The following is a 113,731-nucleotide window of genomic DNA, read 5'->3' as shown; positions in this document are numbered from 1 at the left end:
CTCGTACGGGGTCCGCGTCCTGACCGGCGCCGCGATGGTCGAGCGGTGGCTGCGCGAGGAGTTCCGGCCCGGCAGCCACCTCTGCGAGGGGTTCGTCAGCGGCGACATGTGCCACATCGACGCCGTCCTCCACCAGGGCGACCTCATCTGGGACGTCTCCCGCTACGAGACCGACACCCTGGCCGTCTCCCGCTCCGAACCGCTCTCCTCGATCACGGTCGCCGACCCCGCCCTGCGCGCCGCCGCCCGGGAACTCCTCGGCCAGGTCACCGACGCCTGGCAGGTCAGGAACGGGGTGCTGCACCTGGAGGCGTTCGCGGGCGAGGACGGACTCACCTTCTGCGAGGTCGCGGCGCGGCCGGGCGGCGCGGGCGTCGGGGAGGCGTTCCGGGCCACCACCGGGATCTCCCTCGCCCACGCCAAGATGCTCATCGACGCGGGCGCCGACCCCCGGGAGGGCCGCCGGGCCCCGGCGGGCGCGTACGCGGGCTGGACCGTGCACTACACCGCCGGCGGCGGGACGCTGCTCGACTTCGACGACGTGGCGGTGGCACGGGACAGCTGGTTCCGTTCCGTGCCCTACCGGATCGGCGACCTGGTGCCCGCCCAGCGGTTCTCGGGCACGGGCGTCAGCACCCACGTCTTCACCCACGACTCGCACGCCGAGGTCAGGCGGCTGGTCGCCCGCGCCGAACGCGAGATCCACCTGGTCCTCGCCCCGGACCTCGGCTGGGGAGCGGTCCGGTGATCCTCGGCATCCTCGGCAGCCCCGCCCCGGACTCGGTCTCGCGCCGGGTCCTGGAGCTGGCCGCGCACCGGGTCCGGGCCGCCGGGGTCGCCTACGAACTCCTCGACCTGAGCGTGGAGTTCCCCGAACGCCACCGGCTCGCCGACTACGACGACCCGCAGCCGGGCAGCCAGACCGCCCGGCTGCGGGCCCGGGTCGCCGCGGCGAGCGGGGCCGTCCTGGCCACACCTGTCTACCACGGCTCGTACAGCGGGCTGCTGAAGAACGCGCTGGACCACCTGACCGGCGACGCGCTCGCCGACCGCCCGGTCGGCCTGATCGCCGCCGGGGGCGGCCCGCGCGGCGCCGGCACCGCCTGCGACCAGCTCCGCACGGTGGTCCGGGCGCTCAGCGGCTGGGCCGTCCCCACCCATGTGGCGTCCACCGGCGGCGACTTCACGCCGGGGGCGCCGCTGGAGGGGCTGCGCGAGCGCCTCGACGGCCTCGTCGCCGAGCTGCTCTCCTTCCGCTCCGCCCGCCGCCCCGCCCCGCCGCTCCCGGTACGGGAGCCCCCGCGGGCGCCGTACGCACGCGAACACCGCTCACCGCCCCTGATCCGTCGCTGACTCCGCTGACTCCGTTGACCTCCTCCGGAAGGACCCGTCATGACCTCCCGCACCGCACACCCGGCCGACGCCCCCCACCTCCTGCTGATCTCCGGCATCGGCGGCCACGCCCCCGGCCAGGCCCTGGACTCGCTCTCCCGCATCAGCCGGGCCGTCTCCGTCGTGCACCTCTCGGCCTGGGGCGATCCCGGACCGGTGCGCGAGGACTGGGCCGCGCGCGGCCTGGACGGCGAGTTCCTGACCGCGCCCGGCCTGGACGAGGCCGTCACCGCCGGGACCGCCCTGCACGCGCGCCGGCCCGTCGCGGGGGTGGTGACCTACTCGGAGCTGCTGCTGCGCCCGCAGGCCGAACTGGCGTGGCGGCTGGGGCTGCCGGGCAACTCCCCGGAGGCGGTGGCCGTCGCCCAGTCCAAGTCCCGCCAGCGCCAGGTCTTCGCCGAGCACGGCGTGCCCTCGCCCCGGTTCACGGTGCTGGACGGGGAGAACGACCTGGCGCGGGCGGTCCGGGAGATCGGCCTGCCCGCGGTCTTCAAACCCTCGCTGGGCGCGGGCAGCCAGAGCGTCCGGCTGGTGCGGACGCTGGGCGAGCTGCGCGCGGCCTACCGCGACGGCCGGGCCACCGTCTCGGCCTTCCTCCAGAAGGAAGACGTCTTCCTGCTGGAGGAACGGATGGCCCTGGAGGCCGACGGGGACAGCGGCTGGGCGGCGTACTGCAGCGTCGAGTCGCTGCTCGCGGCCGGGGAACGCCACCACCTGGTGGTCAGCGACCGGCTGGCGCTGCGCAACGGGTACGCGGAGGAGGGCACCTCGATGCCCTCCCGCCTGGACCCGGACGTCCAGGCGGCGGCCGTCGACTGCGCGGACCGGGCCATCGCGGCGATCGGGCTGACGACGGGGGCCGTGCACACGGAGGTCGCGCTGACCCCGGACGGGCCGCGCGTGATCGAGGTCAACGCCCGCGCGGGCGGACCGATGCCGGTCATGTTCCTGGCCTCCGCCGGATACGACTACGCCCGGCAGATCGGCCGCAGCGCCCTCGGGCTCGCCCCGGACGCCGTGCCCGAGTTCGGCCGGGCGGCCGTCCAGCGGATGGTGCCGATCCCCGAGGGCCAGTGGCGGGTGACGGCGCAGACGCCGAAGGAGGAGGTGCTGGCGGCCTTCCCGGAACTGGTCTACCTCGCGCCGAGGTTCGCCCCGGGCCTGCCGGTGAGCCGGGACCGGACGCTGCACCTGGCGACCTTCCTGGTCACCGGGGAGACACCGGACGGGGCCCGCGCCCTGGCGGGCCGGGTCGAGCGCGCCCTCGGCATCGAACTCGTGGAGACCGGCGTGCCGCCGGCCGTGGCGCCGGCCGCTTGAGATCCGGTACCGCAATCCCTCTCACTCATCACGTTGGGATCGCTCAGATGAAGAAACGCTTCTACGCCACCGGACTCACCGACGCCGTCGGACTCGGGATGTACCTCTCGCTGTCCGTCCTCTTCTTCGACAAGGCCGTGGACCTGCCCAACGCCCAGATCGGGCTGGTCCTCGGCATCGCCGGTGTCACCTCGCTGCTGGGCGCCATGCCCATCGCGCGGGCCGCCGAACGGTTCGGCACCCGCCCGGTGCTGACCACCCTGTTCCTGGTCCGCGCCGCCGCCTTCCTGGCGCTGGCCGCCTGCGACTCCTTCGTCACCGCGCTGCTCGCCTCGGCGGTCGCGGGCGTCCTGAGCCGGGGCATCGGCCCGCTCGTCGAGTCGGGGCTGATCGCCCGGTCCACCAACGAGGAGGCGGTCGGATCGCTCGCCCGGCTCCGGTCGCTGCGCAACGCGGGCATGGCCGCGGGCACCCTGCCCTCGGGCGTGGCCATCGCCGTCGGGGAACCCTGGGCCTACCGCTCGGTGATGGTCCTCTCCGCCCTCCTCTTCGTCGCCTGCGCCGTCGTCTGCCGGACCTTCGGCGACAGCGGGCACACGGCCGCGACCGCGCCGGGGCAGCCCTCGCGCGGCAGCGTCCTACGCGACCGTGTCTTCCTGCGCATCACCGCCTTGTACGGGGCCCTGACCATGTCGGCCCTGGTCCTCGGACTCGGCGTCCCGCTCTGGGTGGTCCAGCAGACCCAGGCCCCGGCCTGGACCGTCACCCTCGTGCAGGTCCTCAACACCGCCGTGATCGTCGCGTTCCAGGTCCGTGTCAGCAAGGGCTCCGAGCGGCTCGGCAGGGCCCGCCGGATGATGCGGCGCGGGGGGCTGCTGTCGGCGCTTGCCGCGCTCCTCGTACCGCTGACAGCGCTCGGAGGGCCGTCCGCGGACCTGGCCCTGGTGGTCGCAGCGGCGCTGATCTTCTCCCTCGGGGAGCTGTACATCATCTCCGGCACCACCGGCGCCGCTCTGCTGCACATCCCCGAGGGCCGCAAGACCGGCTACCTCGCCGCCTTCAACCTCGGTTTCGCGGTCGCGACCGTGGTCGGACCCCCGCTCATCACCGTCTCCGTCGGCTGGGCCGGCTGGGGCTGGCTGGGCTGGGGCGTCTACTTCGCCGTCGTGGGCCTGCTCGCGATGCGCGTACCGGCGCCCGCGACCCCCGGCGCCGCCCTGGCGCCGCGCACCGTCGGAGCCGCCGCGTGAGGCGGGTCGAGGCAGCGCTGGAGCGGGCCCCGAACACTCCCCTCTGCGCGGCTTCCCGTCACCCTCGGACAACACGCCTCAGCCCGTCCGCCGCTGCTGCCGGTCCTCGTCCGGAGTGCTTGTCGAAGCCGCCGCACGGCTGCGGGACACTGCGTGGCCGGCGCCGATCGCGACGGTGTGGGCGGCCGAGGCGAGCGTGAGGTGGCGGTGCCAGCCCTGGAAGGAGCGGCCCGCGAAATCGCGCAGACCGGCGAGTTCCCCGGTGTCGGCACTGTCCAGCGCGGTGCGCCGGGTCAGCTTGGCCAGCCGGGTCAGCCCGTCGAGCGAGGTGGTGGTGAGGTCGGTGAGCCACAACTCGCTCGGCGGGCCGTTGCGGTTGGTCCACTCGCCCATCAGCAGCCACTGCTGCGGACCGGCGACCGACCGGCGGGTCTGCGGCAGTTCGACGCGGATGCCCGCGACCAGGCTGGTGCGCACGACCGGTGTCCCGGAGGAGCCGTCCAGCCACTCCACGGGCCGGCGCAGCCCGCGTACGTGCTGGAGCATGTCGGCGACGGGGAGGGGGCCCGCGCCGTACCCGGGCATCGCCGTGTCGGCCACCCGCAGCTGGTCCATGGCCCGCAGCCGGGCGAGGACGGGGACGCCCGCCGCGTGGAAGCGGCCCAGGACGGCGCTGGAGACGAAGTCCCGGGAGGGCAGGATCACCGGACGGCGCTCCACCTCCCAGTCCAGGACGTCGAGGGCGGTGGCCGCGGCGCACTCGCCCGGTGACTCCTCCTCCACCCAGTCGGGGATGTCGGCCCGGCGCCGCTTCTCCTGGTCCTGGAGCCAGGAAGGGGAGAGGTACAGCCGCCAGTTGACGGGCGCGCTCATCGCCTCCGAGGCCATCCACAGGCCGTAGGAGTGCTGGCCGTGCACGGAGTGCCCCAGCTCGGGGACGAAGCGGCGGTCTATGCCCACCGACTGCTCGCCGGCCTTCTGGATCGGCATGGACTGGATGACCCACGCCTTGGGCTGGACCAGTTCCTCCACATGGCGGGTGAGCGCGGCGCGCATCGGCGCCCAGTGCCAGGTGGACTCGGTGATGAAGTGGTGCAGGGACTGCTCGGTGCCCGCGCCGCCGACGGCGCCGGCCAGGTTGCGGATGGACTTGCGGCCCTCCGCGTAGAGCAGTCCGCGCAGGTACTGCTCACCGCGGGCCCGCTGGTCACTGCGGCGCAGCGACCGGAACAGCCGCGGGCCCAGCTCCGAGATCATCGCCTCCACGATCCGCTCGTGGAGGTCCGCCCCGGCGGCGGCGGTCCCGGGTGTCGTGGAGGTCCGGGGGGCTTCGGGTGTGGTGGGGGGCGACGGCGGCTGGGCCGTGGCGGGGACGGTTGCCTGGTAGGCGCTGTGCGCGGCGGCCGGCCGGGTGCCGGAGTGGGTCGCCGCGCGGCGCACGCTCCGCCGGGGGGCGCCGAGGCCGTATGTCTTCATCGCTGCTCCTGAGTCCGAGTCAGGACGCAACTGTCGGAGGCGGTGTTCCCACTTCGTTCCCTCTTCGCTACCTCTTCGGCCGGGAACGTGCTTACTATCCGGGCAATACTCTCCGCCAGAGAGTATTGAAGGGGGGCAGGGCAACAGGGCCATGGGGAATTCGATGGAAAGCCAGGTGCGCTTCAACATTCTCGGACCGCTCGAAGGATGGGCGGCTGGAGCACGAATCAGGCTCGGCGGTCAAATTTACGAACGAGTTTTTGTCACTTTGCTGCTGGAGCCGGGAAATGTCGTTCCCGTGGCCCGTCTGGTCGAGGCCGTCTGGGACGAGGAACCGCCCGTCACCGCCTCCCATCAGATCCGCAAGGCCGTGGCCGATCTGCGCCGCCGGATTCCCGGCGGCGGCGCGCTCATCGTCACCGACGGGCCCGGCTACCGGGTCCAGGTCGGCGCCGGCCAGCTCGACCTGCACGAGTTCTCCGCGCACGTCCGCGAGGCCCGCACCGCCGCCGCCGGCGGCCGCCCCCAGGAGGCGGCCGGGGAGCTGCGCGCCGCCCTCGCCCTGTGGCGCGGCCCCGTCCTGTCCGGGACGGGCGGCCCGGTGGTGGAGGCCGCCGCCGCCGTGCTGGAGGAACGCCGGCTCGGCGTCGCCGAACAGCTCTTCGCGCTGCGGCTGGCGCTGGGGGAGTCCGGGGAACTCGTCGGCGACCTGCGGACCCTCATCGCCCAGCACCCGCTGCGCGAGACCCTGCGCGGCCACCTGATGCTGGCGCTGTACCGCTCCGGGCGGCAGGCCGAGGCGCTCACCGAGTACGCCAAGGTCCGCGAGCTGCTCGTCGAGGAACTCGGCATCGACCCGAGCACGCAGCTGACCAAGATGTACGAGGACATCCTGCGGGCCTCCCCCGAACTGACCGCCCCGGCCGCCCCGTCGCCCGCGGCCGGTGACGTCCCGGCCGCCCCCGCCGGGGGAACGGCCCTGCCCGCGGGGCTCGTCGCGCCGCCCCGGACCGCCCCCAGCACCCTGCCGCCCAGCCTCCCCGACTTCTCCGGCCGCGAACGCGAGGTCGCCGAGGTCCTCGCCGCCTGCCGCCAGGACGTCCGCGAGGGACCCCGGGTCATCGCCGTCGACGGCATGGGCGGCTGCGGCAAGACCGCCCTGGCCGTCCGCACCGCCCACCAGCTCGCCGGCCAGTACCCCGACGGCCAGCTCTACGTGGACCTGCGCGGTTTCACCCCGGGCGAGGAGCCGCAGCTCCCGTCCGTCACCCTGGGCGGGCTGCTGCGCGTCCTGGGCGTGCCCCCCGAGGTGATCCCCGACGACGAGGCCGGGCTGACCGGGCTCTGGCGGGCCACGCTGACCGGGCGCCGCCTGCTCTTCCTCTTCGACAACGCCTTCGACGCCGGGCAGGTCCTGCCCCTGCTGCCCGCCTCCCCGGAATGCCTGGTGCTGGTCACCAGCCGGGCCCGGCTGGTGGACCTCGACGGCGCCGAGTGGGTCTCGCTCGGGGTGATGCCGCCCGAGGAGAGCCGGGCCATGCTCACCGAGCTGCTCGGTGACGACCGGGTCGCCCGGGAGCCGGACGCCGCCGCCGAACTCGCCGAGCTCTGCGGCCACCTGCCGCTGGCCCTGCGCCTGGCGGTGGCCCGGCTGCGCAACCGGCCCCGCTGGACCGTCCGCTACCTGGTCGACCGGCTGGAGGACGAGACCCGGCGCCTCGACGAGCTGAGCGCGGGCGAACGCAGCGTCGCGGCCACCCTCAGCCTCTCGTACAAGGCGATGGAGGAGGAACTGCGCGCCGCCTTCTGCCTGCTGGGCCTGCACCCGGGCGCGGAGGTCGACGTCTACTCGGCGGCGGCGCTGCTGGAGACCGGGGTCCGCGACGCGGAGGACATGCTGGAGGACCTCCTCGACATGCACCTGCTGGTGCAGAACGAGCCGGGCCTGTACGCCTTCCACGACCTGGTCCGCACGTACGCGCTCTCGCTGGGCGAGGGGACGCAGGGCCCGGAGGGGCAGGCGGCCGACGGCCGCCTGATCGGCTACTACACGGGGGCCACCGAGGCCGCGTGCGCGCTGCTCTTCCCCTCCCGGCGCAGCCTGGACCTGGCGACGGGACCGGTGTACGCGCTGCCGCCGCTGCGGCGGGAGGACCGCGCCCTGGAGTGGTTCGACCGGGAGTCCGCGGGCATCCGCACGCTGCTGGCCCGCGAGGGCAAGGAGGGGCTGCCGCAGCAGGTGTTCGCGCTGGCCCGCAACGCCTCCTTCCACCTCAACCTGCGCGGCCGGTTCGCCGAGTTCGAGGCGGTGTGCCGGGCGGGCCTGGCGGCCTCGCGCAGCATGGACGACATCCAGCTGATCTCCCGGACCCTCAACAACCTGGGGGTCGCCCGCTGGAAGCTCGGCCGTTTCGTGGAGGCCGTGGAGGCGGCGGAGGAGGCCATCGAGGGCGCCCGGCGCACCGGGGACGTGGGCGACGAGTCCATCGGCCTCGGGCTGCTCGGCCTCTCCCACTACGCCCTGGGGAACCTGGCCAGTTCGTACGACTACACGATGCAGGCCGTACGGGCCCTCGAAGGGCAGGCGGGCGCGAAGCTGCCGCAGCAGCGGGCGGAGGACCTGAGCACCGTCAGTACGGTGTGCACCGCGCTCGGCCGCCCGCAGGAGGCGGCGGAGGCGGCGCGCCGCTCGATCGCGGTCTCCCGCCAGTCCCACGCCCTGGACCTGGAGGCGTCCGCCTGGACCGGGCTGGCGCTGGCGCAGCGGGCGATGGGCTCCTTCGCGGAGGCCCGGGAGAGCCTGGGCCAGGCGATGGCGCTGGTCGGTTCGTGCTCGACGGAGACCCTCGTACTGACCCTCGCGGTCTCGGCGGAGATCTGCGACCTGCTGGGCGACACGGAACGGGCGGGCGAGTACGAGGCCCGGGTGCTGGCGCTGGTCACCCCGACCACCTCGCCGCAGCGCCGGTCGCGGGTGGACAACCTGCTGGCGCTGGGGCACGGCCGGCGCGGCCGGGACGAGGAGGCGCTGCGCCTGCACGAGCGGGCCCTGTCGGCGGCCGAGGGCGCGGGGTACCGGGTGGAGATGGCCCACGCGCTGAACGGGATGGCCGCCGCCGCCGAACGGCTCGGGCACCTGGAGGCGGCCGGTCACCGGGAGCGGGCCGAGGCCCTCTTCGAGGCGATGGGGGTGCCGCCGCACGCCCGGCGCACCGTCTGAGGAACGGCGGCCGGCGAGCCGGCCGAGATCACGCGGGGAACCCCGCGCGCCCGGGGCGCGCGGGGTTCTTCCGTCTCCCGGCCCTTCCGGGGCCCCGGGGGACGCCGTCCCCCGGAGCCCGGGCCCCCGGTCCTTCGGGGACGCCGGAACGCCAGTGGGCCCCGTCCGGTCCGGACGGGGCCCACTGGTGTGCGCGACGGGCGGGATCAGACCCCGGTGCCGGGGGCCGGGGTCGGGGAGGGGGTGACCGGAGGGGAGGCCGGGCCCTTGTCCTCGGCGAGGACGACGTACCCGGTGGTGGTGGCGTCGGCCTGCTCGTCCTGCCCGGCGGAGACACCCAGCCCGAGGGCGAGGGCGACCGCGAAGATACCGACCAGACCAGCGAGCTTGGCGCGCATGTGGTTTCCCCTTGTGTGTTCGAATCCCGTGTCGCTTTCGACAAACTGAGATTCCCAAGGGGGATTACCGGACGGTTCCCGCGCCGTTCCCGCCCGATGGGTGGTATCGGGAACGGTGAACGGGAACACGGGAACGCGTCCGGTCATGGATCAGGTATCTGACGGATAACGCTCCAGGAGGGTCGGGGGATTCACGGGAAGGGGCCGGGAATTGCGGATCAGCCGAACGAAAGCCGCAGTTCGGTTTCCAGAAGACCGAGATCCCGTGTATGGCCGTGGGCGGCTATGTGCCCGTCGGGCCGGACGAGGTAGTAGCCGGGTGCCCGGCACCCCGCCTGGGAGGCGGCGTCCTTGCGGCGCAAGGTCACCTGGCGCACCAGCGGCCACCGCGCCACCACGTGCCCCAGCTCCTCCTCCCACTCCCGGCCGCCGCCGGAGACGACGGCCAGGTGCCAGCCGTGCGGGTCCGCCGAGGGCCCGGAGATCCCGTACGCCAGCGCCAGGCGCCGCGGCAGGACCGCGCCGACCTCCAGGCCGCCGGGGAGCGAGCGCCGCACGCGGCAGCCGGTCCAGCCCGAGGGCTCCTGGGACGCGCGGGTCACCGGGTAGGCGAGCCGGCGGCCCGCCATCACGGGGGCGTAGAGCTCCGAGATGATCCCGCTGCGCTCCAGCAGCCGGAACGTCGCGTCCCGCGCCGCCACCGTCACCTTGGACTTGACCACCCAGGCGCGGGTCTGGAGGTCGGTGTCGCGCACGATCTGCCGGGTGACCTCCGCGCGCTCCTCGCCGTAGGAGGAGAGCAGCGAGGACGGGGAGTCGCCCCGGATCACCGCGGCCAGCTTCCAGGCGAGGTTGTGGGCGTCCTGGAGGCCGTTGTTCATGCCCTGGCCGCCGGCCGGGCTGTGGACGTGCGCGGCGTCGCCGGCCAGGAAGACCCGGCCGCGCTGGAACTCACCGGCCCGCCGGGCGTGCACCCGGAACACGGCCTTCCAGACGGCCTCCTTGATGCGGACGCCGCGCGGGCCGCGCTCGTCGATGACGGCCTGCATCATCTCCGCGTCCACGGCGGCTTCGCCCTGCGGCATCACGGACAGGAACCGGAAGATCCCGCCCGGGACGGGCACGATCACCAGCGCGCCGCCCGCCGACTGGTAGAAGTGGCACTCGTCCGGCGGCAGATGGCCCTCGATGCGGGCGTCGATCAGGGCGAAGGCCATCTCGTACGTCGAGCCCTCGAAGCCGATGCCGAGCTGGCCGCGGACCGCGCTGCCCGCGCCGTCGGCGCCGACGAGGAACGGCACGCGGACCCGCTCCACCCCCGAGGGGGTCTCCAGGACGGCGGTGACCCCGTCGGTGGCCTCGATCCGGCCGGAGTAGTCCACGCCGTCCAGGGCCAGGAGCCGCACCCCGCGCTCGATCTTGCCGCCGAGCGCGGTGAACCGTTCGGTGAGCAGCCGTTCGGTGACGTGCTGCGGGAGGGTGCGGCACGCCAGGTCGTCGGAGAACCCGAAGGAGGCCAGCGGGCGCCGCTCGGAGAAGTAGCTCAGGGTGTTGATCCGTACGGACTCCGTCTCGACCGCCCCGTCGAGCCCGCTGTCCGCGAGGATGTCGAGGGCGCGGGGCCAGACGGACAGGGCCTTGGGGGTCAGCACGGGTGCGGTGTTGCGGTCGATCACCCGGACCCGGATGCCGCGCCGCAGCAGTTCGACGGCGGTCAGCAGGCCCGTGGGCCCGGCCCCGACCACCAGGACGTCCAGGTCGGAACCCGTCGCGGCGGGCGCCGCTCCGCTCTCTCTCGTGGGCCGGCTCTCGCCGGCGATCAGGTCAGCCATGGCCTTGGGGACTCTCTCAGTCGGTGCGGACGCCGGTGGTGGTGGAGTTCTCCGGCTCGGCCGGCAGGGTGTCGATGCTGATGCCGAAGTAGGTCTTGTACGCGGCGATGACCTCCGCGTCGTCCGCGAGGACGGTCTTGGTGCGCTGCTCGCCGTCGACGACGTTCAGGTGCCGCCCCTTCAGGGTCACCAGCCCGTTCTCGGTGCGGATGGAACAGAACAGGGCCTGGAGGAAGGAGGAGTCGGGCGCGGTGCGGTACCACCACAGCGAGGGCGCGTAGTCCTCGACGCGGACCGGGGTTTCCACGACCTGGTACAGCGGATGGTCGCCGAGCCACAGGTCCACGGTGCCGGCCCGGCCCTCGACGTCCTTGAGCTGGTACTGGCCGTGCGGGTCGCTCTGGACCTCGCGGCTGGTGAAGTCGAGGGGGAAGCGGCTGTTGCGGCCGAAGCCGGTGTCGACGAGGTACACCTCGGCGCCGATGGTGACCTTCAGGGCGAGGTGGCCGAGGAACGGGCCGAGCCCCGCCGGGCGGTGCACCCGGCCCGGCAGGATCTCCACGTCGTAGCCGAGGGCCTCCAGGACGAAGCCGAGGGCGGTGTTGACCTCGTAGCAGCCGCCGCCGCGGTTCTCCCGGGCGATCTTGTCGACCGCGCGGTGGTCCATGTGGATCTCGGTGTCCTCGAGGTGGTAGTCGAGGTTCTCGAAGGGCACGGAGAGCACGGCTCGGTAGGTCACGTGGCGCAGGCCCGCGGCGTCCGGTGCGGCCGGGCGGGTCGCGCCGATCCGGGCCAGGTAGGCGTCGACCGTGGCGTCGTCGAGCACGGTGGTGGCCAGCATGGGGGGTCTCCTTCAGGGGTGTCGTCCTCGGGTACGGGGGACGGGGACGGGGGACAGGGGGGAGGGAGCGGGGGCGCGGGGCAGGTGTCACCAGCGGACGAGCGAGAGGCCGAGGGCCATGCCGCCGCCGAAACCGGCCAGCAGGACCAGGTCACCGGGGGCCAGCCGGCCGGAGCGGGCCGCGTGGTCGAGGGTGAGGGGGACGGAGGCGGAGCCGGTGTTGCCGAACTCCTCGTACGTCGTCCAGGTGCGGTCCAGGGGAAGTCCCAGTCCGTCGGAGAGCATTTCCAGCATCCGGCCGTTGGCCTGGTGCGGAACGAAATGCGTGATGTCCGCCGTGGTGAGGTTCTGGGCCGCGAGGAATTCATGGATCGCGGGCGGGACATTGTCGGCCACGAAATCGCGCACACCGCGGCCGTTCATCGTGAAGTACTGAAGTCCTTCGGCGAGTGTCGCGGCGGTCGCCGGAATGCGGCTGCCGCCGCCGGGCACCTCGATGAGGTGCCGGTCGGCCGCGTAACTGGCGAGCCGGTTCGCGACGACCCCGCGGTCCGCGCCGGCGGCCGGACCGAGGACGACGGCGCCCGCCCCGTCCCCGAAGAGGATCGTGGTGCGCCGGTCCGCGGGGTTGAGGATGCGCGAGTACACGTCCGCCCCGATGACGAGGGCATGGCCCCCGCCCGCGGCCTCCAGCATGCTCGTGGCCGAGGTCAGGGCGAAGAGGAAGCCCGTGCACACGCCGTTGACGTCGAAGGCCGCGGTGCCGTGGTCGGCGCCCAGCTCGGCGGCGACCACCGCGGCGGTCGGCGGCTGCGGCTGGTCGGGCGTGGAGGTCGCCACCACGATCAGCGACAGCTCCGGGGCGCGGACGCCCGCCGCCTCCAGGGCGGCGCGCCCCGCGATCACCGCGAGATCGGATGTCGCCTCATCGGGTTTCGCCCACCGGCGGTTGCGAATTCCCGTCTTTCCGAATATCCATTCGTGATCGACTCCGGCCGGGGCTCCGACTTCGTCGTTGGAGACGACATGAGCCGGTACGTACGAGCCCGTGCCCAGCACGCCGACCGAAAGAGCATTGCGCGCACCGTGAATTCCCGTCGTGATCATTTGGGCGACTCCTCACTGTGTGGAACTGATGGTTCCGTCCCGGGGAAATGCCGACAACGGCGTCTTCGGGACCTTGTCAGGTAGGACGGGTGGAGCGGGTGGAGCGGGTGGAACAGATCAGGTAGGGCCGAACAGGTAAGGCAGAACAGGCGAGGTAGGCGGGGCGGGATGGGTCGGGTGGGGCGGCCGGGGGGGGGGGGGGGGGGGGGGGGGGGGGGGGGGCGCGGGCGGGGGGGGGGGGGCGCCGCCCCCCCCCCCCCCCCCCCCCCGCGCCCGTGCGTCAGGCGGCGAGCATGCGGGCCGTCAGCGAGGCCAGCAGCTCCCCGGTGATCCGGGGGCCGTTCTGCGTGAGCACCGACTCGGCGTGGAACTGCATCGAGGCGAAGTGCGGGCCGCGCAGCGCGTGCACCTCGCCGGTCTCCGGGTCGCGGCTGATGTCCACGAGCCCGATGCCCGGGACGATGGCCGAGTCCACCGCCGAGCGGGCGGCGAAGGTGTTGTAGAAGCCCACCCGTTCCGCCCGGCCGAAGAAGTCGATCTCCTTCTGCACGCCCTGGTTGGGATGGTCCCGGCGCACCAGGTCGAAACCGAGGGTGGTCGAGAGCACCTGGTGGCTCAGGCACACCGCCAGGAAGGGTCTGCGCTCGTCCAGCAGGGTCCGTACCGCCGTGCGCAGGTGGTCGATCTTGGGGTGGGAGGTGTCGCGCGGGTCCCCGGGGCCGGGGCCCATCACGATCAGGTCGTGGCCGTCGAAGGAGTACGCCTCGTCGAACCGGCGGACCGTCACGTCCAGTCCCAGCGAGGAGAGCTGGCGGGCGATCATCGCCGTGAAGGTGTCCTCCGCGTCCACCACCAGCACCCGCCGCCCGGCCAGCGCCGGGTCCACGGAAGCCGCCCGGTCCTGGTCCTCCGCGAGCCAGTACCCGGCGATCGTCCGGTTCCGTTCCTCCAGTGCCGCGCGGACGTGGGGGTGCGAGGCGAACCGGGCCCGGCTGCCGCGCGACTCCAGCGCCGCGAGCAGCCCGGCCGCCTTGGCCTTGGTCTCGGCCACCTCCGACCAGGGGTCGGAGTGGCGCACCAGGGTGGCGCCGACGCCGATCCGCACCCCGCCGCCGGGGTCGATGTCGGCCGTCCGGATCACGATGGCCGAGTCCAGGGCGTGCCCGCCCCGCTCGTCCCGGCCGATCAGGGCGAGGACGCCGCTGTAGTAGCCGCGGCCCTGCGGCTCGTACGCGGCGATGACGGAGGCGGCGCTCTCCAGCGGGCTCCCGGTCACCGTCGGCGCGAACAGCGTCTCGCGCAGGATCTCCTCCGGCGCCCGCCCGCTGCGGCCCTCGATGAAGTACTCGGTGTGGGCCAGGCGGGCCATCTCCTTGAGGTACGGGCCGTCGACGCGGGTGCCGCCCTCGCAGATCCGGGCCATCATCTTCAGTTCCTCGTCCACCACCATGTACAGCTCGTCGGTCTCCTTGGTGTCGGCGAGGAAGTCCATCACCTCCGGCAGTGAGGGCCCGGCCGCCGGGTAGCGGTAGGTGCCGCTGATCGGGTTCATGACGGCGGTGCCGTCGTCGAGGCTGACGTGCCGTTCGGGGCTGGCGCCGACGAGGGTGCGTTCGCCGGTGTGCACCACGAAGGTCCAGTAGGCGCCCGACTCGCGTTCCAGCAGCCGCCGGAAGAGGGTCAGCGCGTGGCCGGTGGAGTAGGAGCGGATACCGGTGGACCAGGAGCGTTTGATGACGAAGTTGGCGCCCTTGCCCTCACCGATCTCGTCGGTGATGACCCGGCGCACGGTCTCGGCGTACTCCTCGTCGGAGACGTCGAAGCGGCCCTCCTCCAGCTCGATGGGCAGGTCGGGGATGCGCGACAGCGCCTCGACCAGGGAGACGCGCTCCTGGCCGGTGACGGTCATCGCGACCAGCGGGGTGTCCTCGTCCGGTGCCTCGTACCCGCGTTCGGCGATCTGCCGGTACGGGACGATCGCGAGCACCTCGTGCCGGGCGCCGGCCGGGCCCCGGTCCGCCCGGGCGGCGGCGGGACGCAGTCCGGAGAGCAGCTCCGGGGTGCCGGTCTCGCCGACGAGGACGTCCAGGACGCCGGGGCCGGTGGCCTCGGGCCGGTAGAGCAGGGCGAACGGGGGCGGGTTCGGGCCCAGGACGCGGTCCAGCAGCAGGGAGCTCATCCGGCCAGCTCCTTCGCGGTGGTGACGACCGCGCACCGCTTGGCCGCGTAGTCGATGGCCAGCCGGTGCTCCAGTTCGCTGAAGTCGCCGATGGCGTCGGCGACGAGGAAGGTCTGGATGTCGTGGCTGAACGACTCGATGGCCGTGGTCAGCACGCCGACGTGGGCGTAGACGCCGCAGATGACGAGCTGGTCGCGTCCGGCGGCGCGCATCCGCTCCAGCAGGTCGGTCTTGAAGAAGGCGCTGTAGCGCCACTTGGTGCAGACCCAGTCGCCCTCGGCGGGGGCGAGCGCGGGGACCACCTCGCGGTCCTCGGGTCCGGTGCGCATCCCCGGACCCCAGATGTCCGCGAGCAGGCCGCGCTGTTCGGGGGTCATGCCGCCGGGCTGGGCGGTGTAGGCGACCGGGGCGCCCGCGGCGGCGAAATGCTCGCGCAGCAGGGCGGCGTTGGCGGTCAGTTCTTCGCGCAGCGCGTCGGGGAAGGGCGCGAGGAAGTAGCGCTGCATGTCGTGGACGAGCAGGACGGCCCGGTCCGCGTCGAACGACCACTGCGGTACGGACGGGGGGAGATCTCCCGCGGTGGGGAGGGGATAGGGCGCGATGGTCGGTATGCCGGCCATGGTGTTCCTCTCGGATGTGTTTCCTCGAAAGGTCGGTTGGGGTGGACGGTCGGACGGTCGGACGGTCGGACGGGTCGCACGGCGGGCGGGTCACACGCCGAGCGTGGCTCCGCCGTCCACGGTCAGGACGTGCAGGGTGATGTGGGCCGCGCGGTCCGAGAGCAGGAACAGCACGGCTTCGGCGATGTCGGTGGTCCGGGCGAGCTTGCCCAGGGGGATGCCGACCTTGTAGGCCTCGGGGCTGCCCGCGATGGTCCGGGCGGGGCCCTGCTCGTCCTCCCACATGGAGGCGAGCATCGCGGTGTCGGTGGAGCCGGGTGCGACGACGTTGCAGCGGATGTTGTACTTGGCGACTTCCAGGCCGAGCGTCTTGGTGAGCATGGTGGCGGCGGCCTTGGAGGCGCCGTAGGCCCCCATCGCGGTGCGCGGGGTGCCGGAGGCGTTGGAGGCGACGGTGACGATGGCCCCGCGGTTGCGGGGGACCATCCGGTTGACGGCGGCGCGCGAGAGCCGGAAGACGCCGCTGACGTTGACCTCGAAGGTCTGCAGCCAGTCCTCGTCGCTCAGTTCCCGGACCTCGCCCATGCGCAGGATGCCGGCGGTGTTGACGAGGAAGTCCAGCGGCCCGAGTTCGGCCTCCACCCGGTCGACGACGTCCTCCACCTGCGCGGTGCTGGTGACGTCGGCCGGGTAGGCGTGGGCCCGTAGTCCGTCGGCGGCCAGTTTCTCCACCGAGTCCCGCAGTCTCGCGGCGTCCCGGTCGACGGCTGCGACGGTCGCGCCCTCCTCGGCGAGTCGGCGGGCTACGGCCAGGCCGATGCCTCCCGCGGCTCCCGTGACGAGGGCGACCTTGTTGTCCATGTCCCATCTCCCTGCTGGTTCAGGCCCGCCATTGCGACACCACGGCGTACGCCTGGTGGGGGTTGAGGCGGGGATCGCAGAAGCTCGTGTACGTCTCGCCGACGCCGTCGAGGTGACCGCTGTCGGTGGCGCACTCGGTGACCGCGTCCGGGGTGGTCTCCAGGTGCAGCCCGCCGGCGGTGCCGCCGCCGCGGACCACGGCCGCCTGGAAGCCCCGGACCTCGGCGACGACGGTGTCGACGAGACGGGTCTTGAGACCGCCGGGGGCGGTCACGGTGTTGCCGTGCATCGGGTCGGTGATCCAGATGACCGGGTGACCGGCCTGCTGGACGGCGTCCACGAGCGTGGGCAGGCGTTCGGAGACGAGCCCCGCGCCCATGCGGGCGATGAGGGTCAGCCGTCCGGGCTCGCGCCACGGGTCGAGGCGCCGGCACAGCTCGATGAGCTCCTCGGGGTCCATCGAGGGGCCGACCTTGCAGGCCACCGGGTTGACGACGCCGGCCAGGGTGTCGACGTGGGCGCCGTCGAGCTGGCGGGTGCGTTCGCCGATCCAGGGGAAGTGGGTCGAGGTCAGCAGCGGGCTGCCCTCCTCGTCCCAGCGGAGCATGGGCACTTCGTAGTCGAGGAGCAGGGCCTCGTGGCTGGTCCACACGGGCGGGCAGATGCCCGAGCGGCGCGTCGGGTCGGTCCAGCCCAGGTGGGCCATGGCCTCGGCGGCGGATTCGTAGCCGGCCAGGAGCCGGTACGGATCGGGTATGCGTTCGGCGAGGCTGGCCTCGGGGCCGTTGACCATGTGGCCCCGGAAGACCGGGATCTCGGTGCCGCCGACGACCTCGGTCGGGCTGGAGCGGGGTTTGCCGAACTGCCCGGCCAGCCGCCCGATGCGGACCACCGGCTTGTGGGTGATCATCTTGAGCGTGCCGGCGAGCAGGTCGAGGAGGGCGGACTTGCGGGCGATGTAGCCGGCATCGCACTCCGAGGGGTCCTCGGCGCAGTCACCCGCCTGGACGATGTACGCGTGGCCCGCCGCCACGCGGGCCAGGTGGGAACGGAGCCGGCGGACGTCTCCGGCGTTGACCAGGGCCGGGCGCCGGGAGAGCTCCTCCTTGACTTTCGGCAGTTCCGGGTTGTCGGCCCAGTCGGGCTGCTGGAGGGCGGTCTCTTTTCTGACGCTGAGTGAAGGTGTAACCACAGGAAACTCCCAGGAATGGCCAAGCGTGGGTGCACATGGGCGAGGCGAGGTGAGGGGCCGCGGAATTGGATACTGTGGCGACTGGCCAGAAGTAACCATGGATTCTCTGTCACTACGTCAGGTGACAGAATCCTGTGGACCCCGGCCCGTCCCGCATTCCGGGTACGCTGATCTCCGATTTCTTCGATGTCGATCTCCGATTCCGGCCGTACCGGTTCCGGATTCGGTGACGCGTGGCACACCGCCCCACCTGACAGAAACCCGGCGGAGGGTTTCCTGAACCGGCCGCTGCGAACAGAATCCGAACCATGTATGCCGCCTATATCGAAGAACTCGGTCCCGCGGACGTCATCCGCTTCGGTGAGCTCCCCGCGCCCGTGCCGGGGCCGTCGGACGTCCTCGTCGAGGTCGAGGTCGTCTCCGTCAACCACGTCGACACCTTCGTCCGCTCGGGTGCCTGGCGCACCCCGCTGGACTTCCCCTTCGTGATCGGCCGCGACCTCGTGGGGACGGTGCTGGCCGCGGGCCCCGCCGTCGCCCACCGGTTCGCGCCCGGCGCCCGGGTCTGGTGCAACAGCCTGGGCCACGACGGCCGTCAGGGCGCCGCCGCCGAACAGGTCGTGGTCCCCGCCGACCGGCTCTACCCGCTGCCCGAGGGGGTGGACCCGGTGGACCTGGTCGCCCTCGCCCACCCGGCCGTCACCGCCTACCTCGCCCTCTTCGACCAGGGCGGGATCACCGCCGGTGACACCGTGCTGGTGGCCGGCGCGGCCGGCAACGTCGGCAGTGCCCTGGTCACCCTGGCCGCGCACGCCGGGGCGCGCGTCATCGCGACCGCCTCCCCGCGCGACTTCGGTTACGTACGGGAACGGGGCGCGGCCGAGGTCGTCGACTACCACGACCCCGACGTGCCGGGCCGCGTCCGCGCGCTGGCCCCGGACGGGATCGACATCCACGTCGACACCTCGGCCCGCAACGACCTGGAGGCGGCGGTCCCGCTGCTCGCGAGCCGTGGCCGGATCGTGGTCCTCTCCGGGCTGGGCACCCGCCCCGTCCTGCCCGTCGGGCCGCTCTACCTCAAGGACTGTTCGGTCCGCGGCTTCGCGATCTCGCACGCCACCGCGGGCCGGCTCGCCGACGCCGCCGCGCACGTCAACAAGTTGACGGCCGCGGGCCTGCTGCGCCCGCGCGCCACCGAGGTGCTCCCGCTGGCGGAGGCCGCCCGCGCGCACCAGCTGCTGGACGAGGGCAAGGTGACGGGAAAGCTCGTCCTGCGCGCCAGGGGCTGAGAGGGCTCCGGGGTGAATCCGGACCTGTGCGGCCCGGTGGAGGGTGGTACTCCGGAAAAGGATTCCGGATAGCGGACGGACCGTACGGAGAATAAAGGATCAGCGGCGTCGCGGCCCCAGGGCCGCGGTGCCGCCCAGTCATGCCCGGAACGGGCCGGGCATTCCCCGGCCAAAAGACCTGATGGACCCGGAAGAAGGCCGTTGATCGCCGAAAGTGTGAGCGACAGTATTTCGGCCATGACGAACTCCATCATCGACTCGACCCCGCTTTTCGAGGTCCGCGCCGGAATTCCCGTCGCGGCCACCGCACAGGAAATCTACGACGTCGTCAGCGACCTGGCCCGCAGTGGCGAATGGAGCCCGGAGTGCCAGGGCGGCGAGTGGATTTCCGGTGAACCCTCCGGCGTCGGCTCCGTCTTCCGCGGCGAGAACCTCCGCGCCGAGGACGTCGTCGGCTGGGCCCCCCTGGTCCGCGGCACCTGGTACACCGAGGCCCGCGTCACGGCCGCCGAGCCCGGCCGCACCTTCCGCTGGATGATGCTGACCCACGCCCAGGAGGACCAGGAGTCCGTCTGGGGCTTCGACATCGAGCCGGCCGCGCAGGGCGAGGGCTCGGTCCTGGTCCACCACTTCCGGATGGGCAAGGCCACCGCCGGCATCCACAAGATCGTCGCCGACCTCGACGAGGTCCAGCGCAAGCAGTTCATCACGGACTGGACCGAGAAGCTCGAAAGTGACCTCGACGCCACCCTCGCCCGCATCCGCGACGTCGTCGAAGGCGGCTGAGCCCGCCGGTCCCGCGTCGCCGCCCGCGTCGCCGCTGGCCCTCCGCCCGCCCTCCGCCCATCCTTCCGGCCGCCGGCACCGGCCGTCCCCCGGTGCCGGCCCACTCCCCGTACGCCACCGAAGACACATTGAGAGAACGAGGCCATGCTTCTCCAGCGCATAGGAAACAAGGGCATCCGGCTCGGTACGCTCTTCGACCGAGCGGCCGACCGGACCCCCGCCGGTCTCGTGGTCATGGATCACGACCTGGACATCGCCCCGCAGCTCGGGCGCCGCGCCACCTTCACCGAACTCGCGGACCTGGTCGCCGACTTCGCCTCCCGGCTCTGGTCGGTCGGCGTACGGCCCAACCACCACGTCGTCGTGCACAAGTCCGACGGCTTCGACATCTCCCTGCTGGCCTGCGCCATCGCCCGGATCGGCGCCGTCCCGGCCCTGCTGTCCCCGAAGCTGGACGGCGAGACCGTCGCGGTCCTGGTCCGCCGCATCGACCAGCCCTTCCTGATCACCGACCAGGACAAGCTCGACCACCACCTGCCCGCCGAGATCTTCGACATCACGGCCAAGGTGCTCCTCACCTCGGGCTCCGTCGACGGGGCGGTCGAGCTGGCCTCCCTCGCCGGGGTGGACCGCGTCCCGGCCATCCCGATGCCGCCGGACCACCCGACCCTGATCACCCACACCTCCGGCACCACCGGCACCCCGAAGCTCGCCGTCCACACCGGCCACACCTTCGAGTCCCGCTACCGCCCGCAGGCCACCGTCTTCTCGGTCGTCAACAAGCGCGAACCCGTCGCCGTCCACGTCTCGTTCGTGCACTCCCGGCTCTTCACGGCCATGCCGATCTCGATCCTCCAGGGCCACACCCTGATCGTCCTCAAGGAGGACGACCCGGAGGCCGTCGCCGACATCTTCGCCCAGGTCCCGCCCGGGTTCATCGAGGCCCACCCCAACACCTTCCTGCGCTGGGAGGCCCTGGCCAAGGACCCGCGCGGCCCGCTCGCGAACGTCAAGTACTTCAGCTCGACCTTCGACGCGATCCACCCGCGCACCGTCTCGATCCTGCTCAACGCGACGAAGCGGAGCAACCCGCTCTTCGCCCAGGCCTACGGGCAGAGCGAGGTCGGCCCCATCGCGGCCCGCACCTACACCCGCAAGGGCGGCGCCGACTTCGACGGCCGCTGCGTGGGATCACCGTTCCCCGGCATGACCGGGGTGCGCGTCGTCAGCCGGGACGGCAACCCCGTCTCCAAGGAGAACCCCGGCTTCATCGAGATCAAGTCGGACGGCCGCATCATCACCTACCTCGCCGAGCACGAGCGCTGGGAGAAGCAGGTCCACGACGGCTGGTGGCGGATGGGCGACCTCGGCTACCGCACCCGGTGGGGCTGCCTGCACCTGCTCGACCGCGAGGTCGACGAGATCCCCGGCCTCGGCTCCACCCTGGAGATCGAGGACAAGCTCTTCACCCGGCTGCACGAGCTGATCGAGGTCATCATCATCCCCGGCGCCGACGGCGTCCCCGTCCCGGTGGTGTGCACCCGCGACGACGAGCCGCTCGACCTGATCGCCTGGAAGTCCGCGGTCATCGGCCTGCCGCACCTCGCCGACCCGGTCCAGTGGCGGCTCCAGGACGTCCCGCAGACCTCCACCACCAAGATCAAGCGCCTCGAACTGGCCCAGCTGGTCGCGGCCGGCTCCACCGCCCCCGCCGCCGCCCCCGCCGCCGAATAACTCCGGCAACTCCGGCCCCGGCGCCCGCCGGCACCCCTCGCACCGCCAGCACAGCACCGCACCACCCGCTCCGCCGTACGTGAGCACCGCCGCACCGACGTCCGGCCGGCCGACCCGGCCCGACGTGTCCCACCGCCGCACTGGCCCGGCCTCGCCGCCGCACCCGCTCGGCGTCCGGCCGTTCACCCCACAGCAACGGAGAAATCGCATGAGCAGCTCATCCGTCGAGATCTGCGTCGTCGGAGCCGGTCCCCGCGGCCTGTCCGTCGTCGAGCGCCTGACCGCCAACGAGCGTCAGAAGCCCTCCCACGACGCGCTCGCCATCCACGTCGTCGACCCGTCCGCCCCCGGCGCCGGCCGGGTCTGGCGCTCCGGCCAGTCCCGCCACCTGCTGATGAACACCGTCGCCTGCCAGATCACCGTCTACACGGACGAGAGCTGCACGATCGACGGCCCCATCGAGCCCGGCCCGAGCCTGTACGAGTGGGCCAAGTCCCTCTCCGTCCTCGGCCAGTTCGGCGACTACGACGCGGGCACCCTCGCCGAGGCCGCCGCCATGGGCCCGGACACCTACCCCACCCGCGCCTTCTACGGCAGCTACCTCGGCGAGTGCTTCCAGCGCGTCATCGTCGGCGCCCCCAAGCACGTCACCGTCCACGTCCACGGCTCCCGCGCCGTCGCCGTCGCCGACACCCAGGGCATACCCGGTGGCCCGCAGGGCGTCCGGCTGGAGGACGGCACCCGCCTCAACAACCTCGACGCGATCATCCTGGCCCAGGGCCACGTCCCGGCCCGCCTGACCCCGCGCGAGGCCCGTACCGCCTCCCTGGCCCGCATCCACTACCTGACCTACCTGACGCCGGGCAACCCCGCCGACGCCGACCTCGCGCAGATCAAGCCCGGCCAGTCGGTGCTCCTGCGCGGCCTGGGCCTGAACTTCTTCGACTACATGTCGCTCTTCAGCCACGGCCGCGGCGGCACCTTCGTCCGCGACGAGGACGGCAGACTCTCCTACCAGCCCTCCGGCCAGGAGCCCCGCCTCTACGCCTTCTCCCGGCGCGGCATCCCGTACCACGCCCGCGGCGACAACGAGAAGGGCGCGTACGGCCGTTACTACCCCAAGCTGCTGACCCCGGCCTACGTCGAGGGCCTGCGCAAGCGCTCCGCGGAGGGTGGGACGGTCACCTTCAACGGCGACCTGTGGCCCTTCATCTCCCGTGAGGTCGAGAGCGTCTACTACGGCGCCCTGCTCGCCGCCTCCGGACGGCCGGAGGAGCGCGAGGCCTTCACCGAGCGCTACCTCGACCTCGGAGAGGCGTCCGACCGCGTCGAACTCCTCGCCGAGTACGACCTCCCCGAGGAGCAGCACTGGAGCTGGGAGCGGCTCTCCGTCCCCTACGGCGACACCGAGTTCGCCGACCGCGACGCCTTCCAGGCATGGCTGGTCGGCTACCTCGCCGCCGATGTCGTCGCCGCCCGCCAGGGCAACGTCAGCGGCCCCGTCAAGGCGGCCCTGGACGTCCTGCGCGACCTGCGCAACGAGGTCCGCCTCGCCGTCGACCACGGCGGACTCGACGGCGACTCGCACCGCGACGACCTCGAAGGCTGGTACACCCCGCTCAACGGCTTCCTCTCCATCGGCCCGCCGGCCGGCCGCATCGAGGAGATGATCGCCCTGATCGAGGCGGGCATCCTCACCCTCACCGGCCCCCACACCCAGGTCCGCATCGACACCGGCTCCCAGACCTACCTGGCCGAGTCCACCTCGGTGCCCGGCGCGCTGATCAAGGCACAGGTCCTCATCGAGGCCCGGCTCCCCGAGCCCGACCTGCGCCGCACCGCCGACCCGCTGCTCCAGCACCTGCTCGACACCGACCAGGCCAAGCCGTACGTCATCACGGGCGGCCAGGGCGGCTACCAGACCGGCGGCCTCGCCGTCACCGAGCGCCCCTACCGGCTCATCGACGCCCGGGGCACCGCCCACCCGCGCCGCTTCGCCTACGGCGTGCCCACCGAGTCCGTCCACTGGGTCACCGCCGCCGGCATCCGGCCCGGCGTGGACTCCGTGACCCTCGGCGACTCGGACGCCATCGCCCGCGCCGTGCTGGCCCTGCCGCCCGTCGCGAACGTCCCGGCCGGCATCCGCCCGGTCACCAGCGAGGCCGCCGGCGACACGCTCCCCGGCGTGATCGTATGACCGAGGGCGACCTCCTCGTGGACGCCGGCCTGCTCTCCCCCGTGCGGGCCGGCACCCCGGCCGAGGCGGCCGTCGGCGACCGGGCGTGGCTCCAGGCCATGCTCGACGCCGAGGCCGCCCTGGCCCGGGCCCAGGCAGGGCTGGGCACCCTGCCGCGGTCCGCCGCGGACACCATCACCGAGGCCGCCCGCGCGGACCACTTCGACCTGCGGGCCCTCGCGCTCGCCGCGCGGGAGACCGCCAACCCGGTCGTCGGCCTGGTCCAGGCGCTCACGGCACTGGTCCGCGAGCGGGACCCGCAGGCCGCGCACTACGTCCACCGGGGCTCCACCAGCCAGGACATCTTCGACACCGGCGCGATGCTGGTGGCCGCCAGGACCCTGCGCCTGGTCCGCGCCGATCTGGCGCGGACCGCGCGGGCCCTGGCGGGCCTGGCCCGCACCCACCGCGACACCCTGATGCCGGGCCGCACCCTGGCCCTGCACGCCGTCCCCACCACCTTCGGGCTCAAGGCGGCGGGCTGGCACCGGCTCGTCCTCGACGCCGAAGCCCGCCTCGCCCGGGTCGAGACCGAGGGCCTGCCGGTCTCGATCGGCGGGGCCGCCGGAACCCTCGCCGGATACCTGGAGTACGCCGCCGTCGACCGCCCCGAGGTCGCCGCCGACACCGCGTCCCCCTACCTGGACCGGCTCGTGGACGCCTTCGCCGCCGAGACCGGACTCGCCCGTCCCGTCCTGCCCTGGCACGCGCTGCGCACCCCGATCGCCGACCTCGCCGCCGCGCTGGCCTTCACCGCCGGAGCCCTCGGCAAGATCGCGGTCGACGTGCAGTCGCTGACCCGCACCGAGGTCGGCGAGGTCACCGAGCCCGCCGCCGCCGGACGCGGCAGCTCCTCCGCCATGCCGCACAAGCGCAACCCGGTCCTCGCCACCCTGATCCGCTCCGCCGCCCTCCAGGTCCCGGTCCTCGCCGCCGGGCTCACCCAGTGCCTGGTCACCGAGGACGAGCGGTCCGCGGGCGTCTGGCACGCCGAGTGGCAGCTCCTGCGCGAGGCCCTGCGGCTGACCGGCGGCGCCGCCCACACCGCCGTGGAACTCGCCGAGGGGCTGGAGGTCCGGGCCGGCCGGATGCGCGAGAACACCGGCCTGACCGGCGGCCAGATCGTCTCCGAGCGGATCGCCGCCCGCCTCGCCCCGGTCCTGGGCAAGGCCGCCGCGAAGCAGCTGCTCACCGAGGCGTCCTCGCGCGCCGCCGCGAGCGGGCAGCCGCTGGGCTCCGTCCTGGCCCAGATGTCCGGCTCCGGGCACGGGCTCGGCCCCGAGTACCTCGCCCGGCTCTGCGACCCGGCCGGCTACACGGGCGGAGCCGGCGCCCTGGTCGACCGCGCCCTGTCCGCCGCCGCTCTGCCGGACGACACCCCGGCCTCGTTATCCGGGGCCGGGGCCGGGTCGGACACCCCGGCCTCGTCAGCCGCGGCCTCGTCAGCCGGGGCCGGCACCACGGCCCCGGCGTCCGGCACACCGTCACCGTCACCCTCACCCCTCCACCCCCACCCCGCCTGACCGACAGCCAAGGGAGAACAGGTCCGATGAGTGCTGCGAGACCCGCCAAGGGGCGCTGGATCGAGGACTGGGACGCCGAGGACGAGCAGTACTGGGAGCGTGGCGGCAAACGCGTCGCCCGCCGCAACCTCTACCTGTCCGTCGCCTCCGAGCACATCGGCTTCTCCATCTGGAGCATGTGGTCGGTCCTGGTCCTGTTCATGACGCCCGAGATCGGACTCGGCTTCGCGCCGGACGAGAAATTCCTCCTCGTCGTCACCCCCACCCTCGTCGGCGCCCTGCTGCGCCCGCCCTACAGCTGGGCCGTGACCCGCTTCGGCGGCCGGAACTGGACCGTCTTCGCCTCGGCGATCCTGCTGGTCCCGGCCCTGGCCACGGTCTGGTTCATCCAGCGGCCCGGCACCCCGCTCTGGGTCTTCCTGCTGATCAGCGCACTCGGCGGGGTCGGCGGCGGCAACTTCGCCTCCTCGATGACCAACATCACCAGCTTCTTCCCGCGCCGCCACCAGGGCTGGGCGCTGGGCCTCAACGCGGGCGGCGGCAACCTCGGCGTCGCCGCCGTCCAACTGCTCGGCCTGCTCGTCATCACCACCGTGGGCGACACCCACCCCGCCTACGTCGCCGCCGTGTACCTGCCGCTGATCGTCCTCGTCTCGCTGCTCTGCGCGGTGAAGATGGACAACATCGCCGCCGTCCGCGCCGCACCGGGCGCCCAGCGCGAGGCCCTCGCCCACCGCGACACCTGGTGGATCTCCCTCCTCTACATCGGCACCTTCGGTTCCTTCATCGGCTACGGCTTCGCCTTCGGCCTGGTCCTCCAGACCCAGTTCGGCTCCACCCCGCTCCAGGCCGCCTCGTACACCTTCCTCGGCCCGCTCCTCGGCTCCTTCGCCCGTCCCCTCGGAGGCTGGCTCGCCGACCGGTTCGGCGGCGCCCGCGTCACGCTCCTCACCTTCGGGGGCATGGGCGCCGGTACGGGCGTCCTGCTCCTCGCCTCGGCCCGGGACTCCCTGACGCTCTTCATCGGGGGCTTCACCGCCCTGTTCGTCCTCAGCGGCATCGGCAACGGCTCCACCTACAAGCTGATCCCCACCGCCTTCGCCCGGGACGCCGAGGCCCGGATCGTCGCCGGGTACGACGCCCACCGCGCCTTCGCCGCGGCCCGCCGCCTCTCCGGCGCCGCCATCGGCATCGCGGGCGCGGTCGGGGCCCTCGGCGGGGTCGCCATCAACCTCGCCTTCCGGGGCGCCTACAGCGGCGGCGGGGGCAACGGCACCCCGGCCTTCCTCTCCTTCCTCGGCTACTACGCCGTCTGCGCCGTCGTGACCTGGGTCGTCTACGTCCGCCGGGAACGCGCGGCAGCCGCAGCGGCAGCGGCGGCCAAGGCCCCCGCCCAGGTGTCCGCCCAGGTGTCCGCCGGGCCGAGGCCGACGGAGCCCGCCCGTGTCTGACGCCGGCCCGGCCACCCTCCCCCCGGCGGGCCCCGGAGAGGTGGCCACCCACTGCCCGTACTGCGCCCTCCAGTGCGGCACGTTCCTCAGCGGGGGAACCGCCACGGGCACGGCCCCGGCCGCCGGTGGCGGGTCCGGTGGCGGGTCCGGGTCCGGTGTCGGGGGCGACCTCGCCCGGGTCACCGTCCGCCCCGACCCCGGGTTCCCCGTCAACCGGGGCGGCCTGTGCCAGAAGGGCTGGACCGCCCCGGCGGTGCTGCGGACCCCGGACCGGCTGCGGACCCCGCTGCTGCGCGGCCCGGACGGCCGACTCGCCCCCGCCGACTGGGACACCGCGCTCGGCTTCGTCGCGGACAAGCTGCTCGCGCTGCGCCGGGAGCACGGCCCGGACGCGGTCGGCGTCTTCGGCGGCGGCGGCCTCACCAACGAGAAGGCGTACCTGCTCGGCAAGTTCGCCCGGATCGCCCTGGGCACCAGCCAGATCGACTACAACGGCCGCTTCTGCATGTCCTCGGCGGCGGCCGCCGCCAACGCGGCCTTCGGCCTCGACCGGGGCCTGCCCTTCCCCGTCACCGACCTCGGCTCCGCCGACACCGTCCTGCTCGCGGGCGCCAACCCGGCCGAGACCATGCCCCCGCTGATGCGTCACCTCACCGCCGCCCGGCTCATCGTCATCGACCCGCGCCGCACCCCCACCGCCGCCCGCGCCGCCCTCCACCTCCAGCCGCGCCCCGGCACCGACCTCGCCCTGGCCCTCGGCCTCCTCCACGTCCTCGTCGTCGAGGGCCGCACCGACCGGTCCTACGTGGAACGGCGCACCACCGGCTTCGACGCCGCCTGGAAACGGGCCGCCTCCTGGTGGCCCGAGCGTGTCGAGAAGGTCACCGGGGTCCCGGTCGCCGACCAGCGCGAGGCGGTGCGGATGCTGGCCGCCTCGGCCCGCGCGTACGTCCTGACCGGGCGCGGCGCCGAGCAGCACAGCAAGGGCACCGACACGGTCGCGGCCTTCGTCAACCTCGCCCTCGCCCTCGGCCTGCCGGGCCGCGAGGGCGGCGGCTACGGCTGCCTGACCGGCCAGGGCAACGGGCAGGGCGGGCGCGAGCACGGCCAGAAGGCCGATCAGCTCCCCGGCTACCGCATGATCACCGACCCGGCGGCCCGCGCCCACGTCGCCGGGGTCTGGGGCGTGGACCCCGGCTCGCTGCCGGGGCCGGGGCGCAGCGCGTACGAACTCCTCGACGCCCTCGGGACCGCGGACGGCCCGAAGGCCCTCCTCGTCTTCGGCGCCAACCCGGCCGTCTCCGCCCCGCGTTCCGCGCACGTCGCCGAGCGGCTGGCGAGCCTGGAGCTGCTGGTGGTAGCCGACTTCGTGCCGTCCGAGACGGCCCGGACGGCCGATGTGGTGCTGCCCGTCACCCAGTGGGCCGAGGAGGAGGGCACCTTGACCAACCTCGAAGGCCGGGTGCTGCGCCGCCGCCGGCTGCTCGCGCCGCCGCCGGGCGTCCGCAGCGACCTCGACGTCCTCCAGGGCCTCGCCGTCCGCCTCGGCCAGCCCGCCGACCGCTTCCCCACCACCGCCCGCACCGCCTTCGACGAACTCCGCCGCGCCTCCGCGGGCGGCCCCGCCGACTACTCCGGCGTGACGTACGCCCGCCTCGACGCGGGCGAAGCCCTCCACTGGCCCTGCCCGCAGGTCCCCGGAGATTCCGGGAGCGCCGGGATCTCCGGGGGAGCGGGGGACCACCCCGGCACACCGCGCCTCTTCCTGGACCGCTTCGCCCACCCGGACGGCCGGGCCCGCTTCGCCGCCGTCGAACACCGGCCGCCCGCCGAGGAGACGGACGCGGAGCACCCGCTGTACGCGACCACCGGGCGGGTCCTGGCCCAGTACCAGTCCGGCGCCCAGACCCGGCGCGTGCCCGAACTGCTCGCCGCCGCCCCGGAGGCGCACGTGGAGATCCACCCCGACACGGCGGCCCGCGCGGGCCTGACCGAGGACGGCTGGGCCCATGTCACCTCGGCCCGCGGCACCACCGTGGCCCGGGTCCGCCTCGATCCGACGCTGCGCACCGACACTGTCTTCCTCCCGTTCCACTTCCCGGGCGCGGGCCGCGCCAACCTGCTCACCAACGACGCCCTGGACCCCCGCAGCCGCATGCCGGAGTTCAAGGTCTCCGCCGTCCACCTCACCCCGGCCCCGCCCCCGCCCGCCGACCCGGACTCCGACCCGGACTCCGACTCCGCCTCCGTATCTCCCGTACCCGCATCGGTACCCGTACCCGCATCGGTACCCGTACCCGTGGCGGTATCCGTACCCGTACCCGTGGCGGCGCGGGGAGGCCGGTCATGAACGGGTCGCGGCCCGCTGTGCCGCTGGAGGCCGTGTCCCCGCTGCTCGTCGTCGGGAACGGGCCCGCCGCGCACCAACTCGTCGACCGGTTGCGCCACTTCGGGTACGCCGAACCCGTCACCGTCCTCGGCGCCGAGGACGGGCCCGCCTACCACCGGGCGCTGCTCACCTCCGCCCTGGACGGCAGCCTGCCGCCCGAGGCGATGGAGCTGCCCCCGCCGCCGGGGGACACCCGGGTCCACACGGGTGTCTGCGCGGTCCGGATCGACCGCGCCCGGCGCCGGGTGCACACCGCCGACGGCCGGGTCTTCCCGTACCGCCGGCTGGTGCTCGCCACGGGCGCCGCCCCGCTCGTGCCCCGGCTGCCGGGGCTGCGGACGCCGGACGACGTACCCGCCCCGGGCGTGGCCGTCCTGCGGACCCTCGCCGACTGCGCCCGCCTCACCGGCCCGGCGGCCGGTCCCGCCCGGACCCCGGTGACGGTCCTCGGCGCCGGTTCCCTCGGCGTCGAGGCGGCCTTCGCGCTGGCCCTCGGCGGCCGTCCCGTCACCCTCGTCCACCCCGGCCCCTGGCCCATGGACCACCTCCTGGACCAGGCCGCCGGAACCCTGGTCTCCGACCGCCTCACCGCCGCCGGGGTGGAGGTCGTCGTGGGGCAGGCCGCCACCGCCTACACCCCACCCGGCCCACCCGCCGCGCCTGCTGCCCTTGGCCCACCCACCCCCCTGGGCCCGGCCGCCGGGACGCTCACCCTCGCCGACGGCCGCGCCCTCCCCACCGGCACGCTCCTGCTCTGCACCGGCGTCCTGCCCGAGACGGGGCTGGCCCGCGCCGCCGGGATCGGCGTGCGCACCGGCATCGTCGTCGACGACGGCCTGCGCACCGACGACCCGCTGATCCACGCCCTCGGCGACTGCGCCGAACACCGTGGCAACCGTGGCGGATCACTGGCCTCCGGCTGGGCCCAGGCCGTGGCCCTGGCCCGGTACCTCACCACGGGCGCCCGTGGCGTCGCCGCCGCCCGCCGTGTGCTGCGGCCCCGGATCGCCGGACCCGGTCTGGTCGTCCTCGGGGTCCCGGGCCGGGTCCCGGTCGAGGAGACGGTCACCCTCAACGACCCTGCGGGCGCCCGGTACGCCCGTCTGGAACTCGTCGGCGAACGCATCGTCGCGGGCGTCCTGCTCGGCTTCGACCGGGCCATCGCCACCACCACCGAGCTGTACGTCCACGATCTGCCCGTCCCGCGCGACCGGCTGAGCCTGCTCCTGGGCCGCGCCCCCCGCGTGGCCAGGGCCGGGTCCGCAGGGCCCCGCCCCGAGACCGTCGTCTGCCTGTGCAACAACGTCACCCACCGGGACCTCACCGCCGCCTGGCACACCGGCGCCCGCGACCTGCCCGCCCTGGCCGCCGCCACCCGCGCCACGACCGGCTGCGGCGGCTGCACCCGCCAGGTCGAGGCGGCGTGCGCGGCCCTGGCCTCGGCAGTGGCGGCCGGGGCGGACGCGGGGACGGGGGTGGCCGGGGCGGACGCAGGAGCCCCGGCCCCCGCCCTCACCCCCTGACCAGCTCTCCTTTCCCTCTCCTTCCCTCTCCTTCCCTCTCCTTCCCTCTCCTTCGTTCTTCTTCGCTCCGCTCCGCACGGAAAGGCCGGCTTCCCATGACCACCCGCCCCGACCCCGGCACCCGCTCCCACCCCGCAGGGACCCGCACGCTCGTCGTCGTCGGCCACGGCATGACCGGGCAGCGCCTCGTGGAGGAGGTCCGCTCCCGCGACCGGGCGGGCGCCTGGCGCGTGGTGGTCCTCGGCGAGGAACGGCACCCCGCCTACGACCGGGTCCGGCTCTCGTCCGCCCTGGACGGGGCGACCCCGGCCGGGCTGGGCCTCGTACCGCCCGGCCTCCTCGCCGACCCCCTGGTGGAGTTCCGTCACTCCGCCGAGGTGACCGCCGTCGACCCCCCGGCCCGGACGGTGACCCTGGCCGACGGCGGCCGTCTCGGCTACGACGCCCTGGTCCTGGCCACCGGCTCGGTGCCCTTCGTCCCGCCCGTCCCCGGCCGGGAGCTGCCCGGCGCCTGCGTCTACCGGACCCTGGACGACCTCGACGCCATCCGCGAGGCCGCCGCCCGCACGACGACCGGCGTGGTGATCGGCGGGGGTCTGCTCGGCCTGGAGGCCGCCAACGGGCTGCGCCTGCTGGGCCTGGCCCCGCACGTGGTGGAGATGGCCCCGCGGCTGATGCCCGTCCAGGTGGACGAGGGCGGCGGCCGGGTCCTGGGCCGGCTGGTCGGGCGGCTCGGCGTCACCGTCCACCTCGGGGCGGCGACCAGCCGCATCGAGGCGGGCCCGGACGGCCGGGTGGCCCGGCTGGTCTTCGCGGACGGCACGGCGATCGAGACCGGCCTGATCGTCTTCTCCGCCGGGGTGCGCCCGCAGGACGCCCTCGCCGACCCCGCCGGGCTGCCGCGCGGCGAACGCGGCGGCTTCCTCGTGGACGACCACTGCCGCACGCCGGACCCGCACATCTGGGCGATCGGCGAGTGCGCGGCCGTCGAGGGCCGCTGCTACGGGCTGGTCGCGCCCGGCTACCGGATGGCGGAGGCCGTCACGGGCCAGCTGCTCGGCGAGGGCCCGTCCCGCTTCCCGGGCGCCGACATGTCCACCAAGCTCAAGCTGATGGGCGTGGACGTGGCCTCCTTCGGCGACGCCCACGCGCAGACCCCGGGCGCGCTGGAGTTCGTACGGGAGACCGCGGGCGGCGACGTCTACGCCAAGCTGGTCCTCGACGCGGCGGGCGACACCCTCCTCGGCGGCATCCTCGCGGGCAACGCCGACCCGTACATCCGCCTCCGCTCCCTCCTGGGCCACCCCCTCCCCACCTCCCCTGACGCCCTCCTCACCACCCCCTGACCTCCCGAAGCCCCCGCGCCCGTCACCCCCACCACGCCCCCGCCCCCCGATCGAATGACCTCTCCCCGACCGGCCCACCTCCCCGCGCGCCACGGAGTAGTCATATGCGCATGGCACTTGGCGACCGGCACCAGAAGAAGGACATCGAGTCGGCCCTCAAAAGGGCGGAGGCCGCCGGCCTTAAGGTGACGCACGACAAGAATGGTCACCACTGGGGCTATGTCATCTGCTGCCTGTGCAGCAGCAGCTTCACCGTGTACTGCACTCCCAAGAACGCGGGGAACGACGCGAAGAGGATCGATGACTTCACCAGAAAACACTGCGGCTGTGCCCAGCTGGCACTTCATCTTGCACCCGCAGGACCCGCTCACCCCGCAGCAGACCGGAATCATGGCCCATCTCGACCGCTTCGCGGACGGCTTCGTGGGGCTGGAAGAGGGGCCCGGGTACTCCCAGTTCGAATGTTACTTCGAGGCCGAATCCCTTCTGGAGGCCATGAAGGAAGCCCTCGCTCGTATCGAGCACATCCCGGGAGTTCTCATCCGCAGTATCGAGCTGACGCCGCGTTCCTTCGAGCACAACGGCATGGCGGCTCCCTCGGTGGTATGCCCCCCCTGTGTAACTCCTCGGGCCGCAGGAGAAGAGGTAAGGAAGACCGATGGCTTCACCCGAAAACATTGCAACGGGAAGTAACTGGCACTTCAACCTGTGCCTACGGGGCCCGTTGAATCCGGAGCAGTCCGACACCTTGGACGGGCTCGACCGTTTCAACGACGGGCGGATCATGTTCGCCGAGGCGCCTGGCTACTCCCGGTTCATCTGTTCGTTCGAAGCCGAGACCCTGACTGCGGCCATTGCCGAGGCGCTCTCCTTCTTCGAGGACTTCCCCGGAGTCCTCATCCGCAGCGTCGAACTGGACCCACTTGCCATGGAGTGCAACGGCATGACGACGCCCTCCGTGGTGCGTCTCCCCGCGTAGACCCGCCCGCACGACGACCAGGGAGGCGGGGAACCAAGGCCCCGATCGGCCCGGCGGCCGACGGTACCCGCACCCCCGCGCCCACCGGACGCGGGGCAGGTGTCATGCCAAGGGAACAGAGAGGTGTGCCAGTTGGGTGCGCAGCACGATCTGGACCACGAGCGGGAGCTGTGGGACGCCTTCGCCGTCTCCGCCGGGGAGACGGTGGCCGAGGGGCAGCCCGTGTTCCGGTGGACCCAGTACGGCGACCACGGCCCGGGGCCCGAACTGCTCGGGAGCCCGCGGCGCGTGCTGGAGATGGGGTGCGGGACCGGCCGGGCCCTGGCCCACCTCGCCCGGCGGGGAGTACGGGCCACCGGGGTGGACCTGTCCCCGGTCATGACGGAGAACACCGCGCGGAGGTGGGGCCCGTCGGGCGTGAGGTTCGTGTGCGCCGACATCCTCGGCTTCCTGGAGGCGGAGGAGACGTCCTACGACGCGATCTACTCGATCTTCGGCGCGGCCTGGTTCACCGACCCGGCGCGGCTCTTCCCCCTCGTCTTCGCCCGCCTCGAACCCGGCGGTGTCTTCGTCTTCTCCCAGCCGCCCGCCATCCCCGGCGCTTACGGCCCGCAAGGCATGTACAAGGGCGGCTTCGCGGGCCGGGCGATGTTCACCTACCGGTACAGCTACACCCCGCGGAAGTGGCGGAACCTCCTGCGGGCCGCAGGGCTGGCCGCCCCGGACGTACAGGTGCTGGCCGCCCCCGCGGCCGGCCACATCGGCACCCTGATCGGCCGGGCGACCCGCCCGCGCTGAGCCCCGCCCTGCCCTGTCCCGCAGCCCTGTCCCCGCCGGGGCTGCGGGACGGTGGCCAGATCTCATCGGGGGAGGTCACTTTTGCCGCTGCCCGGCTCGTGGTGGGGCGGCATAGCGTGAAGGCGATATCGCTTCAACACGTGCAAACCCCAGGGAAGTGGCGCAAAATGCTGGCTCAGATTGTACTTTTCGACGGCTTCGACCCGATAGACGCCTTGGGCCCGTACGAGGTGCTGTTCGCCGGGGGACTGCTCACCGACAGCGATCTGATCGTCGAACTCGTCACCGCGGAGGGTCCCCGGGAGGTGCCCAGCGGGACCCCGCCCCTGTCCGTGCGGGCCACGGCCGCGCTGTCCCCCGAGCGCGCCGACCTCATCGTGGTGCCGGGTGCGGCGGGCCGCATGGACGCGCCCGACGACTCGGACCTCGCGCGGCGGGTCGACAGCATCGCCCACTACCTGGAGCGCGTACTCGGGACCGAACTGCCGGTTCTGATGAAGGAGGCCGTGGAACGGCCGGACGTGACCGTGGCCACGGTCTGCGCGGGCTCTCTCATCCTCGCGGCCTCGGGCCTCATCAAGGGCCGTCACGCGACGATCCATCACACCTGGAACCGTGACGACCTGAAGCTCCTGGAGGCCCACGGGGTGACGGCGGTGGACGCGCGGGTCGTCGACGACGGTGATCTGGTCACCGCCGCCGGCATCGTCTCCGGCGTGGACCTGGGCATCCACCTGCTGGAGCGCCGCTACGGGCCCCGGGTGGCGCGGGCCGCCGAGAAGCTCCTCGGGCACGACCGGCAGGGTCTGGTCTGGCGCGCCGAGGGCCAACTCCCCGCCACCATCTGACGCCTGACGCCTGACGCCTGACGCCTGACGCCTGACGCCTGACGCCTGACGCCTGACGCCTGACATCCGGTACCGGCCACACCCTGGAACGCGGCGGTGCTGATGGTCGGCCGCCGCCCGCCGGCCGCCGGCCGCCGGCCGCCGCCCGCCCACGATGGAGAGAACTCCCACCCCGTGACCCACTTCTTCCTCTCGCTGCACGTGCTGGCCGCGATCTTGACCGTCGGACCGGTCACCATCGCCGCGAGCATGTTCCCCGGGGCGCTGCGCCGGGCCGGGACGGACCCCGGCGATCTCGCGCACCGGGCGACGCTACGCACCCTGCACCGCATCTGCCGGGTCTACGCAGGCATCGGCGTCGCCGTACCCGTCTTCGGCTTCGCCACCGCCAGTAGCCTCGGCGTACTGGGCAGCCCCTGGCTGATCACCTCGATCGTCCTCACCGGTGGTGCGGCCGTGATCCTGGCCCTCTTCCTCCTGCCCGGTCAGCAGGAGGGCCTGAACCTCGTCGAGGCCGTGGCGGACGCCGCCGCCCCCGACCGCGCCCCGGCGCCCGCGCCCGCCCTCGCCCCGACCGGCGGGCCGGAGCCCGGCTGGCGATGCTCACCGGCGTCTTCAACCTGCTCTGGGCGACCGTCACCGTCCTGATGATCGTCAGGCCCGGAGCCACCACAGGAGCATGACCCGTGCCCCCACGTCACCTGCGCATCGCGGCCCACGCCGAGATCGTGACCCTCTGCCTTCTCCTGGCCAACCTCGCCACCGTCCACGACCGGACGCTCTCCGCCCTCCTGGGCCCGGTGCACGGCTGCGCCTACCTCCTGGTCGTGCTCGCCACCCTCCGCCTCACCGTGGCCGACCCGCCCGCGAAGCTGCTCGCCCTCGTTCCCGGCATCGGCGGACTCGCCGCCGTACGCCGGATCACCCGCCGGCACCCCACCGCGTCGGTCACCCCGTCCCCGTCCCCGCCCCCGACCGGTGGGCCGGGGCCCGGCCCCGCCCGTGGCTGGAATACCACCATCCGCTAGCTTCCGGTCATGACGGACGGGGAGACTGACGCGGTGCCTGACGCGGCGACTGGTGCGACTGCTGGTGCGGCGGCCGTGGTGGCGGTCCTCGCGCTCGACGGCGTCGTCCCGTTCGAGCTGTCCGTACCGGGGCAGATCTTCGGCACGGCCAACGAAGCGGCCGGCCGCACCCACTACGAGGTACGGATCTGCGCCCCGGCCCGGCAGGTGACGACGGCCGCCGCGTACGGCGGCTTCCAGCTCACCACCGCCTGGGGTCTCGAAGCGCTGGCCGAGGCGGACATCGTCGTCGTGCCCGGCCACGCGGGGTTCCTGGACGAACCGCCCGCCCCGGTGCTCGCGGCCCTGCGCGAGGCCTCCGGGCGCGGCGCCCGGCTCGCGTCCGTGTGCGTCGGCGCCTTCACCCTCGCGGCCACCGGCCTCCTCGACGGCCACCGCGCCACCACCCACTGGCAGCACGCCGCCGAACTCGCCGCCCGCCACCCGGCCGTCGATGTCGACGGCAGCAGCCTCTACATCGACAACGGCTCCTTGATCACCTCCGCCGGAGTCGCCGCCGCCCTCGACCTCTGCCTCCATCTCGTACGCCGTGACCTGGGCGCCGCCCTCGCCGCCACCACCGCCCGCCGCACCGTCATGCCGCTCCAGCGCGACGGCGGACAGAGCCAGTTCGTCGAACACCCCGACCCTGGACCCGGCTGCCAGGACGCCGCGCTCCAGCCCACCCTGCACTGGATGGAAGCGCGCCTGCACGAGCCGCTGACCCTGGACGACATCGCCCGGCAGGCCGCGATGAGCGTCCGCAGCCTCAACCGCCACTTCCGCGCCCAGACCGGTACCACCCCGCTGCAATGGCTGCTGCGGGCCCGCGTCCACCGCGCCCAGCAGCTCCTCGAAACCACGGCGATCCCCGTCGAACGCATCGCCACCGAAACCGGGTTCGGCGCCCCCTCGACCTTCCGCCAGCACTTCGCCCGGCACACGGGCGTCTCCCCACAGACCTACCGGACGGCCTTCCGGTCACAGCCCTAGGACCGCGTGGCCCTCCCGCACTGGTCACCGGAGGGTTCGCCCTGTCCGACGGGTGTGCTGCGGTCGTACGGGTCGATCTTCGTGGCGGCTTCGTCCGCCTGGCGGTCCGTGCCGAAGGGTGGGGTGAGGTAGCCCGTGGGGGCTCCGCAGCCGCCGTTGGTCGTGTCGTACTTGTGCGAGACGACCGAGAACGTGCCCGGCTCGGTGATCACTCTGGCAGGGTCGTCCCAGCTCAGGACGAGCTCGCGCCGGACGATCGTGCGTACGATCTCGCCGTCGTCGCTGCCCGCGTCCGCGCGGGTGACCGGGTAGACGAAGGTGACGTCGGCGGTCACCTGGAGCGCGCCGCGCTCGCCCTCCTGGTAGGTGAGCCGGCCCCGGGTCTTCACGACGTCGCCGACCAGGTGGGTGCGGGAGGGCTGGAAGCGGCTGAAGAGGAGGAGGGGGTCGTTCTTCTCGCCCGGGGTTCGGAAAGCGGTTTCCAGCAGGGTCTGGACGTCCTTCTGGTGCGGGTTGATCAGTGCGATCGCCTTCCCGGGGTGCTCGCCCCGCAGTACCCCGGGGTCCAGGTTGGACGCGACGAGGAAGTCCAGGCTGCGGGCGAGGGCCCGCTCGACCTCGGCCGCGCTCATCCGGCCGACGGCCCCGGCCTCCGGCACGGTGATCCCCGCCGCTCCGCTCGCCCAGCTCGCCGCCGGCGAACCGCGGAACGGCTCGTCCATCGTGGGGCGTCGGGCCGCCTCCGCCGGGGGCGCCTGGGCCGGGCGGGCGGTCTCGGCCGCCGGCGGCGCGGAGTCAGGGGCGCCGCCGGTGAACAGGCCCACGGTCCACCCCGGCGCGAACGTCACCACCAGCAGCACCAGCGAGGCCAGCAGCCCGACCACGTACCAGCCCGTGCGCCGCTTGGGCCGAGCGGGCGTGTAGCTGCGCCAGCCCTCCGCACCGCGGCCGGGCTCCGCGCGCAGCCGCTTCGCCACGTCGCGGGCCCGCGCCGACGGCTCCTTGGGCGCGTCGGCGGCACCCGCCACCGACTCGCGCAGAAACCGCTCCCACTCCTCGTCGGACCTGGACGAGCCGTCCGGCTCCGTACCCGCGCCCATCCCCAACCCCCTGGTAATCAGCAGACCGCGGCCCACTCCCCTGGGACGCGTCCGCATGATGACACAGAGTGCTGACAGCGAGGTCGGCCGGGCGGACGGTGTGGGTGCGCCACCTTCCGCAACACGCTTCGGAGACCGCCCCTCCGGGCGCCGCCCGGCGAGCCCCCCGCCCCCCACGGCGAGAGCCCCTACCCGGTGTCCGGGTAAGGGCTCTCGCCGTATGAACCTTCGGGTGTTGAAGGCGTTGAAGGCGTTGAGGGCGTTGTAGGTATCGGGGGTGTTGCGGCTAGGAGGGGCGGGGGGAATCGGAGGGGTGGGGTGAGGCGCCGGGGGTGTTCCGGAGCCTTCGGAGGGCCGGGGCCGGGGCGGGTGCCCGGGCCGGGGCCGGGGGTCGGTCAGACGCCCGCCGTCTCCGGCTTGCGGTCCTGTGACGGGGCCGACTGCGTCTGCGGCGCGGGCTTCTTCAGGCCCAGGGCGATCAGGCCGGTGATGGCGATGCCGGCCGCGGCGATGAAGACCGCCGTCTGCAACCCGTCGGTGGTGGCGGTGCGCAGTGCCTCGCCCGCCTGGCCCTCCAGGCCGGAGTTGGCGATGGCGACCAGGACGGCGAGGCCGACGGCGCCACCGATCTGCTGGGTGGTGGAGGCGACACCGGAGGCGATGCCCTGCTGCTCGGGGGAGATGCCGATCGCGGCGGCACCGAACATCAGGGTGTAGCCGGCGCCCTGGCCCAGGCCCATGATGATCAGGCCGGGAACGATGGCCCAGTAGCCCGCGTCGGTGGCCAGGGTGAAGCCGAGGAGCGCGGTGCCGATGACGCCGATGGCCATCGAGATGACCAGGATCGAGCGGATGCCGTACTTGGTGGCGAGGCCACCGGCGGTCTGGGCGCCGATGGCGATGGCGACCATCGGGACGAGGAAGGCGATACCGGTCTCCAGCGGGCTGTAGCCGTGGACGCCCTGGAAGTAGACCGTCAGGAAGTAGAGCAGGGTGCCGAAGGTGGCCATGTAGAAGAAGGTCACGCCGACGGCGGTGGTGAGGTTGCGGTTCTTGAAGAGGCTCAGCGGCAGCAGCGGGTCGGCGGACTTCTTCTCGATGATGAAGAAGGCGACGAGCAGGACGACGCCGATGGCGAGGGCGGAGAGGACGACGCTGGAGGCCCAGCCGGTCTCCGGGCCCTCGACGAGGGCGAAGACGATCGCGGTGATACCGATGGTGGAGGTCAGGGCGCCCATCAGGTCGAAGCTACGGCCGTTGGCGCCGCCCGTGTCGGGCTTGAGCAGCGGGAAGGCGAGGATCATGGCGATCACGGCGAGCGGGACGTTGACGTAGAAGACCGACTCCCAGCCGAAGGACTCGGTGAGCACGCCGCCGAGCAGCGAGCCGACGATCATTCCACTGCCGCCCGCGGTGCCCCAGACGGCGAAGGCGCGGTTGCGCTCCTTGCCCTCGGCGAAGCTGGTGGAGACCAGGGTCAGGGTCGCGGGGAAGAGGAACGCGCCGCCGATGCCCTGGATGGCACGGGCCGCGATCAGCACCTCGGGCGTCGTGGCGAGGCCGCCGAGCAGGGAGGAGACGGCGTACAGGCCGAGGCCGAGGACGAACATCTTGCGGGGGCCGAAGAGGTCGCAGGCCCGCCCGCCGAGGAGCAGGAACCCGCCGAAGGCGACGGCGTAGGCGCTGATGACCCACTGGAGGCTCTGGACGGAGAAGCCGAGTCCGGAGCCGATGTCCGGGAGGGCCACGTAGACGATGTTGTAGTCGATCGAGATGATCAGCTGGGCGAAGGCCAGCAGGGCCAGTGTGAGGCCGAGGCGCTTGCGCCGGCCGTCCTGGTTCACGGAGGTCGAAGACATGATGAGAACAGCTCCCGGAGGTGCGGGTCGAAGACGGTGAGGGTGCCGGACGTTCTGGTGCGTGAGGTTGCTGGTGCGTGAGGTTCTGGTGCCGGGCGCCGGGGGGTGAGTCCCGGGGGCCCGGGGCTCGGCGTCCGACGCGGTGGAGCGGTAAGACCGTTAGAACAGTGGTGCAGTGGTGCAGTGGTGAAGCTGGTGGTGCCAGTGAGACCGGTGGTGCCGGTGGTTCGAAGGGCATCGGCCCGGTGGTGCCGGTGGTGCCGGTGGTGCCGGTGAGATCAGCGGTTCCGGTGGTGTCGGTCGCGCCGTACGGGGGCGGGTCGGGTCCGGGGTCGGGTCCGGGGGTCAGGAGGCCAGGTCGTGCGTCACCTGGTCGGCCAGCCGGCGGGCCAGTTCAAGGCGCTTGATCTTGGCGGTGGCGGTCCGCGGAAGCTCGCCGAGCTTCATCTGGATCGGGTCCGCCATGTCCGACTGGTCCGCGATGGCGCGGCTCCAGCGGACGAGGTCGAGGGGCGCGTCGTCCTTGGTGCAGACGACCGGGACCGGCTCCTGCTTCGGGCCCGGGACGATGACCAGCTCGGTCAGTTCGGGCAGCCGGTGCAGGACGGTGTCCTCGACCTCCAGCGTGGAGTGGATGGTCGGTATCTGGTCCACCTCGCGGTCCAGCAGGTGCAGGCAGCCCCACTTGGTCCGGTAGCCGACGTCGCCGCCGCGCCACCACTCGCCGTCGAGCTGCTTCTCGAACCGGTCGGCCTCGCCGTAGTAGGTCAGGGCGCGCCCCGCCGTCTGCACGTCGATGTAGCCGGGGTTCTCGCGGGAGGGCTTCTTGCCGTTACGGGCCACCAGGCGGTACTTGGTGATGCCCGGCGTCGAGTAGCCCTGGCAGCGCCCGTCGGCCGTCAGGACGGTCTTGCGGGTGTACGGGCGGCCCACCAGCGGGCCGCATTCGCTCTGGCCGTAGACCTGGAGGAAGACCGGGTTCGAGCGTTCCGAGGCGCGCAGGAACTTGTCCATCGTGCCCGGGTGGATGGCGTCGAAGGTGGAGTTGTAGAAGCGGACGGTCTTGAACGGCTTGCGCGGGTCGTCGAGTATCGATTCGCAGTCGAGGTAGGAGTTCGGGTGCGTCTCGAAGACGCCGGGACGGTACTTGACCATCGCGTCGGCGACCTTGCCCGGCTCGGCGTCGTCCAGGAAGACCATCGGCTTGTTGCGCAGCATCATCGAGGCGATGCCGGGATACATGCGCGAGTGGACGTAGCTGACGTGCATCAGGATCGGCTCGCGCTGGCGCAGCAGGCTGACGACCTTGTCCTGCCAGCGGTAGCGCGACCCGATGGAACGGGCCGAGTGCACGACGAGCTTGGGGATGCCGGTGGTGCCCGAGGTGTGGGTCATCAGCGCGTGCGAGTCGGGGTGGAGCGTCACCGGGGTGCGCTCGGGGGCGCCGGCCAGGTCGGCGAGGGTGACGGCGCCCTCGACCGGCTCGGTGACGGAGATGACCCGCGCGGTCAGCTCGGCCAGCGGGGCGTCGGCCAGCGAGCCCGTGAGCTTGGCGGCGTCCGTCAGCAGGGTGGGGGAGGGGAGCCGCTGGAGCAGCGCGGTGATGGTGTCCCCGTCCAGGTGGGCGGAGAGCATCACGGGAACGGCGCCGATGCGGGCCGTCGCGCAGGCGAACAGCGTGATGTCGAAGTTGTTGGTCTTGTGGATGACCACATGCTCGCTCGGCCGGACACCGGTGGCCCAGAGGCGGTTTGCCATCTCGGCGATCAGCTCGGCGAAGTGAGCGACCGTCAGGACCTGTCCGGCCTCGGGGAGGGCGTCCATGGCGCGGTCGAGCGTGATGGTGTTGGCGCCGAACTGGGCGGCAGCCTCCTCGGCGACCAGGCCGAGGTAGAGCGGCGTCTTGTTCTTGGGAATCCGGAGCATGTGAGTAAGTTCCCACCGGGGAACCCCAGGCCCAATAGCGGATATTTGACTGTGTCAGCTCGGCGCGTTCAAGTCAATTGATCATGGCGTGAATTATCTCCTTCCTCTGGGATGAGCTGCGGGAATTCGATAAGGGCCGAATCGAGGACGGCCGGTACCGATACCGGTGCCGGTGGAAACGTGCGGGGCGGGCCGGCCCCGGCGGGAGCACGGACAGGAGCACGGACTGCAATACGGGCGGGAGCATGCGGAAAGGCCCGTGGCGGGGAATCCCGCCACGGGCCTTTCCGCATGACTGTCACGCGACCGCACCAGCGACCGCCGTACCTGCACCCCACCTGTACCTGTCCGTACCTGCGCCCCCACCCGCCGCACGCGTACCGGCGCCGGGCGGGGTCACTTCCGCGTGGCTACTTCTTGAGGCCCTGCTTGAGCGCTGCCGCGATCTCCAGGGTGCGCACGGTCTGGTAGCCGATGGCCGCCAGGTTGTCCTCGGTCACGTTGTGCGCGAGCTGCCCCGGTACGGCCTGGATGCCGGAGGTGGCGCTCACGCCGTACGGGTTGCCGTTGCTCGGCGCGAGCAGGATCGGGTCGGTCACGCCCGGCGGCACGATGATCGCGCCCCAGTGGTAGAAGACGTTCGACAGCGACAGGATGGTCGACTCCTGGCCGCCGTGCTGGGTGCCCGTCGAGGTGAACGAGGACATGGCCTTGTTCTTCAGCCCGGCGCGGGCGTGCAGCTCGAAGGTCTGGTCGATGAAGTGCTTGAGCGGCCCGGCCATCGCGCCGTAGCGGCCCGGGGTGCCCCAGATGATCGCGTCGGCCCAGTCCAGGTCGTCGATCGTCGCGATCTCCACCTCACGGCTGCTGCCGCCGGTGTGCTCCTCGTACGCCTGCGTCCATTCCGCGTAATTGGGCGCGAGCGTGCCTTCCTGGATTTCCGCGACGCGGCGCAGCCGGACCTGCGCGCCCGCCGCCTCCGCGGCTTCGGCAGCGGCCACGGCGAGCTTGTGGATGTTCCCGGTGGCCGAGTAATAGACAATGGCGACGTTGGTCATCAGATTTTTGTTCTCTCTTCGTGGGGATCTGTTTTCACGCTCAGCGGCGATCAGCTGCGATCAGCGGCGGTTCAGCGGAACACGGCGTTCTGCGACCCTGTCCCGCTCCGGGGCCCGGAGCGGGCCAGGCCAGGTAAGGCCAGGCCAGGCCAGGTCAGGGGTTCGCGGTCACGCGGTCGATGCCCGGCGGGTTGTCGATCGCATAGCGCCACGTGCCGTCCGCGCCGCGCCGCACCACGTCGGTGGCCGTGCCCTCGTGGTGGACGGAGGTCCCGTCCGGGCCCACGCCCTTGATGAGGTAGTCGCAGAGCAACAGGGCCAGGTCGTCGTACTGGTAGCAGTGGCGGACCGTGAGTTTCATCGGTATGCCGAGCGCCAGGAAGCGGCTGGTCGCCGCGCGCCGTCCGTCTCCGGTCACGACCTCGCCCGGGGTGAGTACGCGGACGGCCCCCGGCTCGAAGAGGCGGTCGATCGCCTCCAGGTCACGGGCGTTGAAGGCGTGCAGGAACGCACGGGGAAGTTCGGCCGGCGCGGTGACGAGCGCGGTCATGCTGGCTCCTGAGGAGGGGTGGGAAGAAGTGACGGACCTGGGCTATTCGACGGCGACGCCGGGCGAGCCCTCGGGGCGCACCGGCTCGTCGGGCAGCCGGTCCAGAGCCAGCCCGAAGTACTTGTGATAGGCGTCGAACACAGCGTTGTCGTCGGCCAGTTCCTCCTGGAGGAGTTCGCCGTGGACGCGCCGGGTCAAGACGTTGCCCTTCAGGGTCACGCGCCCCTCGACCGTCGGCAGCGAACAGAACACGTCCTGGAGGAACGGCGAGTCGGGACAGGTGCGGAACCACCACAGCGAGGGGCGGAACTCGCCCAGCTCCCGCGCCCGCACGTCCACCCGGTACAGGGGCGCGCCGTCGAGGAACAGGTCGTGCTCGCCCTGCCGCTCGGCCCCGAAGTGGTACGCGCCCTGCGGGTCGTACTGCACCTCCCCGGCCCCCAGCAGCAGCGGCCGGCGCGCGTTGCGGCGGAAACCGACGTCCACGAGGTACGCGGCCTCGTCCACGGTGACGCGCAGGACCAGGTGGCCCAGCGGGGCGCCGAGACCGCCCGGCCGGTGGACGCGCGCCGCGAGGATGTCCACCTGGTAGCCGAGGGCTTCCAGCAGCATCCCGAAGGCGGGGTTCACCTCGTAGCAGCCGCCGCCGCGGCCCTGGTGCACGATCTTGTCCACGATCCGCTCGTCCAGGTGGATCTCCTGGCCGAGGTGGTAGTCGAGGTTCTCGAAGGGGACCGTCAGCACGTGCCGTTCGGTCAGTTCGGCCAGCGCCGCCAGGTCGGCCGCCGCCGGGCGCGAGGCGCCGATCCGCGCCAGGTAGGCGGTGACCAGCACATCGGGGATCATCAGGCGTCCAGGGTCTTGACGACGGAGGCGACCTGGAGCGTGCGGCGGGCCTGGAAGGCCGCGGCCTCCAGGTTCTCCTCCGGGACCTGGAGCGGGTTGCCGCCGACGACGGCGGACGCGCCGTACGGGTTCCCGTTCTTCGGCTTGTAGAGGACCGGGTCGGTGGAGCCGGTGGAGACGATGACCGAGCCCCAGTGGGTGATCGCGTTGTGCAGCGCGAGGATCGCGGAGACCTGCCCGCCGTGGGCCGCCGAGCCGGCCGCGAACGCGGAGACGGCCTTGTTCAGGAGCTTGCCCTGGATCGACAGCTTCGACGTGGTGTTGATGAAGTGCATCAGCTGCGGGGCCGCCAGCCCGAAGTGCACCGGGGTGCCGAGGAGGATGCCGTCGGCCCACTCCAGGTCGTCCAGGGTCACCACGGGGATGTCCTGGGTCGCCTCCTGGTGGTCCGAGGCGCCGTCACGGCTCGCGGACTCGCCGCCGGGGGCGGTCTCCGCGACGCGCCGCAGCCGGACCTCCGCGCCCTCCTTCTCGGCCGCGATCGCGGCGGCCTCGGCGAGCTTGTGGGTGGCCCCGGTGGACGAGTAGTAGATGACAGCGATGTTCGTCATGATGTGCGGAACTCCCTTTCGACCGCCCCCGCCCGCTTCCGGTCTTCCGTGCCGGGGCTCTGGGACGATCCTGTTGCGTGCCGTGCGCCCTGCCGAGGTTCCCGGGCGCAGTCCGTCAGGTAAGGGCGGCCGGGAGCGACGGGTTCCGGCCACCGCGACGATCAGGCCCGTGGGGCCGTGCGCCGCCCGCGTCCGGTGACCACCAGCAGCACCACACAGCCGGCCAGCAGCGCGGACATGAACAGCCCCACCCCCCTGACCTCGCCGAACGCGAGCGGGATCTGCGCGCCCAGCCCGCCGCCGATGTTGAGGGTGAATCCGTACAGCGCCGCCGCCATGACCCCGTTGGCCGGGCCCGCCGCCGTTCCGATCTCCTGCACGATGGCCGGACCGATCGCGGCCAGGCCGAGCATGAAGAGGAAGAGGGAGGCGGCCAGCCCGGTGGTGGTCCCGCCGAAGAGTCCGGTCCCGCAGATGCCCGCCGCCGCGACGGTGAAGGCCCCGGCCCCGCGGGGCCGCGCCGGTATCCGGCCCAGCAGCGGCGCCACCAGGACGCCGATGACCAGCGCGGGGACGGCGGTGGCCCGTAGCGTCAGCATCGCCCGGCCGTCGTCGACCAGCTCGGGCGGGCCGTAGAGCTGCACGCTCGTGTAGACGGCGGTCATGGTGCTGGCGCAGGTCAGGCCGACGACGTAGAGGGGCAGCAGTCCGCCCCACAGTCTCCGGCGGCCCGCGCCCTTCCCGGAGGCGGCGTCCGCGGTCCGCGCCGGGTCCACGGACGACAGCACCCGGTGCAGGACGAGCGCCCCCGCCACCAGCAGCGGCACGGTCACCCAGAAGGTGCCCCGCCACCCGACGAGGGCGGCCAGCACCTGCGACTCCACCTGCCCGACCACGATCGTGCCGGCCATGCAGGCGGAGACGATCGTCAGCGCGGTCGGCAGCTTCGGGGCCGGGATGTGGGCGTTGAGGTAGGCGTAGACGAGCGGCACATACACCCCGGCGAACAGGCCCTGCCCGGCCCGGAGCGCCAGCCCCGCCCCGAACGACTCGGCCAGCGGCACGAAGGCGGTCACCACCGCCAGCGCGCCGACCCCGGCCACCAGCACGTTCCGGGTCCCGAACCGCCGGGCCAGCCCCCCGCTGAACAGCGAGATCACCGCGTACGTGACCGCGTACGCGGAGGTGGCCCAGGTGGCCGCGTCCTGGTCGACGCCCCAGGCCCGCGCGATGTCGGGCAGCAGCGGGATCGCCACGTACAACTGCCCGACGACGACCATCCCGAGCAGCGAGATGGCGGCCACGACGGGGACGACGGACCGCCCCGCCACCGGTCCGCCGGACCCGCCGGACCCGCCGGACCCGCCGGACCCGCCGGACCCGCCGGACCCGCCGGACCCGGCGGACCCGCCGGACCCGGCGGTGGCCGGTATCACGGGCGGTGCGGGCGGGGTGGACGAGGCGGACAAGGCAGACGAGGCGGAGGGGTCGGCTGACGGCGTGCGCAGGCTCATGCGGTGCTCCTGGGTGCTGTGGGGCACCCGGAGGGTGGGGCCTCAGCGTGTCGGTTGACGCGGCTGTGTCTGACGTAGCGGTGTCCGACGCGGCGATACATGCGACGCGGCGTGTCCGACGCGGCGATACATGCGACGCGCCGGTGTCCGGCGCGGCGACGTCCGGCGCGGCGGTGCCGGTCAGCCGCCGTACGGCGCCTGGGCCTTCTTCGTCTTGAGCGCGGTGCCCCACCACTCCACGGCGTCGAGCAGCGTCTTCGCCGCCGCCTCGGCCTCGGTCGGGTCGATCAGGTCGCCCTGCTCGTCGAACTGGCCCCACGGACCGTGGAAGCCCACGGTGTCGCGGACGGTGACCATGTGGCACTCGGCGAAGATCTGGCGCAGGTGCTCGATCGAGCGCATGCCGCCCGCGAGGCCGCCGTAACCGACGAAGCCCAGCGGCTTGGCGTGCCACTGGGTGGTGTGCCAGTCGATCAGCGTCTTGATCGAGGCCGGGTAGGAGTGGTTGTACTCGGGGGTGACGACGACGAAGGCGTCGGCGGCGGCCAGTCGCGGCGAGATCCCGGCCAGCACGGCCTGGGTCGCCTCGGAAGGGGACCGGGTGAGGCGGGTGGGCAGGTCGTGGTCGACGAGGTCGATCACGTCGATGTCCAGGCTGTCCCGCTGACGGGCTATGCCGGCGAACCAGTTCGCGATGACCGGACCGAACCGGCCGTCGCGGACACTGGCGATGATGATGGCGACGCGGAGCGGTTCAGACATGGAAAGTACCTCCGGATAGGTGCGGCGGCGCCCCTGCCGTGATGTGACGGATCAGGCGGTCCTGCGCGAACACGTCCACTTTTTCCGGGGCACCCGGATCGGACAACTCCGCGCAGATGAGTACGTCAGCTCCGTACGCGCCCGCCGCCCGGCCCTTCCTGCGCCCTCGGGCCGGACCCCGGACCGGCCCCTGAACCAGCCCCCGGACCGGCCTCCAGCAGGTGCGCGTTGACCCTGCGGGCCGCCTCCGCGAGCCCCGCCAGCTCGACCACCTCGATCCCGGCGGCCCGCAGTTCGGCCACGCCCGCGCACGCCGCCACGAACAGCTCCGGCTCCCGCCACGCGATCACCACCCGCCGCACCCCGGCCAGGGTCACCAGCCGCGCGCAGGGGTCCGGGCGCGAGCGCCGCTCCGAGCAGGGCTCCAGCGTCGAGTAGAGCGTGGCCGTCCGTAGCCGGGGGTCCCGCACGGCGAGTTTGGCCAGCGCCGACTCCTCCGCGTGCACGGCCGGGTCCGTCTCGCGGCTGTACCCGTACGCCAGTTCCGCGCCCGAGCCGTCCACGACGACCGCGCCCACCGCGTACGCGCCCGTGCTCGGCGGACACCGCCGCGACAGTGCCACGGCCCGCCGCATCCACTCCTCGTCGGCCAGGTACAACGGCGTCACCCCGCGCTCACCCCGGCCGGAAGCACACCCGCACCCCGGCACCGGACCGGGGCCACCGGAACCGCCGGGGCTACCGGGGCCGGGCTCGGTCCCGCGCTCATCCCACCCGCTCCTTCGGCGCGTACCGCAGCACCACCGCGTCACCCGCCACCCGCGCGCCCAGCAGCCGCATCCGCGCCCCCGGCCCGCCCGGGAACGCGCCCGTCCCCACCAGCCGGGGCGCGCCCGCCTGCCCGACCAGCAGCGGGGCCACCGCCACCTGCAACTCGTCGGCCAGGTCCAGGGCGAGCAACTGGGTGTGGACGGACGAGCCGCCCTCGACCATCAGCCGCCCGACCCCGCGCCGCCCCAGCGCGTCCAGCACCCGCGCCCAGTCCAGCTCCGGCCCGACCCCGACGACCTCCGCCAGCGCGCCCAGCGTCTCCCGCAGCGGCTCCACGCCCGCGTCCACGGTGAACACCACCTTCTCGCCGCCGCAGTGCCAGAACCGCAGCTCCGGATCGAGCCACGGCGAGGCGGTGACGGTCACCTTCAGCGGGTCCGCCGGCCGTCCGTGGCTGACCCGTGCGGCCCGCCGCCGCAGGTCCCCGACGAGCAGCCGGGGATCGTCCTTGCGCAGGGTGCCCGCGCCGACGAGCAGCGCGTCGCAGGAGGCCCGTACGGCGTCCACCCGGTCGAAGTCCTCCGGCGAGGAGAGCAGCAGCCGCTCGGGGCCCGCGTCGTCCAGCCGCCCGTCCACGCTCATCGCGGCCGACAGCAGGACGTACGGACGCCCGCGCCCGGCCCGCGCCCGCGCTCCCGCCGGACGCGCCGCCCCTGCCCTGGGGGCCGTACGCACCGGCCGCGCCAGCACCTCGGCCGCGCCCACCGCCCGCCCGCTCACCGCCCGCCCGCTCACCGGCCGACTACTCACCGGACCGGCAGGTTCTTCAGGTACGAGCGGGCGTTGCGCCGGGTCTCGGCCACCGAGTCCCCGCCGAACTTCTCCACCACCGCGTCCGCCAGCACCAGCGCCACCATCGCCTCCGCCACGATTCCGGCGGCCGGCACGGCGCACACGTCCGAGCGCTGGTGGTGCGCGACGGCGGCCAGGCCGGTGGTCACGTCCACCGTCGCCAGCGCGCGCGGGATCGTCGCGATCGGCTTCATCGCGGCCCGTACGCGCAGCGCCTCGCCCGTGCTCAGCCCGCCCTCGGTGCCCCCGGACCGCCCGGTGGTCCGCCGCAGCCCCTCGGGCGTCGGGACGATCTCGTCGTGCGCCTGGGAGCCCGGCACCCGCGCCAGCGCGAAGCCGTCGCCGACCTCCACGCCCTTGATCGCCTGCACGCCCATCAGCGCAGCGGCCAGACGCGCGTCCAGCCGCCGGTCCCAGTGGACGTGCGAGCCGAGTCCCACGGGGACCCCGTACGCCAGCACCTCCACCACGCCGCCCAGGGTGTCGCCGTCCCGGTGGGCCCGGTCGATCTCCGCGACCATCGCCGCGCTCGACTCCCCGTCCAGGCACCGCACCGGATCACTGTCGAGCCACCCTTCGTCCCCGGCGGCCGGGTACACCCCGTACGGGGCCCTGGCCGCGCCGAGTTCCACCACGTGGGAGACGATCTCGACGCCCACGGCCGCCGACAGGAAGGACCGGGCGACGGCCCCGAGCGCCACCCGCGCGGCGGTCTCCCGCGCACTGGCCCGCTCCAGGACCGGCCGGGCCTCCGAGAAGCCGTACTTCTGCATCCCCGCGAGGTCCGCGTGGCCGGGCCGGGGCCGGGTCAGCGGAGCGTTGCGGCCGGTCGGCTTCAGCTCGGAGGGGTCCACCGGATCGGGGGACATCACCTTCTCCCACTTCGGCCATTCCGTGTTCCCGACCATCACCGACAGCGGCGAGCCGAGCGAGGAGCCGTGCCGTACGCCGCCGAGGAGGGTGACGGTGTCCTGTTCGAACGCCATCCGCGCCCCGCGCCCGTGTCCGAGCCGCCGCCGCGCGAGCTGGGCGCCGACCAGCGCGGTCGTGACGGGAACACCGGCCGGGAGCCCCTCCAGCGTCGCCACCAGCGCCGGTCCGTGCGATTCCCCGGCGGTCAGCCAACGCAACGTGCCCATCAGGAAGTTCTCCCCTGCTCATCGGTCGGGGCGCCACCATAGGCAGCGCCCCCCGGCCGGCCGGCCGGCCGCGAGCGGAGTCCGTCAGTTCTCCCTTGCTCCCGCGTCCTCCCCGGTGGCTACTTGCAGAGGGCGGAGTCGACGAGGCCCAGCACCCGGTCGTGGCTCTGCTGGCCGAAGGGCGCCGGGTCGGCGGTCACGGCGACCGAGAAGGCCCGGCCGTCGTCGGTGACCCCGGAACGCGTCTGGTAGCCGGGGATGTCACCGCCGTGCCCCCACGCCAGACCGCCGCAGCTCAGCGGCGTACTGACCACGCCCAGCCCGTACCGCGCGCCGGGCCACATCCCGGCGGAGGAGTCGACGGTGGTGCGCATCTCGGCGAGCTGCGCGGCCCCCACGAGCTTCCCGCCGGCCAGCGCGGTGAAGAACCGGTTCAGGTCGGCCGGGGTGGAGACGATCTGCCCGGCGGCCCACCCCCAGGAGGGGTCCAGCTCCGTGATCTTCTCCAGCGGCCCGCCGGGCCTGGTCGCGAAGTAGCCCTCGGGGTGGGCCTTGCGGATGCCGCGCTCGCCCACGGCGGGGAAGTAGGTGTCCCGCAGCCCCGCGCGCTGGATGACCCGTCGGTCGATCTCCTCGGCCAGCGGGCGGCCGGTGACCTTCTCGATCATCAGGCCGGCCACGATGGTGTTGGTGTTGCTGTACTTCCAGCGGGTCCCGGGCTCGAACTCCGCCTTGTGCGCGAGCCCGATGTCGAGCAGCGTGCGGGGCTGGTAGTAGGTGTGGCGGCCCTCGGTGTCGGTGAGGCCGGTCAGGTGATCGGTGTAGTTGGGCAGCCCGCTGGTGTGCTGGAGGAGCTGGCGCACGGTGATGTTCCGGCCGTCGATGCCCTCGCCCTTGATCAGGCCCGGCAGGTACCGCTCGATCGGGGTGTCGAGTGCGACCTTGCCCTCGCCGACCAGTTGCAGGACGACGACGGCGGTGAACGTCTTGGTGTTGCTCCCCACCCGTACCTGCCCGTTGACCGGCACCTTCGCCTTGGTCTCCAGGTCCGCGACCCCGGCCGTGTAGTGGCGGGTCCGCCCGTCCCGTCCGACGAGGGTGGCCAGCGCGCCCGGGTTCCGGTCCTCCTGGACCAGGCGCTGGAGCCCCTGCCGTACGACGTCCCCCGAGCCGGAACCGGACCCCGGGCCGGAGGTCTGCGCTGCGGCGGAGGGCAGCGTGCTGCCCACGGCCAGCGCGGCGGCCATCACCGCGACGACCGCCGTGCCCCGCCGCGACCGGGACGAGAACCCCCCGCGCCCGCGCCGGAGCGGGGGAGCGGCGGGAGCGCCGGGAGCGGCCGGATCGGCCGGGGACGAGACCTGGTCGGAGTGCGGGCCGGAGAGACGGCCGGGGCGCTGGTGCGGACGGTGGTCGGTCACGGGAATCCCCCTGGTACGCCCTGCGAGGCGCGTCGGATGTCTTGACCCGTCCAGCCTGCGTGCGCGGGAACCCAAGATCGATCCGGGCAGCGTGACCTTCCTCGGTGGGGATAACCCCCGGCCCGGACACGGCCCGCCCGGCGGCCCCGCTCGCCTTCCGCGCGCGACGGGCGCACCCTGGAAATCCGGGGTGACAACGGGGTGACCCCTTGGAGGTGAGACACCGTGTCCACGCTCGTCGGATGGCACGTGGAGCTCGAATTCACCGAGGAGGGCCACCGCACCAGCGCGGCGGCCCTGCTCAGGCTCGGTGACGGCTCCGAGATCAGGGCGCACGGCTACGCCATGCGCCACCCGACCGACTCGGACCAGCTCCGGGTCGGTGAAGAGATCGCGGGCGCTCGCGCGCTCATGGATCTCGCGTCACAGCTCTTGCAGAAGGCCCACACCGAGATCGACGCGGAGTCGGGCAGGCACTCCTACCCGATCAACCACTGACCCACCCGGTGAGGGATGCCCAGCTCGCGGGAGCGAGCGTGAGCGTCGGCCCGTGCGGGACCTTCGAGTCCCGCACGTGCACCTGCCCGGCACAGGAGCAGGAGGCGACTTCGACGCACTGGCCGCCCTCGTCGCTGCTGTGACTGGACTTGTGCCAGGCGGCGGTGCCGACCTCGACGCACGCGCCGCCGTCGTCGCCGCTGTAACTGGACTTCCGCCAGGCGATGGCGACTTCGAGGCATTCACCGCCGTCGTCACCGCTGTAGCTGGACTTGAACCACGTGAGTGCGATGCTCATCGTTCTCCTAGCAGCCGATCCAACAGGTCCCTGGTCGCACTGACGTTGAGGGCCTGGGATCGCAGCATCGCATATTTCTGGGAGAGGATACTGACCTCGTCTCCGTCGCTGACGAGGTGACTCCCGCGCTGTGTTTCGGAGTATCCGAGGAGCTGGTGCTCCGGGGTCTCCAGCACGATGAACGGGCCCTTGAGACCAGCGTGACCGGTGCCGCCGAGGGGCATGACCTGGATCGACATGGTGGGCCGGTCCATGCAGCTCCGCAGGTGCTGCATCTGCTCCCAGTACACCTCGTCCCCGCCGATCCGCTCCCGGAGCGCGGGCTCCCCCAGGATGAAGCCCAGGGTCGGCGGAATCGGCCTGGTCAGTATCTGCTGACGCTCCATCCGGTTCTCGACCTGAAAATGGATCTCCTCCTCGCCCATGGCCGGGACGTGGCAGCCGAACAGGGCACGGGCATACGCGTCCGTCTGGAGCAGGCCCGGGATGGTCAGCGTGTCGTACCAGGACAGGGCGACCGCCCGGAACTCCAGATCCAGGTACTCCTCGACCCACGGCGGGGTCACGTCGACCTCGGGCATCCTCGTCGCGGCGATGGTCAGGACCCCGGGCAGCCCGAGGTGGTGGTCCATCAGCTCGGCGACGTCGGGCATCAGCACCCGGCGGCCCTGCTCGATGGAGGCGACGGTCTCGGAGTGCAGCCCGATGAGGTCGCCGAACTCCTTCTGCGTCAGGTTCTTGGCTACTCGACAGACGGCCACCTGAGCGCCGACCATCTTCATGGTCGTCGCGTTGGGCCGTGGACGTTGTTTGGGTGGCATGACGGTGAACTCCCCACCTGTGTACGTGAATGAGCCCGCACAGATGCGTACCGCAACCACGTACGGATCTGCGCTGAGCCATAGGTTAGTCACAGGGCGCGACAATTTTCAGGTGAATCTAAAGACTCAGTCGGTTCTCGTCCGGGACCGGATCTACCTGCGTTCCCGCCGGTCGGTCGCTGCTGCACGACATTTCACACGTGACACGTTGCTGGTCTGGGGCGTGACCGAACGTGACGAGGACATGCTCCTCTGCGTGAGCGAACTGGCCACCAACGCCATCCGCCACGGCGTCCCGCCCGGCCGTGGTTTCCTGGTCCGCCTCCTCACGAGCGGCGGCGCCGTCCGCATCGAGGTCCACGACAGCGGCGGCGGCCACCCCCGCCTCAGAACCCCCCACCCCGACACCCCCGAACCCCTGGGCGGCCGGGGCCTCCACCTGATCGCCGCCCTCTCCGACACCTGGGGCACCCACCCCCGCACCCCGGGCAAGGTCGTCTGGTGCGAATTCCACGGAGCGGACGTATCCCAGCCGAACGCGATCGCTTGATCTCTGCTGGCCAGGCACGGCCTAGCTCGGAGCGAGGGAGGCACCCCGACCCCTGTACTCCTCCCTTACGCTGGGGCTTTTCGCCGGAATATGGAATTCCCCTGGTCGCCCTCCAGCGGTGGCGCGAAATCTCCTTCATTTGACTCAAAATAATCCTCTTGCCGCGTGCATTCGAACGCCCTGGAGTGGCGTATTTCAGTCGTGTGTCGATTCGGGCGAATGGTGGCCAAAAGTGGATGAATAGATTTCATTTGATCTTACGTCTGGCCGATTGGGTGCGCCTTTAATGTGGCGGCGAGCTAGGTGCTCGCGTGGTAGTTTCTGTGTTCGCGAGTTTGATTGGTAATGGTCGTGCTCGCGTCCATTTCTGCGAAGGGGGGGGAATATGAAGACTGGGAAGTCTCTGCTTGTATCCTTCGGGGTGCTTGCTGTGCTCGGAAGCTCGCCTGCTACGGCCATTGACCTGAGCTCGTCGAAAGACGGTCAGGTGCACGCCTATTCCTACGGGACCAACACGCGTGTCGCGGTTGCGGACACGAAGCAGGACGGTCACCCGGTTTACGTGAACTACAAGCGAGTAACCAGCGTTGACCAGTACACGCTCTGGAACAAGGGCGGCTCAGGTACGACCGTGACCAGCGCCGCCGGCGGAGCGGTTTACGTCATTCAGGCCTGTGTGTCGATCGACGGCTGGCCTGACAAGTGCGACATCAAGCGTGAAGGCTGAGATGGAAGGGAATGCGGGGATGGGGAAAATGAAGAAGTCTGCTGCGATCGCTGTCGGCCTGGGTATCGCTGTGCTCTTCAGTTCGCCGGCCATGGCGATTGACCTGAACTCGTACAAGGATGATGCTGTTCACGGCTACTCCTACGGTACGAATGCGCGTGCTGCCGTGACGGACCTGAAGTCGGACGGCATGTCCGTCTACGTCCGTTACTCGCGCAACAACAGCGACGGGTACCCCTACACCCTGCACAACAAGTCTGGGGCCGGCACCACTGCCACCAGTGGGTCTGGTAATACGGTCTGGATGGTGCAGGGCTGTATATCCGTCGGCTGGGCTCCGGACAACTGCGACAGGGAACGCACCATCTCGTAAGAAAACTTCATGTGGGGCCGCCGGTATCGGCGGCCCCATGTCTTTTGTCAGGTAGGTAGGAATGGAACACGATTCACCGCGCACGCCGGCTCCGAGGGGTGTCGCGCTTGAGTTCAGCTCTCTTCGGTACCGGATCGGCGACAGGACGTTGTTCGACGGTCTTGACCTGCGCCTGAATACAGGGGATTCCGTCGCGGTCATGGGACCGTCGGGCAGTGGCAAGAGCACGCTGATCTCCTGCGCTCTGGGGCTGGTGCAACCGGAAGGTGCCGTACGGGTCGCGGACGCGGACCTGGGCCGGATGAGCCGCAGGGAGCGGACCCGCCACCGCAGCCGTCACATCGGCGTCGTCTTCCAGTTCGGTGAGCTCCTTCCAGAGCTGACGCCAGTGGAGAACGTGGCGCTCGCGGGGCTGCTGGCGGGTGCTGACCGCAAGGAGACCTACAAGGCTGCCGCGGAGCTGCTGGGCAGTCTGGGAGTGCCCCGTGACGCTCGGGCGACGGGAACGCTGTCGGGAGGGGAACGCCAGCGGACGGCCGTGGCACGCGCCCTGGTCAACAGACCGTCGCTGCTGGTTGCCGATGAGCCGACGGGCGCGCTCGATGACGTCAACCGGGCCGCGGTGGCCGAGCTGCTCTTCGAGGTGCCCCGGCGCTGGCCGTGTGCACTCCTCGTGGTGACGCACGACGCGCAGGTCGCCGCGCTGGCCAATGACACCGTGCACCTCGTCGAGGGCCGGCTCGTCCCTCGGGAGGCTCAGTGAGCAGCCACAACGGAGCTCCGCTGTGGCTACAGCTGCTCCGCATCGGAAGGGTCTCGGCCCACGGAGCTTCCGCGGGAAGAATCCGCGCTGTTTCGCTGGTCTGCGCCACTTTCGCCGCAAGCCTCGTCGTGTGTGCGGTGGCCTTGATCCATGCTGCCTACGAGGGACGCGAACTCCGTGACGCGGCCCGGTCCCCCGTTCAAATTTCCCAGAACAGCTCGGAGCGGGCACGCCTGTTGTACCGGCCGGCTTTCGATGTCGTCGACAACGTGCAGTACCAGGTCGTCTACATCGCACCGCTCACGGAAGACGCCCCCCTCCCTCCGGGCTTGTCCGCCTGGCCTGAACCCGGTCAGGCGGCCCTCTCACCCGCCCTGCTCGCGGCAGGACGCGATGAAGGCATCACCACCCGCTTCGGCGGCCTCGCCGGCACGATTGCGCCGCGCGCGCTGGCAAGCCCCGGCGAGTGGTTTGCCTACGTGCGCCCTCCCGTGTCCGCGGACACCGCCAGGATGTGGCCGAGCGCCGGATTCGGCACTGCGAAACCGCTCGGCACCGGCGAGATGATGTTCGCCAAGCCCCCCTACATCCTTCTTGCCCTCACCGCCTTCATGGGTGCCCTCCCGGTCTCCGCGCTCATGGCCGCAGCCGCCCGGGCAGGATCGGACGCTCGGGACCAGCGCACGGCCCTCCTCGAAGCGCTCGGCGGCGGACGTCGCGTCAGAGCCGCCGTCAACGCCGGTGAAGCGGCACCCGCCGTCGCGATGGGCGCCGTGCTCGGGCTCGCCACCTCCTGCTGGATCCTGGCGGGCGACACCCGTCTTCCCCTGACCGGATACACCATCTCCGTGGCAGACGCACGGCAATGGGCGTGGGCCTCGCTCACTGCACCTGTGCTGGCCGCATTCCTCGTCCTGGCCTGTGTGCTGCTCCTGCACCCGCGCCAGGCCGGGCGCGACGGTGTCAGACCGCGTCTGTTCAGGACCCGTCTGCCACGCTGGTGGCCCTACCTCTGTCCCTTCCTGCTGGTTGTGGCGGTGCAGGGGCCCGGGCTGGCAACCAGCTCGGGGCAAAGGCTCCTGGTGTACGTGATCGGTGTCGGTGGCACGATCCTCACCTTGCCCTCGTTGGTCGGGCTCGCCGCGGTGGCCGCCGGCAACGCACTGGCCTCGATCGGCCGCCGACGAGGCCGGCCGGGAGCTCTCCTGGCCGGCCGGTGGGCAGCGGCGTGGCCGGGTGCCACTGTCCGTCTCACGGCAGGGGTGATCATCGCGTTCGTCCTCGTGGGCCAGACCCAGCTCTGGGCCACCCTGAACACGGGCCCCGCTATCCAGGCCCAGCAGACCGTGCGGAAGGTCGGAAGCAGCGCGCTGCTGCTGTCCGTGGACCAGGACAAGCCCGTCCCCAAGGCCTTTCTGGAGGCGTTGCCGTCCGGCGTGGAGACGCTCCGCCTCGCAGTGGATCATGGCAAGTCCACCGCCGAGATCAACGGACCGTGTACAGCCCTGCGGCGCTTGTCGCTGCCGTGCACCCAGCAGCCGACCGAGATCGAACCCAACCACCCCGACCCACGGTTCCAGGCCCTGGCTACCTGGGACACCCCCGGCCAGGGCATCTACGCCAGGGACACGGCCCGGCCCGAAGGCTCCACCCTTGTCCTGGTCGGCGACAAGGGGCACGACCTGTCGGTGCCCATGGTCAAAGAAGCCGCGAACCGGCACCTGGGCATGGCGGTCTCCGTGGAAACCATCGCCGGCTCATGGCTGACCGCCGCGAACACGGACGACCTCAACGGACGATGGGTCATGCTCTACGGGACCTTCGCAGTCATCCTCGTCATCATTTCGATCATGGTCGCCAACCTCGCCGAGTTCCTCCGGTTCGTCCGTCAGATCACCGCGGTCAGCGTCCTCGCCGGGAACAGGACCATCTACTTCAGCACCGCGTTCTTCACACTGTTCGCCCCACTCGCTGCGGCAGCCCTGATCGGCCTGTTCATGCACCACTGGCTCGCCACCCCCGTCAAGGCCGTCGCCTACAGCGGCGAGCACACCGAGACCGGCAACATGCTCCGCACCACCCTTGCCGGAGCCGGAGTCATGGCCGTCACCGTCTGGCTGTGGGGCGCCTGGGGCGCCACCCGCCTGGCACGCCACTGGCGCCCCTCGGCCGACTGACCCACGACGGCCCGACCTGCCCGGCCCCGTGCGGGGTCAGGTCAGGGCCGGGCCGTCGCGGTAGGCCTGTCGCCAGGTCGCCAGGTCGCCAGGTCGCCAGGTCGCCAGGTCGCCAGGACGTAGCCGGGGCCGCCGTTGGCGCCGGCGCCCGGGTCGCGGTTTCCTGGTCCGGCTCCTCATGAGTGCGGGAAACCTTCCCTCCACGGTCCCACGACATGCCGCCCCTGCTCCGCTGCGGGCGGCGGATCGCGCGTCGCACAAATGGCTCTGTTATTCGATGAGATCACGTTCCGGTACGGCAGGCGGACACCGGTGTTCAGCGGGTTCACGCTGACGGTCAGCGCTCCCGCGACGGTGCTCCTGGGACCGAACGGAGCGGGTGAGTCCACGCTGATGGCGCTCGCCGCCTCCCGGCTCACACCCACGGCGGGGACGCTCAGCTTCAACCGGCTGCGCCCGGGCGGCCGCAAGCAGGCCGCGTACCGCAAGAGCGTCGCGTGGATACCCCAGCAGATCACCCCTGTTCCCGGTCTCACCGTCCGGGAACAGGTCGCCTACGCGGGCTGGCTCAAGGGCATGCGCCGGGGCGCGGCCTGGGAAGCGTCGGGCACCGCGATCGAACGGGTCGGCCTCGGCACGCTCGCGAACCGCAAGAGCCACAGCTAGTGCTGTGACCGGAAAGGTTTGCCGGTGAGCCCGCGGCGTCCGGTGCGACTGCGTTCGCTGCGCTCACTTCGTCTCGGCTCTTGCCTTGATCCTTCGGATGCCGAGCGCATCGCAAGGCGGAGGGGCGCCCGTAGTACTGGACGTACTTGGGCGCCCCGACAACGTAGCGAGGTGCCGTGCCGGGCGTCGCGGGCCGGTGAACCTTTCCGGTCACAGCACTAGCCTGATACGAGACCAACCGCCAGGCCCTGACCACCTGCGACCAGCCCGCACGCCTCGACATCACCGGAGCCGCCCGGTGATCTGGTGGCTCCGTTCCCGCTCCGCCGCGGTCCTCACCACGTGCACCCTGCTGACCGCCTTGGCCTCACTGGCCGTCGGCAACACCGAACTCCCCGTCCCCGTACTGACGGGCCAGGCCGGAAAGTTCGTCGTCGCCCAGCTGATCACGGTCCTGCCCGCCGTCTTGTGGCTCAACAGCACCGGCCGCGCCAGATCGCGGACAGAAGCCACCGCGGTACGCCCCGTCCATCGCTGGGACACCGCCCTCGCCGCCGTGCTCGCCGCAGTGGTCCTCGCCGTCACCCCGGCCGCACAGCTCGCGGGCGTCTCCGACATCGCCATCTCCGTCGGCCGCAACACCGCCGTCTACTTCGGCATCGCACTGGTCCTCAACCCCCTCACCGGCCACCGCTCCGCCGCACCAATCACCGCTGCCTTCCCCCTCGCCTGCGCGGCCGCAGGCTGGCGTCAGGCAGGCGGAGCAGAGCCATGGGCACTCGTCCTCCACCCCGCCGCCTCCATCCCCGCCTTCGCCGCCGCCACCGCACTCCTCGCCATCGGCTGCGTCCTCAGCGCGATCCGGCCGCCCGGCACCGGCGCCTGGCTCCTTCGGGCTGCCGGGCGGTAGCCGCCGTCCACCCCGCCCCGGCGGCGTAGGCAGGTGCGCACGCGCTCCTGAGTAGTCGTACTCAGGCGCCCCGACTCCATCGTTCCGATAGGCTGTCGGACGAACGGGGGGAAGTCGTGGGACGACGTCGGTCAAAACTTGAAGTGTGGCTTCCGGCTGCCTACTTGGCCGTGGTGGTCGGGCTGCTGGTCTGGGTAGACGTGCTCTTCCGGACGGGGGACGCCGGGTTCGCCGGCATCTGGCCGATGCTGGCCACCGCACCGCTCAGCCTCCTGGCCATGTTGCTGGTCCTGCCCGATCCCGGGGCGCCCGGGTTGTCGGAGGTCACGCCGCCCGTCCACACGGGCGGCGTGCCGCCCGAGCCGCTGCCCGTGCCCGTACCCGCGCCCCTGCCCGGGGAGACGCTCGGGCCCGTGCCCATGGGGCCGCCGCTCCCGACCGACTCGGTAGTGCACGACCTGCCCGGCGTCGAACTGTTCGACACGTGGCTGAGGTTCGGGTTCTACGGTGTGATCCTTGCCTGCGCCCTGGTCAACGCCACGGCGCTCTGGGCGCTGGTACGCGGCCTGACCGGTCTCCTCGCACGCCGTCGGCGGGACCCCGGACAGGCATAGCTCAGGGGGCATGCGCACGCCCTTGAGGACCTTGTCCACCGCGTTGCACGGCCGTCACGGCCATCCCCACCAGATCGAGCTGCTGCCCGCCCACGGCCCGTACGGCCACCCGACCCACCACGCGCCACCTCAGCCCCCACCCCACCCTCCCCACCCCGCACCAGCCGCCGTCTCTCCTCGGCGACGCGGCCGCGAGATGGCTCAGAGGCGTCCTGTCCGGTCGCATCCGGCTGCGTTAGCGTCGCCTTCCGAATGCCTATGGGGAGGTTTCGTGCGCGCTCTCGTCTATCTGGGTCCAGGCTCCGCCGAACTGCAGGACAGGCCCGCCGCACAGCTCGTGCACGATGATGACGTGGTGGTGGAGATCGTCGGTACGGGGGTCTGCGGAACGGACCGCAAGATCCTGCTCGGGCGGTTCCCGGCCCGGCCCGGCGTCGTGCTCGGACACGAGTCGGTGGGTGTGGTGCGGGAGACCGGGCCGCAGGTGCGTTCGGTCGGGGTGGGGGACCGTGTGGTGGTCAACCCGACGCTGTACTGCGGCTGGTGCGTCCCGTGCCGCCGGGGAGCGACCAACTTCTGCCGTCACAAGGCCGGGACCGAGGTCGGAGTCGACCGGGACGGCACGTACGCGGAGACGGTGACCCTCCCGGAACGTTTCGTCGAACGGGTTCCCGCCGGGCTGTCCTTCCGCGGCGCGGTCCTGATCGAGCCGCTCGCCTGCGTCCTGAGCAACGTCAAGGCCGCGTCCGTCACCTTCGACGACACCGTGGTGGTGCTCGGCGCGGGCCCGATCGGGATGCTGACCGCACTGGTCGCCGCCCGCCAGGCCCGGCGGGTTGTCGTCGCCGAACCGGACGGCTACCGGCTGGAGCGGGCCCGCGAACAGTTCGCGCACGTGGTGGACGTGGCGGGAACGGACCCGGCCGAAGCCGTGGTGAAGGCATCGGGCGGCGAGCGTCCCTCCGTCGTCTTCGACACGACGGGCACCGGCCTGGACGCGGCGCTGCGGCTGATCGACGACGGAGGCAGGGTGGTGGTGATGGGCTTCGACGACACCTACTCCGTGCCGCTGCGCCCGCTCCAGCTCACCAACCGGGGCATCCAGCTGATCGGCGCCGGGGACTACCGGGCCGATGTCTTCCCGGTCGCCGTGGACCTGGCCGCCGAACTCGGCGCCCCACAGCGCACCGGTACCGGCACCGGTGCCGGCACCAGTACCAGTACCGGCCCGGTCCTCGATCGGCTGGTGACGCACGAGTTCCCGCTCGAACGGTACTCGGAGGCGTTCCTCGCGCTCGGCGGCCTCACCCGGGACGACGGGGGCGGCGGGGACGGCGGGGACGAAGGCAGCGCACGGGCACCGCGCTACGACGCGCTCAAGGTCGTCATCCGCTCGCACACCGGCCCGGTCGGCGCCGACGGCTGGCCGATGAGCGCGTGAGCGCGCCGCGGCTCGGCTCGGTCGAATCCGGCGGGTCCAAGTTCGTCTGCCTGGTCGGCTCGGCCCCCGACCGGATCGAGGCCGAGACCCGGTTCCCGACCGGCCGGCCGGGCCCCACCCTGGCCCGGGCCATCGACTTCTTCCGGGAGACGGCCGCCAGGACCGGACCGCTGGACGCGATCGGCATCGCCTCCTTCGGGCCCCTCGAACTACGGCCGGGCCATGCCAGGTTCGGCCATCTCGCCGCCTCCCCCAAGCCCGGCTGGTCCGGGGTGGACGTCGCCGGTCCGTTCGCCGCCGCGCTCGGAGTACCGGTGGGCATCGACACCGACGTCAACGGTGCGGCCCTCGGCGAGGGCCGGTGGGGCGCCGCGCGGGGCTTGGACACCTACGTCTACCTCACCGTCGGCACCGGGATCGGCGGCGGTGCGGTGATCGGCGGCAAGGTGGTCAGCGGCCTGGTCCACACCGAGATGGGCCACCTCGCGGTACCCCGGATCGCGGGCGACCCCTTCCCCGGCTCCTGCCCCTTCCACGGCGACTGCTGGGAGGGGCTGGCGGGAGGCGAGGCGATGGGCGCCCGCTGGGGGGCCCCGGCCGAAGAACTGACCGGGGACGCACTGCGTGAGGCGCTGCGGCTGGAGGCGGCCTACCTGGCCGCGGGGCTGCGCAACATCGTCTACACGACCGCACCCCAGCGGATCGTGATCGGCGGCGGTGTCGCGGAGCTCCCCGGGCTCTTCCCGCTGCTCCGCGCCGAACTGACCGTGGCACTGGCCGGATACCCCGGGCTGCCCGAGCACGCGGCCGAGGACTTCGTGGTCCCGGCAGGGCTCGGCCGGCTCGCCGGACCGGCGGGCGGACTGGTCCTGGCGGCCGGGGCCGCCGCCGCCGCACGGCCGCTGCCCGGCGCTGGGCCATCGGGGGGAACGGGGGGAACGGGCGCATGAGGGCGGCCCCGGGCCGGGCAGGCCTGCCGGTGTGACGGGCCCCCGTCCGGCGGGTCCTCTGGACCCGGCCACCCACGCCTGGCTGACCTGGCACGCCCTGCCCGGGGCCCTGCTGCACGAGATGGACCCGCTGCCGGGCGGGTTCACCAACGACATGGCCGTGCTCACCGCCCGGCGCCCCGGCGCGGCGGGCGCGGAGCGCTACGTGCTGCGCCGCTACCGGCCCGGCGGCAGCCGGGTCCCGCGCAACACCTGTGCGGTGGAGATCGCCGTCCTCGGCCGGGCGGCGGCCCGTGCCGTCCCGGTGACCGCGGTGGTCGCGGCCGATCCGCAGGGCCGCGCCACCGGCCGCCCCACCCTGCTCTACCGGTTCGTGGACGGGACCCCGCTCAGCCAGGTGCTCGCGGACGGCCCGGCGAGCGGTGACGCGCGGGCCCTGGGCCGGGCCGTCGGCACGGTCCTGGCGCGGATCGGCCGGGTCAGGCTGCCCCGCCCAGGTGTCTTCGGCGACTCTTCGCTGGTACCGGCCCCGGACGGTGCGGCCCCGCTGGGTGACCTGCCCGGTTTCGTCGACCACTGTCTGGTCACGGCGGCCCCGGACGGGCCGCTGAGCGGGACGGACGCGGCCGTACTGCGCGCCCTGGCCCGCCGCGGGCCTCGGGCCGTTACCTCCGTGGCGGGTGAAAGCAGCCTGGTGCACGGCGACTTCAACCCGAAGAACGTCCTGGTCCAACGGCGCGCCGGGCAGTGGGCGGTGGCCGCCGTGCTCGACTGGGAACTCGCCTTCAGCGGCTCCCCGCTCTTCGACGTCGGGAACATGCTGCGCTTCGCCCACGAGTACCCGCCCGCCTTCACCAGGGGCTTCGTCGATGGCTTCCGGGGCGGGAACGGCCGGCTGCCCGCGGACTGGCGGCGGCTCAGCCGGACGCTGGACCTCTTCGCGCTCGCGGACATTCTCACCGCACCGCCCGACCCGGCCTACTTCGCCCGCGCGCACACCGTGCTGCGCCGGTCCGCCGCCGACAGGCACTGATCGCCGCTGACAGGTGCTGACATTCACTTACAGGTACTGACAGGTACTGATCGGTACTGGCCCCAGCCGCCACCGGCTTTCCCGCTTTCCCACCCGACCCATACGCCGCTCCATTCTCAGGAGGCAACTGCTGTCCGTGCGAATTGCGGAATATTGCCAATAAACGTCGAAGGAATGGCCGAGAGGCGATACGAAGCGTTCTTCTCACCATCAAAAATTCCGGTTAGTCTGCCTGGGTCGAAGCGAAGGATCATTGACCGAGGGGGAATTTCGCCGTGGAGACCGGAAGTCCGGGAGATGTCCTGAAGACGCTCACGCCGACCGTTCGCTGCAACGGGACACCGCCCACGCCCGCGCTGCGCGAAGGGCCGTACTACAAGCCCGACACCCCCTTCAGGACCAGCTTCCGGGGCGATGCGGACGGAGGTGTCCCGATGGTGCTGCATGGCGCGGTGCGCACCCCCGAGGGGCAGCCGATCGGCGGCACCCTGCTCGACTTCTGGCAGGTCGGGGACGTCGGAGTCTACGACGACGACGGTTTTCGGCTGCGCGGCCACCAGTTCGCGGACGCCGAGGGGCAGTGGCGGCTGGAAACGGTGCTGCCCGCCGTGTACCCGGGACGGACGCGGCACGTGCACGTGAAGGTGCAGCCGCCCGGCGGAGCCGTACTGACCACCATGCTGTATTTCCCCGGCGAACGCCGAAACCACCTCGACAAGTATTTCCGGCCAGAATGCCTGATGGACGTGCACGAGACGCCCGAGGGCTGGGACGCCTCGTTCACCTTCGTTCTGGACGTGTGAACCCCCGCCCCCGCAATACCGACGGGAACCTTGCATTCCACTGCCCGGAGATATCGCTATTCGCCGTCCGCCGTGTCCACGGACGGAAGTCGACAGGAGTCACATGGCCGACCTCATGCGCGTCCGGCACGGTGCCGGGAGTGACGCACGAAGCGATGCCCGGGAAGACGTCCGCGGCGATGCCCTGAGCTACGCACAGAAGCACCTGTACTACCCGGTCAGCGCGTACGAGATGGACCACGGCGAGGGCGTCCACCTGTACGACACCGACGGCAACGAGTACCTCGACTGCGCTTCCGGCACCTTCAACCTGAGCCTCGGCTACGGGCACCCCGAAGTGGTCAAAGCCATGCGGGACCAGGCCGAACGGTTGGTGCACACCACCTCGACCTTCCAGACCGCGCCCGTCAACGAGCTCGTCCGGCGGTTGGTCGAGGTCACCCCGCCGAACCTGACCAAGGTGCACCTCAAGGTGTCGGGCGGCTCCACCGCGAACGAGGGCGCGGTCAAGATGGCGCAGCTCGCCACCGGCCGCCGCGACGTCGTCACTCTGTTCCGCAGCCACCACGGCCAGACCATGATGACGACCACCATGTCGGGCGAGTCCTTCCGCAAGGCCCCGTTCCCGCACCTGATGCCCGGCGTGCTCCAGGTCCCCGACCCCTACTGCCTGCGCTGCTTCTACCGTCAGGCGGGCCCCGACAGCTGCGGCATGCTCTGCGTCGAGCGCATCAACGACTTCCTCGACCACGCCAGTTCCGGCAGCGTCGCCTGCGTGGTCGTCGAACCGGTCTCCGGCAGCGGCGGCAACATCGTGCCCCCCGACGGCTACCTGCCCGCGCTGCGCGCCCTGTGCGACGAACGGGGCATCGTCCTCGTCTTCGACGAGATACAGACCGGCATAGGCCGGGTCGGCCGGATGTTCGCCGCCGAGCACTACGGGGTGCGGCCCGACATCCTGACCACCGCCAAGGGCCTCGGCGGCTCCGGCGCCCAGATCGCGGCGATCGTCGCCGACGAGCGGATGTCCGGTCTCAGCAGCGACCACCACTCCTTCACCTACGGCGGCAACGTCCTCGCCGCCGCCGCGGCGGCCACCACCCTCGACGTGATCGGCCGCCCCGGCTTCCTGGAGAACGTCCGGGAGGTCGGCGCCCACATCATGGAACGGCTGCGCGCGCTGGCCGCCCGCCACCCCGCCGTCGTGGACGTGCGCGGCCTCGGCCTGATGATCGGGATCGAGATCGGCGACGACCAGGGGCGCCCGCACAGCGAACGGGCCCAGGCCCTGGCCCGGCGGGGCATGGACCACGGCCTGATCCTGCGGACCTCCCGCTACGGCCGGGGCAACGTGATCAAGATCCGCCCGCCGCTGATCCTCACCCGTACCGAGGCCGATCTGCTCTGCGACCGGCTCGAAGCCCTCTTCGCCGCGGAGGCCGCCGCATGACCGGACCCGAGCACGGCGGCCCCCCGGATGCCGCAGCCGTGCGGCAGTACGTGACCGGCCTCGCCGGAGCCGTCCGTGACGCCGTACTGGCCGCCCAGCACGAGGCCGGCAGCCGCCTGGTCCGGGGCCACTCGCCGGGCGGGGACGCCCAGTTCGGCCTCGACGAAGTCGCGGAGGCGGCCACCTGGAAGTACATCGCCGGCCACGATCTGCCCGTCGCCGTCTACTCCGAGGACCGCGGCCTGCAGTACCACGGCACGGACCCGGCCCACCTGCTGGTCGTCGACCCCATCGACGGAACCCGGCCCGCCGTCGCCGGCCTGGAGTCGGCCACGGTCTCCATCGCCGTCGCCCGCATGTCGCGGCGCCCGCGCATCGCCGACGTCGAGCACGCGATGCTGATGGAACTGCGCACGGGCGCCTACCTCTACGGGGACCGGGTGACACCCGGCATCACCGCGCACGGCTACGACCGTCCCGTCCCGGCGCTGACCCGCACCACCGACCTCGCGCGGATGTTCTGGTCGCTGGAGTTCAACGGCCACCCCGCCCGCCTGATGACCGAGGCGTACGGCCACCTCATCGACCGCTCGGCCAACACCGGCGGGGTCTTCGTCTTCAACAGCGCCACCTGGTCCATCTCCCGGCTGCTCACAGGCCAGCTCGACGCCTACGTGGACATCGGCAACCGGCTGCTGCGCGACGATCCGGCGCTGCTGCCCGAGTTCGAACGGGTCGGCAACGGCCGGGTCCTGCACCTGTTCCCGTACGACATCGCGGCGGCGGTCTTCCTCGCCGAGCGGGCGGGGGCGGTCATCACCGACGGCTACGGGCAACCGCTCGGCGACACCGTCCTGACCGACCTGAGCATCGCCAACCAGCGGTCCTGCGTGGCCGCGTCCACCCCCGAACTCCACCGGGCCCTGCTGACGGCCGTCCGATGGAAGGAGTGACGTCCATGCGCCCCCCGAACACCCCGCCCGCCCGAGCGGTCAGCACCCCGGCAGCGGACGACACCCCGGCAGCGGACGACACCGAGTTCCGGACCCTGCTCGACCGGCTCTCCGACAAGGCCACCGCGGACTACTACAACCCCTTCACCACCTTCGACTGGCCGGCCTCGATCCCCACCGACGAACTCTGGATGTCCCCCGAACTGCTCTCCTGCCACGGCACCGAGCTGATGGACGAGCTGAGCCCCGCCCAGCTCCGTACCCTGAGCCGGTGGGAGAGCGTCAACTTCTACAGCCTCAACGTGCACGGCATCCGCGAGCTGCTCATCGAGGTCACCCGGCGCGTCCACACACCCGGCTTCGAGCTTCCCTCCGAGTTCTTCCACCACTTCATCGGTGAGGAGAACGACCACATGTGGTTCTTCGCCACCTTCTGCCTCAAGTACGCCGGCAAGATCTATCCCGACAGGTCGGTCAAGCTGCCCGAGGCCCCACGCGACCCGGACATCGAGAACTTCCTGGTCTTCGCCCGGATTCTGATCTTCGAGCAGATCGTGGACCACTACAACGTCCAGATGGCCGCCGACCGCCGCCTGCACCCGACCGTCAGGCACATCAACCGGCTGCACCACCAGGACGAATCCCGCCACATAGCCTTCGGCTGCCGCCTGGTGCGCCTGCTGTGGGAGCGGCTCCTCGACCGCGGCCCGGACGAGGCGGCCCGGCACGAACTGCGCGGCCACCTCGGCGGCTACCTCGGCCGCTACCTCACCACCAGCATCGAGTCCCTCTACAACCCGGCCGTCTACCGCGACGCGGGACTCCCGGACGGCTTCGCGCTGCGCAAGCGGCTGCTCGTCCACCCCGCCCGGCAGGCCGCCCACGCCAAGGTCCTGCACAAGACCACCGGCTTCCTCCAGCGGATCGGGGTGTTCGATGCCCGTCACTGACCCCGCGGCCACCAGGGCCGGCGGGGTCGGCGGGCCCGCCTGGTCGGTCCGGGACGGACTGGCCACCCTCGACGAACCGGCCGTCCTGCTGAAGAACGCGCTCGACGCGGTGTTCACCCGCTGGGGTACCGAGGCCGGAGCCCGGCAGCGGAGCTACCCGCCGCTGCTACGGGCCGAAGAGCTGGGGGCCCTCGACTACTTCCGCAACTTCCCGCACCTGGGCAGCCCGGTCACCCGTGTCCGCCCCGACCGGCTGGCAGCCCGCGCCACGGCCCCGCCCGGAGCCACCGCACTGCCCGCGGCCGACCTGGCCGACGCCACCCACCTGCTGCCCTCCGCGGCCTGCTACGGCTGCTTCCTGCACCTCTCCGGCACCAGCTCCGACACCCCCGTGCTGATCACCACCCTCGCGCAGTGCTTCCGCAACGAGGACCACCACGACGGGCTGCGCCGGCTCTGGGGGTTCACCATGCGGGAGATCGTGTGCGTCGGTTCCGCCGAGGCCGTACGGGCCCACCTCGACCGGCACCAGGAGCGGATCGCCGCCTTCGGCACGGCCCTCGGCCTCACCCTGGACCGGCAGCCCGCCACCGACCCGTTCTTCGAGAAGGACGGCGCCCGCACCGTCATGCAGATGCTCGCCCCGGTCAAGGACGAGTACCTGCACACCGACGGCACCGCCGTGGCCTCCACCAACAACCACCGCAACTTCTTCGGCGAGCGCCGTGCCATCGGCCACGCGGGCCGCCCGGCCTTCACCGGCTGCGTCGCCTTCGGCCTGGAACGATGGGTGCACGCCCTGGGTGACCGTTTCGAAGGGGACCTGGCCGCCGCGCACCGCGCGGTACGGCGGACGGGGGAGCGCTCGTGACCCGGCTGGCCGCCCGGCTCGGCCTCACACTGCCTCTGCTGCAGGCCGGGATGGGCGCCGTCGCCGGGCCCGGGCTGTGCGCCGCGGTGTCCCGGGCCGGAGCGGGCGGCACCCTCGCGCTGTACAAGGAACCACCCGCGCGGGCCGCCCGGCTGGTCCGTGAGGTGGCGGCTGCCACCGGCCGCCCGTTCGGGGTGAACGTGGTCCCCGAGGTCACCGGCCCGGCCGCCTGCCTGGACCAGCTCCGGGCCGTCCTGCCCGAACTGCCCCCGGACGCCTTCGTCACCTCCTTCGGGCTGCCCGACGCCGACGCGTCCGGGGTCGTCCGGGCCGCCGGGCACCCGCTGGTGGTCCAGGTCGGCACCCTCGCGGACGCGGGCACCGCCCTCGGACGGGGTGCGGCCGTCCTGGTCCTCCAGGGCACCGAAGCCGGCGGTCACCTGCTCGGCCGGCTGCCCGTGGACCTCCTGCTGGCCACCGTCCGGGCCCGCTACCCGCACGCGGTACTGGCCGTCGCGGGCAAGATCGCCACCGGACGGGACCTCGCGGACGCCGTGGCCCGGGGCGCGGACGGGGCCATGGCCGGAACCCTGTTCGTCCCGGCCGCGGAATCCACCGCGCACCCGGAGTTCAAACGGCGGGTGGTCGAAGCGGTGGCCGACGACACCCTCGTCACCTCCCTGTTCGACATCGGCTGGCCGCACCGCCCGCACCGCGTCCTGCGCAACCCCCTCACCGCCACGACGGAACGCGCCCCGGCCACCTTCATCGCCACCACCCGGGTGGACGGGCGGGAGCACCCGGTACCGCGCTACAGCGCGGCGGCTCCGGGTGAGGAAACCACCGGCCGCATCGAGGAGATGGCCATGTACTGCGGCCGGTCCTGCACCCGCGTCACCGCCCGGCACCCGGCCGCCGTCACCGTCGCCCGGCTCGGCCGGGAGTACGGGAGGAGACATTCATGGACGACGTGATCAAGCCGGTCGTGGACTGGCTGCGCGAACACAACCCCACCGTCGAAGAGATACCGGAGGACCTCGATCTGATCGAGAACCGCCTGATCGACTCGCTCGGCTTCATGGAGTTCATCCTGCTGCTGGAGGACCTGATCGGGCGGGAACTCCAGCTCGACCAGATCGACGTGGACCAGTTCCGCACGCTTCGTTCCCTCAGGGAACACTTCCTGAAAGGGTGAACCGCCCATGGCGCAGGACCCGCCGCCGCCCGGACCCGGACGTGTCACCTCCCTGCACCTCGCCCCGCGCACCGGCGAGCCCACCTTCCGCGTCGCACAGGCCCGCGCGGTGACGGGCCGCGGCCTGGCAGGGGACCGCAACTACTGGGCCGGCGAGGGCCCACGGCCCCGGCGCCGGGGAACCGGCCGGGCGTCCGGGGTCTGCGACGTCACCCTCATCGAGGCCGAGGCCCTCGACGCCCTGGCCCGCGAACACGGCATCACGCTCACCCCCGCCGAATGCCGCCGCAACCTCGTCTGCCGCGACATCCGGCTCAACCCGCTGGTGGACCAGGAGTTCCGGATCGGCGCGGTGATCCTGCGCGGTCTCAAACTCAGCGAACCCTGCGCCCGCCTTGAGCGACTGGTGCGCCCCGGCCTGATCCGCGGCCTGCTGCACCGCGGCGGGCTGCGGGCCGAGGTGGTCCGCGGCGGGACGATCCGGGTGGGCGACCGGTTCCTCCCACTGCCGCACGACGCACGGCCGCTCCTGCCGTCCCTTCCCGCCCCCCTCCCCTGAGGCCGCACAGATGGCCGCCCGGACCTACCCGGACACCGCCCCGCCATCACCGATTCGAGGACCCCCGAGCGCGCCCGTCCCGGCCTGGCCCGGCCCGGTACCGGACCACCGCCACCGTGCTGCTCGCCGTCCCGCAGCCGTGCCCGACGGAGCCTCGGTGCCCCCGCCCGGCGCACATGCGGCCGGGAACAGACCGTAACCGCGCACCGGGCGGACCGCCCGGCCGTGGCCCTGTAGACAGGAAGACAGCATGGCGATCGAAGGCGCCGCCCCCGGGCGGAAAAGTGGCACAGCACCGGAGTCCGGCGCGGACGCCCCCTCGGCCACGGCCGTGGAGCGCGCGGAGGGGGCGGCCAAGGAGCTCGCCGCGGCGGGGACGGCCGTCTCCGTCCGCCTGCTGGAGTGGGGCTTCGCCCTCCGCCTCGACCGAACGGCCGCCGACCGCCTCGCGGACCTCGACGGCACCGGGCCCGTCGACGACTTCCGCACCCTGGTGTCGGAGGTGCTCGCCGGGTCCCTGCCCGCAGGTGTCGCCGAAGCCGTCGACGCGGCGCTGACCGGCCGCGCCGACCAGATCCGGTCGGCCGCCGCCCGGGGTGCCGGCTGCGAGCTGCTCTCGCCATGGTCCGCACCCACCCTCCTCGCCCCCATGGCCCTCGACGCGCCGCCACGTGAGAGCGGCCTGTGGTTCAGCGTGTTCACACCGGGTGCGGGCTGGGGAACCGACGCGCAGTTCACGGCCCACTACGCCTCCGAAACCCCCGCCCTGGCCGTCTTCCGCGATGACCTGTACTGCGTCTACCAGGGCCGGGGCGACAACCCCGACCTGTGGTGGACCGCGCACCGCGCGGACGGCGGCTGGTCCGAGGACCAGTCGTTTCCCGCCCACCACACCCTGGGCAGCCCGGCCCTGGCCGTGTTCCAGGACCGCCTGTACTGCGCGCACCGCGGCGGCTCGGGCGACTGGGGCATCGCGCTGACCTCCTCCGACGGCGGTACCTGGACGCCGGACCGGCCGATCCCGCACGCCGGGAGCGTCTACGGCCCGGCGCTGGCCGTCTTCCGCGACGCCCTCCACCTCGCCTACGCCGACGCCGCCCAACGGATCATGGTCACCACCAGCGCGGACGGCCACCGCTGGACACCCCCCGAACCCGTCCCCGGCTGCGCCACCACGAGGTCCCCGGCGCTCGCCGTGTACGACGACGCCCTCCACCTGCTGCACGGCAACCCCAAGGACGGGGCCATCCACTGGAGCCGGCTGCGCGACACCGGCTGGACCTCCGAGGGCGCGCTGCCGGGGCACCGTACACGGAGCAACATCGGCCTCGCCGTCTTCGACGGCAACCTGATGTGCGTCCACCGCGACCCCGCGCGCCAGCAGCTGTGGTGGTCCGCCTTCGACGGCGCCGGATGGAGCACGGACACCGAGATGCCGGGGCATCACAGCAAGTACGGTCCGGCGCTGGCCGTGCACCGCGACCCGACCGGCACCCGCGACCAACTCCTGTGCGTCCACCGGGGCCACGCCCAGCGCTTCGTCACCGCGGCAGGTGAAGTACTGACCGACGAGGACCCGGCAGGGCTGCACGAACTCGACGATCCGGACTCCGTCGCCGACTGAGACCGGCCCCTCACGCCGGCCGGGGCACAGCGCCCGCGCCCCGGCCGGTGGTCCGGCCGCCCAGCCCCGCACCCGTCACTCGCGCCGCGTCGCACGGTGTCGTTTCACAGGGCGCGGCCATCAGGTGTACCGGAGGGGTGCTACCGCCGGGACCCTTGGCAGACGAGTACGCCGCCCAGGCAGGTGACGCGGAACGCGCCCTCGGCGTGAATGACTGCGTTGACCCGCTCCCGGGCGCGCTCGATCGTCTCCTGGAACGGAACGCCCATCGTGTCCGCCCATGCTTCGTACGAGGCCAAGTGCGTGACGACCGGTTCAGCGTCGGTCACCTCGATCACCCCGGGTAGCGGGATCGTGCGGATGGCACCGAAGACCGTGCCGAGGATCGCCGGGGCGTCCTCCGGGGTGAAGCGGGCGGACAACCGCACTCGGGCCGGCCCCTCCGGAATGCCCAGCACATCGCCTGCGGCCTGGCACCAGAGGTGCTCCAGTTCCCGCTTGTCGGTCCGGCTGTTGGTGGAGACGAGCGCGATGCCGCCGGGCGCCAGCACGCGGCCCAGCTCCCACACGGCCTGGGCCTGGTCCTCGACGTGGTACAGCATGTGCAGCGCGAGGACCGCGCCGAGGACTCCACCCGCCCCATACGGACGCGACGCATGAGGCGGGTACGTTGCCCCCATGGCTGACTTCTGGATCGTGATCACGACCGTGGACACTCAGGACGCCGCGCGGAAACTGTCGCGCTCGACGGTGGATGCGGGCCTGGCTGCCTCCGGGCAGGTGACCGGGCCCATCGAGACGACGTACCGGCACCTCGGTGAGGTCTCCGAGGGCACCGAGTACCAGGTGACGTTCCGTACGACCGGCGACCGGCGCGAGGCCCTGGAGAAGCACGTGGTGGACCACCACCCCTACGACTCGCCCGAGGTCATCGCGTTCACGATCGACGCCGGCCGCGCCGAGTACCTGGACTGGATCACCCGGGCCACCCGCTAACCCTCGCCCGCTCCAGCAGCGCGCCGACCGGGGCGAGGGATCGGTGGGGCTCCAGCCGCTCGACCAGCAGGCGGGCCCGCCCCATCGGCCTGATCGACGCGAGTCCCTCGGAGAGGTCGAACACCCGTGACGTGATCGCGGTCGCGTGCTCGACCTCTCCCGCGTCCAGGTATGCCGACGCCAGCCACGACAGGTAGAGCGCCTTGTCCCGGGCCCGGGTGTCGTCGTACCGGGCCAAGGCGTCCTCCAGCGCCGGGATCGCCCTCAGCGGCCGGTGCAGCTCCGCCCAGCACCGCCCCGTCATGATCGCGATCTCGTCGGGGTCCACCCAGTACGCCCAGTCCGGGACCGGTTCGTCACCGTGCTTGTGGATGGCCTCCTCGGCGACCCCCAGGGCGTAGTCCGCCTCCCGGGCGTTCCCCGATGTCGCGTGCTGCCACGCCAGCCGGTCCGCCAGGAGCGCCCGCACCACAGGCGCCGTCCCCGAGCTGAGCGCCTCGTACGCGGCTGTGGCGAATCTGATCCCGGAGCCGCCGCCCACCGTCCACTCCACGTACGCGAGGAAGGCCAGCGAGTTGCCTTCCAGTGCGATGTCCTCGGCGGCCCGCGACGCGGCTAAGGCGGTCAGGTAGTGCCCGCGGGCCGTCTCATAGCTCCCCGCGTCGTACGCCGCCCACCCGGCGAGCTGGGCTTGTTCGGCGATGAGCCCCCGCAAGCCCCGGCCGGTCACCTCGCTGTAGACCCCTTCGTCGGCCAGCCGGGTCGTCGTCTCCAGCTCCCGGACGTACATCTGGTAGGTGTCCCCGCCACCCACGAAGTCGTCCAGACGCCGGAGCCGCGCGGTGCGCTGGCTCAACTGCCCTGGGACGTCGGCCCCGATCCTGCGCCCCGCCGAAAGCAGGGAGGAGGGCTGTATGACGGCGATTCCGGTGCCGGCCGAAGCCGTGAAAAATCTGCGGCGGTCCACATCGTTCTCCTGGTCGGTCTGGTCGGTCTGGTTCTGTTCCTGTCGGCGAAGGCGCCGTGCGAACACGACGGCCCGACGTAGCTCCTCCTCCGGCACGCCGAACTCCGCGGACAGCAGCGCCCTCGAAGCCGGGTCCGGAAGCCGCTCGTGGGTCTCCCACCGCGACACCGCGCCTTGCTCCAGCGGGTACCCCCGCCGCGCGGAAAGATCAGCCGCCAGCCCCTCCTGTGTGCGCCCGCCGGCCATCCGAAGACGCCGCAGCAGCGGCCCGATCGGCTCCACGCCATCGTCCTCATTCATGGTCGTCATCGCCATCCCTCGGCCGTTCCCAGAGCCCTGATCCCAGCCTGGCCATAGAACCTGGCCATGTCCCAGGAATGGCCATGCCTTCTGGCCCATCCGTCCAAACGCTTGCGGCAGTTGACTGGTCACAGCCGCCCGGAGAGGCGGTCTCCCCCTCGCAGCGGGCCGCAGGACTGTCCCCGTGTCGCACGTGCGGCCTACTGCGTCCCCGGAGCGAAGCGCCAGCCCGAGACCAAGGAGAGAGCCGTGGCCCCTCAGATCCGTCCTCGCCAGCGACAGACCGTGCCCGGCTGGGTCAGCGAAGGAACACTGATCTTCGACCCGGAGGAGAAGCGACGGGGCATCGTCCAGTTCATCGGCGAGTGGGAAGACGCGGCCACCCGGGTCTCGTACGCGAACGCGGTCTTCGCCCGGCCCGAGGGCGGTGGGGTGGAGTGGGTGGTCGAGGACCCCTCCAGCTTGGAGCGCGGCTGAACAAGCGCGCGCCGAGAGGCTGGCGTCAGCAGCTCGCCGCGCTCCTCTACGTCGCTGTCGTCAGCTTCCTCGTGATCGCCCTGGCCGTCGCTGGGGACCCCAGCCGCTGAACCACGGGATCTCCGCCTCGAACCTTCGGACTGCCAGCAGCCCCGTCCACCCGGCCCCGTCTTCTTCATGGAGTCCCTACGTGGAACGTCCCCGCGTTCTCTCCACCCTCGCAACAAGAGCTGCGGCACCTGCAAAGGGCTCAGCGAAATCTACTGCCGTGCCGACCGTGAGGGCTTACGCATGGCGTCACGTTCCATGATCCGAAAGGAAGGGTACTGATGGCACACGCTCTGATCGCTTCCCCGTTCCTCGACGGGTATCTGCTCCTCAAGCCCGGGGCTCGGTCCGGTGCCCGGATACCCGCCGCCGACTACGACGAACTGTGGAAAGCCGCGGCCGACGGCGACGCGCTGCCCGCATGGGCAGTGCAGACCGCCGCCGAAATGTGGGGCCTGGACCTCATCGGCCGACGCACGCAGGGGACGGTCCTGGTGCGCGAGCCGTCCTCGTACGGCTACTGCCGCGCCTCGTGGGAGATCAACCTCGGCTGCAACTTCGACTGCAAGCACTGCTATCTCGGCGAGCGGCCCTTCTCCGGGCTCGGCTGGGAGGACAAAGTACGGCTGCTGGACATCATGCGCGAGGCTGGCGTCCTCTGGCTCCAGATCACCGGCGGCGAACCCACCATGGACCCTGACTTCCAGGGTGCCTACCGGTACGCCTGGCAGGCCGGGATGATGCTCACCATCTCCACCAATGGCTCTCTGCTCTGGCGGCCGGACCTCCTCAAGCTCTTCCGAGACTGCCCGCCCTACCGGCTGGTCGTCAGCATGTACGGGGCGAGCGAGGAATCCTTCGACACGCTCACCCAACGCCGCGGCGCATGGAAAGCGTTCCGGCGTGGCATGGACGCCGCACGCGAGGCGGGCCTGCCTCTGCGTATCAACGTCGTGGTGACCGAGGACAACGCCTCCGAGGCCGACGAGATGGCCGCCCTCGCAGAGGAGTGGAACGTCGAGAACCACGCGTACACAAACATGACGCCCACCATCTACGGCGGTGGTGAGCCGCTGCTCGCCCAGTCCGCCGCCCATCTGCGGCAGCGCAAGCCGTTCGCCGGCTGCAACGCGGGACACACCTTCTTCCACGCCGACCCGCACGCCAAGGTGTCGATCTGCAAGGTCGGCCGGGACGACCAGATCGACCTCATGGCCGAAGGCGTCGACGGCCTCACCCGGCTCGGCGCGATCGCCGACCGTCTCATGCTTCGCACCGGAGGGTGCGAGGGCTGCGCCCTGTCCGGCACCTGCCGGGTCTGCCGCCCCCTGGCCAAGCATTACCAGGAAGCGAAGGCGCCGCTGCACAGCTACTGCCAGCACGGAGACAAGGAGAACGCCTCATGACCCCGCCCGTACCGGTGGACCTTCTGCCCGGCCCGCCGACCTCGGCACGCCGCGCGGCACCGCCCGTCGCCGCTCTCTCGGTGACCGCCGTCCTGGACCTGGACGAGGTCGTGGAGAGCGCGGAGTGCTCCTGCGATGCCGGTGACGACAACCCCCACTGACCGATAGATCCGGTCGGTTCCGTTCAGGCCCTGACGTGTTCGCGTCGGGGTCTGAGCCCTGACCAGCCGACCGCTAGGGTGCCGCTCATGTTCTTCCGCTGGGACTGGCTTCGGCCCGTATTGACCGCGCCGATCGTGCCGACTCTCGGCCCCGTCCACCCCCACACGCTCACCGTCGACCTCTTCGAGGACACACTGAGGGCGGCCGTCACTGACCGGTCCTTCCTCCACTATGACAAGGACCGGCGCTGGAGCAGCGAGAAGGACGAGACGGTCCTCTGCGGCGACGTGGTTCACCAACCTGATCGCACCCTCATCCCCACCCTGATCCGCCGTGGACGTGGCACCATCAAGATCTTCGCCTACGGGCACCCTGTCAGCGTCGTGGATGAAGCGGCCGAACTGGCTGCGAAGCTCGCCGCCGTGCACGACGCAGGTAATGCCAGGATCGTGCGCCCGCTCGGCCCCGAGACCGGCTACCCACGCGGCACCCGTATCCAGCTGAAGGACTTCACCGCCCGCCCCTGCCCTGACCCTGGCGGCCCGGTCCATCCCCTCACCAACTGGCCGGCCGCCGTGCAGGAGACCTTCGCCCCTTTCGCCACGGCCATGGCCCCCGATGGCTTTGCCTTCCTCCACACTCGGATGCAGGCCGGCCGGTGCGGCCCGGTCCTCACCGTCGCTGTCGAAGAGCGCATCGTCGGAGCGATCGGCCCCATGGAAGTCCGCCTCGATGCGATCGGATGCCCCCAGCTTCTTCCCCAGTACTTCGCCATCCTGCCCGAGGCCCGAGGCCAGGGCCTGGGCCGCATTCTGTGGCAGGCCGCGATGCACTGGGGCCAGTCCCATGGCGCCGCCTACCAGCTCCTCCAGACCGAGGTCGGTGGCCCCTCCGACAGGCTGTGCCAAGCCGACGGGCTGACCTCCCTCGGCTTCAGCCACACCACACAGGCGTAGCCGATTCAGCGTCTTTACGCTGACGCGTCAACTGCCGTCCACGCCTTAATCGTTCACCTACGCCGGCGCTGCGTACCGCACGGTCGAGGCGCCGTTCCGGTCGGCTACGACCCGGCCATGCTCTACGTCAACAGCCTCCGCGTCCCCGCCGTCGCCGACCGCATCCGTGCCGAGTTCGCCCGCATCCTCGACACCCCCGCCGGCCGGATCGGCGAACTGATCGCCCTCGCCGAGATGCTCCAGGCGGTGGGCCGTGGCTGGTACGTGGAGCTGGCTCCTCTGCTGCGGCACCGTGCGGAGGAACTGACCGGGGCTCACCCTCCGGTCTCAGCCTGACCACCCGCCCCATCCTGACCCCGGCGCCCCTGCTCCGCGCCGGGGTCTTCGCGATCCCACAGGCGCCCCGAACGGGCCGTTACCTGCCTCACGGCGTACACATGCCCGCGTAGGCCGACGGCCCCGGCCACGGGTGGCCGGACGGGCCGGTTGCCGGTGACCGGGATGTCACCGCGTCCGGTCGGCTCCCTGGACGGCCGGTCCCCTCGGCCGTATGCGGCCGAGGGGATTCCGGCCCTCTTACGGGCCGCCGTGCCGGCCTGCTACCAGGTGACCAGGACGTAGCCGGGGCCGCCGTTGCCGCTGGCGGCGGGGGCCGCGCCGGTGGTTCCGGCGGTACCGGCCTGGCTGCCGGGGTTCGGGTCGGGTGCTCCGCCGTGGCCTCCGGTGCCTCCCGCACCTCCGGCGCCGCCGGTCGCCCCGGTGCCGCCCTGTCCGGCGCCCGGGGGCAGGGTGACCGGCAGGGAGGCGGGGATCACGGGGGCCGCGCCGCCCGCACCTCCGGTGCCGCCGGCACCTCCGCCGCTCGGGGCGCCACCGGTGCCCACCGAGCCGGCGGCGCCGGTGCCGCCCGCGCGTGCTTCCTCGCTGGAGGAACCGGTGCTGCCCGGGTTTCCCGCAGTGCCCGGGATCAGGACGGGAGCGGTTCCCCCTGTGCAGCCGATGGCGCGTCCACCGCCCGCCCCGCCGCCCCCGCCGCCTCCCGCTGCCGGTGTGCCGCCGACCCCACCGGTACCGCCGGTGGTGCCGCCGGCCCGCTCACCGCGCAGGCCCGCGCTGCCGCCCGCGCCGCCATGGCCGGTTCCGCCCACGCCACCGCCGGAGGTCTGCACCCCCGTGCCGCTCGTCGTGAAGACCGCCGACTGGCCGCCTTGCTGGTTGTCGGTGAAGGTGCTGGCTCCCGGCCTGCCGGGGGAACCGTTGCGGCCGGGCGCGAGCAGGGAATCCGCCCTGCCGCCCGCCCCCGCACCGCCGCCGGTTCCCCTGCTCAGGATGCTGCCAGGCTTGCCGACGCCGACGTAGACCGGCTCCCCTGACTTCACGGGGATGGTGCAGGACACGAAGGAACCGCCGCCGCCACCGCCGCCCGCGCCGCCCCCCGCGCCCCCGGCCCCGCCGCCTCCTCCGCCGCCCCCGGCGGGCCCCAGCGTGTAGCTCCCGCCGCCTCCGCCACCGCCCCCACCGCCGCCACCGGCGGCGACACCACCCGGGCCACCGGCCGCCAGCACGTAGACCGTCAGCGATGTCACCCCGGCCGGAACACGGAAACCGGTATTGCCCGGTGTGGTGAACTCCTTCTGCCCGGTGACCCTCGCCACCGGCAGGGACTCCTCGGGGGTGGCGGCGGCCGAGGCCGGGAAGGCCCCCGCCAGCAGCGCCACCGCACCCAGCACCGCCGGAGTGCTCACCGCCGCCCGCCGCAACCATGCCGGTCCCGTGCCTCGTTCGGCCATGCCGTCGTCCTCTCGTGAGGGAAGGGACGCGGGGACCACCCGCGTCGGCCGGTACGGCCCGGCCGTGCCCAGCGTTGAACGCACTCGTCCGTGCCGCTACCGATGCCGGGCATTCGCACTAAGCCGACCGCCGGGCCGGCCCCCGGTACCCCGGGCCCGGGAGCAGGGGACCGGGGCGGGGGCGGGGCAGGACCGGAGGCCCGGGGGCTGGCGCCATGGCGGGGGCCGGGGGCGTCTTCCTACGCTCGGGGTGTGGCGACCGGTGAGGGGCGGAGCCGCTGCGGGCGGTGCCCCGTAGCTCTGCCCCCTGGACCCGCACACACCCACCGGAAGCCGGATCTCGACGGAACGCCCCCCCAAGGCCGGGGCCTCCGCAGGCGCTCGACCGAGGAGACACGCGATGAACAACGACCGACCGTGGCACGTACTGTCCCGCAGGACCGCGACGGGGGCCGTCGCGGCCGTGCTGGCCACGGCCGGCCTGGTGGGAGCCGTCGCCCCGACGGCGGTGGCGGCCCCGGCGTCCGCCGCCGCGCCGGTGCGGGGGACGCCCGACCCGGCCGCGCGCCAGGGCGAGCTGCGGAAGGTGACCGACGGCAAGGAGGCGACGGCCGCCCTGGGCCGCGTCGTCGAGAACGGCCGCACGACGTGGAAGGGCCGCGCCGGGGTCTCGGACCTGAACACCAGCGCGCCGGTCGACACGGACGGGCGGTTCCGGATCGGCAGCATCACCAAGACCTTCACCGCCACGACGGTGCTCCAACTGGTCGGCGAGGGCCGGATAGGCCTGGACGAGGCGATCGGGACCTACCTGCCCGGCGTGGTCCCGGGCGGCGACGGCATCACCGTCCGCCAGATCCTCAACCACACCAGCGGCATCTACAGCTACACCGACGACCCCACGTACCACTCCGGGAGCGAGGAGTGGGTGAAGACCGGGCGCTGGCGCGCGCACTCGGCGCAGGAGATCGTGGCCGAGGCGGTGAAGCACCCGCCCTACTTCGCGCCGGGGCAGGGCTGGCACTACTCCAACACCAACTACACCCTCGCCGGGATGCTGATCGAACGGGTCACGGGCCGGAGCTGGAACGAGGAGGTGGAGCGGCGGATCGTCCGCCCGCTGCACCTCAAGGACACCTCCATGCCCGGCACTTCGCCCTTCCTGCGGGGGGCGTACGCCCGCAGCTACACCAAGCTGGCGTCCGGGCCGGTGGACACCACCCTGATCAACCCGTCCGTCGCCGGGGCGGGCGGGGCGGGCATCTCCTCCACGGCCGACCTGGCCCGCTTCCACTCCGCCCTGCTCCGCGGCAAGCTGCTCCGCCCGGCCGAACTGACCGAGATGAAGCGCACCGTCGAGACCGGCCTCGGCGTGGCCTACGGCCTGGGCATCCAGCGGCTCGACGTCCTCGACAACCTGGGCTGCGGCAAGCTCTGGGGCCACGCGGGCGGCATCCAGGGCAACGTGGCGTACGTCTTCGGCGACGCGGAGGGCCGCCGCCAGGGCGTCACCGCCGCGGCCCTCTACGGCGACGCGGACGCGGGCGCGGTGATCGCCCAGGCCAACAAGTCGGTGGCCTGCACCCTCACGCCGTAGCGCGGGAGGGCCGTAGCGTCGTAGTGCCGCAGTGCCGCAGTGCCGGGACGCGCAGCCCCCGCAGCGCCGCGGCCCCGTAACGCCGGGACGCCGCAGGCCGGTCAGGGGGCGAAGGCCGGGTCAGGGGGCGAAGGCCCCGCGTACCGTCCTCGCCAGGGCGGCCCGGCGGCGGTCGTGCTCGGCCTGCGGGTCGTCCTTGGCCGCGGTGCGGACGGCGCTCGCGGGCGACCAGGTCATCGCCATGGCGGTGACGATCGAGAGCACGTCCTGCGGCGCGAGTCCGGGGTCCACGAGGCCCGCGTCCTGGGCTTCGGCGATGGACCGGAGCTTCTCCTCGTCATGGCCGGGCAGGAAGGCGAACAGGTCCCCGGCGGGCGTGCGTTCGAGGCGCGCCCAGGCGGCCAGGCGCACCAGCCCGGGACGGTCGAGGCAGGCGTCGTAGACGCGGACCGCGTAGCCGGGGAGGTCGTCGCCCGTGACGGGCGTCGCGGCGACGAGCTGGTAGAGGTGCTCGGTGAAGACCACGTCGAACAGCTTGTCCTTGTTGCCGTAGTACGAATAGAGCTGCGCCTTGTTCACCTGTGCCTGGGCGGAGATGCGGTCGACGCGGGCTCCCGCGATGCCGTAGGCGGCGAACTCGGCGGTGGCGGCGTCGAGGAGCCGCTGCCGGGAGGCCTGTCCCGCGCTGGTGATGTGTCCTGCCTTCATGGACCCACCGTAAACCGGCCCATTCGTTCGATTTCCCTTCGCCCCCCGGGATGCTTTTTTCTCGAACAACAAACCAGTTGGTTACTTGTTGGAGGTCTTCCCATGTCCGTGTCCGCGTCCACGCCCAGGTCCACGCCCGTGTCCGTGTCTGCCGCTCCCCTCACCCTCGCCCCGGCCGACCGCCCCTCCCCGGCCTTCCTCGACGGCGGTCCCAAGAAGCTCCTGATCGGCGGCGCCTGGGTGCCCGCGCGCTCCGGTGGGACCATCGAGACCGTCGACCCGACGACCGAGCGGGTCCTCACGAGCGTCGCCGCCGCCGGACCCGAGGACGTCGACCTCGCGGTCGCCGCCGCCCGCCGGGCCTTCGAGGACCCGTCCTGGGCGGGCCGCACCCCCTACGAGCGCGGCCTGCTCCTCCTGCGGATCGCCGACGCCATCGAGGAGAACGCCGGGGAACTGGCCGTACTGGACTCCCTGGACACGGGCGCGCCGATCCGGCTCAGCCACTGGTTCGTCGCCCGGGCGGTGGAGGTCGTGCGCCACTACGCCGGGTGGCCCACCAAGATCTACGGGCAGACCGCCCCGCCCCGGCCGGGCGCGTTCGGCTACACCCTGCGCCGGCCGCTCGGTGTCGCCGTCGGCATCACGGCCGGGAACGGACCCCTGCTCCAGGCCGCCCGGAAGATCGGCCCGGCCCTGGCCACCGGGAACACGCTCGTCCTCAAGCCCGCCGGGCAGTCCCCGCTGACCGTGCTGCGCCTGGGCGAACTCCTGGCGGACACCGGGCTGCCGGATGGTGTGGTCAACATCCTCACCGGACACGGGCAGGTGGCGGGCGAGGCGATCGTCAGCCATCCGGGGGTCGACAAGATCAGCTTCACCGGGTCGGCCGCCGTCGGCAAGCACATCCTGCGGGCCTCCGCGAACACCCTCAAGCGCGTCACCCTGGAGCTGGGCGGCGGGAAGTCCCCGAACATCGTCTTCGCCGATGCCGACCTGAAGGCCGCCGCTCGCGGCGCCGCCGCCGGGTTCGCCGCCGGGTTCGCCGTGAGCGGCGGCCAGGGCTGTGTCACCGGGACCCGGATCTTCGTGGAGGAGTCCGTCCGGGAGGAGTTCGCCCGGCTGCTGACCGGTGAACTCGCCACGTACACCCTGGGCGACCCCTTCCACCCCGGCACCCGGATGGGCCCCCTCGCCTCCCGCCGGCACTTCGAGCGCGTCACCTCGTACCTCGACATCGCCCGCGAGGAAGGGGCCCGGCTCCGCCGGGACGGCGAACTCGCCGAGGGGAGCGGCCTGTTCTTCCCCCCGGTCGTCGTCGACGACGTCACCGACGACATGCGTACCGCCCGGGAGGAGGTCTTCGGACCGGTCGCCGCCCTGATGTCCTTCACCGACGAGGCCGAGCTGCTCCGCCTCGCCAACGACACCGGCCACGGCCTGGCCGCCGCCGTCTGGACCAGGGACCTCGCCCGCGCCCACCGGGTCGCGGACGCGCTCCGGGCAGCCGCCGTCTGGATCAACACCTACGGCCGGACGAGCACGGACAGCGACCTCCCCTTCGGCGGCCACGAACAGTCCGGCACTGGCCACGAACACGGCACCCAGGTCCTCGACGCCTACACGGAGACCAAGACGGTGATGATCCAGACCTGACCCCTGACCCCTGACCCCGGACACCCGACGGCCCCGCCCCGCCCTCGCCGTCACGCCACTGGAGCGGCTGCTCCTACCCGGTACGGGGACCACGGCGGGGGTCGCCGTGCCGTTGGAGTCGAGTGCGATCTCGTCCACCTCCACGCTACGGACGAGGACTCCCGGGAAGTCCTCGAACCGGGCAAGGGTGTCGGCGATCGCGTCGGTGAGAGTGGCAGCCGGGACCACACAGGGGAAGGAGTGCCTCTCCGGAGTCTGGACGAGCCCGATCCCCCCTTCGTGGAAGCGGTCGAGCCCGTCCAGGGTGTCCGACTGCTCCGGCGTCAACGGCTCGTCCAGGACGAGACGGAAGTGCCATGTGGTGTGAGCGGGTGCCGTGGGCTCAGACACAGCGGTGGTGCTTCGTGACGAACTCATCGACTTTCCTCGCCTCTTCTCCGGGGCTCTTCGGGGTGCACGAGAGACCCACCGCCTCCGCCCTCTTGAGCGCCGCCTCGACGTCCTTCTTCTGATGCCGATCGCCGGTACCCATAACGGCATGTCTTAGGGGCAGACAGGGGGAGAGGCGGTGGAAACGGTGCTGGTTCCCCGATCGAGCTACGGAGGGAACGCGCCGGCCCCCCGGCCCCGGCCCCCACCCGGCAGAGGGGCGGGGGCCGGGGGCCGTCCCGGTCCGGGAATCGCTCAGCCGATCCTGACGCTGGCCCCGAACACGTCCGCATCGTTCCCGGGTTCGACGACCGTCACGGTCTCGCCGGCACACTTCGGCTCGTCGAACACCGTCACCTCCTTGTTGGTGAAGTTCCCGATCTCCAGCCCGCCAGGACCGTCAGGTGCGTCGTAGCAGCCCGCCTTCGGGTTCTCGTAGGTAGCTCCGCGTTCGTGATCATTCAACCGGGATGACGTAACGGCCCCTGAACCGCGAGGCCACAGCCTACGGTGCGAGTCCTTTTGCACCGTAGGCATGACTCCGCCCGCCGGCCATGGGGGCACCGACGGGCGGAGAGGGGGCGTTCGCGAGGTCTACGACCAACCGTGCTCGGTGAATGCCTCGGCGCCCTTGAGGTAGCCGTACAGACCCGCGGCGGGGTACTCGATGATGTCCTCGGGCAGAGCGTCGATGGGGAACCACGTCAGTGCGAGGCACTTCGCCGGCTCGCGGTTCTCCGGCTCGCCCTCCCACTCGGTCGCCAGGAAGAACAGGCCGATCCGCTCGACCTGCTCGCTCTGCTTGTGGTGCACGGTGTGCACGAGGCGCAGGTGTCCGGGGTCGACCTTGATCCCGGTTTCCTCGCGCAGCTCGCGGGCGGCGCCCACGGTGAGGGGCTCGGCCTGGTCGAGCTTGCCGGAGGGCGCGTGCCATCGTCCGTGGCCGTACGGTCCGCCGCGCTGCGAGAGCAGGATCATGTCGCCGTCGCGCAGGATCACGTGCGTGTCGATCACGGGTGTTGCGGGTGTGGGGCTCATGGGTGCACCGTGTGGTCGTCGGGCTGCTGGGGCTGTCTCGGGACGCTACTCCCGTACGGGGGTAGCGCGTCGGCGATTCGGCGCGCTACGTCCGTTGGGGCGGTTGTGGTGGAGTCGAGTACGAGCACCTGTACGCCCATGCCTATGAGGGTCTGCGTTGCCTCGGTGTAGAGGTCGACCTCGCGGCTCGGGGCGTTCGGGTCGTGGTGGAAGCGGTGGCGGACGCCGCGTTTGGCGAGGCGGGCGGCGATCACGGCCGGGTCGGCGGTCAGGATCACGGCGAGGTCGGGCAGCATGATCTCGCGGTTCAGGTCGAGCACGAACTGCTCGTCGACGCCGTCGAGGCGTTGCAGGACGAGGGACGAGGCGAGGTAGCGGTCGCTGATGACGGTGAATCCGGCGTCGCGCATCGGCCGCAGTTCGACCTCGACGTGCTCGTACCGGTTGGCGGCGACGAGACAGGCGAGGGCGTGCCCGGTGAGGAATGCGGCGCTCGCCCGGGTGAACTGCCCGAGGGCGCTCCCGCTCGGTTCGACGGTGCGGAAGACGTGCCGGCCGTCGTTACGCAGCAGGCGGTCGAGTTCTTCGAGGGTGGTGGACTTCCCGACGGCGCTCGGGCCGTCGAGGCTGATGAACAGGCCGGGGCCGGTCATGCGGCGACCCCCAAAAGGTTCCGGGTGTGCTGCTCGCGGGTGAGGGTGGCGAGGGTTGCGCGCAGTGTGGGCAGGGGGACGGTTCCGAACTGGATGCCGACGGAGAAATTGAACTCGTCGCGTTGCCTCATGGACTCGTTGGCGCCGTCCGCGGTGAGGTCGACGTCGGAGTACGCGAGCAGCTTGTCGGGGTCGTGGCCGGCCTTGGTGAGGGTGTTCCATACGGGGGTGCCGGGGTAGGGCCGGAACTCGAACACGGACGCGCGGAATCGTGCGTCGGGGTGCCGGTCGGCGATCGTCCACAGGTTGTGGATGTGTCGCACGGTCGCGTCGAGGTCGGTCTGCTCTTCCCCGGGGTAGCCGAGGATGAAATAGCCCTTGACGCCGATGCCGCGTTCGAGCAGCCGGCCGGTGACCCGCTCGGTCATCTCGGCCGTAATTCGCTTGTCCATGCCCGCGAGCACGCGGTCGCTGCCGGATTCGATGCCGAGGGCGACCTCGCGGAGCCCGTTGGTCTTGAGGGTGTCGAGCATGGTGTCGTCGAGGCGGTCGAGGACGTTGATCCGGCCGGTGGCGTCCCACACGTACCGGTCGCCGATCTTGTGCCGGGTGAATGCTTCCATCTGCGGGACGATCACCCGTTTGGCGCCGAGGAACAGGTCGTCGACGAACCGGTATGCCGTGGTCCCGTACAGGTCGTGCAGGTGGTCGAGTTCGGTGATGATGCCCTCGGGCGATCGGGTACGGATCTTGACGTCGGGATTCGCCGAGACCGCGGCGCCGCAGAACGAGCAGTCGTACGGGCACCCGCGCGCCCCGACGATGTTCGCCTCGGTCCGGCCGTCGTCCGCGACGTACGGATCTTGCGGCAGGAACTCGCGGTTCACCAGCGGCAGGGCGTCGATGTCCGGGCTTAGCCAATGCGCGGTGTCGCCGCGGGCGATTCCGGCGGCGTGCGTCCCGAGGATGCGGTCGCGCCACATCACCCCGGGCAGCTCGGCGCGGCGGCGTTCGTCGGCGAGCAGCGCGGCGACGCGGGTCTCGCCCTCGCCGATCACCAGGGCGCGCAGGTTGCGCATGCGGGGGTCGGCGAGGACGCGGTCGGGCATGGCCTTGGCGTGGTGCCCCCCGACCATGAGGGCGATTCCGTCGTCGATCTCGGCGGCGATCCGGGCCGACATCTCGTACGTGGGGGCGAGCAGGTTCATTCCGACCCATCGGGGTCGGTGGTGGTTGACGAGGCGGGCGGTTTCCTCGACGCCGAGCCCGTGCGCTTCGGCGTCCAGTACGCCGACGTTGAAACCGGCCTGCTGCGCGTAGGTGGCGATGGAGGCCATGCCGAGGACCGGCAACGTGTAGTCGTTGGTCCGGGGCCGCAGGCCGTAGTCGCGCAACGGGGCGTTGACGAACAGGGCGTCGAGGACGCGGTTCGGGTCGGCGCCGGCGATCAGATCAGGGGTGGTGCGGTGTTCCTCCTGTGCGGGTAATACGGGCATGGCTCCCCCAGGTGAGAGTGAACAGGGTCAGGGCGTGAAGTTGGGTGCGGGTGGGCGCCCATTGGCGCCACAGGGCCTCGAACGGCTTGTCGTCGTCGGGCAGGGTGAGGGCGGGTGCGGCGCGGCCGGCCCATGTGCGCACGGCGAGGTCGCCGTGCGGGTAGACGGCGTGGTCTCCGGTGAAGTCGGCCGCGGCTGCTGCTGCGGTCCACGGGCCGATGTACGAGACCTCGCACAGCTCCTTGACGAGGGTTTCCGGGGCGAGGGTGGCCCAGTGGTCGCCGCGGTCGAGGTAGGCCGTTGCGGCGGCGCGCAGGCCCTTGGCGTTGAACTTGCAGCCGATCGCGGCGAACCCCTCGTCGCTTACTTCGAGCACGACCTCGGGAGCGGGGGCGAGGGGAAGCGGGCCGGCCGGGGTGTCGAAAGTCCGTCCGAATGCGGCGTAGTAGGCACGGTGCTTCTTGCGGGCCTGCGGTGCGCTGATCACCTGCCGAAGGAGCGCGGTCGTGATCGCGTCCCACAACGACGGGTTGGTGAGCCGAGCCACCGTGCCGAGGGAAACCAGCTCATCGAGGAGCAGGGTCCCCTCGGCGGCCGTGGGCAGGTCGACGGCGGACGTGTAGGCGACGGGGGGCTGCTCGGCGGCGTCGGTGTCGAGGGGGCGCAGCAGCAGGTGCTCGCGGTCGCTCTCCCAGTGGGCAAGCCATGCGGCGCCCTGGTGCTCGACGACGCGTACCGGCTCGCCGCCCGGGGTCTCGTGCCAACCGGCGTGTTCCGTGATGATCGTGGTACTCATGTGCTCAATTCCCGTCGCTGTTGCTGTGGTTGTGCTTCACAGTCTGCTGACTGCGTGGGAGTGAGCGAGAGAAATCGGACGGGTCGGGCACGGATTACCCCTCCTGCCGCTGCCGGAGGTCGCCCCCTTGTTGCTCTGTGACGAGCAGCGCAACAAGGGAGCGGCCGACGCCTCCCCCCGACAGGCGCAGGACTGAGGGGAGTTACGACACCAGAGGGCATGGTCTTGCCGACGGAAACACCCGCCTGGCGGCGCTCTCAGACGTTAGCGTGAGCTACAGATCTGTATCAACCGTTTGACGTCTAACGGGTGAGACGACACATGCCAACGAGTGGTACGGCAAGGGGAAGCCCCCTGCCCGATGCGGGCAGGGGGCTAGGTTCGGCTGCCGATTTCTCAGGTGAGGTCGTCAAACTCACCCTCGGCTGCTCCGTCGATGAACGCTCGGAGCTTGGCGCGCGTTGTCCTGATGATCACTCCGGGGTCGTCACTCTCCCGGATGAGGATCTCTCCACCCTCCGTTGCGACTTCGAGGCAGTTGCCCTCCGAATCCGTCGACTTCGAGGACTTTCGCCACTGAATATCCACTATTCCCACGCCTTCATACTTGTTGCGCCATTTCGTGAATGAAATCGCGGGACTGAACAGGGTCATACGACCGCTCTTCGGTCCGATCGAGAACTGCCCGGTAGTTGGCGAGTCGCGTCTCGGCGTCGAGAAACGCGGGGCCGTGCGGGGTGTCCGTCTGCACCGTGTCAAGCTGCGCTACCGGTCCATGCGCATAGAGTGTCGAACTTCCGGCGTTCGGGAAACCGCCGACCCGGAAGGGGATCACCCGTACGGTCACATTGTCGCGCTCCGACTGTTTCAGCAGATAGTCGAGCTGGTCGGCTGCAACCTTCCGGCCCCCGAACCTCATGCGCAGCGCAGCCTCATGGATCAGAAACGTGCACTCCGGCGCCGAGGGGCGATCGAGAACGTCTCGTCGCTTGAGGCGATAGGAGAGACGCCGCCGAAGGTCTATCGGACTCAAGGGCGGCACGGCCTCCTCGAACACCGCGCGTGCGTACTCTTCCGTCTGGAGCAGGCCAGGCATGTGCATGATCTGCACGGCACGCAATGCCTTCGCGTTGTGTTCGAGTTCGGCGAGATCCAAGGTCGCGGCGGAGTGATCGTTTCGGTACTCGTCCCACCACCCGCCCCCACGCTCCGCGGCCATGGCGACGAGCGCCTCGACGTATGCCGTGTCAGGGCATCCGTAGTGACTGGTCCACGCTCGTACGCGTTCGGGGCTCACGCCGAAGCGCCCTGACTCGCTGTTGCTCATGGTGGTTCGGTCGGTCCGCAGTTGCGACGCCGCTTCAACAAGCGTGAGGCCGGCGTGTTCCCGGATCTTTCGCAGCTCGGAACCCAACCGCTGCTGTCGCGCGGTCGGCGCCTTCCTCGGTGGCATCGGCTTCCTTCCCCTCCGTTTGGGTCTCAGTGTGGCCCGTGGCCGGATGCACGGTCCACCATGTCCCACTGTTTAGGCGAAGGGGTACTACACGTGAGACGGACACGCTACCGTCTTCACAGCACCGCGTCGCACGCCAGTAAGACCGAAGTGCAGCCGCTGACGCGCGCCTTGATGCGCCGTCACCCCGGGGAGCGGCCATAGCCACGCATGGCGCGACGCGAGCATCACCGCGTTGGGAGACGAGGAAATGACCATGAGTGAGTTAACGGCACGAAGGCCGGACCCGCCGAGCAGGCGGTACAGCTTCACCGGCCCCAATGAGGCGCGGACGGTCCGACTCGCCCGGGATTGGGTGGCCTGCCTGTTGCAGGTGCTCGGGCACCCGCTGCTCGTCGAGGCGGCGAGGCTATGCACTTCCGAGGCAGTGACCAACACGCACATGCACACCCATGCGCCAGCGATCACGGTCGAGGTGTCCGTGACGGATGCCCGCGTGTTCGTGTTCGTCATGGATGACGAGGCGGCAAACTCACTGCCCGCCGAACTTCCTGAGGTGTCGACCACCCGGCAGAGCGGGCGGGGGCTGCGTCTGATCGCCGAATACGCCGAGGTCTGGAACGTGATTCAGGGCATCGGAACGCACAAAACGGTGTGGTTCAGCTTGGCCGAGAACCAGGGGGCCCGGTGCTCTTCTTGACCGTGCCGTTTGATGGCGTGGGCGTCTCAGTGCCCAGGTGCGGCGATGGCCTTTGGCTCCGCCTCGACGAGCGCACGATCGTCGAGATCTCGGCCCCCGCCGGGCGCCGTCTTGTTCATGCGCTCGCCGACGTCCTCGACCTTGAGGTGCGACCCCGGGCCGGCGTGAACGGGGTGATCGCGTGATCCTCGCTACCTCTGCCGAGCGTGCGTTCTGGGGAGTGACGGTGCTCTCTGTCAGCCTTGCCGTGCTCGCCCTGATCGCGATCTACCTGTCGATGCCCTCGCCCCTACGCGCCATGACGCCCCCGCCTGTTGACCATGCCGGACACACCTGCACCTGCTACTGCTGGAGTGACCCCGTGCGGGTGGCATTCCAGCCCGTGACCGAACCCGAGCCGGAACACGCCCCGAGGCGCGGCCGACACGCACGGCTCGATCAGCCGCCCCAAGTCCCCCGGGTCCGCCCGAAAACGCCTCCCGACGTGGGGGGCGGATGCCGGAGAGGGGAAGCAAGGTGGTGCCGTTGACGGCGAGTTCCCCCGAGGCCGCGACGGCCGAGAAGGGCGAGACCACCGCGAGGACCGCTGCGGCGGCCAGGGCGCCGAGAACGGTGGAGAGACGACGTGCCATAACTCACACCTACCTTCATCGGAAGAGCCGGGGCAGATCGCCCAAGCTCTACGCCTGGCAATGAGAGCCGCTCCGAAGGGCAACGCGCGCCCCGCCGCACACCTCCACCCGGGTACCCGCGACGCTCCTCCCGGCCCCCGCCGACGCCCCACCCGCCGCCCCCGCCCCGCGTCGCCCAGTAGCAACTTCCCTCGCACAAAAGCGGGTTGTGAGGTCCCGGTCCCGACCTGACGGAGAAAAAGAGGAACGGGCGGCGAACTGATGGATTCCCGGTCGGTTCCTTCTCGGGCCCGCCGCGCTGTGTGAGTTTCGTTGGTGACGTTCTCACCGAGAAGCCGCGTCAGCGTGGCGGCACACAACCTGAGGGGCTGTACCTATGATTCCTGTCCAGGCCAGCGACAAGGGCCTCTACATGGGACTCGTCGCCGAACGGGCAGCCGCGGACCACGGCGACCAGATCATCATCCTCGACCACGACCTGGACCTGCTCCCGGACGCCGGACGCGAGATGACCTTCGCCCAGCTCGCCGAGCACATCGACGACATGGCGGCCCGCCTCCACGCGGCCGGCGTGCGCACGACCGAGCGCGTGGCCATCCACAAGTCCGACGGCCTGGACATCAACATCCTCTCCAGCGCGGTTTCCCGGCTCGGTGCCGTACCCGTACAGCTCTCCCCGGCGCTCGACGCCAACAGCGTCGTCGCGCTGCTGCGGCGGCTGGACCACCCGTACCTGATCACCGACACCGCGAAGCTGGACGGCCCGTTCGCGGGCATCCCGCTGGGCGACTTCACCGTCAAGGTGATCAGCGCGAACGGAGCCCGTGAGGGCGCCGTCTCCATCGAGGAGTTCGCCGGAGCGCCCCGCCAGGCCCCGGTCGTCCCGCACCTGGACCTCCCGGCGCTGATGACCCACACCTCGGGCACCACCGGACTGCCCAAGCTCGTGGTCCACTCCGCCCGCACGCTCCACGGCCGCTACCGCCCCCAGGCCAAGCTCTTCGACATGATCCGCGAGCACGAGACCGTGGCCATGCACGTGTCGTACGTGCACTCGCGGATGCCGCTGGCGCTCGCCGTCCTGCTGCCCCGGGGCCACCGCACGATCATCATGAGCGACGCGGACCCCGAGAAGGCCGCCGCGCTGTGGGCCGAGACCCGGCCCGGGTTCATCGAGTCGCACCCCAACTCCTTCATGGAGTGGGAGGTGCTGGCCGATCACCCCCTCAGACCGCTCGCGAACGTCAAGTACTTCAGCACCACCTTCGACGCCATCCACCCCAGCACCATGCACAAGCTGCTGCACGCCACCGACCGCAGCTCGCCGCTCTTCTACCAGATCTACGGGCAGAGCGAGACGGGCCCGCTGGTCGGCCGCGCCTTCACCCGCTCCACGGCGCTCGGCGCGGACGGCCGCTGCCAGGGCAACGCGTTCCCCTCCGACACCAAGTTCCGTCTCGTCAGCCGCAACGGCCAGGAAGTCACCCGGGACAACCCCGGCTACATCGACGTACAGGCCGCCGGACGGTGCCTGGGCTACTTCGGCGAGCGGGAGCGCTACGACGCCCAGGTGTTCGGCGGCTGGTGGCGCGGTATGGACCTCGGGTACCGCACCGACGAGGGCTGTCTGCACCTGCTGGACCGCGAGGTCGACGCGATACCCGGCGTCCACTCGACGCTGGAGATCGAGGACACCGTCATCGGCCGCCTGGACGAGCTGACCGAACTGGTCGTCGTCCCGGGCGTGGACAAGGAGCCCGTGCCGGTGCTGTGCACCCGCGACGACCTGCCGATCGACCCGCGGCGCTGGAAGACGGCGACCGCCGAGTGGCCGCAGCTCGCCGACCCCGTCCAGATGAAGCTCTCCGAACTCCCGCGCACCGCCACGATGAAGGTGCAGCGGCTCGAACTCACCGCCCGGCTGCTCCGGCTGCGCGCCGCGGACAACCCGTCCTGATCCCCGTCCAGCCCCTGCCCTGAACTGCCTCTGACCTGCCCTGACCCTGCTCTGACCCTTCCCCGACCCCGTCCTGACCCCGTCCTGATTCCGGCCTCCCGGCCACAGCAAGGAGGACCCACGTGACTGCCGGCGATGCCGACGTCCTGATCGTCGGAGGCGGACCGACCGGACTGCTCGCCGCGTGCGAGCTGCTGCGGCGCGGTGTCCGCGTCCGGATCGTCGACCGTGCCCCCGCGCCCGCCGGGGTGCCCAAGGCCCTGTCGCTGTGGCCGCGGGTGCGGGACATCCTCACGGACGTGGGAGTCGGCGAGGAGGTGCGGCGCGCGTCCGTCCCCGTCCACGCGTTCCGCTACTTCTCCGACCGCAGGCCGGTCGCCTCGCTCACCTTCACCGACGACCTGGCGGCCCGCCAGATCCCGCAGTACGAGACCGAACGCATCCTCACCGCACGCCTGCACGAGCTGGGCGCAAAAGTCGAGCGCGGGGTGCGGCTGCTCTGCCTCGACGACGTGGACTTCTCGGGGGACATCGAGGCCTCCGGCCCGGTGACCGCCGTCCTGGACCACGGCGACGGCCTGGTGGAACGCTTCCGGGCCCCCTTCGTCATCGGCGCCGACGGCGCCGGCAGCACGGTACGGGGACAGCTGGGCATCGGCTTCGAGGGCCGCACCTACGAGATGGCGTTCGCCCTGGTCGACACCTACATCGAGGGCCACCTGCCGCCGGACGAGATCGCGTACTACCAGAGCCCCACGGGCACCCTGGTCGTCGTGCCGCAGCCGGCGGGGGTGTTCCGCTTCCTGTCCGTGATGCCCCAGGGCGCCGCGATGTCCCGGCACGACATGCAGCAGCTCATCGACGCGCGCGGCCCGCGGGGCGTGCGCATCACCGAGCCGGTCTGGGAGACCGTCTTCCGGGTGCACGCCCGCCGCGCCGCCGCGTTCCGGCGCGGCCGGGTCTTCCTGGCCGGCGACTCCGCCCACGTGCACAGCCCGGCCGGCGGCCAGGGCATGAACAACGGCCTCCAGGACGCCCACAACCTCGCCTGGAAGCTGGCCGCGGTGATCCAGGGCCGCTCCCCGTCCACCCTCCTGGACGGCTACGGCCCGGAACGCGCCGAGGCCACCCGCCGCATCGTCCGCGACACCGACCTGCACACCCGGGCACTGACCGCCCGGAGCGCCGCCCGGGTGACCGCCCGGGACACCGCGTTCACACTGCTGGACCGCTCCGGCGCGGCGGCCCGGCTGTACGCGCCGGTGATGGCCGGACGGCGGCTCGCCTACCCCGCCGAGCGGGACACCCAGCAGCCGTCCAGCCGGGCCTGCCGGGCCCGCGGCCGGCTGCCCGGCGCGGTCGGGCCGGGCAGTGTCTTCCCGCGCCGGGCCGCCTCGGCACTCGGCTCGGCGGGCCCGGACGCGGACCCGCGGGCCTGGACGCTGCTGCTGCGCCCGCCCTCCGGCGACCCCGGGTGGGCGGCCGAGGCCGGGCACGTCGCGGCCCGGCGGCCGGGGCTGACCGTGCTCCGGCCGGACGACGGCCCGGCCCGCGCCGACGGGATCTGCACCCGGCCCGGCTACTACCTGATACGCCCGGACGGCCATATCGCCGCCCACGGCCACGCCCGCGACCTGAACCGGCTGGAACACGAACTCGCCCTGGCCCTCACCCCCGGGGCCGCACCGAACACCCCGCGCACACCGAGCACGTCCACGAGCGGCGCCCTGCCCGGAAGACCGAGCTGATCCCCACCCCCGGCCCCGTCCGCCCCGGCCGAACGCACTGTCCGCCCCGGACACCCCGCACGACTCGCCCGCACGACAACACCCGTACGACCCACCCGTGGGGCCGCCGCCCTGGCCCGCCGGGACCACCTCCCGCTCGATCCTCCCGAAGGGTTCACGAAAGTCATGACAACCGTCGACGCACCGGTGTCCACCGACACCAGCCCAACCCCTTCGCCCGTCAAGGGCTGGCTCGCCGTCCTGGCGGTGACCCTGGGCATCTTCTCCCTGATGACCTCCGAACTCCTGCCGGTGGGTCTGCTCACCCCGATCGGCTCCGCCCTGAACGTGTCCGAGGGCACGACGGGCCTGATGGTGACCGTCCCCGGCCTGGTCGCGGCCATCTCGGCGCCCCTGGTCACCGTGGCGACCACCCGCATCGACCGCCGTATCGTGCTGGCCGTCCTGATCGGCCTGATGGGCGCGGCCAACCTCGCCTCCGCCTTCGCCGACAGCTTCACCGTCATCCTGATCGCCCGCTTCCTCATCGGCATCGCCGTCGGCGGTTTCTGGGCCCTCGCCGGTGGCATCGCGCTGCGCCTGGTCCCGAAGAAGCACGTCCCCCGCGCCACCGCGGTGATCTTCGGCGGCGTCGAGACCGCCTCGGTCCTGGGCGTTCCCACCGGTACCTTCATCGGCGACCTCAGCGACTGGCGCACCGCCTTCATGTGCGTCGGCATCCTCGGCCTCATCGCCCTGGCGCTCATGCTCTGCCTGATGCCGAAGGTGCCCGCCGAGCAGTCGATCCGCTTCTCGGACCTGCCGAACGTCTTCAAGGGCAACGCGGGCGTCCGCGCCGGCATCGCCATGACGTTCCTCGTCATCACCGGCCACTTCCTGGCCTACACCTTCGTCCGCCCGGTGCTCACCGGTGACGGCATCGACGGCAGCATGATCGGTGTGCTGCTGCTCGTCTTCGGCATCGCCGGCATCACCGGCAACTTCATCGCCGGCGCGCTGATCGGCACCCGGCTGCGGCAGACCGTCGTGGCCATCGCCGTGACGATCACCGCGGCGCTGGTGCTCCTCGCGGTGGTCGACACCAACGTGTGGACCGCGGGCGCCATCATGATCCTCTGGGGGCTGGGGTACGGCGCGGTGCCGGTCACCTTCCAGACCTGGATTCTCGAAGCGGCCCCCGACGCCACCGAGGCCGCGTCCTCCCTCTACGTCTCCGCCTTCAACTTGTCCATCGCGCTCGGCGCCCTGTTCGGCGGCCTCGCCGTCGACGGCATCTCCACCACGAGCGTCCTGTGGATCGGCGCGGCCCTGGCCATCGTCACCCTGGCGACCGTCAGCGGACGCAACAAGTCCACCCTGACCTCCTCCGGAGGCTGAGCCACCCCCACCCCCGCCCCGCCCCGCGCCCCCCTGGCCGCGGGGCGGAGCCGTGCCCACCCGACACCAGCCCCGCCGCCGGGACCGCGTGCGATCAGTCGGCCGTCGCGCGCCACCGGTGTGTCAGCCGCACCGCGCCGTAGGCACCCCAGAGCCACACGAACAGTGCCATGGCGGCCGTGGTGGCGAGTACGGCGCTCAGCACCGGCCAGGAGTGGGACGCCCCGTTGGAGTGGGCTCCGTCCGTCATGGGCGTGGACAGCCAGTAGTGGGTGGCCAGGCCGATCAGCGAAGCGGCCGACAGGGGGAGGAACAGGGTGAAGAACGAGGTGCTGAGGTAGATCGTCCGGTTGCCGGAGAGCACGCTCAGCGCGGTGATCTGGCGGCTGAAGCGGACGAACTCCGCGAGGTTCGACACGATGATGGAGACCGCGATGACGACGATCGCGAAGGCGCCGGACAGCAGGACCCACCGCCCCAGGCGGTCGTACTCGTTCGCGCTGGTCAGCGAGGCACCGCCTATGGTCTCGACCGAAATGCCCATGCTGAAGTGCCGGTTCGCGGCCTCCTTCACCGCGGGCACCGGGATCTGCTGTCCCGCCTCCCCCACCAGCACGACGATGGAACCCGCAGGCGTCGGTGTCTGCCGTACCGCCAGGTTCCGGCCGGCCGAGTTCCAGGCGGAGAGCTCTTGGACCCGTACGTCCGCGTTCCGCAGGTCGACCGGTACCGGTTCCGGCGCGCAGGGAAGGGCGAGCCGTCGCAACACCTCGCACGGGCCGCCCAGTTCGAAGGTCCCCTTCTCCGGGTCGAGGTCCAGCCGCAGGACCCCGACCCCGGCCGGCAGCGCGTCGAGGAACGCGCGCGGGGCCGGCGTGTCGTCGTCCACCCGCATCAGGAGGGCGCTGGACCCCACCCGGTCCGCCGTCTGCCGGGCCTGCACCACCGGCCCGGTGCCGCGGGTGACCCACAGCTGGGTCTGCCCGACGAGGACGAACGCGATGATCACCCCGGCCGTGAGCCGTACGGTCGCACCGGGCCAGGCCGCCGCCCAGCGCCCGGAGACGAGGGCGCCCGAGCGGCCCGTGCGGCGGCCCACGGCGGCCAGTCCGTGTCCGGCGGCCACGGCCGCGAGACCGATCAGCGAGGGCAGGGTCAGGACCGTGCCGCCCACCCCGATCAGGTAGCCCAGCAGACGCACGGTCGGATTCGGCGCCAGCCCGGGGCCCAGCACCGCGATGCACACCATGAACGGGCACAGGTAGGGCCACCAGCGGGGCAGCCGGGTCCGTACGAGACGCGGCCGGACCCCCTGGCCCCGGCCCTTCTGGCGCCGGTCCTGCGGCGGGTGGGTCAGGACGACGCACAGCAGGACGAGAGCCGCGGCCAGCGGCGGGGCGCCCAGAACGGCCCACCACCAGCGCCGCGCGTCGACGGAGGCGAGGGTGTAATCCACCCACGGCAGCCCGGTGTCGTGGGAGAGCGCCCACACGCTCATTCCCGCACCGGCGAGAGCACCGACGGCCACCGGAAGCGCGGCCTCACCCACATTGATGGCGGCGCGGACCCGCGCGCCGCCGCCCAGGGCCCCCAGCAGCGCCGTGCGCTGGTCACGGCTGTCCGATCCGGCCCGCGCGGCGGACACGGACAGGGCCGCCGCCGGTATCGCCCCCATGAAGACGAGGATGCCCAGCAGCAGGTAGCGGGGTTTGACGAACGAGCCCTCGCCGATGCTGGAGGGGGTGGCCGAACCGAATCCGCTGACGGGCCACATCCGGCCGCTGTCCCCGCCGCCTTCGCTGTCACCGTCGCCGGGGGTCACGAACGGCCGTACGTACGCGATCCGTTCAGCCGGGCTCGCCAGCCCCTCCTTCCCGATCGTGCCGACCAGGGCGCCGTACCGGGTCGTGATGCCCTCGTCCCGTCCCGCCGCGAGCAGCGCCGGGGACAGGACCGCCTGGCCCGGCTCCGGCCATGCCGACAACCCGGGCGGCAACGGGGCACCCTCGACCAGCGGCACCAGCTGGACGACCTGGAACTGCAGGTCGTCCACCACGTCGAACGTGGGCCGGTACAGCAGGCGCGCCTGCGCGCCCTCCGAGGCATGGACCGGTGAACGGGCCGCGTCCCGCAGGTCCCGCCCCTCGTACGCGGCGAAGACCAGCGTGAACGCGCAGACCACCAGGCTCACGGCGACGGTGGCGCAGGCGAGCGCGACGCATCTCGCCCGCCCCGCCGACGCCTCACGGCCCGCCGCCGCCCCGACCCGTAACAACTGCCACCACAGGGGCACGCGCCGCCCTCGGCCCACCGGGTCCATCCGGTTCCTCCGGCTCACACCGTGCTCCTTGTCCGCAGCCCGCCGTCGACGAGACGCAGCACGCGATCGGCGCGGTTGGCGACCTGCTCGTCGTGGGTGACGACCAGCAGGCCGCACTCCCAGCGGCTCGGCACCTGGAACAGCAGGTCCGCGACACTGTCGCGGTTCGCGTCGTCCAGCGCGCCCGTCGGTTCGTCGGCGAGCAGCAGCACCGGCTTGTTGATCAGGGCCCGGGCCACCGCCGTGCGCTGACGCTCACCGCCCGACAGGGTCCCGGTCGAGCGCGCCGCGGTGGGAACCCCCAGTTCCGTCAGCAACGTCCGGGCGTCCTCGTACGCCTCCCCGCGCGAGGCACCCGAGAGGAGACCCGCCAGCGCCACGTTCTCCACCGGTGTGAGCTCCGGCAGCAGCTCGCCGAACTGGAACACCACCCCCGTATGGGCGCCGCGGTGCCGCGCCAGCTCCCGGCGCCTCATCCGCGTGATGTCGGAGCCCGCCACCCTCACCACCCCCTGCGGACTCACCAGGCCGAGGGCGCACGAGATCAGTGTGCTCTTCCCGCTGCCGCTGGGACCCATCACGGCGACGGACTCACCCACCGTCAGCCGGAGACCGAGATCTCCGAACAGGGTGCGGTCGCCGATGGTGTACTCCAGCGACTCGAACTCCAGCGCCGTGGATACCCGCGTCTCGTTCGACACGGTGTGCTTTGCCATGTTCCCTACTCACTGAGCGTGACGTGGGGCCACCGGACCCGGTGACCGCTCCGGCGGGTGCCGTGCGCCGCACGTCGGCCCGGGCCACCCGCCCCGCCGACCACGAGAACACGCCCGCGCCCGCCCCGGGCCCTGATCGCGGAAAACCCCTGCCCCCGCACGAAAGTGGGGGACAGGGGTTCCCGTGATGAACGGCCGTGCTCCGCGTGCGATCCGTACGGGCCCGGCCCGGGGACGTGCGGTGGTAGGGCTACCCGGTGAGGCCCGCGCGGACCACGACGCCCCGGAGGTGGTCCTCGAAGGAGGCGCCCGCCTCCTTCGTGACGGTGCGCAGCGCGACCATCGCGGTGAGGATCACGTCGTTCAGCTCCTTCTCCACGTCCGTCATGGTGTGGGAGGCACCCTTGCGCGGGTTGAACGCGGTGGCCCCGATGAGGGCCTCGGAGACCTCGCCGACCTCCTCGGTGATCTTCAGGACGCGGGCCATCAGCCGCCCGTCCTCGGGCGTCTCGGCATCCAGCCAGTCCACGATGCGCTCGATGTCCGCCCACACGCCGGTGTCGGTCATGGTGTGCTCCTCTGGTGCTTCATCCGGATCTTGATCAAGTCGACGATGTCGCGAGCTATTCCGACCGGTTCTGCAGCGGTGCAGTCGATCGTGACACTCTCAACACCCCTGCCGCGCAGGAAGGTCACGGCCTGCTCGTAGTAGTCGCGCTCGGTGAATGAGCTGTCGCTCATCTCTTCGAACCGGGAGTGCACGCCCCGCTCGGCGAGCCGCTTGGACGTGACCTCAGGGTCGGCGGTGAGTACCACTTGGATGTCGGGCATGAGCAGTGGCTGGTTCAGCTCCCAGACGGTGGCCTGCGGCAGCCCGTCCATGTGCTGGAGCACCAGTGAGGACGTGATGTACCGGTCACAGACCACGATGGCGCCCAGGCCCATCTGGGGCTGGATCTCGTGTTCGACGTGGTGGTGGCGGTCTCCGGCGATCAGGCAGGCCAATGCGTACCCCTGGTACGTCCCGGTGCACTGCCGGATGGCCCGGCCGATCGTCGTCATCGACGGCTCGGTGGTTTCGTACGAAGGGATTCCGGCGTGCGCGAGCTGTCGGCAGACCTCGGCGGTCACGCTGGACTTGCCGACTCCTCCCGGGCCGTCGACGGCGACCAGTAGACCCCGGCTCACGACATGCCGACCAGGGGTAGTACACGCGAGTGCTCCGGCACCCGGGGGCACTGCTCGGTGTCCACCGCGCCGATCCGTTCTCCGGCCGCGACGACAGCCGCCGGGCAGCCCTTCCCGCAGCCGTCCGACAGCTTGCAAGAGCCACAGGTCGGATTGTTGCCGACCTTCCACCGATCGTGGAAGCGGTAGGCATCCAGGCGGGCCGCGATGTCGTCGTGCTCGAAGATGTTACCGACGATGAAGTCAGTGTCGGGGTGCTGGGATACCTGGGTGCGCGCCGCGAACACCAGGTACGGGCAGACCGTCACCTCCCCCTTGGCGAACACGTAGATGATGGTGCCCGCTTCGCAACCCGACAGCGGCTTGTCCGCGTTGGGGAACCGGATGTGCGCGATGTCCAGGTCCGCCGTCGCGAACGGCTCTGTCATCTCATGGATGCGCCGCATGTGCTCGTCCGGGCGGCGCAGTTTCCTCTGAACTTTCTCGCCACGCCCCATGGGACCGAGGGGGTTCATCAGCACGTACTTCGCGCCGTTGGCCCGGGCGAACTCGCACAGCTCTACGTACTCGCGGTCCTCGGCGAGGTTGTTCGGTGTGCACAGGAGCCCTTGTGCCCACGTCCCCGAACCGCTTCACCGTGTCGACGGTTGTGTGGAACGACTGCCGGTCGCCCCGGAACTTGCCGTGGGAATCGGCCGCGAAGCCGTCCAGGGACACGTTCATGTGGACTTCGCCGATGGCAACGAGTGCGGCGATCTGCTTGTCCGTCGTCAGTGTGGCGTTCGTGCACACTCCGACGCTCATCCTGGCCCTCCGGAATGCCCGGACCACCTCAATGATGTCGGGGTGCAGGAACGGTTCCCCGCCGGTCAGCGTGACGCGGTCCACGCGGGCGGCGATCAGCTGGGGGATTACCTGCTCTCGGATCGCGGCCAGAGGCATGGTGTGCCCGGCCTTCGTCGCGGACACGAAGCAGTGCCCGCAGTGCAGGTTGCAGGGCTCGTTGATCTGGATCAGCGCCTTGCGGCGCCCATAGCTCACGGTCGTACGGAAGTAGCAGGACGCGGCCCGTCCCGCTGACAAGATCGGTCGTGCGGCCATCGGTGTGCCTCGCTTCCTTTCGGTGTGGCCCCTGACGGCCGCCAGGTTCCTGGAGGCCGTCAGGGAGGGAAAGCAGCTGCGCGGGGTGGCTTCGGGGTAGCTGGTGGTGAAGGGAGCGCATGCCGACGAGGTGTTGCCGGTCACCTCACGGCCGGCGGTGAAGCCGACGAATGTCGCAGGTCAGGTTGTTCAACCGAGTTCCAGATCCGCCCATACCTGCTTGCCCGTACCTGCAGCCCGGCTGCCCCAGGCACGGGTCAGCGCCTGAACGAGGACCAGCCCGCGTCGGCTCTCCGCGAGCAGGTCACCGGCGCCCGTTCGCGGAAGGACCGGGCTGTCGTCGGTGACGGTGATCCGCACCCGTTGTGCACCGGTCCAGGTCACATCCACGCCGATCTCACCCGTCCCCGTGTGCTGTATGGCATTGGCGACGATCTCCGTCGCCGCGAGCTGGGCATCGTCGACCAGGCACTCCAGGCCCCACGTCCCGAGGTAAAGGCCGATGTCGGCCCTGACCTTGGCAAGGGCCGCTGGTTCGTTGGGGTACTGCGCCTGATAGCACGGGGGCCCGATCGGGGCGGCGTTCACGAAGTGCTGCCCGGGGCCCATCACGCTTCCCCCGCGAGACTGGGAGCGGAGAGGAGGCACTGCTGATCGAGGTACGGCTCGAAGGTTCTTGAGGAGCAGTCCTCGGAACGGTGGTGCTGTCGGGCAAAGTGACCGGCTGGGTGATCGCCGGGGTGTGTTCTGTGCTGGTCCTGCGCTGGCTCGTCATCATCGACCTCGGCGGTCTCGTGTCGGGCGAGGGGTGGTTCCGCTGACCCAGGGAATGCGATGACAGAGCGCCACGAATCGATCATGAACTGACGCGCGGTCATCTCCCGCTGGACCCTTATCGCGCTCCTATTGGCGGTCTCTGCGCAATGCGAGCGCGCGAACCGCCTTATGTAGAACAGGAGTTCGCTATCGCCGCGAGTTCACGACGTGTCAGGCTGCGTCTATGACGCAGAAACGTGCTACCCCGACGCTCAAGAGACGTCGCGTAGGCTCCCACCTGCGTCGCTATCGCGAGGACGTTCCTCTCAAGTCCGGCGACGCGGCGAAGCTCATGAGCTGGGACATCACGCGCCTCACTCGTATCGAACGCGGGCTCTACCGCATCTCCGCCGAGGAAGTGCGAGCGCTGGCCAAGGCGTACGGGGTCACTGATCAAGCCGCCGTCGATGTCCTGGCGAGTGCTGCTGAGGAGCCGCCCGACATCGGCTGGTGGACACCCTTCCGCGATGCCGGAGCCCAGGACCTGCTGGATTACATCGCTGCGGAGTCGGAGGCGGAGAGCATCCGCATCTGGACGCCGACCAACATTCCGGCGCTCCTCCAGACTCCTGCCTACACACGTGAACTCATGTCAACATCGGTCGATCGCCGCCTGCGCGGGAGACTGGAGCGGCTGGTTGCGTTGCGGATGGCCCGCCAGCAGGTTCTGACACGGCCTGGAGAGCCGGTCACATGCCGGTTCCTCGTACCCGAGTACGCCTTCTACGGCCAGTTCAAGGGCGGCGGATCGGTCATCAAGGACCAGCTGCGCCGCCTCTTTGACGCCTCGTACCACGAGAACGTCGAGATCCGTGTCGTACCACTCTCCACCATGCCGCACGGAGGGCACTTCGCCTTCACCCTGCTGACGTTTCCGCACCCGTGGCGGCCTCTGCTGAGCGTGGACAACCAGCAGGGCGGGATGCTCTTGGACGACCCGGCCGAGTTCGAGACATCCGAGGCGATGTTCGCTCAGATCGCCTCTGTCGCACTTCCCGTGGAAGAGACACGGGAGCTCATCACCAAGCACCTGGAAGGGACCAACAAGTGATCATCGACCAGTCACAGCTCTCGTGGCGGAAGTCCAGCTACAGCCAGGAGGGCGGTAACAGCTGCGTGGAGGTCGCAGCACCCGTTCCCACCACTGGTCTGTTCGTCCGTGACTCCAAGGTCACCGACGGCCCCGTGCTCAAGTTCGAGGCGGCGGCCTGGGCGGCTTTCCGTACCTCGGTGCAGGCTTCCGGCTGGTAGCAGCGGTCCCCTCCCTGGCGGACGCGAGGAGGGGCCGCGCGAACACATCGTCAGCGCCGGCGCCGACAACTCATGGGCCGGGCCGCCGCCTTCGCGGGTGGGGGCCCGGTTTCGTGGTACGGGTACCAACGCGCCAGGCTGAGGTGAGGCAGAACACCGGGCCGCTCCGGCCTGCCGGGCGGATCTCCACGGACAGATCCCCACGGGCATCGCCGGAACAGGCACCACCGGCCGTTGTCCCCGGGTGGTCCCGTGCGTACGCGCGGTAGCGTGGTCGTCACCGTCGATGAGGGGATTGCTCCCGTGGACGACCCGATCCGGCACCCCCTCGCCTACGCCCGTGCCTTGCGCGGCTGGTCCCAGAGCGACCTCGTGGCGCGCCTGCACCGTGCTGCCGCGACGCGGCCCGAGGGGCTCCGGTCCGGTGCCGACAAGGCGGCCGTCAGCAGGTGGGAGAACGGCCGCAAGACGCCGAACCCCGAATCCCAGCTGCTGATCGCGGACGCCTTCGGCGTGCCCGCCCGCGACCTGCGGCGGTACCCGTGGCCCCACTGGCTCCCGGGCCGGGACGACCCGGTGCCGCTCGGGGCGGCGTACACCGTCCGCGCCCTACGAGACGCACAGAGAGCCGCGATGAACCGTGAACGCCGTACCTTCCTGGCCTCCAGCGCGTCCGCCCTCGCCGGGCCGGCCTCCCAGTGGGCCGCCCTCGCACCCGACCGGCTCACGGCCGCGCTCGGCGGGCGCCGCGTCGACGACGGGCTCGTGGACCGGCTGGAGGAGACCAGTACCCAACTGACCGCCCTGCCGACCGAACGGCGCCAGCACACCGTCAAGCTGATGGACGCCCACCTCGCCACCGTGACCGACCTCCTCGAAGGCGCCCGCTACGGCGAGACCACCGGCCGCCGCCCGCACCACCTGGCGGCCTCCCTCTCCAGCGCGTGCGGCTGGTACCGCTTCGACCAGGGCCGGCACTACGCGGCCGGCACGCTCTGGAACGCCGCCCTCACCAACGCGCACACCGCCCGCGACCGGGACCTCGGCGCCGGGGTCCTGTCCGACTTCGCCTACCGGTCGATCTGGCTCGGCCGGCCCGCGTCCGCCGTGGAACCCCTGGGCCAGGCCCTGGTCCACACGTCCCACCCCACCGCCCGCGCACTGCTCCACCTGCGCAGGGCCGGGCCCACGCCGCCCTCGGGGCGGCGGCCGACTGCCACCGCGACCTCGCCGCCGCCGAGACCGCCCTGCTGACCGACGCGACCGGCCCCGCCCCGGCCTGGTGCTCGTGGATGTCCCCCGCCGACCTGGCCGTGGACTCCGGCCGCTGCCTCCTCGACCTCGGCCGCACGGAAGGGGCCCGCGCCCGCATCGGCGAAGGGCTGGCGCTGCTTCCCCGGGCCCGGGACAAGACGCGCGGGGTCTTTCGTACCTACGAGGCCCGAAGCCTCCTCCGGGCCCGCGAGGTCGAACAGGCCCTCGTCGTCGCCACCGAGTCGCTCGACCTCGCCACCCGCATCGGCGCCGACCGCTGCGTCACCCTGGTCCGCGAACTCGCCCCCGCCTTCACGCCCTACCGGCAGGTGGACGGCGTCCCCGAGTTCCTCGAACGCCTCCGCCCCGCCTGACCCGTCCGGACCGGCCGGGATCGTGGGGTGATCCGGGCGGGGGCAGAGGCGTTCGGGGTCAGAGGCGTTCGGGGGTGCGGATGCCCAGGAGGGACATGCCCTTGGTCAGGGTGCGGGCCGTCAGGTCGCACAGGAAGAGACGGTTCTCGACCTGCTCGGGGGTCTCGGCCTTCAGGACCGGGCACTCCGAGTAGAAGGTCGTGTAGAGCGAGGCCACCTGGTACAGGTACGCGGCCAGCTTGTGCGGCGCGTACTCGGCCGCCGCCTCCGCGACCAGCTCGCCGAAGTGGTCCAGGTGCAGCCCGAGCGCCCGCTCGGACGGCGCGAGCGCCAGCTCCGGGTGCGCGACCGGCTCGCGGTCGCCCGCCTTGCGCAGGATGGACTGGATACGGGCGTACGCGTACTGGAGGTACACGGAGGTGTCACCCGTCAGCGACACCATCTGGTCCAGGTCGAACTTGTAGTCGCGCGCGGCCGAGGTCGACAGGTCCGCGTACTTGACGGCGCCGATGCCGACCTGCGCCGCCCGCTCGGAGATCTCGTCCTCCGTCAGGTCCTGGGCCTTCTCGCGCACGACGGCCGCCGCCCGCTCGACGGCCTCGTCCAGCAGGTCCACCAGCCGCACCGTCTCGCCCTCACGGGTCTTGAACGGCTTGCCGTCCTTGCCCAGGACGGTGCCGAAGGCCAGCTGCACGGCCTTGACCCCGTCGTTCAGCCAGCCCGCCCGGCGCGCCGTCTCGAAGACCATCTTGAAGTGCAGCGCCTGCCGCGCGTCCACCACGTACAGCAGGGTGGAGGCGTGCAGCGCGCCGACGCGGTCGCGGATCGCGGAGAGGTCGGTGGCCGCGTAGCCGAAGCCGCCGTCCGACTTCTGGACGATCAGCGGGGTCGGGTTGCCGTCCGGGCCCTTGACGTCGTCGAAGAAGACGCAGAGCGCGCCGTTGGAGCGGACGGCGACGCCCGACTTCTCCAGCAGTTCGCAGGTCTCGGTCAGCATGTCGTTGTAGCCGGACTCGCCGACCACGTCCGGGTCCTGGATGTCCATGTCCAGCTTGGTGAAGACGGAGTAGAAGTAGATCTTCGACTCGTCCACGAACCGCTGCCACAGCGCCAGCGTCCCGGCGTCACCGGCCTGGAGCTCCACCACCCGGGCGCGGGCCCGCGTCTTGAACTCCTCGTCGGAGTCGAAGAGCGCCCGCGACGCCTTGTAGAGGCGGTTCAGGTTGGACATGGCCTCCTCGCCGGAGACCTCCGCGCCGGACGCCCCGGCGCCGTCCTCGCCCCGGTGGTCGAGCTCGTGCGGGTGCTCGATCAGGTACTGGATGAGCATGCCGAACTGGGTGCCCCAGTCCCCGATGTGGTGACGGCGCACCACCTTCTCGCCCGTGAACTCCAGGATCTCCACCATCGCCGCGCCGATCACGGCGGACCGCAGGTGACCGACGTGCATCTCCTTGGCCACGTTCGGCTGCGCGTAGTCGATCACCGTGGTGCCCGGCTCCTGCGTGAGGGGGACGCCGAGGCGGTCGTCGCCCGCACGGGCCGCCAGCGTCTCGATGATCGCCCGGTCGGTGAGGGTGATGTTCAGGAAGCCGGGGCCGGAGACCTCGATCTCCTGGATGAGGTCACCCGTGGGCAGGGCCTCCACGACGGTCGCCGCCAGCTCGCGCGGGTTGGCCTTGGCCTTCTTCGCGAGCGCCAGGATGCCGTTGGCCTGGAAGTCGGCCCGGTCGCTCCGTCGCAGCAGGGGGTCGGCGGCGCCGGCCTCCGGCAGCGCCGCCGCGAGGGCGTCCGCGACGCGCTGGGTGACGGAGGAAGCGAGGGAAGGGACCGAGGCCATGAGCTGCCGTTCCTGTGAGGGTGCACGGGTGTCGCACGGGGTGGGGTCGCACGGGTGAGGCCGTGCGGTGGGGTGGTACGGGTGAGGTTGCGCGGGTGGGGTCACACGGTGAGGTTGCGTGGTGGGGTTGTACGGGTGAGGTTGCACGGGGTTGTTCCGACGACTGCCGAGTATCCCACGCGGCGACCGCCCCCTTTCCGTGATGTACGGGCCCCGGGCAACCCCGGAGCGGCCTCTCCCGTCTGGGAGAATGGCTTAAGCCAGCATTCGAGATAGAAGGACGTGTCGTGGCTCAGAGCAGCACCGAGACCGACTGGGTCTCCCGTTTCGCGGACGAGGTCATCGCCGAGGCGGAGCGCCGAGCACCCGGCGCGCAGACACCGGCGCAGAGCTCAGCGCAGACACCGGCGGGGACGTCGGCCGCCACCGCTCCGGTGGTCGTCGTCGCGTCCGGACTCTCCCCCTCCGGCCCGATCCACCTCGGCAACCTCCGCGAGGTCATGACCCCGCACCTGGTCGCGGACGAGATCCGCCGCCGGGGCATCGCCGTCCGTCACCTGATCTCGTGGGACGACTACGACCGCTACCGCAAGGTCCCGGCCGGCGTCCCCGGCGTGGACGAGTCCTGGGCCCAGCACATCGGCAAGCCGCTGACCGCGGTCCCCGCCCCGGCCGGGTCCCCGTACGGCAGCTGGGCCGAGCACTTCAAGGCCGCCATGGTCGAGGCGCTGGCCGAGCTGGGCGTCGAGTATGACCCGATCAGCCAGACCGAGCAGTACACGAGCGGTGTCTACCGCGAGCAGGTCCTGCACGCGATGAAGCACCGCGGCGACATCGACGCCGTGCTCGACCAGTACCGCACCAAGCAGAAGCCGGGCGGCAAGAAGCCCCAGCAGAAGCCGGTGGACGAGGCCGAGCTGGAGGCCGCCGAGGGCTCCGGCGCGGCGGCCGAGGACGACGGCAGCGCGGCCGGCACCGAGTACTTCCCGTACAAGCCGTACTGCGGGCGGTGCGGCAAGGACTTCACCAAGGTCACCGCGTACGACGACGAGACCACCGAGCTGACCTACGTCTGCACCGAGGACGAGTACACCGAGACGGTCAAGCTCAGCGAGTTCAACCGCGGCAAGCTCGTCTGGAAGGTCGACTGGCCGATGCGCTGGGCCTTCGAGGGCGTGGTCTTCGAGCCCTCCGGCGTCGACCACTCCTCGCCCGGCTCGTCCTTCCAGGTCGGCGGCCAGATCGTGCACATCTTCGGCGGCGAGCAGCCGATCGGACCGATGTACGCGTTCGTCGGCATCTCCGGCATGGCCAAGATGTCCTCCAGCAAGGGCGGGGTCCCGACCCCGGCCGACGCGCTGAAGATCATGGAGCCGCAGCTGCTGCGCTGGCTCTACGCGCGCCGCCGCCCGAACCAGTCCTTCAAGATCGCCTTCGACCAGGAGATCCAGCGGCTGTACGACGAGTGGGACAAGCTGGAGGCCAAGGTCGCGGACGGCTCCGTCCTGCCCGCCGACGCCGCCGCGCACACCCGCGCCGTCCGCACCGCCGCCGGCGAGCTGCCGCGCACCCCGCGCCCGATGCCGTACCGCACGCTCGCCTCGGTCGTGGACATCACCGCCGGGCACGACGAGCAGACGCTGCGCATCCTCAGCGACCTGGACCCGGAGACGCCGCTGACCTCGCTGGACGAGGTCCGGCCGCGACTGGACCGCGCCGAGAACTGGATCACCACCCAGGTCCCGGCCGACCAGCGCACCCTGGTCCGCGACGAGCCGGACACCGAGCTGCTGTCCTCCCTCGACGAGGAGGGCCGCACCTCGCTGCGGCTGCTGGTGGAGGGCCTGGACTCGCACTGGTCGCTCGACGGCCTGACCACGCTGGTCTACGGCGTCCCGAAGGTCATGGCGGGCCTGGAGCCCGACGCCAAGCCGACCCCGGAGCTCAAGGTCGCGCAGCGCACCTTCTTCGCGCTCCTCTACCGCCTCCTGGTCACCCGGGAGACGGGCCCCCGCCTCCCCACCCTCCTCCTGGCGGTGGGCGCGGACCGCGTCCGCAAGCTCCTGGCGGCCTGACACCCGCAGACCCCGGCTCCACGGAAGGGCCCGCACCCCGGCTTTCGCCCCGGGGCGCGGGCCCTTCCGTAGGTCCGGGGCCTGCTGCGGTGCGTACGGGCCTTCGCGGTGCCGGACCTTCGCGTACGGACCTTCGCGTACGGACCTTCGCGTACGGGGACCCGTGCGCGGGTGCGGGCTGCGGCGCGGGCGGGCCCGTCCTACGCGATGTGCTCGTTCTCCAGGTCCGTCTGGTAGCGCTGCTTCAGCGCCGGCATCATGCGGCGGATCAGCGCGGCGCTGCGCGGGTGCACGATCGCGTGGCGGTCCGTGAGGTGGATGTCCACCTGTTCCGGGGTGGGGAACTGCCCGTACTCGTCGATGAAGGAGCGGAAGACCTCGTAGGCGGCCTCGGCGAACTTCACCTCGTCGAGCTCGGGCTCGTCCGCGCCGTCCCCGCTGTTCCCGCCGTCCGCGTCGCGCTCGGGGTCGGGGAGTTCGGGCTGCTCGGGGCCGGGCCCCGGGGTGGCCTCGCCGTCCGGGAGCGGGCCCGTCGGGGGCATCACCGGGGTCGGCTCCAGGCCCTCCACCACGTGCGGGTTGTAGCCGCCCTCGTACGCGGCCTGCGGGGCGCGCGGCCCGGCGAACCAGGCGCTGTTGTGCGCGGCGGGCATGGCGGTCGGGTCCACGGCGAAGGGCGCCGGGCCGATGAGGACGGCCCCTGCCTCACCCGGCTGGAGCGGCTGCTGCGCGTGGTGCTGCGCGTGGTGCTGCTGGGGCTGGTGCTGCTCCTGGGGGCCCTTGGTGAACACCGGGCCGCCCTGCGACTGGCCCTGCCCCGCCTGGTCCTGCCCCTGGGCGGCCGGGGCCTGGGCGGCCGGGGCCGGGGCCTCGGCGTGCGGCTGCTGCGGCTGCTGCGGCTGCTGCGGTTGCTGTGCCTGCTGGTGTCCGGGGTGCTGCTGGGTCTGCTGCGGTTGCTGGGCTTCCTGCGCCCCCGGAGCCGGGGCCCCCTGGACGGGTCCCGCAGCCGGGGCGGTGACCGCGACGGCGGTCGCGACGGCAGCGGTGGCGACGGTCGCGACGGCGGTGCCTGCGGCGGCCGGCAGGGCCGGGGCGGTGGCCGCAGCCGGGACCGCCGCAGCCACCGGGGCGGCCGGGGGCAGGAGGATCGGGGTGATGCCCGCCGCCGCCAGCCCCTCCGGGGCCGTCTGCGACAGCGGTACCCCGATCCGCGCCAGCCGCAGCGGCATCAGCGCCTCCACCGGGGCCTTGCGCCGCCACGCCCGCCCGAACCGCGCCTGCAGCCGCGCCTGGTAGATCAGCCGGTCCTGTTCCATGCTGACCGCCTGCTCGTAGGAGCGCAGCTCCCACAGCTTCATCCGGCGCCACAGCTTGAAGGTCGGCACCGGCGACAGCAGCCACCGGGTGATCCGTACGCCTTCCATGTGCCGGTCGGCGGTGATGTCCGCGATCCGGCCCACCGCGTGCCGGGCCGCCTCGACGGTGACCACGAAGAGGATCGGGATCACGGAGTGCATGCCGACGCCCAGCGGGTCCGGCCAGGCCGCCGCGCCGTTGAACGCGATGGTCGCGGCCGTCAGCAGCCACGCCGTCTGGCGCAGGAGCGGGAAGGGAATCCGGATCCAGGTCAGCAGCAGATCCAGCGCGAGCAGGACGCAGATGCCCGCGTCGATGCCGATCGGGAACACCACCGAGAAACTGCCGAACCCTTTCTGCAACGCCAGCTCGCGCACCGCCGAGTACGAGCCGGCGAAGCCGATCCCCGCGATGACCACGGCTCCGGCCACGACGATGCCGATGAGTATCCGGTGTGTACGCGTCAGCTGCATCGCGGCCACCCGCGATCCCCTCCCCTTGTCGAGCTATGGCAGGCACAGCGTACGGGTGACCGGACGTCAGCGGCCCCACAGCCCCCTCGGCCCCCCCTCGGCCCCCTCGCCCCCCCTGAGGACCAGTGCCGTGCCTACGGGCGTGCCTCTACTGCTGGGGCTGCTGCGAAGGCTGCTGTCCCTGGGCCGGCTGCTGCTGGTTGGCCGTGTCGACCGAGGCCACCGTCTCCTTGGCCGCCGCGATCGCGTCCTGGAGCAGCTTGGCCGGGTCGGGGGCGCCCGCGCCCTCGTACGCGGCGCCGTTGTAGTCGAGGGTGACCACCACGTTGTGGGTGCGCACCACGAGCGTCGTGTTGAAGAAGTCGGCGTCCTTCTTCATGGTGTGGACGACCGAGGTGGCCTGGTCGCCGATGCCGCCGGACGGCTCCGCCTTGACGTTCTGCGCGCCCTCGGTCGCCTTCGCGGTCTCGACCTGCTTCGTGTACTGCTCCTCGGCGCGCTTGTTCGCGGAGCCGAGCGAGGAGTGCGAGTCGTAGCGGACCAGCGAGACCGAGAGCCAGCGGTACTGCGAGCCCTTCAGGCCGTCCTCGTCCAGGCCGTTCCAGGAGCAGCTGGCGCGGCTGGACAGGTCGTTCGACTTGGCCGCCGTGCCGTTCTTGTCCTTGACCTCGGGGACGAGCGTCTCGACGGTCTTCGTCTGGAGCACCTTGCACGGGTCGGGCAGCGTGGCGAAAGCGGCCTTCTCCAGGGCGGCCGGGGGCTTGGTGCTCGGCTTGCCGGAGGCGGCGGCGGAGGGCTTCGTGCCGCCTTCCGACGCCGAACCCTTGCCCGAGTCGGACGAGCACCCGGCGACGGTGAGGATCACCGGGACGGCTGCGCAGGCGAGGACGCGAGTGAGGCGCGAGGCTGATCGGTGCATGGTTCCTTCAGTGCGTGTGTGGGCGGTACATATCGGTCATCTGCGGGCAGGGGGCCCGGTCCACGGTAGCCCGACCCGGCGCCCGCCTGCTGTGCGCGCCGTCACGTGAGCCCCGTACGCCCCCTTGGTCCGGCCCCGGTCAGTCGCTGAGCCGCTCGGCCAGGGCCTGCGCCAACTGCCGTGCCCGGTCCTGGGTTTCGGTGCTCGGCGGGACCGCTCCGGGCAGCGCGGGCTGCACGGCGTACTCGACGGTGACGATGACGTTCGAGGTGCGGAACACGATCCGCACGGTCCGGGCCTGCGCCGCGCTGGCCCCGGCCGCGCTGAGCTTGTCGTCGAGGAACGCCTCGCTCCCGAGCCCCTCCAGGACCCGGGACCCCAGCTCGGGCGCCGGGCCGGGAGCAGCCGAATTGCTCGCTCCGGTGGTGGGTCCGGTCCCGGGCACGGGGGTGGCACCGGGCGCGGGCGACGAGGGCGGCGCGGTCCCGGCGGACGGCTGCGCCGGGGTGGTGGCAGGGGCGCCGACGGGCGGGGCGGGGGAGGAGGAGGTCGGGGTGGGCTGGGTGGCGGTGGTCGCGGGGGCGGGCAGGCGGGCGTCGGTGAGGCGGCGGGTGTAGACCTCCTGCGCCTTCTCGTCGTCGCTGGTGGTGGCCCGGTCGTAGGAGATGACGCGCTCGAAGCCGACCGACAGCAGCCGGGTCTCCTCGGGCGTCTGCGCGCTCCAGCGGCAGCCGACGCGCCGGTCGCCGTCGTAGGAGACGTCCGGGGTCCCCTCGTAGAGCTGCTCGACCTGCCCCTCGGTGAGGGTGTCGGCGGCCGGGAGCATGGCCCGCAGCCGCTTGCCCTCGGTGGCCTTGCAGGCGGAGGGCAGGCTCCGGTACTTCCCGGGCGGCGCGGGCGGCGCGGCGCTGCTGCCCGCCTTCGCGTCGGTGGTGCCCCCGCCGCCGCTGCCGCCACTGCACCCGGTCAGACCGGCCGCCCCGGCGACGAGCGCGGTGAGCACCGCGATGCCGGGCAGGACTCGCCGTACCGCCTTGCGCTGCACGTCCCATGACTCCCTTCGACCGGCCGGCCCCCCGGCGGTCAGGAAAAATGCTTTGCCGCGCCTCGGGCACGGATGGACACAATGTCTATCGCACACGGTCTGCCGCACACACGCGGGTACCGCCGCCGGGCCCCTGTCGTGGAGGGACCCACGGGCGGAGACGTCTCCGCGCTTCCCTGCGCGTTTTCTGCACTTTCCAAGTTTTCTGTGGTCTTCGGGGGATGGACAGCTCATGCCGTACGTAGAGGTGCCCGGGGCGAACGTGGCGATCCGGATGTGGACGGACCCGGCGTCGGTCGAGGAGGGCGCGATGCGCCAGCTCCGCAACACCGCGACCCTGCCCTGGATCAAGGGCCTGGCCGTCATGCCGGACGTGCACTACGGCAAGGGTGCCACGGTCGGCTCGGTCATCGCGATGAAGGATGCCGTCTGTCCGGCGGCGGTCGGCGTCGACATCGGCTGCGGCATGTCGGCCGTACGGACCTCCCTGACCGAGAACGACCTGCCGGGGGACCTGTCGCGGCTGCGCTCGCAGATCGAGAAGGCGATCCCGGTGGGCGCGGCCATGCACCGCGACCCGGTGGACCCGGCGCGGCTGTACGGCTTCACGGAGACGGGGTACGGGGACCTCTGGGACCGCTTCGACGACCTCGCGGACGAGGTGAAGTACCGCCGCGACCGGGCGATGCGCCAGCTCGGCAGCCTCGGGGGCGGAAACCACTTCTGCGAGGTCTGCGTCGACTCCTGCGGCACGGTCTGGCTCATGCTCCACTCGGGCTCCCGCAACATCGGCAACGAGCTGGCCGAGTTCCACATCGACGTGGCCCGCGGCCTCACCCACAACCAGGGCCTCGTCGACCAGGACCTCGCCGTCTTCCTCGCGGCCACGCCCCAGATGGCGGCGTACCGCGGTGACCTCTTCTGGGCGCAGGAGTACGCCAAGTACAACCGCGCCGTGATGATGAGCCTCTTCAAGGAGGTCGTCCGCAAGGAGTTCCGGAAGGCGAAGGTCTCCTTCGACCACGAGATCAGCTGCCACCACAACTACGTGGCGGAGGAGCGGTACGAGGGCATGGACCTGCTGGTCACGCGGAAGGGCGCGATCCGCGCGGGCGGCGGCGAGTACGGGATCATCCCGGGCTCGATGGGCACGGGCTCGTACATCGTCCGGGGCCTGGGCAACGAGAAGTCCTTCCACTCCGCCTCGCACGGCGCGGGCCGCGCGATGAGCCGCACGGCGGCGCGCCGCCGCTTCTCGGCGCGCGACCTGGCCGAGCAGACGCGGGGCGTGGAGTGCCGCAAGGACGCGGGCGTGGTGGACGAGATCCCGGGCGCGTACAAGTCGATCGAGCACGTCATCGAGCAGCAGACGGACCTGGTGGAGGTCGTGGCCAAGCTCCGGCAGGTCGTCTGCGTCAAGGGCTGACCCCTCTGCGTCAAGGGCTGATCCGGCGCGGGAGGTGGCGCGGTGGCGGTACGGGAGTAGAGCGAGGAGCGGTGCTGGGCCCAACTCCCCTCTCTCTCAAGGGGTTTCGGTCGGATCAAGTGCCGCGCGGGGGTTGACGCTGGTAGATGGTCCAGACCAAGGTGTGCGACATGTGGAGATCCCGCGCGCTTCTCGCCGCGCTCGCGTCCCTGTCCCTCGCACTCGGAGCTGCCGGTTCCGCTCAGGCCGGGGTCGGGCTGCCGCCCGTCGTCTCGCACGTGCCGACCGGCGAGAAGGTCGTGTTCATCACCATCGACGACGGCTGGAACCACGACCCGGAGGCCGCCCGCATCCTCCTGGAGAAGCGGGTCCCCGCCACGCTCTTCCTGCTGCCGGGGGCGACCTCGTACGACACCGCGTACTTCACCGCGCTCACCGGGAAGACCGGGCCGGGGCGGGCCACCGTCGAGAACCACACGGTCAGCCACCCGGACCTGACCACCCTCGACGCGGCGGGCAAGGACGCCGAGGTGTGCGGGGCCCGGGAGCAGCTGGCCGCGACCTTCGGGCGGGAACCGAAGCTGCTGCGTCCGCCGTACATGGCCCTCAACGACGACGTGCGGCTCGCCGCGAAGGCGTGCGGGGTCAAGGCGGTCGTGACCTGGACGCACGACTTCACCACCTGGGGCGGGACGCCCGCGACCCCGACGCTCAAGGCCGGGGACATCGTGCTGCTCCACTTCACGCCGACCCTGGCCGCGGACCTCCAGCGGGCCCTGGACGCGGCGAAGGCCGCCGGGCTGAAGCCGGCTCCCCTGATGCCGCACCTGAGGGCGGCGGGGCTGGTCTAGTGCTGTGACCGGAAAGGTTTGCCGGTGAGCCCGCGGCGTCCGGTGCGACTGCGTTCGCTGCGCTCACTTCGTCTCGGCTCTTGCCTTGATCCTTCGGAT

Annotated in this window: 107 protein-coding genes and 3 pseudogenes (1 of these 110 cut by a window edge); 63 read left to right on the top strand and 47 right to left on the bottom strand. The window is 71.9% G+C overall.

Features of this window, described 5'->3' with window-relative positions; translation table 11 throughout:
- The 4 genes in view from ACIA5F_RS19910 to ACIA5F_RS19895 are tightly spaced (at most 47 nt apart) and all read left to right on the top strand, a layout consistent with a single transcriptional unit that may run on beyond the window.
- Positions 1-748: the final stretch of an acetyl-CoA carboxylase biotin carboxylase subunit family protein gene (locus ACIA5F_RS19910; protein WP_399354700.1), read on the top strand. 2,783 nt of this gene lie to the left of the window's left edge; the window shows 748 of its 3,531 coding nt (coding positions 2,784-3,531); its start codon lies beyond the left edge, outside the window; the stop codon is at positions 746-748.
- The gene (locus ACIA5F_RS19905; protein ID WP_399354698.1) at positions 745-1,353 is read left to right on the top strand and encodes an NADPH-dependent FMN reductase; all 609 of its coding nucleotides are present in this window, start codon (positions 745-747) and stop codon (positions 1,351-1,353) included. Before ACIA5F_RS19910 ends, ACIA5F_RS19905 begins: the two co-directional genes overlap by 4 nt.
- Positions 1,354-1,392: 39 nt before the next feature.
- On the top strand, positions 1,393-2,712 hold the full coding sequence (locus ACIA5F_RS19900; RefSeq protein WP_399354696.1) for an acetyl-CoA carboxylase biotin carboxylase subunit family protein: 1,320 nt from the start codon (positions 1,393-1,395) through the stop codon (positions 2,710-2,712).
- A 47-nt stretch (positions 2,713-2,759) separates the two neighbouring features.
- Entirely contained in the window at positions 2,760-3,962 is a 1,203-nt protein-coding gene (locus ACIA5F_RS19895) for an MFS transporter (protein WP_399354694.1), read from the top strand.
- 78 nt (positions 3,963-4,040) lie between these two features.
- On the opposite strand, the gene ACIA5F_RS19890 is transcribed toward ACIA5F_RS19895, so the two are convergent.
- Positions 4,041-5,438 (bottom strand): IS701 family transposase, encoded by a 1,398-nt coding sequence (locus ACIA5F_RS19890; protein ID WP_399354692.1) that lies wholly within the window; start codon positions 5,436-5,438, stop codon positions 4,041-4,043.
- A gap of 298 nt (positions 5,439-5,736) precedes the next feature.
- Between ACIA5F_RS19890 and ACIA5F_RS19885 the strand changes: the two genes are divergently transcribed.
- Entirely contained in the window at positions 5,737-8,658 is a 2,922-nt protein-coding gene (locus ACIA5F_RS19885; protein WP_399354690.1) for an AfsR/SARP family transcriptional regulator, read from the top strand.
- A 206-nt stretch (positions 8,659-8,864) separates the two neighbouring features.
- Here ACIA5F_RS19885 and ACIA5F_RS19880 read toward each other — a convergent pair whose 3' ends face one another.
- The 8 genes from ACIA5F_RS19880 to ACIA5F_RS19845 all read right to left on the bottom strand — a co-directional run bounded on the left by ACIA5F_RS19880 (position 8,865) and on the right by ACIA5F_RS19845 (position 17,688).
- Positions 8,865-9,056 carry a hypothetical protein gene (locus ACIA5F_RS19880; RefSeq protein WP_399354687.1) on the bottom strand — a complete coding sequence of 64 codons (192 nt, stop codon included), beginning with the start codon at positions 9,054-9,056 and terminating at the stop codon, positions 8,865-8,867.
- A gap of 218 nt (positions 9,057-9,274) precedes the next feature.
- Complete coding sequence (locus tag ACIA5F_RS19875) at positions 9,275-10,888, bottom strand: FAD-dependent monooxygenase (RefSeq protein WP_399354685.1); 1,614 nt, start codon at positions 10,886-10,888, stop codon at positions 9,275-9,277.
- A 16-nt stretch (positions 10,889-10,904) separates the two neighbouring features.
- Positions 10,905-11,729, bottom strand: coding sequence for an arylamine N-acetyltransferase (locus tag ACIA5F_RS19870; RefSeq protein WP_399354683.1), 825 nt, complete (start codon positions 11,727-11,729; stop codon positions 10,905-10,907).
- 87 nt (positions 11,730-11,816) lie between these two features.
- On the bottom strand, positions 11,817-12,836 hold the full coding sequence (locus tag ACIA5F_RS19865; protein WP_399354681.1) for a 3-oxoacyl-ACP synthase III family protein: 1,020 nt from the start codon (positions 12,834-12,836) through the stop codon (positions 11,817-11,819).
- A gap of 280 nt (positions 12,837-13,116) precedes the next feature.
- Complete coding sequence (locus ACIA5F_RS19860) at positions 13,117-15,015, bottom strand: anthranilate synthase family protein (RefSeq protein ID WP_399354679.1); 1,899 nt, start codon at positions 15,013-15,015, stop codon at positions 13,117-13,119.
- Positions 15,012-15,635: an isochorismatase family protein gene (locus ACIA5F_RS19855; protein ID WP_399354677.1), complete on the bottom strand. Its 624-nt coding sequence runs from the start codon at positions 15,633-15,635 to the stop codon at positions 15,012-15,014. The genes ACIA5F_RS19860 and ACIA5F_RS19855 overlap by 4 nt, the downstream gene beginning before the upstream one ends.
- A gap of 90 nt (positions 15,636-15,725) precedes the next feature.
- Complete coding sequence (locus ACIA5F_RS19850) at positions 15,726-16,496, bottom strand: 2,3-dihydro-2,3-dihydroxybenzoate dehydrogenase (RefSeq protein WP_399354675.1); 771 nt, start codon at positions 16,494-16,496, stop codon at positions 15,726-15,728.
- Positions 16,497-16,515: 19 nt separating this feature from the next.
- Entirely contained in the window at positions 16,516-17,688 is a 1,173-nt protein-coding gene (locus ACIA5F_RS19845; RefSeq protein WP_399354673.1) for a 3-deoxy-7-phosphoheptulonate synthase, read from the bottom strand.
- 308 nt (positions 17,689-17,996) lie between these two features.
- Here ACIA5F_RS19845 and ACIA5F_RS19840 point away from each other — a divergent pair, with 308 nt between their 5' ends.
- The 17 genes and pseudogenes from ACIA5F_RS19840 to ACIA5F_RS19760 all read left to right on the top strand — a co-directional run bounded on the left by ACIA5F_RS19840 (position 17,997) and on the right by ACIA5F_RS19760 (position 36,650).
- Positions 17,997-18,977 (top strand): NADPH:quinone reductase, encoded by a 981-nt coding sequence (locus ACIA5F_RS19840; RefSeq protein ID WP_399354671.1) that lies wholly within the window; start codon positions 17,997-17,999, stop codon positions 18,975-18,977.
- A 237-nt stretch (positions 18,978-19,214) separates the two neighbouring features.
- Complete coding sequence (locus ACIA5F_RS19835; RefSeq protein WP_399354670.1) at positions 19,215-19,763, top strand: SRPBCC family protein; 549 nt, start codon at positions 19,215-19,217, stop codon at positions 19,761-19,763.
- 144 nt (positions 19,764-19,907) lie between these two features.
- Positions 19,908-21,497: a class I adenylate-forming enzyme family protein gene (locus tag ACIA5F_RS19830; RefSeq protein ID WP_399354668.1), complete on the top strand. Its 1,590-nt coding sequence runs from the start codon at positions 19,908-19,910 to the stop codon at positions 21,495-21,497.
- 208 nt (positions 21,498-21,705) lie between these two features.
- The gene (locus tag ACIA5F_RS19825; RefSeq protein WP_399354666.1) at positions 21,706-23,694 is read left to right on the top strand and encodes an FAD/NAD(P)-binding protein; all 1,989 of its coding nucleotides are present in this window, start codon (positions 21,706-21,708) and stop codon (positions 23,692-23,694) included.
- Positions 23,691-25,256, top strand: coding sequence for a 3-carboxy-cis,cis-muconate cycloisomerase (gene pcaB / locus ACIA5F_RS19820; protein ID WP_399354664.1), 1,566 nt, complete (start codon positions 23,691-23,693; stop codon positions 25,254-25,256). The genes ACIA5F_RS19825 and pcaB overlap by 4 nt, the downstream gene beginning before the upstream one ends.
- 26 nt (positions 25,257-25,282) lie before the next feature.
- Positions 25,283-26,707 (top strand): MFS transporter, encoded by a 1,425-nt coding sequence (locus ACIA5F_RS19815; protein WP_399354662.1) that lies wholly within the window; start codon positions 25,283-25,285, stop codon positions 26,705-26,707.
- Entirely contained in the window at positions 26,700-29,057 is a 2,358-nt protein-coding gene (locus ACIA5F_RS19810; RefSeq protein ID WP_399354660.1) for a molybdopterin oxidoreductase family protein, read from the top strand. The genes ACIA5F_RS19815 and ACIA5F_RS19810 overlap by 8 nt, the downstream gene beginning before the upstream one ends.
- Positions 29,054-30,619 (top strand): FAD-dependent oxidoreductase, encoded by a 1,566-nt coding sequence (locus tag ACIA5F_RS19805; protein WP_399354658.1) that lies wholly within the window; start codon positions 29,054-29,056, stop codon positions 30,617-30,619. Before ACIA5F_RS19810 ends, ACIA5F_RS19805 begins: the two co-directional genes overlap by 4 nt.
- A gap of 95 nt (positions 30,620-30,714) precedes the next feature.
- On the top strand, positions 30,715-31,965 hold the full coding sequence (locus ACIA5F_RS19800) for an NAD(P)/FAD-dependent oxidoreductase (RefSeq protein WP_399354656.1): 1,251 nt from the start codon (positions 30,715-30,717) through the stop codon (positions 31,963-31,965).
- Positions 31,966-32,075: 110 nt separating this feature from the next.
- Positions 32,076-32,297 (top strand): annotated as a pseudogene (locus tag ACIA5F_RS19795) (hypothetical protein); the annotation flags it as partial.
- Positions 32,293-32,658, top strand: coding sequence for a hypothetical protein (locus ACIA5F_RS19790; RefSeq protein ID WP_399354654.1), 366 nt, complete (start codon positions 32,293-32,295; stop codon positions 32,656-32,658). The pseudogene ACIA5F_RS19795 and the gene ACIA5F_RS19790, both read left to right, overlap by 5 nt.
- A complete protein-coding gene (locus tag ACIA5F_RS19785; protein WP_399354652.1) occupies positions 32,624-32,944 on the top strand; it encodes a hypothetical protein in 321 nt (106 codons plus the stop codon). The genes ACIA5F_RS19790 and ACIA5F_RS19785 overlap by 35 nt, the downstream gene beginning before the upstream one ends.
- 132 nt (positions 32,945-33,076) lie before the next feature.
- A complete protein-coding gene (locus ACIA5F_RS19780; protein WP_399354650.1) occupies positions 33,077-33,742 on the top strand; it encodes a class I SAM-dependent methyltransferase in 666 nt (221 codons plus the stop codon).
- Between the two features lie 167 nt (positions 33,743-33,909).
- Positions 33,910-34,590, top strand: coding sequence for a DJ-1/PfpI family protein (locus tag ACIA5F_RS19775; protein WP_399354648.1), 681 nt, complete (start codon positions 33,910-33,912; stop codon positions 34,588-34,590).
- A gap of 174 nt (positions 34,591-34,764) precedes the next feature.
- Entirely contained in the window at positions 34,765-35,238 is a 474-nt protein-coding gene (locus ACIA5F_RS19770) for a hypothetical protein (protein WP_399354646.1), read from the top strand.
- 38 nt (positions 35,239-35,276) lie between these two features.
- The gene (locus ACIA5F_RS19765) at positions 35,277-35,618 is read left to right on the top strand and encodes a DUF3817 domain-containing protein (RefSeq protein ID WP_399354644.1); all 342 of its coding nucleotides are present in this window, start codon (positions 35,277-35,279) and stop codon (positions 35,616-35,618) included.
- Positions 35,619-35,651: 33 nt separating this feature from the next.
- The gene (locus ACIA5F_RS19760; protein WP_399354642.1) at positions 35,652-36,650 is read left to right on the top strand and encodes a GlxA family transcriptional regulator; all 999 of its coding nucleotides are present in this window, start codon (positions 35,652-35,654) and stop codon (positions 36,648-36,650) included.
- Here the strand turns inward: ACIA5F_RS19760 and ACIA5F_RS19755 are convergent.
- From ACIA5F_RS19755 to ACIA5F_RS19695, 13 genes are all read right to left on the bottom strand, one after another.
- Positions 36,647-37,750 carry a hypothetical protein gene (locus ACIA5F_RS19755; RefSeq protein ID WP_399354640.1) on the bottom strand — a complete coding sequence of 368 codons (1,104 nt, stop codon included), beginning with the start codon at positions 37,748-37,750 and terminating at the stop codon, positions 36,647-36,649. The two genes, ACIA5F_RS19760 and ACIA5F_RS19755, sit on opposite strands and share 4 nt — an antisense overlap.
- Before the next feature lie 395 nt (positions 37,751-38,145).
- Positions 38,146-39,609 (bottom strand): MFS transporter, encoded by a 1,464-nt coding sequence (locus ACIA5F_RS19750; RefSeq protein ID WP_399354638.1) that lies wholly within the window; start codon positions 39,607-39,609, stop codon positions 38,146-38,148.
- 345 nt (positions 39,610-39,954) lie between these two features.
- On the bottom strand, positions 39,955-41,535 hold the full coding sequence (locus ACIA5F_RS19745) for an AMP-binding protein (protein ID WP_399354636.1): 1,581 nt from the start codon (positions 41,533-41,535) through the stop codon (positions 39,955-39,957).
- Positions 41,536-41,945: 410 nt separating this feature from the next.
- Entirely contained in the window at positions 41,946-42,593 is a 648-nt protein-coding gene (locus ACIA5F_RS19740; protein ID WP_399354634.1) for an NAD(P)H-dependent oxidoreductase, read from the bottom strand.
- 154 nt (positions 42,594-42,747) lie between these two features.
- Positions 42,748-43,143, bottom strand: a complete 396-nt coding sequence (locus tag ACIA5F_RS19735; RefSeq protein WP_399354632.1) for a YybH family protein — start codon at positions 43,141-43,143, stop codon at positions 42,748-42,750.
- A gap of 42 nt (positions 43,144-43,185) precedes the next feature.
- Positions 43,186-43,989 carry an arylamine N-acetyltransferase gene (locus ACIA5F_RS19730; protein ID WP_399354630.1) on the bottom strand — a complete coding sequence of 268 codons (804 nt, stop codon included), beginning with the start codon at positions 43,987-43,989 and terminating at the stop codon, positions 43,186-43,188.
- Positions 43,989-44,600 (bottom strand): flavodoxin family protein, encoded by a 612-nt coding sequence (locus ACIA5F_RS19725; protein ID WP_399354627.1) that lies wholly within the window; start codon positions 44,598-44,600, stop codon positions 43,989-43,991. The genes ACIA5F_RS19730 and ACIA5F_RS19725 overlap by 1 nt, the downstream gene beginning before the upstream one ends.
- Positions 44,601-44,761: 161 nt before the next feature.
- Positions 44,762-45,904: an MFS transporter gene (locus tag ACIA5F_RS19720; protein WP_399354625.1), complete on the bottom strand. Its 1,143-nt coding sequence runs from the start codon at positions 45,902-45,904 to the stop codon at positions 44,762-44,764.
- A 390-nt stretch (positions 45,905-46,294) separates the two neighbouring features.
- The gene (locus tag ACIA5F_RS19715; RefSeq protein ID WP_399354623.1) at positions 46,295-46,876 is read right to left on the bottom strand and encodes an NADPH-dependent FMN reductase; all 582 of its coding nucleotides are present in this window, start codon (positions 46,874-46,876) and stop codon (positions 46,295-46,297) included.
- A 125-nt stretch (positions 46,877-47,001) separates the two neighbouring features.
- Entirely contained in the window at positions 47,002-47,544 is a 543-nt protein-coding gene (locus ACIA5F_RS19710; protein ID WP_399354621.1) for a deaminase, read from the bottom strand.
- A 97-nt stretch (positions 47,545-47,641) separates the two neighbouring features.
- The gene (locus ACIA5F_RS19705; RefSeq protein ID WP_399354619.1) at positions 47,642-48,457 is read right to left on the bottom strand and encodes a RibD family protein; all 816 of its coding nucleotides are present in this window, start codon (positions 48,455-48,457) and stop codon (positions 47,642-47,644) included.
- Positions 48,454-49,638, bottom strand: coding sequence for a chorismate synthase (aroC, locus tag ACIA5F_RS19700; protein ID WP_399354617.1), 1,185 nt, complete (start codon positions 49,636-49,638; stop codon positions 48,454-48,456). Before aroC ends, ACIA5F_RS19705 begins: the two co-directional genes overlap by 4 nt.
- A gap of 119 nt (positions 49,639-49,757) precedes the next feature.
- Positions 49,758-50,885, bottom strand: coding sequence for a serine hydrolase domain-containing protein (locus ACIA5F_RS19695; protein WP_399354747.1), 1,128 nt, complete (start codon positions 50,883-50,885; stop codon positions 49,758-49,760).
- 399 nt (positions 50,886-51,284) lie between these two features.
- On the opposite strand from ACIA5F_RS19695, the gene ACIA5F_RS19690 reads away from it, so the two are divergent.
- Positions 51,285-51,557: a DUF1876 domain-containing protein gene (locus tag ACIA5F_RS19690; RefSeq protein ID WP_399354615.1), complete on the top strand. Its 273-nt coding sequence runs from the start codon at positions 51,285-51,287 to the stop codon at positions 51,555-51,557.
- Here ACIA5F_RS19690 and ACIA5F_RS19685 read toward each other — a convergent pair.
- Together ACIA5F_RS19685 and ACIA5F_RS19680 are read right to left on the bottom strand one after the other, a co-directional pair.
- Positions 51,547-51,855 (bottom strand): DUF397 domain-containing protein, encoded by a 309-nt coding sequence (locus ACIA5F_RS19685; protein WP_399354613.1) that lies wholly within the window; start codon positions 51,853-51,855, stop codon positions 51,547-51,549. The genes ACIA5F_RS19690 and ACIA5F_RS19685 overlap by 11 nt on opposite strands.
- Positions 51,852-52,676 (bottom strand): helix-turn-helix transcriptional regulator, encoded by an 825-nt coding sequence (locus ACIA5F_RS19680; RefSeq protein ID WP_399354611.1) that lies wholly within the window; start codon positions 52,674-52,676, stop codon positions 51,852-51,854. The genes ACIA5F_RS19685 and ACIA5F_RS19680 overlap by 4 nt, the downstream gene beginning before the upstream one ends.
- A gap of 112 nt (positions 52,677-52,788) precedes the next feature.
- Between ACIA5F_RS19680 and ACIA5F_RS19675 the strand changes: the two genes are divergently transcribed.
- The 20 genes from ACIA5F_RS19675 to ACIA5F_RS19580 all read left to right on the top strand — a co-directional run bounded on the left by ACIA5F_RS19675 (position 52,789) and on the right by ACIA5F_RS19580 (position 71,285).
- Positions 52,789-53,226, top strand: a complete 438-nt coding sequence (locus tag ACIA5F_RS19675; RefSeq protein ID WP_399354609.1) for an ATP-binding protein — start codon at positions 52,789-52,791, stop codon at positions 53,224-53,226.
- A gap of 385 nt (positions 53,227-53,611) precedes the next feature.
- Positions 53,612-53,953 carry a hypothetical protein gene (locus ACIA5F_RS19670; RefSeq protein ID WP_399354607.1) on the top strand — a complete coding sequence of 114 codons (342 nt, stop codon included), beginning with the start codon at positions 53,612-53,614 and terminating at the stop codon, positions 53,951-53,953.
- Positions 53,943-54,326 (top strand): hypothetical protein, encoded by a 384-nt coding sequence (locus tag ACIA5F_RS19665; protein WP_399354605.1) that lies wholly within the window; start codon positions 53,943-53,945, stop codon positions 54,324-54,326. The genes ACIA5F_RS19670 and ACIA5F_RS19665 overlap by 11 nt, the downstream gene beginning before the upstream one ends.
- 61 nt (positions 54,327-54,387) lie before the next feature.
- Positions 54,388-55,089: an ABC transporter ATP-binding protein gene (locus tag ACIA5F_RS19660; RefSeq protein ID WP_399354603.1), complete on the top strand. Its 702-nt coding sequence runs from the start codon at positions 54,388-54,390 to the stop codon at positions 55,087-55,089.
- Positions 55,086-57,266 carry a hypothetical protein gene (locus tag ACIA5F_RS19655; RefSeq protein WP_399354601.1) on the top strand — a complete coding sequence of 727 codons (2,181 nt, stop codon included), beginning with the start codon at positions 55,086-55,088 and terminating at the stop codon, positions 57,264-57,266. Before ACIA5F_RS19660 ends, ACIA5F_RS19655 begins: the two co-directional genes overlap by 4 nt.
- A 261-nt stretch (positions 57,267-57,527) precedes the next feature.
- Positions 57,528-57,932 carry an ATP-binding cassette domain-containing protein gene (locus tag ACIA5F_RS19650; RefSeq protein WP_399354599.1) on the top strand — a complete coding sequence of 135 codons (405 nt, stop codon included), beginning with the start codon at positions 57,528-57,530 and terminating at the stop codon, positions 57,930-57,932.
- A gap of 298 nt (positions 57,933-58,230) precedes the next feature.
- A complete protein-coding gene (locus tag ACIA5F_RS19645) occupies positions 58,231-58,842 on the top strand; it encodes a hypothetical protein (protein ID WP_399354597.1) in 612 nt (203 codons plus the stop codon).
- 116 nt (positions 58,843-58,958) lie between these two features.
- The gene (locus ACIA5F_RS19640) at positions 58,959-59,456 is read left to right on the top strand and encodes an SCO4225 family membrane protein (protein WP_399354595.1); all 498 of its coding nucleotides are present in this window, start codon (positions 58,959-58,961) and stop codon (positions 59,454-59,456) included.
- Positions 59,457-59,727: 271 nt separating this feature from the next.
- Positions 59,728-60,897, top strand: a complete 1,170-nt coding sequence (locus tag ACIA5F_RS19635; protein ID WP_399354593.1) for a zinc-binding dehydrogenase — start codon at positions 59,728-59,730, stop codon at positions 60,895-60,897.
- Entirely contained in the window at positions 60,894-61,847 is a 954-nt protein-coding gene (locus ACIA5F_RS19630) for an ROK family protein (RefSeq protein ID WP_399354591.1), read from the top strand. The genes ACIA5F_RS19635 and ACIA5F_RS19630 overlap by 4 nt, the downstream gene beginning before the upstream one ends.
- Before the next feature lie 31 nt (positions 61,848-61,878).
- Positions 61,879-62,880, top strand: coding sequence for a phosphotransferase (locus tag ACIA5F_RS19625; protein ID WP_399354589.1), 1,002 nt, complete (start codon positions 61,879-61,881; stop codon positions 62,878-62,880).
- Positions 62,881-63,155: 275 nt separating this feature from the next.
- The gene (locus ACIA5F_RS19620; protein ID WP_399354587.1) at positions 63,156-63,683 is read left to right on the top strand and encodes a hypothetical protein; all 528 of its coding nucleotides are present in this window, start codon (positions 63,156-63,158) and stop codon (positions 63,681-63,683) included.
- 103 nt (positions 63,684-63,786) lie between these two features.
- Complete coding sequence (locus ACIA5F_RS19615; RefSeq protein WP_399354585.1) at positions 63,787-65,133, top strand: aspartate aminotransferase family protein; 1,347 nt, start codon at positions 63,787-63,789, stop codon at positions 65,131-65,133.
- The gene (locus tag ACIA5F_RS19610; protein ID WP_399354584.1) at positions 65,130-66,086 is read left to right on the top strand and encodes an inositol monophosphatase family protein; all 957 of its coding nucleotides are present in this window, start codon (positions 65,130-65,132) and stop codon (positions 66,084-66,086) included. Before ACIA5F_RS19615 ends, ACIA5F_RS19610 begins: the two co-directional genes overlap by 4 nt.
- Before the next feature lie 5 nt (positions 66,087-66,091).
- Positions 66,092-67,036, top strand: a complete 945-nt coding sequence (locus ACIA5F_RS19605; protein ID WP_399354582.1) for a diiron oxygenase — start codon at positions 66,092-66,094, stop codon at positions 67,034-67,036.
- Entirely contained in the window at positions 67,023-67,907 is an 885-nt protein-coding gene (locus tag ACIA5F_RS19600) for a hypothetical protein (RefSeq protein WP_399354580.1), read from the top strand. Before ACIA5F_RS19605 ends, ACIA5F_RS19600 begins: the two co-directional genes overlap by 14 nt.
- The gene (locus tag ACIA5F_RS19595) at positions 67,904-68,881 is read left to right on the top strand and encodes an NAD(P)H-dependent flavin oxidoreductase (protein ID WP_399354578.1); all 978 of its coding nucleotides are present in this window, start codon (positions 67,904-67,906) and stop codon (positions 68,879-68,881) included. Before ACIA5F_RS19600 ends, ACIA5F_RS19595 begins: the two co-directional genes overlap by 4 nt.
- The gene (locus ACIA5F_RS19590) at positions 68,869-69,102 is read left to right on the top strand and encodes an acyl carrier protein (protein WP_399354576.1); all 234 of its coding nucleotides are present in this window, start codon (positions 68,869-68,871) and stop codon (positions 69,100-69,102) included. The genes ACIA5F_RS19595 and ACIA5F_RS19590 overlap by 13 nt, the downstream gene beginning before the upstream one ends.
- A 7-nt stretch (positions 69,103-69,109) precedes the next feature.
- The gene (locus ACIA5F_RS19585; protein ID WP_399354574.1) at positions 69,110-69,661 is read left to right on the top strand and encodes an MOSC domain-containing protein; all 552 of its coding nucleotides are present in this window, start codon (positions 69,110-69,112) and stop codon (positions 69,659-69,661) included.
- 250 nt (positions 69,662-69,911) lie between these two features.
- Positions 69,912-71,285, top strand: coding sequence for a hypothetical protein (locus ACIA5F_RS19580; RefSeq protein ID WP_399354572.1), 1,374 nt, complete (start codon positions 69,912-69,914; stop codon positions 71,283-71,285).
- 140 nt (positions 71,286-71,425) lie between these two features.
- Here ACIA5F_RS19580 and ACIA5F_RS19575 read toward each other — a convergent pair.
- Positions 71,426-71,923: pseudogene (locus tag ACIA5F_RS19575) on the bottom strand (class I SAM-dependent methyltransferase); the annotation flags it as partial.
- Between the two features lie 40 nt (positions 71,924-71,963).
- Here ACIA5F_RS19575 and cutA point away from each other — a divergent pair.
- The gene (gene cutA, locus ACIA5F_RS19570; protein ID WP_399354570.1) at positions 71,964-72,281 is read left to right on the top strand and encodes a divalent-cation tolerance protein CutA; all 318 of its coding nucleotides are present in this window, start codon (positions 71,964-71,966) and stop codon (positions 72,279-72,281) included.
- Here cutA and ACIA5F_RS19565 read toward each other — a convergent pair.
- Positions 72,262-73,557, bottom strand: a complete 1,296-nt coding sequence (locus tag ACIA5F_RS19565; protein ID WP_399354567.1) for a helix-turn-helix domain-containing protein — start codon at positions 73,555-73,557, stop codon at positions 72,262-72,264. The two genes, cutA and ACIA5F_RS19565, sit on opposite strands and share 20 nt — an antisense overlap.
- Positions 73,558-73,797: 240 nt before the next feature.
- Between ACIA5F_RS19565 and ACIA5F_RS19560 the strand changes: the two genes are divergently transcribed.
- The 5 genes from ACIA5F_RS19560 (at position 73,798) to ACIA5F_RS19540 (ending at position 76,933) form a co-directional block, all read left to right on the top strand.
- Positions 73,798-74,025, top strand: a complete 228-nt coding sequence (locus ACIA5F_RS19560) for a hypothetical protein (RefSeq protein ID WP_399354565.1) — start codon at positions 73,798-73,800, stop codon at positions 74,023-74,025.
- A gap of 329 nt (positions 74,026-74,354) precedes the next feature.
- Positions 74,355-75,479, top strand: a complete 1,125-nt coding sequence (locus ACIA5F_RS19555) for a radical SAM protein (RefSeq protein WP_399354563.1) — start codon at positions 74,355-74,357, stop codon at positions 75,477-75,479.
- On the top strand, positions 75,476-75,640 hold the full coding sequence (locus tag ACIA5F_RS19550) for a hypothetical protein (RefSeq protein WP_399354561.1): 165 nt from the start codon (positions 75,476-75,478) through the stop codon (positions 75,638-75,640). The genes ACIA5F_RS19555 and ACIA5F_RS19550 overlap by 4 nt, the downstream gene beginning before the upstream one ends.
- An 87-nt stretch (positions 75,641-75,727) precedes the next feature.
- Positions 75,728-76,597 carry a GNAT family N-acetyltransferase gene (locus ACIA5F_RS19545; RefSeq protein WP_399354559.1) on the top strand — a complete coding sequence of 290 codons (870 nt, stop codon included), beginning with the start codon at positions 75,728-75,730 and terminating at the stop codon, positions 76,595-76,597.
- 117 nt (positions 76,598-76,714) lie between these two features.
- Entirely contained in the window at positions 76,715-76,933 is a 219-nt protein-coding gene (locus tag ACIA5F_RS19540) for a hypothetical protein (RefSeq protein ID WP_399354557.1), read from the top strand.
- A gap of 263 nt (positions 76,934-77,196) precedes the next feature.
- Here the strand turns inward: ACIA5F_RS19540 and ACIA5F_RS19535 are convergent, their stop codons facing one another.
- The gene (locus ACIA5F_RS19535; protein WP_399354555.1) at positions 77,197-78,387 is read right to left on the bottom strand and encodes a hypothetical protein; all 1,191 of its coding nucleotides are present in this window, start codon (positions 78,385-78,387) and stop codon (positions 77,197-77,199) included.
- 400 nt (positions 78,388-78,787) lie between these two features.
- On the opposite strand from ACIA5F_RS19535, the gene ACIA5F_RS19530 reads away from it, so the two are divergent.
- A complete protein-coding gene (locus tag ACIA5F_RS19530) occupies positions 78,788-79,984 on the top strand; it encodes a serine hydrolase domain-containing protein (protein WP_399354553.1) in 1,197 nt (398 codons plus the stop codon).
- A 120-nt stretch (positions 79,985-80,104) separates the two neighbouring features.
- On the opposite strand, the gene ACIA5F_RS19525 is transcribed toward ACIA5F_RS19530, so the two are convergent.
- Positions 80,105-80,692, bottom strand: a complete 588-nt coding sequence (locus ACIA5F_RS19525) for a TetR family transcriptional regulator (protein ID WP_399354551.1) — start codon at positions 80,690-80,692, stop codon at positions 80,105-80,107.
- Positions 80,693-80,836: 144 nt separating this feature from the next.
- Here ACIA5F_RS19525 and ACIA5F_RS19520 point away from each other — a divergent pair, with 144 nt between their 5' ends.
- On the top strand, positions 80,837-82,348 hold the full coding sequence (locus ACIA5F_RS19520; RefSeq protein ID WP_399354549.1) for an aldehyde dehydrogenase family protein: 1,512 nt from the start codon (positions 80,837-80,839) through the stop codon (positions 82,346-82,348).
- Positions 82,349-82,426: 78 nt separating this feature from the next.
- On the opposite strand, the pseudogene ACIA5F_RS19515 reads toward ACIA5F_RS19520, so the two are convergent.
- The 8 genes and pseudogenes from ACIA5F_RS19515 to ACIA5F_RS19480 form a co-directional block, all read right to left on the bottom strand.
- Positions 82,427-82,765 (bottom strand): annotated as a pseudogene (locus tag ACIA5F_RS19515) (hypothetical protein); the annotation flags it as partial.
- Positions 82,766-83,032: 267 nt separating this feature from the next.
- The gene (locus tag ACIA5F_RS19510) at positions 83,033-83,242 is read right to left on the bottom strand and encodes a hypothetical protein (protein WP_399354547.1); all 210 of its coding nucleotides are present in this window, start codon (positions 83,240-83,242) and stop codon (positions 83,033-83,035) included.
- 129 nt (positions 83,243-83,371) lie between these two features.
- Positions 83,372-83,815 carry an NUDIX domain-containing protein gene (locus ACIA5F_RS19505; protein WP_399354544.1) on the bottom strand — a complete coding sequence of 148 codons (444 nt, stop codon included), beginning with the start codon at positions 83,813-83,815 and terminating at the stop codon, positions 83,372-83,374.
- Positions 83,812-84,468, bottom strand: coding sequence for a dTMP kinase (gene tmk, locus ACIA5F_RS19500; RefSeq protein ID WP_399354542.1), 657 nt, complete (start codon positions 84,466-84,468; stop codon positions 83,812-83,814). The genes ACIA5F_RS19505 and tmk (ACIA5F_RS19500) overlap by 4 nt, the downstream gene beginning before the upstream one ends.
- Positions 84,465-85,964 carry a B12-binding domain-containing radical SAM protein gene (locus ACIA5F_RS19495; protein ID WP_399354541.1) on the bottom strand — a complete coding sequence of 500 codons (1,500 nt, stop codon included), beginning with the start codon at positions 85,962-85,964 and terminating at the stop codon, positions 84,465-84,467. The genes tmk (ACIA5F_RS19500) and ACIA5F_RS19495 overlap by 4 nt, the downstream gene beginning before the upstream one ends.
- A complete protein-coding gene (locus ACIA5F_RS19490; protein ID WP_399354539.1) occupies positions 85,921-86,760 on the bottom strand; it encodes a hypothetical protein in 840 nt (279 codons plus the stop codon). The genes ACIA5F_RS19495 and ACIA5F_RS19490 overlap by 44 nt, the downstream gene beginning before the upstream one ends.
- Positions 86,761-87,156: 396 nt before the next feature.
- Positions 87,157-87,348 carry a DUF397 domain-containing protein gene (locus ACIA5F_RS19485; protein WP_399354745.1) on the bottom strand — a complete coding sequence of 64 codons (192 nt, stop codon included), beginning with the start codon at positions 87,346-87,348 and terminating at the stop codon, positions 87,157-87,159.
- A 13-nt stretch (positions 87,349-87,361) separates the two neighbouring features.
- A complete protein-coding gene (locus ACIA5F_RS19480; protein ID WP_399354537.1) occupies positions 87,362-88,213 on the bottom strand; it encodes a Scr1 family TA system antitoxin-like transcriptional regulator in 852 nt (283 codons plus the stop codon).
- Between the two features lie 256 nt (positions 88,214-88,469).
- Between ACIA5F_RS19480 and ACIA5F_RS19475 the strand changes: the two genes are divergently transcribed.
- The 5 genes from ACIA5F_RS19475 (at position 88,470) to ACIA5F_RS19455 (ending at position 94,627) form a co-directional block, all read left to right on the top strand.
- Positions 88,470-88,913, top strand: coding sequence for an ATP-binding protein (locus tag ACIA5F_RS19475; protein ID WP_399354535.1), 444 nt, complete (start codon positions 88,470-88,472; stop codon positions 88,911-88,913).
- On the top strand, positions 88,901-89,098 hold the full coding sequence (locus ACIA5F_RS19470) for a hypothetical protein (protein WP_399354533.1): 198 nt from the start codon (positions 88,901-88,903) through the stop codon (positions 89,096-89,098). Before ACIA5F_RS19475 ends, ACIA5F_RS19470 begins: the two co-directional genes overlap by 13 nt.
- A gap of 823 nt (positions 89,099-89,921) precedes the next feature.
- Positions 89,922-91,502, top strand: coding sequence for a class I adenylate-forming enzyme family protein (locus ACIA5F_RS19465; RefSeq protein WP_399354531.1), 1,581 nt, complete (start codon positions 89,922-89,924; stop codon positions 91,500-91,502).
- Between the two features lie 122 nt (positions 91,503-91,624).
- Positions 91,625-93,250, top strand: a complete 1,626-nt coding sequence (locus ACIA5F_RS19460; RefSeq protein ID WP_399354529.1) for an FAD-dependent monooxygenase — start codon at positions 91,625-91,627, stop codon at positions 93,248-93,250.
- 165 nt (positions 93,251-93,415) lie between these two features.
- Positions 93,416-94,627: an MFS transporter gene (locus ACIA5F_RS19455; RefSeq protein ID WP_399354527.1), complete on the top strand. Its 1,212-nt coding sequence runs from the start codon at positions 93,416-93,418 to the stop codon at positions 94,625-94,627.
- Positions 94,628-94,721: 94 nt separating this feature from the next.
- Here the strand turns inward: ACIA5F_RS19455 and ACIA5F_RS19450 are convergent, their stop codons facing one another.
- The 7 genes from ACIA5F_RS19450 to ACIA5F_RS19420 all read right to left on the bottom strand — a co-directional run bounded on the left by ACIA5F_RS19450 (position 94,722) and on the right by ACIA5F_RS19420 (position 100,561).
- Positions 94,722-96,965 carry a hypothetical protein gene (locus ACIA5F_RS19450; RefSeq protein WP_399354525.1) on the bottom strand — a complete coding sequence of 748 codons (2,244 nt, stop codon included), beginning with the start codon at positions 96,963-96,965 and terminating at the stop codon, positions 94,722-94,724.
- A complete protein-coding gene (locus ACIA5F_RS19445) occupies positions 96,962-97,663 on the bottom strand; it encodes an ABC transporter ATP-binding protein (protein ID WP_399354523.1) in 702 nt (233 codons plus the stop codon). The genes ACIA5F_RS19450 and ACIA5F_RS19445 overlap by 4 nt, the downstream gene beginning before the upstream one ends.
- Before the next feature lie 250 nt (positions 97,664-97,913).
- The gene (locus ACIA5F_RS19440; RefSeq protein WP_399354521.1) at positions 97,914-98,231 is read right to left on the bottom strand and encodes a MazG-like family protein; all 318 of its coding nucleotides are present in this window, start codon (positions 98,229-98,231) and stop codon (positions 97,914-97,916) included.
- Complete coding sequence (gene tmk / locus ACIA5F_RS19435) at positions 98,228-98,851, bottom strand: dTMP kinase (RefSeq protein ID WP_399354519.1); 624 nt, start codon at positions 98,849-98,851, stop codon at positions 98,228-98,230. Before tmk (ACIA5F_RS19435) ends, ACIA5F_RS19440 begins: the two co-directional genes overlap by 4 nt.
- A complete protein-coding gene (locus ACIA5F_RS19430) occupies positions 98,848-99,366 on the bottom strand; it encodes an SPASM domain-containing protein (RefSeq protein ID WP_399354517.1) in 519 nt (172 codons plus the stop codon). Before ACIA5F_RS19430 ends, tmk (ACIA5F_RS19435) begins: the two co-directional genes overlap by 4 nt.
- On the bottom strand, positions 99,281-99,793 hold the full coding sequence (locus tag ACIA5F_RS19425) for a radical SAM protein (RefSeq protein WP_399354743.1): 513 nt from the start codon (positions 99,791-99,793) through the stop codon (positions 99,281-99,283). Before ACIA5F_RS19425 ends, ACIA5F_RS19430 begins: the two co-directional genes overlap by 86 nt.
- A 348-nt stretch (positions 99,794-100,141) precedes the next feature.
- Positions 100,142-100,561 carry an ATP-binding protein gene (locus tag ACIA5F_RS19420; protein ID WP_399354515.1) on the bottom strand — a complete coding sequence of 140 codons (420 nt, stop codon included), beginning with the start codon at positions 100,559-100,561 and terminating at the stop codon, positions 100,142-100,144.
- Between the two features lie 391 nt (positions 100,562-100,952).
- Here ACIA5F_RS19420 and ACIA5F_RS19415 point away from each other — a divergent pair, with 391 nt between their 5' ends.
- The 4 genes from ACIA5F_RS19415 (at position 100,953) to ACIA5F_RS19400 (ending at position 103,647) form a co-directional block, all read left to right on the top strand.
- Positions 100,953-101,819, top strand: a complete 867-nt coding sequence (locus ACIA5F_RS19415) for a helix-turn-helix domain-containing protein (RefSeq protein WP_399354513.1) — start codon at positions 100,953-100,955, stop codon at positions 101,817-101,819.
- Complete coding sequence (locus ACIA5F_RS19410; protein WP_399354511.1) at positions 101,816-102,019, top strand: DUF397 domain-containing protein; 204 nt, start codon at positions 101,816-101,818, stop codon at positions 102,017-102,019. Before ACIA5F_RS19415 ends, ACIA5F_RS19410 begins: the two co-directional genes overlap by 4 nt.
- Before the next feature lie 303 nt (positions 102,020-102,322).
- Positions 102,323-103,273: a helix-turn-helix transcriptional regulator gene (locus ACIA5F_RS19405; protein ID WP_399354509.1), complete on the top strand. Its 951-nt coding sequence runs from the start codon at positions 102,323-102,325 to the stop codon at positions 103,271-103,273.
- 38 nt (positions 103,274-103,311) lie between these two features.
- Positions 103,312-103,647 (top strand): hypothetical protein, encoded by a 336-nt coding sequence (locus ACIA5F_RS19400; protein ID WP_399354507.1) that lies wholly within the window; start codon positions 103,312-103,314, stop codon positions 103,645-103,647.
- Positions 103,648-103,705: 58 nt separating this feature from the next.
- Here ACIA5F_RS19400 and argS read toward each other — a convergent pair whose 3' ends face one another.
- Positions 103,706-105,487: an arginine--tRNA ligase gene (gene argS / locus ACIA5F_RS19395; RefSeq protein WP_399354505.1), complete on the bottom strand. Its 1,782-nt coding sequence runs from the start codon at positions 105,485-105,487 to the stop codon at positions 103,706-103,708.
- A 287-nt stretch (positions 105,488-105,774) separates the two neighbouring features.
- Here argS and lysS point away from each other — a divergent pair, with 287 nt between their 5' ends.
- On the top strand, positions 105,775-107,562 hold the full coding sequence (gene lysS, locus ACIA5F_RS19390; protein ID WP_399354503.1) for a lysine--tRNA ligase: 1,788 nt from the start codon (positions 105,775-105,777) through the stop codon (positions 107,560-107,562).
- Positions 107,563-107,762: 200 nt separating this feature from the next.
- Here lysS and ACIA5F_RS19385 read toward each other — a convergent pair whose 3' ends face one another.
- The 3 genes from ACIA5F_RS19385 to ACIA5F_RS19375 all read right to left on the bottom strand — a co-directional run bounded on the left by ACIA5F_RS19385 (position 107,763) and on the right by ACIA5F_RS19375 (position 111,355).
- Positions 107,763-109,400 carry a DUF2637 domain-containing protein gene (locus ACIA5F_RS19385; RefSeq protein ID WP_399354501.1) on the bottom strand — a complete coding sequence of 546 codons (1,638 nt, stop codon included), beginning with the start codon at positions 109,398-109,400 and terminating at the stop codon, positions 107,763-107,765.
- Between the two features lie 139 nt (positions 109,401-109,539).
- Positions 109,540-110,310, bottom strand: a complete 771-nt coding sequence (locus ACIA5F_RS19380) for a DUF3558 family protein (RefSeq protein ID WP_399354499.1) — start codon at positions 110,308-110,310, stop codon at positions 109,540-109,542.
- Positions 110,311-110,449: 139 nt separating this feature from the next.
- Complete coding sequence (locus ACIA5F_RS19375) at positions 110,450-111,355, bottom strand: DUF3558 domain-containing protein (protein ID WP_399354497.1); 906 nt, start codon at positions 111,353-111,355, stop codon at positions 110,450-110,452.
- Between the two features lie 232 nt (positions 111,356-111,587).
- On the opposite strand from ACIA5F_RS19375, the gene ACIA5F_RS19370 reads away from it, so the two are divergent.
- On the top strand, positions 111,588-112,781 hold the full coding sequence (locus ACIA5F_RS19370) for an RtcB family protein (RefSeq protein WP_399354495.1): 1,194 nt from the start codon (positions 111,588-111,590) through the stop codon (positions 112,779-112,781).
- A 170-nt stretch (positions 112,782-112,951) separates the two neighbouring features.
- A complete protein-coding gene (locus ACIA5F_RS19365) occupies positions 112,952-113,632 on the top strand; it encodes a polysaccharide deacetylase family protein (RefSeq protein ID WP_399354493.1) in 681 nt (226 codons plus the stop codon).
- Positions 113,633-113,731: the final 99 nt, after the last annotated feature.

The sequence above is a fragment of the Streptomyces sp. NPDC051567 genome, assembly GCF_044454165.1.
Lineage (GTDB): Bacteria > Actinomycetota > Actinomycetes > Streptomycetales > Streptomycetaceae > Streptomyces.
The sequence above is the reverse complement of the archived record's forward strand: the minus strand, read 5'-3'. Positions and strand labels throughout refer to the sequence as shown.

Bases quoted from the DNA above. Each gene is read 5' to 3' on its own strand.
- ACIA5F_RS19900 (WP_399354696.1), top strand. From the start codon at position 1,393: ATGACCTCCCGCACCGCACACCCGGCCGACGCCCCCCACCTCCTGCTG.
- ACIA5F_RS19895 (WP_399354694.1), top strand. From the start codon at position 2,760: ATGAAGAAACGCTTCTACGCCACCGGACTCACCGACGCCGTCGGACTC.
- ACIA5F_RS19890 (WP_399354692.1), bottom strand. From the start codon at position 5,438: ATGAAGACATACGGCCTCGGCGCCCCCCGGCGGAGCGTGCGCCGCGCG.
- ACIA5F_RS19880 (WP_399354687.1), bottom strand. From the start codon at position 9,056: ATGCGCGCCAAGCTCGCTGGTCTGGTCGGTATCTTCGCGGTCGCCCTC.
- ACIA5F_RS19875 (WP_399354685.1), bottom strand. From the start codon at position 10,888: ATGGCTGACCTGATCGCCGGCGAGAGCCGGCCCACGAGAGAGAGCGGA.
- ACIA5F_RS19870 (WP_399354683.1), bottom strand. From the start codon at position 11,729: ATGCTGGCCACCACCGTGCTCGACGACGCCACGGTCGACGCCTACCTG.
- ACIA5F_RS19865 (WP_399354681.1), bottom strand. From the start codon at position 12,836: ATGATCACGACGGGAATTCACGGTGCGCGCAATGCTCTTTCGGTCGGC.
- ACIA5F_RS19860 (WP_399354679.1), bottom strand. From the start codon at position 15,015: ATGAGCTCCCTGCTGCTGGACCGCGTCCTGGGCCCGAACCCGCCCCCG.
- ACIA5F_RS19855 (WP_399354677.1), bottom strand. From the start codon at position 15,635: ATGGCCGGCATACCGACCATCGCGCCCTATCCCCTCCCCACCGCGGGA.
- ACIA5F_RS19850 (WP_399354675.1), bottom strand. From the start codon at position 16,496: ATGGACAACAAGGTCGCCCTCGTCACGGGAGCCGCGGGAGGCATCGGC.
- ACIA5F_RS19840 (WP_399354671.1), top strand. From the start codon at position 17,997: ATGTATGCCGCCTATATCGAAGAACTCGGTCCCGCGGACGTCATCCGC.
- ACIA5F_RS19835 (WP_399354670.1), top strand. From the start codon at position 19,215: ATGACGAACTCCATCATCGACTCGACCCCGCTTTTCGAGGTCCGCGCC.
- ACIA5F_RS19830 (WP_399354668.1), top strand. From the start codon at position 19,908: ATGCTTCTCCAGCGCATAGGAAACAAGGGCATCCGGCTCGGTACGCTC.
- ACIA5F_RS19825 (WP_399354666.1), top strand. From the start codon at position 21,706: ATGAGCAGCTCATCCGTCGAGATCTGCGTCGTCGGAGCCGGTCCCCGC.
- pcaB (WP_399354664.1), top strand. From the start codon at position 23,691: ATGACCGAGGGCGACCTCCTCGTGGACGCCGGCCTGCTCTCCCCCGTG.
- ACIA5F_RS19815 (WP_399354662.1), top strand. From the start codon at position 25,283: ATGAGTGCTGCGAGACCCGCCAAGGGGCGCTGGATCGAGGACTGGGAC.
- ACIA5F_RS19805 (WP_399354658.1), top strand. From the start codon at position 29,054: ATGAACGGGTCGCGGCCCGCTGTGCCGCTGGAGGCCGTGTCCCCGCTG.
- ACIA5F_RS19800 (WP_399354656.1), top strand. From the start codon at position 30,715: ATGACCACCCGCCCCGACCCCGGCACCCGCTCCCACCCCGCAGGGACC.
- ACIA5F_RS19785 (WP_399354652.1), top strand. From the start codon at position 32,624: ATGGCTTCACCCGAAAACATTGCAACGGGAAGTAACTGGCACTTCAAC.
- ACIA5F_RS19775 (WP_399354648.1), top strand. From the start codon at position 33,910: ATGCTGGCTCAGATTGTACTTTTCGACGGCTTCGACCCGATAGACGCC.
- ACIA5F_RS19755 (WP_399354640.1), bottom strand. From the start codon at position 37,750: ATGGGCGCGGGTACGGAGCCGGACGGCTCGTCCAGGTCCGACGAGGAG.
- ACIA5F_RS19750 (WP_399354638.1), bottom strand. From the start codon at position 39,609: ATGTCTTCGACCTCCGTGAACCAGGACGGCCGGCGCAAGCGCCTCGGC.
- ACIA5F_RS19745 (WP_399354636.1), bottom strand. From the start codon at position 41,535: ATGCTCCGGATTCCCAAGAACAAGACGCCGCTCTACCTCGGCCTGGTC.
- ACIA5F_RS19740 (WP_399354634.1), bottom strand. From the start codon at position 42,593: ATGACCAACGTCGCCATTGTCTATTACTCGGCCACCGGGAACATCCAC.
- ACIA5F_RS19735 (WP_399354632.1), bottom strand. From the start codon at position 43,143: ATGACCGCGCTCGTCACCGCGCCGGCCGAACTTCCCCGTGCGTTCCTG.
- ACIA5F_RS19730 (WP_399354630.1), bottom strand. From the start codon at position 43,989: ATGATCCCCGATGTGCTGGTCACCGCCTACCTGGCGCGGATCGGCGCC.
- ACIA5F_RS19725 (WP_399354627.1), bottom strand. From the start codon at position 44,600: ATGACGAACATCGCTGTCATCTACTACTCGTCCACCGGGGCCACCCAC.
- ACIA5F_RS19715 (WP_399354623.1), bottom strand. From the start codon at position 46,876: ATGTCTGAACCGCTCCGCGTCGCCATCATCATCGCCAGTGTCCGCGAC.
- aroC (WP_399354617.1), bottom strand. From the start codon at position 49,638: ATGGGCACGTTGCGTTGGCTGACCGCCGGGGAATCGCACGGACCGGCG.
- ACIA5F_RS19695 (WP_399354747.1), bottom strand. From the start codon at position 50,885: ATGGCCGCCGCGCTGGCCGTGGGCAGCACGCTGCCCTCCGCCGCAGCG.
- ACIA5F_RS19685 (WP_399354613.1), bottom strand. From the start codon at position 51,855: ATGAGCATCGCACTCACGTGGTTCAAGTCCAGCTACAGCGGTGACGAC.
- ACIA5F_RS19680 (WP_399354611.1), bottom strand. From the start codon at position 52,676: ATGCCACCCAAACAACGTCCACGGCCCAACGCGACGACCATGAAGATG.
- ACIA5F_RS19670 (WP_399354607.1), top strand. From the start codon at position 53,612: ATGAAGACTGGGAAGTCTCTGCTTGTATCCTTCGGGGTGCTTGCTGTG.
- ACIA5F_RS19660 (WP_399354603.1), top strand. From the start codon at position 54,388: ATGGAACACGATTCACCGCGCACGCCGGCTCCGAGGGGTGTCGCGCTT.
- ACIA5F_RS19650 (WP_399354599.1), top strand. From the start codon at position 57,528: ATGGCTCTGTTATTCGATGAGATCACGTTCCGGTACGGCAGGCGGACA.
- ACIA5F_RS19615 (WP_399354585.1), top strand. From the start codon at position 63,787: ATGGCCGACCTCATGCGCGTCCGGCACGGTGCCGGGAGTGACGCACGA.
- ACIA5F_RS19610 (WP_399354584.1), top strand. From the start codon at position 65,130: ATGACCGGACCCGAGCACGGCGGCCCCCCGGATGCCGCAGCCGTGCGG.
- ACIA5F_RS19605 (WP_399354582.1), top strand. From the start codon at position 66,092: ATGCGCCCCCCGAACACCCCGCCCGCCCGAGCGGTCAGCACCCCGGCA.
- ACIA5F_RS19600 (WP_399354580.1), top strand. From the start codon at position 67,023: ATGCCCGTCACTGACCCCGCGGCCACCAGGGCCGGCGGGGTCGGCGGG.
- ACIA5F_RS19590 (WP_399354576.1), top strand. From the start codon at position 68,869: ATGGACGACGTGATCAAGCCGGTCGTGGACTGGCTGCGCGAACACAAC.
- ACIA5F_RS19585 (WP_399354574.1), top strand. From the start codon at position 69,110: ATGGCGCAGGACCCGCCGCCGCCCGGACCCGGACGTGTCACCTCCCTG.
- ACIA5F_RS19580 (WP_399354572.1), top strand. From the start codon at position 69,912: ATGGCGATCGAAGGCGCCGCCCCCGGGCGGAAAAGTGGCACAGCACCG.
- cutA (WP_399354570.1), top strand. From the start codon at position 71,964: ATGGCTGACTTCTGGATCGTGATCACGACCGTGGACACTCAGGACGCC.
- ACIA5F_RS19565 (WP_399354567.1), bottom strand. From the start codon at position 73,557: ATGACGACCATGAATGAGGACGATGGCGTGGAGCCGATCGGGCCGCTG.
- ACIA5F_RS19555 (WP_399354563.1), top strand. From the start codon at position 74,355: ATGGCACACGCTCTGATCGCTTCCCCGTTCCTCGACGGGTATCTGCTC.
- ACIA5F_RS19550 (WP_399354561.1), top strand. From the start codon at position 75,476: ATGACCCCGCCCGTACCGGTGGACCTTCTGCCCGGCCCGCCGACCTCG.
- ACIA5F_RS19545 (WP_399354559.1), top strand. From the start codon at position 75,728: ATGTTCTTCCGCTGGGACTGGCTTCGGCCCGTATTGACCGCGCCGATC.
- ACIA5F_RS19540 (WP_399354557.1), top strand. From the start codon at position 76,715: ATGCTCTACGTCAACAGCCTCCGCGTCCCCGCCGTCGCCGACCGCATC.
- ACIA5F_RS19535 (WP_399354555.1), bottom strand. From the start codon at position 78,387: ATGGCCGAACGAGGCACGGGACCGGCATGGTTGCGGCGGGCGGCGGTG.
- ACIA5F_RS19530 (WP_399354553.1), top strand. From the start codon at position 78,788: ATGAACAACGACCGACCGTGGCACGTACTGTCCCGCAGGACCGCGACG.
- ACIA5F_RS19525 (WP_399354551.1), bottom strand. From the start codon at position 80,692: ATGAAGGCAGGACACATCACCAGCGCGGGACAGGCCTCCCGGCAGCGG.
- ACIA5F_RS19505 (WP_399354544.1), bottom strand. From the start codon at position 83,815: ATGAGCCCCACACCCGCAACACCCGTGATCGACACGCACGTGATCCTG.
- tmk (WP_399354542.1), bottom strand. From the start codon at position 84,468: ATGACCGGCCCCGGCCTGTTCATCAGCCTCGACGGCCCGAGCGCCGTC.
- ACIA5F_RS19495 (WP_399354541.1), bottom strand. From the start codon at position 85,964: ATGCCCGTATTACCCGCACAGGAGGAACACCGCACCACCCCTGATCTG.
- ACIA5F_RS19490 (WP_399354539.1), bottom strand. From the start codon at position 86,760: ATGAGTACCACGATCATCACGGAACACGCCGGTTGGCACGAGACCCCG.
- ACIA5F_RS19480 (WP_399354537.1), bottom strand. From the start codon at position 88,213: ATGCCACCGAGGAAGGCGCCGACCGCGCGACAGCAGCGGTTGGGTTCC.
- ACIA5F_RS19475 (WP_399354535.1), top strand. From the start codon at position 88,470: ATGAGTGAGTTAACGGCACGAAGGCCGGACCCGCCGAGCAGGCGGTAC.
- ACIA5F_RS19465 (WP_399354531.1), top strand. From the start codon at position 89,922: ATGATTCCTGTCCAGGCCAGCGACAAGGGCCTCTACATGGGACTCGTC.
- ACIA5F_RS19455 (WP_399354527.1), top strand. From the start codon at position 93,416: ATGACAACCGTCGACGCACCGGTGTCCACCGACACCAGCCCAACCCCT.
- ACIA5F_RS19445 (WP_399354523.1), bottom strand. From the start codon at position 97,663: ATGGCAAAGCACACCGTGTCGAACGAGACGCGGGTATCCACGGCGCTG.
- ACIA5F_RS19440 (WP_399354521.1), bottom strand. From the start codon at position 98,231: ATGACCGACACCGGCGTGTGGGCGGACATCGAGCGCATCGTGGACTGG.
- ACIA5F_RS19430 (WP_399354517.1), bottom strand. From the start codon at position 99,366: ATGAACCCCCTCGGTCCCATGGGGCGTGGCGAGAAAGTTCAGAGGAAA.
- ACIA5F_RS19425 (WP_399354743.1), bottom strand. From the start codon at position 99,793: ATGCCTCTGGCCGCGATCCGAGAGCAGGTAATCCCCCAGCTGATCGCC.
- ACIA5F_RS19420 (WP_399354515.1), bottom strand. From the start codon at position 100,561: ATGGGCCCCGGGCAGCACTTCGTGAACGCCGCCCCGATCGGGCCCCCG.
- ACIA5F_RS19415 (WP_399354513.1), top strand. From the start codon at position 100,953: ATGACGCAGAAACGTGCTACCCCGACGCTCAAGAGACGTCGCGTAGGC.
- ACIA5F_RS19400 (WP_399354507.1), top strand. From the start codon at position 103,312: ATGTCCCCCGCCGACCTGGCCGTGGACTCCGGCCGCTGCCTCCTCGAC.
- argS (WP_399354505.1), bottom strand. From the start codon at position 105,487: ATGGCCTCGGTCCCTTCCCTCGCTTCCTCCGTCACCCAGCGCGTCGCG.
- ACIA5F_RS19380 (WP_399354499.1), bottom strand. From the start codon at position 110,310: ATGCACCGATCAGCCTCGCGCCTCACTCGCGTCCTCGCCTGCGCAGCC.
- ACIA5F_RS19370 (WP_399354495.1), top strand. From the start codon at position 111,588: ATGCCGTACGTAGAGGTGCCCGGGGCGAACGTGGCGATCCGGATGTGG.
- ACIA5F_RS19365 (WP_399354493.1), top strand. From the start codon at position 112,952: ATGTGGAGATCCCGCGCGCTTCTCGCCGCGCTCGCGTCCCTGTCCCTC.